Below are 112875 nucleotides of genomic sequence, written 5' to 3' on the forward strand. Positions count from 1 at the left end.
GAGAAGACCGGCCGACCGATCGTGTCCGGATCGAGCCCATAGGGATGGACGGAAGGATTGCCGCTCGCCATCCGATCCATATAACGCGCCGATGCCCGCCAGAAAGACTCCGCCTTCGGTAAAGAGCGCGCCTCGACGGCGTGCCGCAGGCGGAGCCGCCGGCTCCGCGACAGGCGCGGCCTCCAGCCGGCTCGGCGGCAGGATCGCCCCGGCTGCGACCGTCCCTATCGAGGCCGCGCCGGATGCCGTGAACGCGGCGACGCTCACCGAGATCTTCCGCCGCTTCCACGCGGCCGAGCCGGAGCCGAAGGGCGAGCTGCACTACGTCAACCCGTTCACGCTGCTGGTCGCCGTGGTCCTGTCGGCTCAGGCGACCGACCGCGGCGTCAACCTCGCCACCGGCCCGCTCTTCGCGGTGGCCGACACGCCCGAGAAGATGCTGGCGCTCGGCGAGGAGACGGTCCGCGGCTACATCCGGACGATCGGGCTGTTCAACACCAAGGCCAAGAACGTCGTAACGCTCTCGCGCATCCTGGTCGAGCGGCACGGCGGCGAAGTGCCGGCGAGCCTGGAGGCGCTCCAGGTGCTGCCCGGGGTGGGCGCCAAGACAGCCAGCGTCGTGCTGAACATCGCCTTCCAGGTGCCGCGGATCGCGGTCGACACCCATATCTTCCGGGTCTCGAATCGGATCCCGCTGTTCGTCGGCAGCACCACCGACAAGGTTCAGGCCGGGCTGGAGGCGATCGTGCCGGAGCCCTACCGGCTGCACGCCCATCACTGGCTGATCCTGCACGGACGCTACACCTGCAAGGCGCGCAGGCCCGAATGCCCGCGCTGCCTCATCGCGGATCTATGCCGATACCCGTCGAAGACCGCCGCGTGAACGGATAAGGCGCCGGGCCCGGAGGCACGTCCGGACCCGCGCCCGCAATCCCGCCCTGCGGGCTAACGCGTTGTGCTGGAAGCCCGGTTCGGCTAGTTTCAACGGCAGTAGCCGGGCCCTCGGGCAGAGGCCGTCCGGCTGCCCGACCTTCGTATCCGGTCGCCGCGCCGCGGATTCCTCACACTCGTCGCGCATCAGGAGCCTCGGCCCATGGACTTCCTCAAACCACGGTACACGCCTATGAACCGCCGCCGTCGCATCTACGAGGGCAAGGCGAAGGTCCTCTACGAGGGGCCCGAGCCCGGGACGCTCATCCAGCACTTCAAGGATGACGCAACGGCCTTCAACGCGAAGAAGCACGAGATCATCGACGGCAAGGGCGTGCTGAACAACCGGATCTCGGAATTCGTGTTCCAGCACCTCAACGACATCGGCGTGCCGACGCACTTCATCCGCCGGCTGAACATGCGCGAGCAGCTGATCCGGGAGGTCGAGATCATCCCGCTCGAGGTGGTGGTGCGCAACGTCGCGGCGGGCTCGCTGGCGACCCGGCTGGGCCTGGAGGAAGGCACCCAGCTGCCGCGCTCGATCATCGAGTTCTACTACAAGAACGATGCGCTCAATGACCCGATGGTGTCGGAGGAGCACATCACCGCGTTCGGCTGGGCGACGCCCCAGGAGATCGACGACATCATGGCGCTGGCGATCCGCGTCAACGACTTCCTGTCGGGTCTCTTCCTCGGGGTCGGCATCCGGCTCGTGGACTTCAAGATCGAGACCGGCCGCCTGTGGGAAGGCGACATGATGCGCATCGTCGTGGCCGACGAGATCTCCCCGGATTCCTGCCGGCTGTGGGACATCAAGTCATCGGACAAGCTCGACAAGGACCGGTTCCGCAAGGATCTCGGCGGCCTGATCGAGGCCTATACCGAAGTCGCCAAGCGGCTCGGGATCATGTCGGAGAACGAGAAGGTTCAGACCGGCGGCCCACGTCTGGTCCAGTAGGACGGCTCAGGCGGGCGGCCGGCGCACCATCACCGGTCTCGCTGCAGGAAAGCTCGCGCGCAGGCGTGCGTGGGTCGAGAGGTCCGGGTCGAAACCCGGGTGATAATGGGGGTCCTGCGCCAGCAGCGGCCCCCATCGCTTTTTGAGCGCCGCGATCTCGCGCTCGTGGCGGGCGCGGGCCTCCAGTGTCCAGCGTCGGCTCGCCGATTCGCGGTGATGCAGCACCGCCCCCGGCATCAGCAGGGTGCGGTGGCCGGCCGCGTTCAGGCGCAGGCACAGGTCGACATCGTTGAAATCGACCGCGAAGACCGCCGCGTCGAAGCCGCCGACCGCCCAGAATTTTTCCGTCTCGACCATCAGGCACGCGGCCGTGACCGCCGAGACTGCATGGGTGGCACGCAGGCCCGCCAAGTAGCCCGGCGCATCCCCCGGGAAGTGGCGATGCGCGTGGGTGACCAGGCCGCCGGTGCCGAGCACGATGCCCCCGTGCTGGATCCGCCCCTCGCCGTCGAGGAGTTTTGCGCCGACCGCGCCGATCTCCGGGCGCAGGGCCTCCCGGGCCATCCGGGCCAGCCAGTCGGACCGGAACGCCTCGACGTCGTTATTGACGAAGACCAGCAGCGCACCGCGGGCGCGGGCGGCGGCGGCGTTGTTCATGGCGGCGAAGTTGAACGGCCCGGGACAGGGCACGACGAGCCCCCTCCCCTCTCGCTCCAGCGCCTGGAGGAAGGCCAGCGTCTCCGGCTCGCGGCTGTCGTTATCGCAGACCAGGATCTCGAGATTCGGCCAGTCGGTGCAGGCGGCGAGGCTGTCGAGACAGGGGCGGAGCAGGTCGAGGCGGTCGCGGGTCGGCACAATCACGCTCACGAGCGGAAGCGGATCAGGCAGCGGGTGCTCGACCTGCAGCAGACCGCCCTCGCCTGACACGATGCGGCTTCCCCTCCGGCCTGTCCGGTCAAGATGGCGGCGCAGGGCGTCGCGAAGGCGGTGGCGCCCCCCCTCCCCTGCCGGCGAGACGCTATCGGCCGGGTCGCCGCGCCGGATCGTCAGGATCTCGGGCAAGTGGCCGATCGCGGAGGCGCCGTGACGCTCGGCGATCTGGAACGCGGCGTCGGCGGGACAGCTCGGCTGGATCTCCGGAGCGAGCGCCCCCGGCCGGCAGGCCAGTAGGGGGGCGAGGTAATCGACGGCGGCCAGCAGCTCGGGATCGAAGGCCGGCGGCAGCAGGGGCCAGACCGGACCGCGCGGGTGGTCCTGGATCAGTGCGTCGCCGTAGACGGCCTGGAGCCCGGGATCGGCCGCGAAGGCGGCGGCGATGCGCGTGGCTGCGCCGGCGACCAGGACGCCGTCGCCGAATATCCGGATGCCCTCGCCCGGAAGCGCCGGCGCCGCCGGGAAACGGGCGAGGATGGTTTCCGGCAGAGCGAGCCGGTGGTCGATGCCGATCAAAGCCGCCAGCTTTTGCCGGGCACGCAGGCGCCGGCCCTGAAGCCGGGCGAGCAGGATCTCTCCCGTCGCCCGAGGACGTCCCAGGAGGCGGCGCAGCGCACCGAGCAGCGCACGCCCGAAGCGGCGGGGGATCCCGAGATGCAGCATCTGCGCGAGGCCTGCGACAGGCTCGGTCATCGGCGCCGCGTCATTCGAGATCCTCGCCGAAGGTCGTGAGCGACAGGGCGGGATGGTAGTACGGATCGTGGCGGATCACGTCGCGCCAGCGTTCGGAGAACCGGGCGGCCTCCTGCTCGAACCGGGCGCGCTTGGCGCCGACCGAGGGGCCCCGGCTCACCGATTCGAGATGGGCCAGCGTGGCGACCGGGGTCCAGATTGTCGTCCAGCCGCGAGCGCCGAGGCGCAGACAGAAGTCGACATCGTTGAAATCCACCGGGAAGGCCTCGGCGTCGAAGCCGCCCACCGCCAGGTACTTGTCGCGCGCAACGGCGAGGCAGGCGGCGGTCACGGCCGAAACCTCGTGGGCCACGCGCAGGCGGCCGAGATGGCCCGGCGTGTCGCCGGGACGGCGGCGCAGGATGTGGCCGGCCCGCCCGCCGAGGCCGACCACGACCCCGGCATGCTGCAGGGTACCGTCCGCGTAGAGGAGCTTCGCGCCGACCGCCCCGACCTCCGGCCGGCTGGCCTGGCGGACCATGGCGTCGAGCCAGCCGGGTTCGAGCACGGCCACATCGTTGTTGAGCAGCACCACGACTGCGCCCGTGGCCGCGGCGACGCCGGCATTGACCATGGCGGCGAAGTTGAACGGTCGCGGATCGATCAGGATCCGGACCCGCGGGTCGCGCTTCAGGTCCTCGTAGTGCGCGAGAACGGCCGGATCGGTGGAGCCGTTGTCGACGATGATCAGTTCGAGATCGACATAGGCGGTCTCGTGCAGCACGCCCCGGCAGACCCGCTCGATCAGGTCGAGGCGGTCGCGCGACGGGATCACGATGCTGGCTTTCGGGCCGGGTTGCGGCAGCTTCCAGTCCAATTGGACGGCGCCGTTGCGGAAGGTGGCCCGGGCCGCGGCGGCCAGCTTCTCCAGGCGCGCATCGAGCGCCAGCGCGCGTGCCGGCGCATCGAGTGGATCGCCGGCCGTGCGGGCCAGGATGCGCGGGACATGGGCGCCGCGTGCCCCCGCAAAGATCGCGGCGCTCTCGATGGCCAGGGCCGTCTCGGCCATGGGGCCGAGCGGCCGGGGCGGCAGTCGCGACAGCAGGGCGTGCGAGAACAGCGCGGCGCGGCCGACATAGCCGGTCGCCAGAGCGAGGTCCGGGCTCCAATCCGGCTTGAGCCGCGGCTGGTCATCGGGGCCGAGCGCGTCGCCGTAGGCGAGATCCGCGCCCGCCAGGGCCGGTGCCAGCAACGCGAGCGCGTCGGGGGCCAGGATGTCGCCCGGCCGGAGCAGGCACAGGGCGTCGGATTGGGCGATCAGGTCGGCGGCGGTCGCGTGACCATCCCAGCGCCGGTGCTCGGCGCGGGAATCCGGCGATCCGGGAAGCGCGTCAGCCCAGGCGACGCCGACGGTCAGAGCCTGATAACTCTGCGCGTCCAGGGCCTCGAGCGTCGCGGCGAGCGGCGCCTCTTCGCCGGACTGGGCCAAAACGAGGCAGCGGATCCGCAGATCGGTCGGGGCGAGCCGCACTGGCCGGTCCCGCGATGCCGCCCAGGATCGGTACTGCGTCAGCGGCGTCACCGCGCAGGCGCCGCGCAGGGTATCGCGATAGCGCCGCTCGGATCCGCGGGCGCGTTCGTAGAGCGCCGAGACGAAGCGCCAGGGCCGGCGCACCAGGCACTGGGCCAGCACGGAGATCTCGCGCCGGGCCCCGACTCGCTCCAGCACGAAGCCGGGGCCGGCCGAGAGGCGGATATCCCGGGCATCGCTGGGGATCAGGCCGAGCCAGTGGGCGGAACCGTGCGAGGCGCCCGGCAGGATGAAATCCTGCCGGGCGCCGTCGACCCCGCGCAGGATCCGCAGGATTGGACGGCGCGGCGCTGCACTCGGATCGCCGGCATAGCTCAGCACGATCCAGCCGACCGGGTGGTCGGGCAGGACGAGGCGGCGATCGAAGACGGGGTCGTCGGCCGGCTCCAGACGGAACCGCGTCGCGCGGCCGAGCCAGGCCGCGCCGGGTCCGGCCTTGCCCGTCAGTGGGGTCGGATCGACGAGACGCGCCGCGGCATCACTGGGCAGCGTCGCCTCCGCTGGCGGGCTCCGCGGCGGCCGCCGGCTTCCTGCGCCGCGGCTTCGCGGCGGACTTCTCGCTGGCGCCCTTGCCGCCAGCGTTCTTGCCGCTGCCGACACCGACGGTGATGTCGTAATCCTCGGCTGCAGCCGGCGGGACCGTAAGTTCCTCGGCCACGATGGTGGTGAAGCCCTGCGCCTCGCCCGGGCCGACGACCACGCTGGAATGCTCGACGCGGCTCGCCACCACCTTGCCCTCGTGACGGATCTGGATCGTCACCGGCACGTCGAACCGGCCGGGGGCGCCCTTCGGGCCGAGCAGCACGTTGGCCTCAACCCCGACCTTGACGGTGACCGAGCCGTCCTGGCGCCGGGCGCATTCCCGGGCGAGGCGCCCGACCGAGAACTGGGTCCGTACGTCGCTTCCGGCCAGGATGCGATAGGCCGCGCCGTTCTCGGCCACCTCGACCGGCGGGCAATAGGGCGGTTCGAGGCTCTGGGGCTGCGACGGCGGTACGGTCGTACCGCCGAACTTGAACAGGTTGGAGAAGACGTTGCCGTCCTCGGCCCGGGCCGGGCTCGCGGACAGCGATCCGGCGAGGATCAGGCCGCACAGGCCCCGGAACAGGTCACGACCTCCGATCATCGCACGGCTCCCGAGCGCCAACGTCATTTCAAGCTGTCGAATCCGGTCGCAAACCCTTTCATCGAGAGCGGAATGCCGACGCCCTCTTCGGGCGTCTGGAACACGATGAAGGTCGCCTGCGTCCCGCCCTTGAACTGGCGGATCAGGCCGTCATCCATCACCACCTCGGCCACGCAACCGGTGGTGAGGCAGCGCACGAAGCCGGCCCGGCCGACATCGGTCTGGTCGATCTTCAGGCCGAGGCCGGAGGGGAGCAGCACGCCGAGCGGCGCCACCACGCGCAGCAGATAGCCGCGATTGTCGGCCGTCTTCAGGACGATCACCACCAGGGTGAGGTTCGGGCGGTCCTCCGCGGCCAGGTACTGCACCAGGGCGCATTGCTCGGCCTTCGCCCCGGCCGGCGTCTCGCAACGCAGCTGCCAGTCGTCGAAGGTCTTGCGCACCATGCCCTGGGCGGCGGCAGGCCCCGCCGATGCGAGTCCTGTCGCTGAGAGGGCGAGGGATACCGGCAGCGCGACGCGCCGGACCACGCGCCGAAAACGATCGAGCTTCGCGTGAAGCGGCACCACCGAACCCTTCGGAACGCCATCGCCGAGAACCGGCGCGGCCGTAAAATCGGGGGTGTTCCGACCATGCTCAACCCCGCGCTGTCAAGCGATGCCGGCTCCGGTGTTGCGCCTGGACGCTACCCGGGAGTTGCAGAACGTCCTAAATGAAGATCGCTTTTTCTCCAGCGCAGGATCCTGAAGCTGTGATGCGACCGCTTGCCCTCTCGGCCGCCTGCCTGCTGGCCACCCTCTCGCAGGCCGGGGCGCAGTCGCTCCCGGTCTCCGAGACCACCTACGTGGAACACTCCCTCAACCGCTCCGATACGCTGATCGTCGAGCATCCGCCGGTGGCGGTGAATCCGTATGGCGGCCGCAACGGTCAGGCCGCGATCGCCGGCTATTGCCGGGAGGGCGGCCTGGTCCGTCGGCGCGACACCTTCGGCAACCCGGTGATCATCCGGCAGCGCGAGGTCTGCGACAGCGTGGCGCCGCGCACCCTCGAACCCGGCCATGTCGATCCGCGGCCGGTCTGGCCGAGCGAGGCCGTGACCCGTCAGAAGGTCCTGCGCGCCAAGGGCTGACGCCGCTCAGCCGTAGCGGTGCAGGCTGGTGCCGTTGCGCTTCAGCCACGCCTCGGCCGCGTCGACATTCGGGCAGAGGCTGCGCAGCAGCGCCCAGTAGCGGGCCGAGTGGTTCATCTCGCGCAGGTGCGCCATCTCGTGGGCGACGAGGTAATCGAGCACCATCGGGGGCGCCAGGATCAGGCGCCACGAAAAATTCAGCTCGCCCCGGGCCGTGCAGGACCCCCAGCGGCTGCGGGTGTCCCGCAGGGTGATGCGCGCCGGCCTTTGGCCGAGCAGCGGCGCGTAGCGCTCCACCGCCTCGGCGAGATCCCGCCGCGCCTCGCGGGTCAGGTAGTCCCGGATCCGGCGCGGGACATGGGCGGGCTCGCAGGAGACCGAGATCACCGGCTCCCCGGCCTCGACCCGCACCGCGCCGCTGCGAGTATCGCGCAGATGCACGCGATGCGGCTCCCCGCGCAGGGGCAAGATCGCGTCCGGGACGAACAGGACACGCTCGGGCACGCGCGCCAGCCGCGCCGCGATCCAGCCGGCATGGCTGGTGGCGAAACGCTGCGCGGTGTTCACCGCGGTGCGGCTCGGCAGGGTGATCACGACCTCGCCGGTGGCGGCCGAGACCCGCAGGGTGATCCGGCGCGCGGTCGGGCGACGGCGCAGCGCGATCTGGAGGCTGGCTCCCTCGTGCTGGACCTCAAGGTGGTCGGGATCGGGGCGACGCAGCAGCGCGAACGACATGATTCCGTTCTAGCGGGCCCCGGACCGGGGCTCCAGATCCCGTCCCCGGGAATCGCTCCGGTTGAGCCGTGCGGGCCGGATGCGCGCCCGCGTCAGCCGGCGAGCGCCCGGGTCCAGATCTCGGTATCGGGCATCACGAGCAAGGCGGCGGCGGCCAGGGCGATCCCGTAGGGGATGCCGGTCTTGGCGTCGTGGAGATGCAGCGCGAAGGGCAGCCGGGCGACGCGCATCGGCAGCGGGTAGGCGCGCGCAGCCAGGATCGCCAAGGTCAGGGCGCCACCGAAGATCGAGGCCACCAGGAGATAATCGCCGAGGCCCTCGAAGCCGAGCCAGAGCGCGGTGGCGGCAGCCAGCTTGGCGTCGCCCCCGCCGATCACCCCGAAGGCGAACAGGGTGAAGGTGGCTGCCAGGACGACGGCGCCGGCGCCGAGATGAAGTCCGATCTCGGCACAATCCATCGGGCCGGTCAGGGCGAGCAGGGCGAAGCCGGCGACCAGGGCCAACGAGATCCGGTTCGGGATCAGCATCGTCAGCAGGTCGCTCGCGGCCGCGTAGGCCATCAGGAACGGAAACAGCACCAGCAGGCCGAAGCCCGTCGCGCCGAGACTCGCCGCGCCGAGATTTGCCGTACCGAAACTCGCGATCGCCGATCCTGCGCCAACCATCTCGGGTCCAACCCTATCCGTGCCCAGCCGGAAAGCGGCTCGGTATCGCGGCCGCTGCAGAACGGCAGATCCGGCCGGCCGAGACCCCATCGCTGAACGCGATGGAGCCTCGAACCTGCCGCAGATCCTGATCGTTCCTAAGAGTCGATCAGTTCAGGTTGCCGGAGATCGCGCTGAACTTGGCGGTGAGCGAGGTGCCGACGGTCTTCAGCGCGCCGATGATGACGACGGCGATCAGAGCGGCGATCATGCCGTACTCGATCGCGGTGGCGCCGGACTCGTCAGAGGCGAAACGCGAGAACAGGGTCTTCATGGGAGGCGATCCTTACGATCAAGAACTGGCGGCGTGAACGTTGTGAGATGACCGACGAAGATTTCTACGTCTCGATCGGCGGCATCTGCAGAGTGTCCGATACGCCTTGAAATTCGGTTAAATCGCGCCTCGATCAAAGTTCGGGCCGGATCCGCTGCGAGCTTAGTGAAGGATCAGTTTCGCCGCTGCCGAACATTGGTGCGGCTTTCTCATGCTTAGCGGTTCCTTCACCGATCCCGGGCTAGCGCTACAGCTTCAGGCGCCGCCTCGCGCAGGCGCCGGTCGCTTCCGAGAACTCCCGATGCGCCGCACCCTGTCGAATGGGGCCCGAGCCGGCCTCGTCCTCCTGCTGACGGGCGCCTCGGTCGCGGCCGGCCAGTTGGAGCCGCTGCCCATCGTCACCGTGCTGGTCGACAACGCCAAGGTCATCCGGCTGCCGGAGAAGACCGCGACCGTCATCGTCGGCAACCCGATCATCGCCGAGGTCACGCCGCAGAAGAACGGCGTGCTCGTGCTCACCGGCAAGAGCTTCGGCTCGACCAACCTGATCGCCCTCGATACGGCCGGCGAGATGATCGCCGAGACGATGATCCGGGTCGAAGCGTCGCGGAGCGCGACCATCACGGTCCAGCGCGGCATGGACCAGGAATCGTTGTCCTGCACGCCGAACTGCCAGCCCTCGGTTCAGCTCGGCGATGCGGCGAAGTACTTCGACACGCAGAGCAGCCAGGCCGATTCCCGGCGCAAGCTCGCCACCGGCGGCGGCGGCGCAGGGCCGCAACCGACGGAACGCTGAGGGCCGCGCTGAACCGACAGGCGGGATCGCGGACGCGACATCCCACGGATCCTGGTGCAGAATTCCGTCGGTGCGACCCGGCTCGATCCGGAGGGATCCTGCAAGGCGCCGTCAGGGAGAATTCTCGCCGATGCCCGGCATCACGCACAATCCGCCGCCGCCCGCCGTCGATCCCGACCTGCTCGCGGCGTTCCAGGACGTCGCCACGGCAACGATCAGCGATTGCCTCGACCGGATGCCGGTCCTGCTCGGCCTGCGTGCCTTCCACCGGCGGGGCCGGCTCCTGGGTACGGCCTTCACGGTCCGGGTGCGCGCCGGCGACAACCTCGCGATCCATCAGGCGCTGGAGCAGGTCCGTCGCGGAGACGTGATCGTGGTCGATGGCGGCGGCGACACCAGCCGGGCGCTGGTCGGCGACATCATGAAGGCGATCGCCGAGAGCCGGGGCGTGGCCGGCTTCGTGATCGACGGAGCGGTGCGCGATACCGACGCCTTCGCCGATTCGGATTTCCCCTGCTACGCCCGCGCCGCGACCCCGCGCGGTCCGTTCAAGACCGGGCCCGGCGCGATCAACCTGCCGGTGTCCATCGGCGGCTGGACCGTGAACCCGGGCGACGTGGTGGTGGGCGACCAGGACGGCGTCGTGACCTTCCCGCCCGCGCTCGCGCCGAGCCTGATCGAGGCCGTGCGCGCGCAGGCGGCCCGGGAAGCCGAGGTGCTCGCGCTGATCCGGGCGGGCCGGTACGACGGCCGCTACGCTCGGGAGGCGAAGGGCTGAGGATCTACCGGGACGACGCCTTGCGGATCAGGCTCCGCCCGTGGACGATGGCGCATGGAGTCCCAGACCCTCACCTACGCCATCGGCGACATCCACGGCTGCGCCGACCTGCTCGACACCCTGCTGGAACGGATCGCCGCCCATGCCGGGGACCGCGCCCATCGCCTGGTCTTCCTGGGCGACTATATCGACCGCGGCCCCGACAGCGCCGCGGTGCTGCGCACGGTCAGTCGCCTGAATTGGGCCGAACCCGAGCGTGTCACCTGCCTGATGGGCAACCACGAGCGCATGCTGCTCGATGCGTTGCTGACGCCGGAAGCCGCGAGGCACTGGCTCCATTACGGCGGCGAGGAGACGCTCGATTCGTTCGGCGCGCGGGATCTCGGCGGGCTGCCGCGCGATACCCTCGACTGGCTCGAGGCGCTGCCGACCCTGCACGGGGACGCGGCCCGCTGGTACGTCCATGCCGGCTTCCAGCCCGGCACCGCGCCGCCGGACTTGGACGTGCACGACCGCCTGTGGATCCGCGAGCCGTTCCTCGAGGGGGATCACGATTTCGGCCGGCACGTGGTCCACGGCCACACGCCGCAGCGGGACGGCCATCCGGAAATCCGCCGGTTCCGGACGAATCTCGACACCGCCGCGGTCTATGGCGGCGCACTCACGGCCGGCGTTTTCTCCGACGCGCAGGGGCCGGCGCTGGAGTTCCTGTCGGTGCCCGCCGCCTGAAGCCGAGCCCGGCTTACGAGGCGATCTTTTCGCGCACCCGGATGTCCGGGCTCGACGCGCCGCAGGTCGGCAGGCTCTCGACCGGGCCGTGGACCGCCGAAGTGCTCGACGACAGGTCGTGGTAGCAGATGCAGCCCTCGGCGAAATAATGATGCACCAGCGCCTTGCGCGAGTGGCGCAGGTCGTTGCGGGCCGATCCGCCGTGCAGGAGATTGGCGTGCCAGAACAGCACGTCGCCCTTGCGAGCCAGGAAGTGCTGCGGCGCGGCGCCGTGATCGGCGATCTCGCGCTTGATCGCGGACTCGTAGCGCTCCGCATAGGCCGCGTAGCCGCGCTCGCGGAAATCGTCCGTCGAGATGCCGACATCGTGGCTGAACAGGTACGGCAGGCGGTGGGTGCCAGAGTAATAGACCAGCGGCCCGCAATCGACGTGGATGTCCTCCATGGCGACCCAGCACGCGGCGAGGTAGCCGAGCGGGTAGGTGGTCATGTGGATCGAATCCGAGTGCTCGGATTGCTGGCTGCCCTTGTGCGAGGCGATGGTCTGGAACGGGATCGCCTGCCGGCCGAGCACCAGGCTGCTGAAATTGACCAGCACCGGATGCTTGAGCAGCTGGTCGAGCTCCTCGACCTTCAGGTGCGGGTTGAGGTAGCGGCCCGGATGGGGATCGTCCTCGGCCGCCTTCTCGGGCGCCAGGGTCAGGTCGCCCCGGGCGATCGCGGCCTCGTAGGCGGCCCAGGCCTCGTCGATCGTGTCCGGGTCGATCGCCCCGCGGGCGACGTAATAGCCGTGCTCGGCCCAGTACCGGCAGATCTCGGCCTGCCTCCCTGTGATCTCGCCCCGGGCGACCCGCCGCTCGATCGTGTCCAGCGCGTCGGGGCGGTCGAGCCAGGGGCTCGGACCCGATTCGGGGAAGTTTTCGGCCCGAAAGACCTTGATGCAGCCGATATCGACCGGGATGTCGGCATCGACTGCGTAGGATCGGGCCGGGGGACGCACAGGGGCGACCGGGAGCATCTCGTCGCGCCCGAGGGTGAGGTTGCGTGCCGCCGCGCCCCAGGTGCGCGCGATCGTCTTCGCCCGCGAGAATCCGTTCGCCACGTGCCGCCCCCTGGCCCCATCCCCTTTGGGTCGGAAAGGAAAGCGCGGAATGCGGTGTTACTGAGGCGGATTGTGGGGCCGGGGCATCAGGGATCCGATCGCGCCCACGAGCCAGCCGCCCATCAGGGCGAAGCCGCCGATGGGCGCGGCCATCGGGAAGAGCGCGTGCTGCAGCCAGGTGCGCACCGAGAGGTCGCCGCAGAACAGGATCAGGCCGAGGACGAGGAGGCCGGCGGCAACCCGCATCGGGCCGGGCCGCGCCAGACCGGCAGCGCCGAAGCCCACGAGCGCGAGGATCGCGGGGGCGTGGAACAGCAGGAACTGCGCCGCGGTCTTGAGCGAATCCGCCCCCGGGATGTGCGCCGCTGCGGCACTCAGCGCGACACCGAGCAGCCCCGCAAGGCAGGCCAGCGCCGCGAGCGCGCGGTCGAATCCCAAAAGCCTCACGCGCCGCGCTCGATCAGAAGCTTGGCGACGGCCGCACGCAGTTCGGGCACGCCGAGATCGTCCCGGCTGGAGGTCAGGATCACCTGCGGGAAGGCGGCCGGCCGCTTGGCCAGCCCCGCCTGGATGCCGGCGATCCGGCTCTCGACCTCGCCCTTCTTCAGGGAATCGCCCTTGGTGAGCACCACCTGGTAGCTCACAGCGGCCTTGTCGAGGCCGTCGAGCACGTCGGTGTCGATCGACTTGAAGCCGTGGCGGGCGTCGATCAGCATGAACACCCGGGCGAGATTGGCGCGGCCCTTGAGGTAGGCATGGATCAGCTGGGTCCAGGCTTCGACCTTGGCCTTCTCCACGGCCGCGTAACCGTAGCCCGGCATGTCGACGAGCGACAGGCGGTCGCCGATCCGGAAGAAGTTGAGCTGCTGGGTCCGCCCCGGCGTGTGCGACGTGCGCGCCAGGGTGTTGCGGCCGGTCAGCGCGTTGATCAGGCTCGACTTGCCGACATTCGAGCGGCCGGCGAACGCGATCTCGACGCCCTCCATGGGCGGGATGCGGTCGAGAACCTGGGCAGCCGCGTAGAAGTCGGCGGCGCCGGCAAACAGCAGGCGGCCGGCCTCCAGGAGGTCGGCCGCGTCGTCGTTGGTCTCGGTCACGGCGTTCCTTGTCAACCCTTGGTCAGCCCTTGGTGGTGGCCGCCGCCTTGGTGCCGCCGCGCCGGAACGTAGACCGCAGGTTGTCCCACAGTTCCACCTTCACGCCGTTGCGACGCATGATGACGTATTGCTGGGTCACCGACAGGGTGTTGTTCCAGGCCCAGTAGATCACCAGGCCCGCCGGGAACGAGCCCAGCATGAAGGTGAACACGATCGGCATGAAGGTGAAGATCTGCGCCTGGACCGGGTCCGGCGGCGCGGGGTTCATCTTCATCTGCACGAACATCGTGACGCCCATGATCAGCGGCCAGACGCCGAGATGGACGAAGTCCGGTGCCGGGAAGGGCAGCAGGCCGAACAGGTTGACGATGCTCGTCGGATCCGGCGCCGCGAGATCGTGGATCCAGCCGAAGAACGGCGCGTGGCGCATCTCGATGGTGATGAACAGCACCTTGTAGAGCGCGAAGAAGACCGGGATCTGGATCAGCACCGGCCAGCAGCCGGCGACCGGGTTGATCTTCTCCTTCTTGTACAGCTCCATCGTGGCCTGCTGCTGCTTCATCCGGTCGTCCTTGTACCGCTCCCGGATGGCGGCCATCTCGGGCTGCACGGCCTTCATCTTGGCCATCGAGACGTAGGAGCGGTTGGCGATCGGCAGAAACAGCAGCTTCAGGCAGAAGGTCACCACCAGGATCGAGACGCCGAAATTGCCGAACAGGTGGAAGAAGAAGTCCAGCGCCCGGAACATCGGCTTGGTGATGAAGAAGAACCAGCCCCAGTCGATCATCAGATCGAAGTGCTTGATGCCGAGGTCCTTCTCGTAGTTGTTGATCAGGTTCACTTCCTTGGCGCCGGCGAACAGGCGCTGGGTCGCGGTCGCCGAGGCGCCGGCCGCCAGGTTCACGGCATCGCCGCGCACGCTCGCCTGGTAGACGTTGGTGGCGCCGTCGGTGCGGTCGGTGAAGGCGCCGGTATAGGGCACGTCCTGGTCGCCGGGCATCACGGCGGCCGCCCAGTACTTGTCGGTGATGCCGACGAAGCCGCCGGTCACGCCGTTCCAGGCCTTGCCCTTGGTGTTGGCGCCGCCATAGGCGCCCTCCTTGGCGAGCTTGTCGTAGGTAAATTCCTGCAGGCCGTCGTTGCCGAGATAGCCGATCATGCCCTCGTGCAGGACGTAGTAGCCCTGGGTGTGCGGCTTACCCCAGCGGGAGACGAGGCTGTACGGGTAGAGCGTGACCGCGCCCGAGCCCTTGTTCTCGACCTCCTCGCGGACCGTGAACATGTACTTGTCGTCGACCGCGATGATCCGCTTGAAGACGAGGCCGGCGCCGTTGTCCCAGGTCAGGGTCACGGGCATGCCGGGGGAGAGGGTCTTGCCGTCGCTGGTCCAGAGGGTGTCGCTGCCGGGCAGCGGCCCGGCATTCGCGCCGACCCAGCCGAATTCGGCGTAATACGGCGTCTCGCTGCCGGCCGGGGAGAACAGCACGATCTCCGGGCTCTTCGGGTCCACGGTCTCGTGGTAGTTCTTCAGCGACACGTCGTCGACGCGGCCGCCCTTGAGGGCGATCGAGCCGCTGAGCGCCGGGGTCTCGATGCGGATGCGCGGCGAGCGGGTGAGCGCCGCCTCGCGGGAGACCGGGCCGCCCTGTCCGGGCACCGTGCCGGGCACGGGGGCTGCGGGCCCACCCTCCTTGGGCGAGGGCGACGGCACGCCATCCGGGGTCACGCCCGGCGGCTGCTGTTGCTGCTGTTGCGCGGCCTTGTTCTGCGCCTCGATCAGGCGCTGCTGCTCCACCCGCGGGCCAGCCACGAAGTACTGCCAGCCGAGCAGCACCAGCAGCGACAGGCCGATGGCCACGAACATGTTCGTCTTGTCATTGCCCATCGGGGACACCGCCGCACGCGTTCGGAGTGGCAACAGGAGCGGCGCCGGCCCCATCGGGTCGGCGCGCTTCCGCGATTCGAGGACCTCTCGCACGCTCCTGTGACGGATCGAAATCCGCTGCGCCCGAGGGTGCAGGTCGCGCGGGGGCTTGCCCCGCATCGCGCTGGAGAGGTGTGGTTTTGGCCGGTCGGCCGCCAGACTTGCCGCTGGACTTGCCGCCGGATCGATGGCCGGGCGGCCGCGGCGTGGCCGGGCGCGTCACGGTCGGGATCGCGCGCCGCAGATCCTCGGCCAAGGCCTCGAAGGCCGCGGTCAGGGCCGGGCGCCGGGCGATCAGCACGATGTCGGCCGGCAGTCGGGCAAATTCGGCCGGAAGATCGGACGCGACCAGGCTCACGGCCGCGCGCAGGCGCCGCCGGATGCGGTTGCGCTCGACCGCATGGCCGACGCGCTTAGTGATGGTGAAACCGAGCCGAAGGCCCTCCGCGGCCTGCGGATCCCGCAGGCGACCCTGGGCGGTCATGCGCTCGGTATGAAAGCGGCGGCCCTCGGCTGTCGCCAGGAAATCAGGCCGCCTCTTCAGCCGCTCGATCGTCGCCATCGATGGTTCGATCCCGGCCGATCTCATTGTTTGTGCCGCATGACGCGTTCGGAAAACCGGGTTCCACGTTTCCGCATCTATGCTCACGCCTCGCAGCGCGGCTGCCTGAGCAGGGCCGCGCCGGCGAGGATCCGCCGGATCAGGCCGAAAGCTTCTTGCGGCCGTGGGCGCGACGGCGGGCGATCACCTTGCGGCCACCGGCGGTGGCCATGCGCGCACGGAAACCGTGGCGACGCTTACGGACGAGCCTGCTCGGCTGATAAGTTCTCTTCATGGCACAGAGCCTTCAAAGGTCGTGGCGCGCTCGCGGGCGGCTGATGCCGCACCCGACCTTCACGCGTCCTGGTTGTCTGCAAACACGAAGGGCGCCCAGGCGGGGCGCCACGTCGCGAGTGGCGGGCTTATGGCGGATGGGTCCCGCGAAGTCAACGTTTCGCGGCCCCTCAATGACCCTCGAACTGCATCAACGCGCGGACCTCGACGCCCATGTCGCGCAGGCGCTGGGCGCCACCGATTACCGGCAGGTCGATGACGAAGCACGCGGCCACGATCTCGGCGCCGATCTTCTGGAGCAGGTTGACCGCGGCGGTAGCGGTGCCGCCCGTGGCGATCAGGTCGTCGACCAGCAGCACCTTGTCGCCAGGCTTCACCGCGTCGACGTGGATCTCGATCTCGTCGGTGCCGTATTCGAGCGCGTAGGCCATCGAGACGGTCTTGTGGGGCAGCTTGCCCTTCTTGCGGATCGGCACGAACCCGCAGGACAGCTGGTGCGCGATCGCCCCGCCCAGGATGAAGCCCCGCGCCTCGATCCCGGCCACCTGATCGATTCGCCCCCCGGCATAGGGATGGACCAGCGCATCCACCGCCCGCCGGAAGGCACGCGGGTCGCTGAGCAGCGTGGTGATATCGCGGAAGATGATGCCGGGCTTCGGGTAGTCGGGAATCGAGCGGATCGATTCCTTCAGCGCGACGTGGCGGCGGGCTTCCATGGGTTCGGGCCTTCCGTGGGGGACGGCGCGCTTAAAGCAGAAGCCCCGGCCCCTGACCAGTTTCGAGGATTCTCGCGTCGGATTAGGCCGCCTGGACCTTCTTGAGCAGGGCGAGCAGCTCCCGGTGCAGCACCTCGTTGCCGGAGGCCACCGAGCGGGCGGCCAGGGGCTCGGCCGCCCCGTCCGCCGAAGTGACGTAGCCGCCGGCCTCGCGCACCAGGATCACGCCCGCGGCGAAATCGTAGGTCTGGAGATCGCGCTCCCAGTAGCCGTCGAGGCGCCCGCAGGCGACGTAGGCGAGATCGAGGGCGGCCGAGCCCATCCGCCTCGTGCCGCCGGCCACCGCCATCACAGCGCCGAGCTCGCGCAGCAGGCGCGGATGGCTGCCGCGGCCGAGATAGGGCGTGCCGTAGCCCACCAGGGCGTCCGCCATGTCCTGCCGGCCGGAGACCCGGAGGCGGCGGTTGTTGAGATAGGCGCCCTTGCCGCGCTCGGCGACGAACAGCTCGTCCTTGACCGGGTCGAAGATCACGCCGGCCACGATCTGGCCCTCGCGCTCGAGCCCGACCGAGATCGCGAAATGCGGCACCCCGTGCAAAAAATTCGAGGTGCCGTCGAGGGGGTCGACGTGCCAGGTGTGGCTCTTGTCGGTGCCCTCGATGATGCCGTTCTCCTCCAGCACCAAGCCGTAGCCGGGCCGCGCCTTCATCAGGGCATCGCGCAGGGTCTCCTCGGCCTTCCGGTCCGCGGCGGAGACGAAGTCGCCCGGGCCCTTGCGCGAGACCTGGAGGTTCTCGACCTCGCCGAAATCGCGGCGCAGGCCGCGGGCGGCCTTGCGCACGGCGTCGACCATCACGGTCATGAGCGGAGAGGAGATCATTTGTTTCGCGACTTTGCGGGGATGGATGCTGGCGCCGTGGTTACAGGCCGGCGCGGGAAAAGACGAGCCTTGAGGCGGACAGGATCCGAATCGGGCTGCGTGACGCGATGCGCGCGTTTTCCGAAGCGTGCTTGTTGCGAACATTCAATAATCGAAACAAGCATCTCCGATCATCATGACCCAACCGGGCACCTTTCGTGAGATTCATCCGGATTTTCCAACCCCATACCAACATATTTCGTTTGCGTTTTAATTTTTAAATATTTTAAAATAGTGCAAAAGATGCGTTTTAATCTATAGTTTATACTTAAAGGTGCTCCTTTCATGCGTTGCCCTCAAAGACTGTTTTTGCTATCTGCCGCGCGAACTCCGATAGACGCCGGGCAGCCCGATGGCACCCCATCCGAGCGAATGGGAGCAGATCCGCGCCGCGGTCCATCAAGCCGCGCAAGGCGTTCTTGGTTTAGCCGCGCTGCGGCTCACCGATATCGACGCCGCAGCCTTGCGCGCCGCCGATGGCTGGGGTGCGCAAGACCGGTCCATCGACTGGAATTGGCGCGCCCTCGCGCGTCGGTCCGAGCATCAGGTTCGCACAGCGATCTGGCACGAAGACCAGCTCTGCGGGCTGATGTGCGGCTCGGCCGGCGAGACCGCCGTGATGCTGCGCTACCTTGAGGGCGCTCCGTCTCCGACCCACCGTCTGAAGGGACGCGTGGCCGATATCGGTGTGGCGACGGCCGAGATCTACGCCCGCGCGATCGGCGCGCCGGTTCTGCTGCTGAACGACCCGATCCCGCCGCTCGTCGCCCGCTTCAGCGCGGATCCGGGATATAGCTGGATGACAGAGACCGCATTCCAAGGCTATTTTGGACGCAAGGTGATGCCATGAGCGCGCAGCGACCCGGCGTGTCTGGGAGAGGCAGGAAAACGAGCCGTAGCCTTCTGGTACGGTCCGCCGTGACTGGCCGGTTCAAGGCGGTACGCGACAAGCCTCGCCTGCCCGAACCGGCCTCCGAACCCTCGGCGATTCCCAACGGCGGCCTCGCCTCAGCTCTGGAGCGGCTGAAGGCGCTGCCGCCGGATGCCTGCGCATGGGTACGTGAGATGGCTCCCCTTCCAGCCGATGTGCCGGAAATCATCGGGCCTCGGCCGAAGGGTGATCAGAAGCCAAGCGAGCCGTAGAGACGGTGTTAGAGACGCGCGCTCTTGCGACGAACCGGAGCCATTTCGCCGCAAGAGCGCGCGAAAACCCTATTCCGCCGCCTCGACGAACACAGTCCCGGCCCGCGGCAGGTCCAGGGTCTCCCAGGTCTCGGCCAGGGCCGCGGCGAGGCGGGCGATGTGGGCCGCGTCGTGGAACGGCGACGGGGTGATGCGCAGGCGCTCGGTGCCGCGCGGGACCGTCGGGTAGTTGATCGGCTGGATGTAGATGGCGTGGCGCTCCAGCAGGTGGTCGGCCGCCGCCTTGCACAGCTCCGCGTCGCCGACCATCACCGGAACGATATGCGTCTCGGTCTCCAGAACCGGCAGGCCAGCCTCGGTGAGCGCCGCCTTGGTGGCGGCCGCCTGGGCCTGGTGCGCTTCGCGCTCGGCCTGTGAGCGCTTCAGGTAGCGCACCGAGGCCCGGGCGGCCGCGGCCACCGCCGGCGGCAGCGCCGTGGTGAAGATGAAGCCGGGGGCGAAGCTGCGCACCGCGTCGCAGATCGCCGCCGAGGCGGTGATGTAGCCGCCGACGCAGCCGAAGCCCTTCGCCAGGGTTCCCTCGATCACGTCGACCCGGTGCATCACGCCGTCGCGTTCAGAGATGCCGCCGCCGCGCGGCCCGTACAGGCCGACCGCGTGGACCTCGTCGAGATAAGTCATGGCCCCGTAGCTATCGGCGAGGTCGCAGATCTTCCCGATCGGCGCGATGTCGCCGTCCATCGAGTAGACCGACTCGAACACGATCAGCTTCGGCCGGTCGCCGGCCGCGCGGAGCAGCTCCTCGAGGTGCTGGAGGTCGTTATGGCGAAAGATCTTCTTGTCGCAGCCGGAATGGCGCACGCCCTCGATCATCGAGTTGTGATTGAAGGCGTCGGACAGGATCAGGCAGTCCGGGATCAGCTTGGCGATCGTCGAGATGCCCGCCTGGTTCGAGACGTAACCCGAGGTGAAGACGAGGCCGGCCTCCTTGCCGTGCAGGTCGGCGAGCTCGCGCTCCAGATCGACCAGCGGCGAGTTGTTGCCGGCGATGTTGCGCGTGCCGCCCGCCCCGACGCCGCAGCGCGCGGCGGTATCGGTCATGGCGGACACAACCTCCTTGTGCTGCCCCATGCCGAGATAGTCGTTGGAGCACCACACGGTGATCTCGGTGGTCTTGCCGTCGGGCTTGCGCCACTTGGCGGTGGGGAACCGGCCGGAGATGCGCTCGATATCGGCGAAGACCCGGTAGCGCCGCTCGCCGTGGAGCTGGTCCAGGGCCCCCCGGAAATACCGCTCATAGCCAGAGCCGGCGCGCGTCGAGCCCGCTTGGGCGAGCATCGTGCTGGGCATCCGGGTGACGGTCATCGAGCGTCCTTCGCGTGTTCGGCCGTGCGGGCGGTGGCGGTGCGGCGCCTCTGTCCCGCGATCGAGGTACGGCCTCGGTCCAGTCCTTTGCGTGAGGGGCGCAAGATACGCGCGGATCTGGAACTGGTTCAAGGTAAGGTTCCGACATCGCTGCCCTGCGCCCGTTGAGAGGCGGGGACGAACTCGCTAGCCTGGTAGGAGGCTTCATCCCACCCGAACACGGCTCCAGATCCTTGAGCACCCGCCTGTCTTCATGCCGAATGGCCTGCCCTGGTGCGGGATCGCTTGCCTCAAGCCTGCGGCGACGAAGGGCCGCGCGATGAGCGAGAGCAAGGATGCGCGTGCCGAGCGCCTGAAGGCCGCGCTCCGCGAGAATCTGCGGCGGCGCAAGGCCCAGGGCCGCGGCCGGGCCGAAACCGGGCCGGTGCCCGACGCGGACGAGCACGCCCCGGACGAGACCGATTCCCACGGTCCAGATTCCGACAAATCCGGTCTATAGGAGACGGCCAAGCCTGGGCGCCGCGGCGTCCATCAGGAGAACGGCCGGCCGCGCGCCAGGGAGGTGCGCCGCCCGAGGATACATGATGGACCGCATTCACATCACCGGCGGCGCGCCCCTCAACGGCGTGATCCCGATCTCGGGCGCCAAGAACGCGGCGCTGCCGCTGATGATCGCGAGCCTGCTCACCGGCGAGACGCTGGAGCTGATCAACGTCCCCCGGCTCGCCGACATCTCCGCCCTGACGCGGATCCTCGGCAATCACGGCGTCGACCACATGGTGGTCGGCAAGCGCCCGGGACAGACCACCGAGACCGGCCAGACCATCCGGCTCACCGCCTCGAACGTCATCGATACCACCGCCCCCTACGACCTGGTCTCGACCATGCGGGCGAGCTTCTGGGTGGTGGCGCCCCTGCTCGCCCGGTTCGGCGAGGCCAAGGTCTCGCTGCCGGGCGGCTGCGCCATCGGCACCCGGCCGGTCGACCTGCTGATCATGGCCCTGGAGAAGCTCGGGGCCGAGATCGAGATCGACGCCGGCTACGTGGTCGCCAAGACCAAGAACGGCCTGCGCGGGGCCGAGATCAATTTCCCCAAGGTCACGGTCGGCGGTACGCATGTGGCCCTGATGGCGGCCTCGCTCGCCTACGGCACCACGGTGATCGAGAACGCCGCCCGCGAGCCCGAGGTGGTCGACCTCGCCGAATGCCTGAACAAGATGGGCGCCAAGATCCGCGGCGCCGGCACGCCCCGGATCGAGATCGAAGGCGTCGCCCGGCTGAACGGCGCCCGCCACGCGGTGCTGCCCGACCGGATCGAGACCGGCACCTACGCCATGGCGGTGGCGATGACCGGCGGCGACGTGATCCTCAAGGACACCCGGGCCGAGCTGCTGCACTCGGCGCTGGACGTGCTGTCGACCACGGGGGCCGAGATCAGCCAGGTCGAGGGCGGCATCCGGGTGCGCCGCAACGGCGCCGGCATCGCGGCGGTCGACGTGACCACCGACCCGTTCCCGGGCTTCCCCACCGACCTGCAGGCGCAGTTCATGGCGCTGATGACGCTAGCCAAAGGCCAGTCGCATATCCGCGAGACGATCTTCGAGAACCGGTTCATGCACGTGCAGGAGCTGGCCCGCCTCGGCGCGAAGATCCGGCTCGAAGGCGACCTCGCCATCGTCGAGGGCGTCGAGCGGCTCAAGGGCGCGCCCGTGATGGCGACCGATCTGCGCGCCTCGGTCTCCCTGGTGATCGCCGGCCTCGCCGCCGAAGGCGAGACCCAGATCAACCGGGTCTACCACCTCGACCGCGGCTTCGAGGCCTTGGAAGCGAAGCTCGGGCGTTGCGGCGCGCAGATCGAGCGGGTGCGGGCCTGAAGCAAATCTGATTTGGGTTGAACGATGTTTCGCCACATCGGAAAGTATTGTTCCCAATATGGGAACATGCTAATGGCGCAAGTGGGAATGTCGTGGCGCGCTCTGCCCTCGTAGCTTTCTGGACGCGGTATCCCCGATCGGAGGTGCCGCTGCGGACTTGGTATGGTCAGGTCACGAAGGCTACGTGGGCAGGCCCGGCCGACATCAAACGCATGTTCGGCAATACGGCAGATTTCATTGGCGACAACCGAATCATCTTCGATATCGGCGGCAATAAGTATCGATTGATCGCCAGAGTGTCGTACACCTACAAAGCGTGCCAGATAAAATTTGTCGGCACGCACGCCGAATATGATGCCGTTGATCCGCTCACGGTGGAGATCGGATGATGCAGATCGAAACGGACGCCGTTCGAGAGATGGTTTCGGTTAACGATGTCAGGCCAATTCGCACGGCCGACGATCACCGTTGGGCGCTTGCGGAAGTCGATCGCTACTTTACCAACGAGCCCGCCGTCGGGACCCTGGACGGTGACCGGTTCGAGGTTCTCCTCACCCTGATCGCGGCCTACGAAGAGCGGGTCTTTCCAATCGCGGCGGCCGATCCGGTCGAGATCCTGCACGCTGCCATCACCGATATGGGCCGCTCTCAGGCGGAGCTGGCGCGTCTTCTCGGCTCGCGAGCGCGCGCCTCGGAGATCCTGAGCCGGAAACGGCCCCTGAACCTCGGGCAGATCCGCGCCATCAGCGAGGCCTGGCACCTGCCGATCGCGCTGCTGGCGGCGCCGTATCGTCTTGATCACGACGCCGCCTGAGCCCCTCTCAGCCGCCGATCTGCCCGCGCTTGAACCCGAAGCCCGGTATCTCGCAGCCGCAGGGCGCGTTGTATGGGCCGAGACGAGTCGGGCAATCGCCTCGTGCCGTGACGCAGAGGCTGCCGCTGCGCCACCGCCGGTCGTAGCGGGGCCGATCGTAATCGTCGTCCGGTGGCGGAGGCGGCGGGGGCGGCCGACGCGGACGGTCGTAATCGTCGTAGGGCGGCGGTGGAGGCGGAGGCCGGCGGTGCCAATCGTCCTCCGGTGGTGGTGGGGGCGGAGGCCGGCGTCGGCGGTCGTACTCGTAGCGATCCGGCCCGGGGCGGCCATAGATGTAGACATCCGCGTCCGGGCCGACCTGCGCGCGCACCGGGAGGGCGACCAGCGGTGCCAGGGTCAGGGCGGCCAGGGCCGCGAGCGGGATCCGTTTCACCATCGTCGTCCTGCCTCGAATCGTCGCCTCGGTCGTCCGGCCCTCCTCACGGAGCCCGGACGTCCCTGTTTGGGCGCGCTCGCTTGCGCCGAACCGGTGTCCCGTTCGGCCTTGCGTGCGCCAGCGTGAAGCGGATGAACCGTCGCTGGGACGACCATCCCGGCCCCGGCCGTTGCCCGAACCGGGTCTGGCCGCTACCTACGCCCTGCCGCGAGGCCGCCGCCGTCGCTGTCCGCCCGCGCCCAGCTATCCCCGAGGATCCTTTCATGGAGCTGCTCAAGCTCGCCGCCCTCGATACCGAGGACCTGACCGTGATCTCCGCGCACCTCCAGGACGCGATCCTGCGGCCGGAGGATCTGACCTACCTGGCGGGTGAGCATCGTTTCCTGATGGTCGTGCGGCGCTTCGACTGGACCCCGGACGTCCCTCCGCGGCGGCGCCTGGCCGGCGTGCATGTCGAGCGGGTCCTGAGCGTGAAGACCCGCGGCCTGGCCCCGGGAGACGCGATGCCGATGAGCCTGCTCGCCCTTACCTTCGAGGCGACCGACCCGCCGTCCGGCCATATCGACATGGTGTTTTCCGGCGGCGCAGCGGTGCGGCTGGAGGTCGAGTGCATCGAGGTCCGGATGAAGGATCTCGGCCCAGTCTGGGAGGCGGTCGCCCGCCCCGGCCACGAACTCGATGGAACGACCGCGCCCGGCCCGGCGGCCTGAGACAGACGAAAGACACCCGATGGTCCGGCTCGACAGCCAAGCTCCGAATTTCGCCGCCGATTTCGCGCGGCTGCTGACCCTGAAGCGCGAGATCGCCGAGGACGTGGACGAGGCGGTGCGCGGCATCATCGCTGATGTCGTCGCCCGCGGTGACGCAGCCCTGGTCGAGTTCACCCGCCGCTTCGACCGGCTTGGGCCGGATTTCTCCGCCGACGCCCTGCGGATCACCGAGGCGGAGATCGACGCGGCCGTGGCTGCCTGCCCGGCCGAGGCCCTGGACGCCCTGCGCCTCGCGGCCGAGCGGATCGAGGCGTTCCACGCGCAGCAGAAGCCGCAGGATCACCGGGCGACCGACGCGCTCGGCGTCACCGCCGGCTGGCGCTGGACCGCGCTGGAATCGGTCGGCCTCTACGTGCCGGGCGGAACGGCGAGCTATCCCTCGTCGGTCCTGATGAACGCGGTGCCGGCCCGGGTGGCGGGGGTGCCGCGGATCGTCATGGTGGTGCCGACGCCGGACAACACCCTCAACCCCCTGGTGCTGGCGGCCGCCCGGCTCTCCGGGGTCCACGAGGTCTACCGCGTCGGCGGCGCCCAGGCGGTGGCGGCTTTGGCCTACGGCACCGCCAGCATCGCCCCGGTCGCCAAGATCGTCGGTCCGGGCAATGCCTGGGTGGCGGCGGCCAAGCGCCGGGTGTTCGGCCAGGTCGGGATCGACATGATCGCCGGTCCCTCCGAGGTGCTGATCCTGGCCGACGGCCACGCCAACCCCGACTGGATCGCCGCCGACCTCCTGGCCCAGGCCGAGCACGACACCGCCGCCCAGGCGGTGCTGATCACCGACAGCGCCGAGCTGGCCGAGGCCGCGGAGGCTGCCGTCGAGCGGGCGCTCACCACCCTGCCCCGGGCCGAGATCGCCCGGGCGAGCTGGCGCGATTACGGCGCGATCATCCGGGTGCGGGATTTCGACGAGGCGGTGCCGCTGGTCGACCGGCTCGCCCCCGAGCACCTCGAGATCGAGACCCAGGATGCCGAGGCGCTTTCGGGCAAGATCCGCAATGCCGGCGCGATCTTCCTGGGGTCGCACACGCCGGAGGCGATCGGCGATTACGTCGGCGGCCCGAACCACGTTCTGCCAACCGCCCGCTCGGCGCGGTTCTCCTCCGGGCTCGGGGTCCTGGATTTCATGAAACGGACGACGATCCTCGCCTGTACCCCGGAGAGCTTGCGGGCGCTCGGCCCGGCAGCGATAACGCTCGGCCGGTCGGAGGGTCTGGAGGGTCATGCCCGCTCCGTCGCGATCCGGTTGAACCTGTGAGGTCTTGGGGATGGCCGAGAAGCAGCGCGGGCCGAACCGCCTCGCCAAGGTGAGCCTGGACGAGGCGTCCATCGCCCGCGGCAACCCGGATCAGGAGCACGAGCGGGCGATCGCGCTGTTCGACATCCTGGAGGACAATTCCTTCACGATCCCGGGCCGGGAAGGGCCCTACATGCTCACGCTCGGCCTCGTCGAGAACAAGCTGTCCTTCGCGATCAGCACGGTGGACGGCGAGCCGGTGATGACGCACCTCCTGTCGCTGACGCCGTTCCGGCGGGTGATCCGCGACTACGAGATGATCTGCGAGAGCTACTACAACGCGATCCGCACCGCCTCGCCGTCGCAGATCGAGGCGATCGACATGGGTCGGCGCGGCCTGCACAACGAGGCGTCCGACACGCTCAAGCAGCGCCTCGACGGCAAGGTCGACCTCGACCACGACACGGCGCGCCGCCTGTTCACCCTGATCTTCGCCCTGCACTGGAAAGGCTAGGGCGCCTTCCGGCCCCGAGCGGCGATGGCTGAGCCTTTTCCCGAGACCACCCCGAAGAAACGGCGGGTCCAGTCGGTCCTGTTCATGTGCAACTTCAACGCCGTGCGCTCGGCCGCGGCCGAGGCGATCGCGCGCGCCTATTTCGGCAAGTCGACCTACGTGCAATCGGCCGGCGTGCGCTCGGGCGAGCCCACCGACCCGTTCATGATCGCGGCGCTCGACGAGGTCGGCATCGACGCGACCCGGCACCGCCCCCGCACCATCGAGCAGCTGGAGGATTGGGAGGGTCTGAACTTCGACCTGATCATCACCCTCTCGCCGGAGGCCCACCACCGCGCCCTCGCCCTGACCCACACGATCGCGGCCGATGTCGAGTACTGGCCGACGCCGGACCCGACCCTGCTGCAGGACGCCTCCCGCGAGCAGCGCCTGGACGCCTACCGGGACGTGCGCGACGGGCTCACCCGGCGGATCAAGGCGCGGCTGAAGACGTAGAGCATCATCCCGAAAGGTGGTCGCCGGCTTTCGGTAAACGATGATGCTCTCGCGGGGCCACGCGCTCGACCCGAGACAGCAGGCAGCCCGGCCGCGCGGTGTGGACGTTGACGAAGGCCGTGCGCGGGTCGTCCAGGGCACGCAGCAGCGGGGCATCGACCTCGGCGCCGGGACAGACATGGCCGAGGTCGTACAGGCAGAAATCCTCCGCGTCGTAGGCCCGGACCGACACCAGGGTGTTGGCGCGGATGATCGGGGCGACGACATCCGCGGTGTCGAACCCCGGGCAGGTCTGTCCGTGCAGAAAAATCGGGCTCGGGGTCCAGTAGATGCCGCGGGGGCGCCCGAGATCGTAAGATCCGAGCAGCATCGGTTCACCGGGCTCGGCGCAGCGTAGGCAGCGCCGACAGGGGAACCCGGTCGCGCTGGTCGCCGCGACGCGCCGCACGGGATTGTCGAAATCGTCGCGTCCGCTGCGGCGGAAGCGCTCCGCGACGGCGTCGGTGATCGGAACGCAGCGATATCGGGGCATTCGGCTCTCCCTGTTCCCGGCACCGTGCCGGCGGACCGAGGAGGAAAGCGTCCTGTTCCTTGCTTCGGAATCCCCGGTCTGTCTGCTGGTCGGGACCCGGAACATTTAGCAACGGATTGTAACAGCGGCTCTTCCGCAGGGTTCGAGAAAGTTTTAGCCCAATCCTCGGCTTGATATGAGTCTGCAACAGGGCTCGATTTTTCGGAAACAACTCCATGTTGAAACGAATTTATTTGCCAGCTTGCTTATATGCCCTCGGATCCATCGGAAGTTCGGCCCACGCACAATGGAGTCCGATCGGGAGCTTGCTTGACGTCCCCGTCACGCAGAATTGTTCGATCACTGGGGGGAACATTGCTCTTGCTAGAATTGACGGAATGTTCCTGTGTTCTCGCCGAGCTGAATTGGTAAATGCTCAAGTGCCGGACGCGAGCCATTTCTATTTGGTGCACGAATACGGGCTTCTCGCGGTCCGTACCAGCTCCCCGCGGCTTGCAGATTGCTGGGCAGCCCATCAACTGAGAACAGCACACAAGGGGACCTATTACGTCAAGCAATGGATTACACACTGGAAGAACTACGGAACTGTTTTGGCCAGTTTCGGCACCCCTGAACAAATAATTTCCAATGTTCGAGCCTGTTGCGGCTGCGGCGTATAGGCGTTTTCCGGCAGGCAATCTCAATTCAGGGCGCCGTTCACGTCGGGATCCGGCGCCACACCCCCTACTGCCGACCAGCGAGACCCGGAACGCGGCGTCCTCGGTGAGATGGGGAGCCGTGCGCGCGGCACGGATCCGGAATGGCGGCCGCGGCAATCGGGCGGGAGCATTGGATCCGAACAGGATCGGACGCTCCCGGGATGGACTGCCGGCAACGTTGCAGACATTTCGGTACCCGGTGTCACTGCCGGGCAATCCGCTGCTCCGCACGAGATTTTATATTTCCATGATCCAGATATAGATAAGACGAGGAGCCGGGCATTGGAATAGCGTTATGTTAAAACTACGATCTTTTATTATAATCGCATCTTTAACCACATTATATTGCGCGCCCGCCAGCGCACAATGGAGCCCGATCGGGAGCTTATTGAATGTTCCCGTCACAAACGATTGTCATCAGACCTTGGGGGATGTTGCGTTAGCCAAGCCCGATGGCCTGTTCCTGTGCCCAACGCGGGCGGACCTGATCGATTCCCAGGTCAAGGATGCCAGTCACTTTTATGTCGTCCGCGAATACGGTCTTCTGGCGATCCGAAAGAACTCGGATCGGCTGGCGGATTGCTGGGCGGCGCATCAGCTCGCCGGCGCGCCCAAGGGACGGCATTACCTCAAGCAATGGATCATACACTGGACCAATTACGGCACGACCCGTCCGAGCATCGGAACGCCCGCACAGCGGATCGCCAATGTCCGAGCGTGCTGCGCCTGCGGGATCTAGAGGCTCAGGATTTGATCACACGCATACCCGGTGCGTCGACGCGTCACCCTCTGCTGCCGACCAGCCACGCCCGGATGCGGCCGGCAAGCCTCGGCCGGGCGCGGGCGACATCGTCATCGTCCAGGAGTGGGGAGCGTGCCAGGGCCGCGAGATAGGCGTCCTCGGCGCCGCGGCAGGCTTGGAACGCCGCATCCGCAGCCAGATCGGGATCCGTAAGCGCGGCTTGGATCTGGAAATTGCGGCTGAGGCAAACGCGCCAGCTCTCATGACGCACCTCGGTCTCGCCGGCGGCACGAGCCGGTCCGGAGACGAGCAACATCGTCGCGAGGAGCAGGGGCGATGCGAGGGAAGCAGGCGACATGGATCGGGCACTCGGTCCTTGGACAGAGTGGCGCCGACAGGGTTAGCAAACGGTTAAGGACCGGCCTGCAACGAGCGTCGGACCGCGCGCGATCAGCGGTTGGCGGTGGTGACCGGCGAGGTGACGCCGCCGAGGGAGACCCAGGCCGTGGCGTCCTGGCTCTCGCGCTTGATGAACACGTAGCCGGTCTTGTGCCACGGCACGATCGCGTTGGTCTTGTTGTCGAGGACCATGTCGCCGCGGTCGGTGATCAGGGTGAGCACCGCGTGGCCCTCGCCCTTCTCGTCGATCACCACGGTCATGCGCATCGCCCGCCGGGGCAGGCCGGCTTCCGCCAGCAGGTGGCGCTTGAGCAGCTGGAAATCCTCGCAATCGCCGATGCCGTCTTCGGCGAGGTCCCAGCGGTCGGCGACGTGGAGATGCTCCATATCGGTCTTCGGCTCGATCGACTTGTTCACCCGGCGGTTGACCGAGACGATCGTCGCCCAGATCGCCGGGGTCAGGCTGATGCGGGCCGGCTCGCTCCGGTCGACGGCGCATTCCGCCGCATAGGACTGGCAGAACGTCACCCAGGCCGCGATCGGGCGGGCCGCCCCCTGGGGCTCGGCCCCGAGCTGGGGGGACGGCAGGCTTGCGAAGGTCTGAGCCTGCACCGCACCGGCACCGAGCCCGGCGAAGGACAGTGCCGCCCAGGCCAACCCGGCCAGGATCCGACGGCGGCGGGAAACCCGACGCGGCGCGGAGTTGGCGACCGAACCCTGCACCTTGGAAGCCGCGAACCGCATCGCCGTGACCCAACCGTTAAGCTCTCGTTAACGAAAGCTCTCACGCCGGGGGGCCGGCGGCAATCGGCGGATTAACAAAAGGTTAATGCTGTGCGCAACGCGGATGACGTAGGAATATCCCGGCCTGTGGCGCCGACGCCTCCGGGGGCTCCGGCGTCACGCGAAATCGTGAACGTTCTCAGCGGTGTTCGGGTGAGACGGCTGCCGTCGGTCGGGCGCTGCGTCCGCGAAAATCTGTGGGTGGCCGGATAACAACGCGGGCCAGGGTATGCACTGAGATCCGCCCGACTGAGGGCTTGGCGGTCCCGGCGACGGCGATGGACGGGTCGGGGCGCCACCGCCCCCGGCCACCGAGCGGGTCCGGGAGAGGATCGGTTCGCGGTCGGTGCCGGAGGGCTCGCCCGCGATCACGGGCCACCGCCTTTGCCGCATGCGCCGTCTTCGTCCTCGCCGCGTCAGGCGCTCGGCGGGGTATCGACCGGACTCAGCCGTGCGAAACCGGGCATATCGAAATCAATGAGCCGCTACTTCCAAGATCGACAGCAGATCGATCAGCGACCGCTCGGACCTCATACTTGGAAAAAGTCTCCCGGTGGGCGGAGGCCTTGCCAGCAGCTCTCGATCCGGCGTGGGGAGATCGCCGCGATGGCGGTTCGCATGGCGTCCCGGGGCAGCTATGCTGAGTCGCCATGGCTTGACAGCCCGTAAGGAGTGTCCGTGCGCGCGACCGCCCCCCTCACCCTCACCCTGTTTCTGGCCTTGATGCTACGCCCCGCGCTTGCGGCACCGGATGAGGCCGTTTTCGCAGCGGTCAAGGCTCAGAGCGACCCGTATCGCGAGACGCTGAAGGGGTTGGTCGACGTCGATACCGGAACCGGCCAGGTGCCCGGCCTCGCCAAGGTGGAGGCGAACCTTCGGGGACGGCTCGAAGCGCTCGGCTTCTCGGTGGAAGCGCGTCGCGCGCCGGCGCTGGGCGGCAACACCCTGGTCGCGACCAAGCCGGGCAAAGGCCAGCGGCAGATCATGATGCTGGTGCACTACGACACCGTGTTCGGCGAGGGCGACGCCGCCAAGCGGCCTTACACCGAGCGCGACGGTCGCGCCTACGGGCCGGGCGTCGCCGATGCGAAGGGCGGCGTGGCGATGGTCCTGCATACCGTCGCCGCGCTGGAAACGCTGCGTTTCGACGGCTACGGCACCCTGACGGTCGTGTTCAATCCCGACGAGGAGCGCGGATCACCCGGTTCGCGGGATGAGATCGGCAAGATTGCACGCGGCCAGGACGTCGTCCTCTCGTTCGAACCCTCCTTCGATCAGGCCGGCGTGGACGCCGTCACGGTGGCGACCAAGGGCATCAACTACGCGACCTTGACGGTGAAAGGCCGCGCCTCGCATGCCGGTGGGGCGCCGGAGGCCGGACGCAACGCGGTGGTCGAACTCGCCCACCAGATCCTGCAGCTCCAGGACCTCGGCGACGCGGGCAAGGGCACGAGCCTGCACTGGACCACCGTCCAGGGTGGCACGAAGCCGAACATCATCCCCGACGCGGCGAAGGCGGAGGGCGACATGCGCTACTTCGTGCCGAGCGAGTATGACCGCATCCTGAAGCAGGCCCGGACGATCACCGAGCGACACCGCGTCCCGGACACCGACGTGCGCTTCGACCTCGCCAAGGGCCGGCCGCCGCTGCCGCACAACCCGGCCACGCAGGAACTCGGCGCGCGTGCCCGTGCGATCTACGCCGAGATGGGCGCGGACCTGAAGCTCGCCGAAATCGGAGGCGGCACGGATGCGGGCTACGCCTTCCAGCCGGACAGCCCGGGCAAACCTGCGATCCTGGAATCCCTCGGCATCGTCGGCGGCCGCTACCATAGCGCCGATGAATTCGCAGTGCTGGCGAGCATCACGCCACGCCTCTATCTCGCCACCCGCCTCGTCATGGAGGCGTCGAAGGCAGACGCCGCGAAATAAATAGGCCCTGTCCCGCTCCCGGCTTGGAGCACCCACCGCCGAAGCAGGCACCAGTTCGGCGGCGGGCGCGTTGGATTCAGGACGTCGAGGCGTGACCTGCATCTGGGCATTGCCTCAATCGAAGCGCCCCGTGACGCCCCGTTGCGTCGCTCGGTTGTGCACGACATACTCCCCGCAAGACTTTGAAGAGCGGACGCAAAGCCCGCCAAGGGGGTGTCAGGGGGGGTGGAACGTGGCTCGAGGGACGGGGGGACGCCGCCATCTGTGCGGCATCTGGACGGCCTGGACGGAGGCGGCTTCGGCATCCGACGCGGTCGCCGACATCGCGCGGGCGATCGGCACCCTTGCCCTGTCCCAGATCGTCGCGTTCTTCTCCGCCGACTACGATCCCGAAATCCTGGCCGGCGCTATGGCGACCCGATTCCCCGGCGTCCCGGTGGCGGGCTGCTCGATGTCGGGGGGCATCGCCCCGGCCGGCGGGCTCGACCGCGGCCTCGTGGTCATCGCCTTCCCGGCCGAGCGCTTCCGAATCGTGTCGACGGTGCTCGACGCCATCGACCATCTCGATGTCGAGCGCACCGCCTCGGCCGTGCGGGCCCTGCGCCGGACCCTCGACCCGGTTGACCCGTGCCGCGAAGCCGGTGCACGGGCCGCCGGCGGTCGCTTCGCGCTGTCGCTGATCGACGGTCTCGCCAACGCGGAGGAGACCGTCGTCTCGGCGATCGCGTGGGCGCTGGACGGCATCCCGATCGTCGGCGGCTCGGCGGGCGACGACCTGCGCTTCCGGGACGCGGTGCTGCTGCATGGCGGCCGGATCCACCGCAAGGCGGCGGTGCTCGTGCTGGTCGAGACCGACTTCCCGTTCGAGATCTTCAAGAGCGACAATTTCGAGCCGACCCGGACCAAGTTCGTGGTCACCGCCTCGGACAGCGAGCGGCGTACGATCCACGAACTCAACGCCGAGCCAGCGGCGCGGGAATACGCCATGGCGATCGGCCTTGACCCCGAGGGCCTGTCGCCGATGAGCTTCGCCGCCTACCCGCTCGCCGTGAAAGTCGGCGGCGAGTATTACTGCCGCTCGATCCGCCGCATGAACGAGGATGGGTCGCTCAGTTTCTTCTGCGCCATCGACGAGGGTGTGGTGCTGACGCTCGCCGAGCCGCGCGACATCGTCGCCTCGACCCGGACGGAGCTGGCGCGCCTCGACACGGCGGTCGGCGGCGTCGACCTGATCATCGGCTTCGAATGCGTGCTGCGCCGGCTCGATGCCGAGAGCCGGCAGGTGGGCCACGGCATCGCCGACCTGTACCGCCGCTACAACGTCGTCGGCTTCGAGACCTTCGGCGAGCAGTACCGGGCGATGCACCTCAACCAGACCTTCACCGGCATCGCCATCGGCAAGGGGCTCTCCGCGAGCGCCGTCACCGCATCATGACTCTGCACCCGAGCGGACTCGAGACCGACGCGTCCCTGCGCCGGCGGATCGAGAAGCTGGAGCGGATCAACGCCGCGCTCATGTCCCATGTCGAGCGCAGCATGGACCAGCGCGGCAGCGCCTACTCGCTGTTCCAGACCGCGATCATGCTGGAGGGCCGCGTCCGCACCCGCACCGAGGAGCTGACCGGGCTGATGCACCGCCTGGAGCGCTCCAACGAGGCGCTGGCGGCGGCCAAGGAGGAGGCCGAGACCGCCAACCGCTCCAAGACCCGGTTCCTGGCGGCGGCGAGCCACGACCTGCTGCAGCCGGTGAACGCGGCCCGCCTGTCGATCTCGGCCCTGGACGACCTGCCGCTGCTGCCCGAGGCGCGCACCATCGCGGGCCAGGTCGAGCGGGGCCTGCAGACCATCGAGGACCTGATCAAGACGCTTCTCGACATCTCCAAGCTCGATGCCGGCATCGTCCGGCCGCAGATGCAGCCGGTGTTTTTGCCCGACCTGCTGGCGGAGCTGGCCGAGAGCTTCAAGCCGTTCGCCGCGCGCAAGGGCCTGCGGCTCGCGGTGCGCTGCCCGGACCTCACGGTCACCAGCGACGTGATGCTGCTCCAGCGCATCCTCCAGAACCTGATCTCGAACGCCGTCCGCTACACCGGCGCCGGCGGCATCGTGCTGGCGGCGCGCCGACGCGCCGGCGGGGTCCGGGTCGACGTGACCGATACCGGCTGCGGCATCGCTGCCGAGGAGCGCGACCTCGTCTTCGAAGAATTCTTCCGGGGCGGCGCCCGGACCGGCAGCGCGGAGGAGCCGGGCCTCGGCCTCGGCCTGTCGATCGTTCGCCGCATGGCCCAGGCCCTGGACCATCCCCTCTCCCTGGCCTCCCGGCCCGGTCACGGCACCCGGGTGACCCTGGGCCTGCCGCTGAGCCGGATCCCGGCCACCACGGCACCTCCAGCGCCGGTGGCGACCCGGCTCTCGGGCGCCCATGTCCTCTTGGTCGAGAACGATGCCTCCACGGCCGACGCCATGGCGCGCCTGCTGCAGAACTGGGATGCCCGGGTCTCGACGTTCCGCGATCTCGCCGGCGTGCGCGGAGCGGTCGAGGCCGGTGCCGCGCCGCCCGACATCCTGGTGCTCGACTACCATCTCGACGACGGCGCCTGCGGCCTCGACGTGGCCGCCTATCTCCGCGGACGGTCCGCGCGTCCGCTCCCGGTGATCGTCACCACCGCCGACCATTCCGAGGCGATCGAGGCCCGGGTGGCGGCGGCCGGCGCCGAGCTGGTCCACAAGCCGATCAAGCCGGCGCAGCTCCGCTCGCTCCTGACCTACATGCTGGCCTGACGAACAATCCCGCCCGCGCCGTGACATAGAACACGCCGCGCCCCTCGACGCTGTGCTGCGCCTGCGCGAGAGGAAGCCGGCATCCGCGCGGCATCCCACGCCCGGATCGTCCCACGCAATCGACGTCGCCGGCCCGCCGGGACGTCGCAGGAGCGCGCGCGCATGGCGCAGGTCCCGGCCGGTACAGGCGCCCCCGCCCAGCGTGACGGCCTGCCGCCGCGCGAGCGGGTCCTGGCGATGGCAGCGATCGGGCTCGCCATGACCATGGCGGTCCTCGACGGGGCGATCGTCAACGTGGCGCTACCGGTGATGGCCAAGGACTTGGCGGTGAAGCCGGCCGACGCGATCTTCGTGGTCAACGCCTACCAGATCGCCGTGACCGCGAGCCTGCTGCCGTTCGCGTCGCTGGGCGACATCTTCGGGTTCCGGCGGGTCTACCTGCCGGGGCTCGCCGTGTTCGTGGCCGCCTCGTTGGCCTGCGCGGTGGCGCCGAGCCTGCCCATGCTCATCGTCGGGCGCATCGTCCAGGGGCTCGGCGCCGCGGCGATCATGAGCGTCAATATCGGCTTCGTGCGCTTCATCTACCCGCACCGGATGATCGGTCAGGGGGTCGCCAACGTCGCCCTGGTGGTGGCCGTGGCCTCGGCCGCGGGGCCGACCGTGGCGGCCGCGATCCTGTCGGTGGCGACCTGGCCCTGGCTGTTCTTGGTCAACGTCCCGGTGGGGCTGCTCGCCCTGGCGGTGGCCTCGCGGACCCTGCCGGTGACCCCGGCGAGCGGACGGCGCTTCGATCTGGTGAGCGCCGTGCTCAACGCGCTGACCTTCGGCCTGCTGATCATCGGCATCGATGGGCTCGGCGACCCGGACGGCCAGGCTATCGCCGTCGCCGAACTGGTGGGCGCCCTGGTGATCGGCGCCGTGTTCGTGCGCCGCCAGATCCGGCTGCCGGCGCCGTTGCTGCCGGTGGACCTGTTGCGGATCCCCGCCTTCGCCCTGTCGATGGCGACTTCGGTGGCCTCGTTCTCCGCCCAGATGGTGTCCTACGTCGCGCTGCCGTTCTACTTCCAGGACGTGCTGCACCTCTCCAGCACCCAGACCGGCTTCCTGCTCACCCCCTGGCCGATCGCGGTGGCCGCGATGGCGCCGGTCTCCGGACGCCTGGCCGACCGCTACCCGCCGGGCCTGCTGGGCGGCATCGGGCTGGCGATGCTGGCCGCCGGCCTCGTCTGCGTGACGCTGCTGCCGGAGGCGCCCGCCACCCTCGATATCGTCTGGCGCCTGACCCTGTGCGGGCTCGGCTTCGGCCTGTTTCAGTCGCCCAACAACAAGGTGATCGTCACCTCGGCGCCGCGGGAGCGCGCCGGCGGCGCCAGCGGGATGCAATCGACCGCCCGCCTCACCGGGCAGTCCCTGGGCGCGGCTCTCGTGGCGGTGATCTTCGGGCTGACCCACGGGCTTGGGGCCGAGCGGGCCGTCACCCTGTCGCTCTCCTGTGCGGTGGCGCTCGCGGCGCTCGGCGGCTGCGCCAGCGTCCTGCGGCGCGGTAAGGGCGGTTAGGCGGGCCCGGCATGCCACCGACCGGCGTGGCGAGCGTTGGCGGAGATCGATACCCGCACGATCCACGCCCCGGAGTCTCCGCCCATGGACCTCGACCTCACCGGCAAGAAGGCCCTCGTCACCGGCTCGACCGGCGGCATCGGCTACGCCATTGCCAAGGAACTCTGCGACCTCGGCGCCGAGGTCGGCATCAACGGCCGCACTGCGGAGCGCGTCGAGGCGGCGCTGACCAAGCTGCGCGGCGAGACCAAGGCCGGACGCGCCTTCGCGGCAGTGGGCGATGTGGCCAGCGCGGAGGGCGTCGATGCCCTCGTCCGGGCGCTGCCGACGGTCGACATCCTGATCAACAACACCGGGATCTTCGAGCCGAAGCCGTTCTTCGAGATCCCGGACACGGATTGGCAGCGCTTCTACGACGTGAACGTCATGAGTGGCGTGCGCCTGTCGCGCGCCTACGCCCCGGCCATGGCTGAGCGCGGATGGGGCCGGGTCATCTTCATCTCCAGCGAGTCCGGCATCAACACGCCGACCGAGATGGTCCATTACGGGATGACCAAGACCGCGCAGCTCGCGATCTCGCGCGGCCTCGCCCAGACGGTCGCCGGCACCGGCGTGACGGTCAACAGCGTGCTGCCCGGGCCGACCCTGTCGGAGGGCGTCGCGGAGTTCATGAGGCAGATGGCCGGAGGCGCGGCCGATGCCGACCTCGACGCGATGGGCCGGGCCTTCGTGGCGGAGCATCGCCCGTCGTCGCTAATCAAACGCCTTGCGACGGTGGAGGAGGTGGCCAACCTCGTCGCCTATCTCTGCAGCCCGGCAGCGAGCGCCACGACGGGCGCTGCGCTGCGGGTGGATGGCGGTGTCCTACAGGGTCTCGCATAGACCGCCTCGGACGAAGCGGTCATCGGCTCGGAGCCGGCAGGCCCCGGTCGATACGGAGCCGGCGGTCCGGCGGGATCACCGGACACGGCACCAGTGCGCATCTCGCCGAAACTGAGACCCGTTCGGCACGAGCGCACGTTGACGACTGAGAGCCGAGCCCGACCGCAACGCGATTGGGAACGGCTCCAGGCAATCAGGACTTGAGGTGCGCCGCGAGATGCTTGTTCATCTCGAACATCGAGCACTTATCCTTGCCGAAGACCTTCTTGAGCTTGTCGTCGGCGAGGATCTCGCGCTTGTTCTCAGGGTTCTGCAAGTTGTGCTTCTTGATGTATTCCCACACCTTGCTGACCACCTCGCCGCGGGCCAGGGCGGCCGTGCCGACGATCGCGCCGAGTTCAGCGGACGGCTTCAGCGGCTGCTGCAGGGCGTTCGGCTTCGCACCGGCGGCTTTCGCGGCGACGGGCTTGGCGGCTTTCGCGGGCGCGGCCTTGGCGGCCTTGGGCTCGTCGGTCTTGGCCGCCTTCGGCGCAGCCTTCTCAGTCTTCGTGGCCATAAACTTCCTCCGGTTCTCGGGCCGCAGGCCGGGGCATGAGCGCCCCACGGCCGAGCCAGCATAGCAGCAACTAAGCGGTGCTGCCGCCGTTCCAAGGGGAAATCGCCTTCGCGGAGCCCTCATCCACAGGGCAGACCCGGAAATCCGCCCCCGAACCGGCCGCTCTGCGCCGCCGCGAAGAACATTTCGTCGGACCCGCGCCGCCGAAACCTGCTCTTAACGATCCGGCGCGAGAAATACAGTCATGTTTACCCCGGTTCTCGCGCTCGCGCTGTTGCTCGCCACCGGGCTCGTGCTCGGTCTTGGTCTCGGTATCCGAGCCGAACCCGATGCGGCCGACCTGGAACCGGGCCGCGGGTTGATTTGAGAGCTGGCGGGATTGCCGCGCAGAGCCGTCCGACGCATCGGCGCGGACCCATGATCGATCCCATCACCTCGTAGAGCACCGCGCACGCCGTCCAGGTAACGTTGGGTCCGGCCTTCCTGCGGTCGGGGCTTGCGACACGACCTGGCCTTCGGCGTTGAGAGTCTGCCGGCGCGCCGCTCGGTGTGGAGGCGGATCAACCGGCGCCGGGTCAATGCCGGGACGCGCGCGGATCTCCCGGATGGCGGAACCCGCTTCCGTCCCGGCGTTTAGTCAGCAGGGCCGAAGGCACGTCCGGCCCGGTCCGCGTAAACTCGGGAGTCACCATGCCGACGGATCTGCCCACCGAGCGTCCCGTGAGAAAGACGGGCACCCTGGAGCTCGATCCCACCGGCGAGGGCATCGCCATCGACGAGACCGCCCGCTTGATCGCCTCGAACAAGGTCGAGGGCACGGCCGTCTATGACCGCGAAGGGAAGCACCTCGGGGCCGTGCACAACTTCATGGTCGATAAGGTCACCGGGCAGGTCGCCTACGCGGTCCTGGCCTTCGGGGGCTTCCTCGGCCTCGGCGAGATCCACCACCCCCTTCCCTGGAAGGCGTTGACCTACAGCACCGAACTCGGCGGCTACGTGGTCGACATCGACCCGGGTGATCTCGCCGGCGCCCCGAGCCACGGCCCGGGCGAGGACGCCTTCGCCGACCCGAACTATCGCGGGAAGATCGAAGATTATTACGGGGTGCGCGCGCCGACGGCGTGAACTCGTCGGCGGTTGCTAAGCGCGCCCTTCCTCCCCCCTCTGCGGGGGAGGGAGAGCCGCAGTGTTTCCCGTGTATTCTGCCGACCTCGATGTGTGATGCCGCTAACCCGTGCGGGAGAGGGTTGGGGTGAGGGGTCAGGTCTGACCGGAAAGGTCGCATCTCTCACCATGTCCCTCTCCCGCATGGAAGAGGGGACCCGCGCCCGTCACGCGTAACGCCGCCGCGCCTTCCCCCGGATACCGCCCTTAGAACTTCCCGCCGAGACCGACGCTGCCGCCGGGCGACAGCATCGGACCCATGGAGCTGCTGCCGGAGCCGCTCGAGGCGTTGCCGCCCTCGATATCCTCGCGCCGGATCCGACGCTCGCTGGCACTGGCGGATTGCGTCGCGCCGCCGGCGGTCCGGGGGATCGCGAGCTGCTTCGTCGGCGTGGTCTGGGGCGGCGGACCGTCCGCATCGGCCGCCGCGTTGCGCGGCTCGCGGTTGGGCAGGGACCCGCGCAGCGAGGGCGGCAGCCCGACATCGGAGGCCGGCATCACGCCGCCCCCGCCACCGAGCGCCTGACAGCCGGCCACCAAGCCGGCCAGGGCGGCGCCGAGCGCGAGGCCGCGCGCAGCGGCGCGTCCCGACGAGGTGAGGGTCGACATCGTGTGGTCCTCGCAAGGGGCCGCATGGGTCTCTGCGGCGCACATGGGTTTCTGGTCCGGTGTCTACGCTGGGGTTGCGGCGAAAACCAGACATCCGTCCGGCGGCGCGGAACTTGCGGCCGGGCTGCGACGATCCATAACTTCGCCCAGGTCCTGCGACAGGGTGCTGTCCGCAGGCGGGGTCGCGCCGGCGGCGGGCCCGGGATCCGGCCGATACGGTCGGGGTCGTGCCGGCGCGTCGGCTGGACCCCGCCCTTCCTCAGAGGACGTAGCGTGTTCAGAACCTCCCGGATGATCGCGGCCGTGACGCTCGCCCTGTGGGCGTCCGGCGTTGCGGCGCAAGCCCCGTCCATCCGGGGCGACGGCGCATCCGGCCAAGTTCCGCCTCCGAGCCCGCCGGCCGCCCAGCCAGCCCCGGGCGCGACCACGGGAACGGCACCCGCGGTAGCGCCTCCCGCCCCCGCCCCCGCGCCGCAGGCGCCCCCGACGAACGCCGCGCAACAACAGCAGCAGGGGACCCCGGCCACCGTCCTCGACACCCAGGATTACGAGAGCCTGCTCGGGCGCAGCGTGCGCAGCGCCGGCGGCGACGAACTGGGGCGCGTGATCGACATCATCATCGACAAGGACGGGCATCCACGGGCCGCGATCATCGATTTCGGCGGCTTCCTCGGCGTCGGCACCCGCAAGATCGCCGTGGATTGGCGTGCCCTGCGCTTCACCGCCGACGGCAACAAGGAGCGCAAGCTCTCCGTCGCGCTGAGCCGCAACCAGGTCCGCGTGTCGCCGGAATACAAGGCCGGCGAGCCGATCGTCGTGCTCGGCCCGGCCAGCCCGGCCGCCCCCACGCCGGAGGGCGATCAGGCCATCACCGCGGCACCGCCGGCCGGCGGCCCTGCCGCGCCTGCTCCCACGGCCACCGCACCGACGGCTCTCGCCCCCGCGAGCGGGGCCGCCGCCCCGTCAGCCGTTCCCGCCACCCCTCCGGAAAAGGCTCCGGATAAGTGACGGTGGCCCGATTGAAGGCCAGACCCGCCATTTCCCCCCGCGAGCGCGAGGTGTCCCGGCCGGATCCGCGGTCGCGCCCCGCCCGCCTGAAGGACCAGACGGCCGAGGTCTCGCCGCGCGAGCCCGCGCGGGCCGCCGCGGAGGCCGTGCCGGTGGACCGAACGCTCTCGGCGGTCAGCCGCCACGGCCTCGACGCCTTCGCGTTCTTCGTGGCCAACCTGCAGACCGGGTTCGGGCCGTTCCTGGCCGTCTACTTCTCGCAGGCGAAGTGGACCCAGTCCGATATCGGCTTCGCCCTCACGGTGGGGAGCCTCGTCGCCCTGCTGGGGCAGGTGCCGGGCGGCGGCTTCGTCGACGTGGTCCGCTCGAAGCGCTTCGCCGCCGCGGTGGCGGTAGTCGGCATCTCGGGCAGCGCCTTCGCGCTGGCGGTCTGGCCGAGCTTCCCGGTGGTGCTGCTGGCGATGGCGGTCCATTCGGGGGCGAGCTGCGTGCTGACCCCGGCGATCGCGGCGATCAGCATCGGGCTGGTCGGCCGCGCCCGGGCGGGCGAGCGCCTCGGCCGCAACGCGAGCTTCGCGGCCGTCGGCAACGCGCTCGGCGCCGCCGGCATGGGTGCGATCGGCTATTACCTGTCGAACGGGGCGGTGTTCTACCTGACGGCGGCCCTGGTGGTGCCGACGATCATCGCGCTCAGCCGCATCCGCGCCCAGGAGATCGACGCCAACGTGTTCCGGGAGCCGGCCTCGGCGCAGACGCCGGGCGCCTCCGGGAAGGACGGGGTCCGGGCGCTGCTGACCAATCGCGGGCTCCTGTGCTTCTCGGCCTGCATGGTCCTGTTCTTCCTGGCCAACGCGGCGATGCTGCCGCTGGTCGGCAGCGTGCTGACCCTGCGGGCGAGCGAGACCGCGACCGCCCTGATCGCCGCCTGCATCATGGTCCCGCAGGCGGTGCTCGCCATCAGCGCCCCCGCGGTCGGCCGGGCCGCCGAGCGGTTCGGCCGCTATCCGGTCCTGCTCCTCGGCTTCGGCGCCCTGCCGGTGCGCGGCCTGATGCTCGCCTACACGACCAACCCGTACGGCCTGGTCGCCATCCAGGTGCTGGACGGGATCTCCGCCTCGGTGCTCGGCGTGATGGTTCCGCTCGTGGTCTCGGATCTCACCCGCGGCACGGGACGTTTCAACCTGGCGCTCGGCGCGGTCGGCACCGCGATGGGCGTGGGCGCCGCCCTCTCGACCTCGCTCGCCGGGATCATGGCGGACCGCCTGGGCAGCCACAGCGCCTTCTTGGGGCTGGCCTTCATGGGATTTGCCGCCTTCATGCTGGTGGCGCTGATCATGCCCGAGACGCGCCAGCCGGTGGAGGACGCGTGATCCGCGGCACCAGATTCGCTTGTCTGTATCCGCGCCGCTCAAGCGGCGTTCAGGTTTGACAGATAAAACCGCGCGGGAGGTGCGGGCCGGTGCAACATATGGCAACGCTGTCGCGTTGCCGCTGCGGGTTCGACTGCGCCCGCGTTGCACTCCGCCTCAGCCCGCACCCGCCAGTGCCGCGTGAATACGGAATGGTCACCGCGATGGAAGAGCTGCACCAATACGCTGAGAGGCCCTTCGCCTTCGTCGGGCGATACCTCCGGCGCCGCTGGGTGCCCCACCTGGTGATCCTGATCTCCGTGCTCGGCGCGGTCGGGTTCTCGGTCTCGACCGATTACGCCCTCAAGGGCGTGGTCGACGCGCTGACCAAGGGACCTGGCCCGGGCAACACCGTGGTCTGGGGGGCGCTCGCCGTCCTGATCGGCTTCATCGCGGCCGACAACATGCTCTGGCGCGTGGCGGCGCTGACCGGAGCCTTCACCTTCGTGGGCGTCACTGGCGACATCCGCCGGGACCTGTTCCGGCACATGACCGGGCATTCGCCGACCTTCTTCTCCGACCGGCAGCCAGGCACCCTGGCCTCGCGCATCACGGCGACCTCGAACGCGATCTTCACGGTCGAGAACATGTTCGTGTTCAACGTGATGCCGCCCACCGTCGCGGCCTTCGGATCGATTGCCTACATCGCTACGGTCAACACCACCATGGCGGCGATCCTGGCCGGCGTCTTCGCCGCCGTGGTCGTGCTGATGTTCAAGATGGCCGCCGCCGGCAAGCCGCTGCACCATGACTTCGCCGCGAAGGCGGCCTCGGTGGACGGCGAGATGGTCGACCTCGTCGGCAACATGTCCCTCGTGCGCGCCTTCTCGGGCTTCAAGCGCGAGGGCCAGCGCTTCGAAGGCACCATCGCCACCGAGATGCGCGCCCGGCGCTCGTCGCTGCTCTACCTCGAGAAGCTGCGCATCGTGCACGCGGTGCTCACCGTGCTGGCGGTGTTCGGCCTGCTCTACTGGGCGATCCAGATGTGGGAAGCCGGCCAGGCGACCAACGGCCAGGTGGTGCTGGTCTGCACGCTCGGCATCCGCATCCTGGCGGCCACCCGCGACCTCGCCGTGGCCCTGGTCGACGCGACCCAGCACACCGCCCGCCTCGCCGAGGCCCTGCACACCCTGCTCCAGCCGCACGACCTCGTGGACCATCCGGAGGCGAAGCCGCTCGCCGGCCAGGGCGCCAAGATCGAGTTCGACCATGTCGCCTTCAACTACCCGGACGGGCGCCCGGTCTTCACCGATTTCGATCTGGTGATCGAGCCGGGCCAGCGGGTCGGCCTCGTCGGCAAGTCGGGCGGCGGCAAGTCGACCCTGTTCTCGCTGCTGCAGCGCTTCTACGACGTGAAGAGCGGCGAGATCCGCATCAACGGCCAGACCATCGAGCGGGTCACCCAGGAATCCCTGCGCGAGGCGATCACGGTCGTCCCGCAGGATGTGTCGATGTTCCACCGCTCCCTGCGCGAGAACATCCGCTACGGCCGGCCGGAGGCCACCGACGAGGAGGTCTGGCAGGCCGCCGAGGCGGCGCGCTGCACCGAGTTCATCCAGGCCCTGCCGGAGGGCTTCGACACGATGGTCGGCGACCGCGGCGTCAAGCTCTCGGGCGGCCAGCGCCAGCGCATCGCCATCGCCCGCGCGATCCTGAAGAACTCTCCGATCCTTCTGCTCGACGAGGCGACCTCGGCGCTCGACGCGGAATCCGAGCAGGCGATCCGCCAGGCGCTCGCCAACCTGATGAAGGGCCGGACCGTCATCGCCATCGCCCATCGCCTGTCGACCTTGCAGGATTTCGACCGGATCGTCGTGCTGGAGGGCGGCCGCATCATCCAAGACGGCTCGCCCGACAACCTGACCCATCTCGACGGCTTCTTCCGCGAGCTGATGAAGAAGGAATCGATGTCGATGTCCCTGGCCGCCGCCTGAGCCGGGCGCCCGGGGTAAGCCGGCCGTGCCCGATCTCGACAGCGTCGTCCGGGAGATCTCGGAGGAGATGGCGCAGCGCTCCGACCGGGGCGCGGTCGCCGACTACATTCCCGAGCTCGCCCACGTGGATCCGAACCAGTTCGGCATCGCGGTGATCGATGCCGAGGGCCGGGTCACGACCAGCGGCGATAGCGAGACGCCGTTCTCGATCCAGAGCGTATCGAAGGTGTTCACGCTCACCCTGGCGCTCGGCATGGTTGGCGACCGGCTGTGGAAGCGGGTCGGGCGCGAGCCCTCGGGCAACCCGTTCAATTCCATCGTCCAGCTGGAGCGCGAGCGCGGCGTGCCGCGCAACCCGTTCATCAACGCCGGCGCCATCGCGGTCACCGACGTGATCCTCTCGGGCCACGAGCCCCGGGAGGCGCTGGGCGAGATCCTACGGTTCATGCAGTTCCTGGCCCAGGATCCGACCATCACCATCGACGAGCGGGTGGCGGCCTCGGAGAAGCGCACGGGCTTCCGCAACACCGCGCTCGCCAACTACATGAAGTCCTTCGGCGTCATCGAGAACCCGGTCGACTACACGCTCGGCGTCTACTTCCATCACTGCGCCATCGCGATGACCTGCCGCCAGCTCGCCACGGCCGGCCGGTTCCTGGCCCATAACGGCCGCAACCCCTCGACCGGCCACAATGTCGTCTCGGCCGAGCGGGCCCGCCGCATCAACGCGATCATGCTGACTTGCGGCCACTACGACGGCTCGGGCGAGTTCGCCTACCGGGTCGGCCTGCCGGGCAAGAGCGGCGTCGGCGGCAGCATCCTGGCGGTGGCGCCCGGCAAGGCCTCGATCGCGGTCTGGTCGCCGGGCCTCGACGCCGCGGGCAATTCCCATCTCGGCCGCGTCGCCCTGGAACGCCTGACCCAGCGCATGGGCTGGTCGGTATTCGGGGCCTGACCAACTACCTTGCGCAGCGTCGCCTTCCGCGGCACTGCGCCAACGTGGTGCTGCGGCGCCTGAGGCAGGACCCGGCACATGACGACGAGTACGGCGGCGCGGACGTCGGGTAGTGATCTTGATCCCGGCGCCATCCTGGCCCGCCTAGACCGGCTGCCGCCGACGCGCACGGTCTGGCGCTTCGTGGCTTTGCTCGGCCTCGGCTTCTTCTTCGAACTCTACGACCTGCTGTTCACCGGCTACGTCGCCCCGGGCCTCGTGAAGGCCGGGATCCTCACGCCGACGACCCCCGGGCTGTTCGGCGCGAGCGGCGTGGCGAGCTTCGTGGCGGCCCTGTTCACCGGGCTGTTCATCGGCACCCTGGTCTGCGGCTGGCTCGCCGACCGGTTCGGCCGCCGGGCGATCTTCACGTGGTCGCTCCTGTCCTACACCGCCGCCAACGTCGTGATGGCCTGCCAGACTGAGGCGTTCGGGCTCAATTTCTGGCGGCTGATCGCCGGGATCGGCCTCGGCCTGGAGATGGTGACCATCGGCAGCTACCTCTCGGAGCTGGTGCCGAAGGCGATCCGCGGCCGCGCCTTCGCCCTGTGCCAGGGCATCGGCTTCACCGCGGTGCCGGTGGTGGCGTTCCTGTCCTACCTGCTGATCCCGACGGCGCCGCTGGGGATCGACGGCTGGCGCTGGGTCGTGCTGATCGGCGCCACCGCTGCGATCGGGGTCTGGTGGCTGCGCGCGGGCCTTCCGGAGAGCCCGCGCTGGCTGGTCGAGCGCGGGCGGCTCGCGGAGGCCGACGCGGTCCTGCGGCGCCTCGAAGGCCAAGTCGCCGCCGAGTACGGCCGGCCCCTGCCGACGCCCGCGGCACCGGAGCCGGTGCAGCGGCGCGGCGCCTACGGCGACCTGTGGGTGCCGCCCTATCGGCGCCGGGCTCTGATGATGGCCGGCTTCAACGTGTTCCAGACGGTCGGCTTCTACGGCTTCGCCAACTGGGTGCCGACGCTGCTGGTGGCCCAGGGCATCACCATCACGTCGAGCCTCGCCTACACGGCGCTGATCGCGCTCGCCGCCCCGGTCGGGCCGCTGATCGGGCTCGCCATCGCCGACCGGTTCGAGCGCAAGCACGTCATCGTGGCCGCCGCGCTGGTCTACATCGCCTGCGGGCTGGCCTTCGCGCGGACCCGGGACGTGTCGGTGATCGTCGCGCTCGGGATCGGCCTGACGCTGGCCTCCAACGTGATGTCCTACAGCTTCCACGCCTACCAGGCCGAGCTGTTCCCCACCGGTATCCGGGCGCGGGCCGTGGGCTTCGTCTATTCGTGGAGCCGCTTCTCGGCGATTTTTACCGGGTTCGTCATCGCGTTCGTGCTGCGCGAGGCCGGCACCCCGGGGGTGTTTTTGTTCATCTCCGCGGCGATGCTGGCCGCCGGGCTGCTGGTCGGGCTTCTCGGGCCGCGTACCCGCGACGTGGCTCTGGAGAAGATCGCGGGGTGAGGCGCGGTCTGCGCGAGCCCGAATCGTGTTAGCCTGACCGCATGGTCGCACAGCCGAAGCCCCGGATGACGGTCGACGAGTTCCTGGTCTGGGCCGAAGGCCAGCCGGGACGCTACGAGCTGGTCGAAGGCCAAGTTGTCGCGATGTCGCCGGAGCGGGTTCGGCACGCGGAGGTCAAGGCCTCGGCCTATCTCGCGCTCCGATCCGCCCTGAACCGGACTCAGCTCCCCTGTCGGGCGCTGCCGGACGGGATGAGCGTCCGCATCGACGACACGACGGTCTTCGAGCCCGACGCCCTCGTTTATTGTGGGGCGCGTGCGGACCCGGATGCGATCGAGATCCCCAATCCCATCCTCGTTGTCGAGGTTTTGTCGCCCAGCACCGTCACTGTGGATTCCGGCCGCAAACTTTCGGGCTATTTCAGCGTCGCCAGCGTATCGCATTACTTGATGATCGACCCGGTCAAACGCCTCGTGATCCACCATGCGCGCGGTGCCGGCGGGCTGATCGCGACCCGGATCGCCAGCGACGGCGCCCTCGACCTGACCCCGCCCGGAATGAGCCTGTCCGTCGCCGAGCTGTTCGCCGATCTCCCGCCCCCCGCAGACCCCGCGGCTTGATCCGATCCGGGGCGGATGTCACAGCGGCGCAAACGCGAATCAGGACGCCCGGATGACCACACCCCTCGATCTCCTCGTGCTCGGCAACGCCATCGTCGACGTGATCGCCCGCACGGACGACGCCTTCCTCGCCGCCCAGGGCGTGACCAAGGGCGCGATGCAGCTGATCGACGAGGAGCGGGCGGAGGCTTTGTTCGCCGCGATGGGTCCGGCCACGATCGTCTCGGGCGGCTCCGGGGCGAACACCGCGGTGGGCGCAGCCCTGCTCGGCGCCAAGACCGGCTTCGTCGGCAAGGTCCGGAACGACGAGCTCGGCGGCCTGTTCGGCCACGACCTCAAGGCCACGGGCGTCGGCTTCACGGTGCCGCCGGCCAGCGAGGGGCCGGCCACGGCCCGCTGCTTCGTGCTGGTGACGCCGGACGGCGAGCGGACGATGAGCACCTATCTCGGCGCCTGCCAGGGGCTGAAGCCCGAGGACGTGGACCGGGCGCTCGTCGCCTCGGCCCGGGTGGTCTACCTCGAAGGCTACCTGTGGGATCCGCCCGCCGCCAAGGAGGCGTTCCGCAAGGCGGTCCAGATCGCCCACCAGGCCGGCAACGCGGTGGCGCTGACCCTGTCGGACGCGTTCTGCGTCGGCCGCTACCGGGACGAGTTCCTGGGGCTGGTGCGCGACGGCAGCGTCGACATCCTGTTCGCCAATATCGGCGAGCTCCAGAGCCTCTACCAGACCGACGATCCCGAGGCCGCCGTGGCCGCGCTCCGCGACGAGCGCAACGCCCGCGGCCGGCACCTGCTCGGCCTGGTCACCCGCTCGTCCGAGGGCGCCCTGGTGGTGCAGGGCGGCGAGGTCCGCTCCGTCGAGGCGAGCCCGGTGCGCGAGGTGCTCGACACCACCGGGGCCGGCGACCTGTTCGCCGCCGGGTTCCTGGCCGGCCATGCCCGCGGCCTCGACCACGTCACCAGCGCCCGCCTCGGCGCGCTGGCGGCCGCCGAGGTGATCCAGCATATCGGCGCCCGCCCCCAGGCCGACCTCGTCAACCTGGCCAAGGCGCGCAAGCTGCTCTGAGCGGCCGTCCTCAGGCCGCCCGCACCGTCGCGAGGAAGTGGGTCACTTCGCTCCGGAGATGCTCGGACCGGAGCGACAGCTCGGAGGCCGAGCTGAGCACCTGATTGGCCGCCGCCCCGGTCTCGTTGGCGGCGCCCGCGACCCCGGAGATGCTGCTCGTCACCTCGCCGGCGCTCGAGGCCGCCTGGGTGACGTTGCGGGCGATCTCCTGGGTCGCGGCCCCCTGCTCCTCGACGGCGGCGGCGATCAGGGTCGCCACCGCGCTGATCTCCTGGATCCGCCCGCCGATGCGGCCGATCGCCGAGACCGCGTCGTCGGTGGAGGCCTGGATCCGCCCGATATGGCCGCTGATCTCGTCGGTGGCCTTCGCAGTCTGGCTCGCTAGTTCCTTCACTTCCGCGGCGACCACGGCGAAGCCGCGCCCGGCCTCGCCGGCCCGGGCGGCCTCGATCGTGGCGTTGAGCGCCAGCAGGTTGGTCTGCCCGGCGATGGTCGTGATCATCGTCACCACGTCGCCGATCCGGGAGGCCGCGCCGCTCAGCTCCTGCACAAGGTGGGCGGTCGAGGCGGCATCCTCGACGGCGGCCTGGGTCAGCGCGGCGGCATTCGAGACCTGGCGGCCGATCTCACGGACGGAGCTTTCGAGTTCCTCCGCGGCCGAGGCGGCGGTGTTGACGTTGGTGGCGGCCAGCTCGGCCGCGCTCGCGACCCGCAGGGATTGGTTGGCGGCGCCCGAGGCCGTGCTGGTCATGGTGGTGGCCGTGGCCTGCAGCGCCGCGGCGGCCCCCGAGACCGTCCCGATGATGCCGCCCACGGCGCCCTCGAAGGCGTCGGCGATCTGGCGCATGCCGGTCTTGCGCTGCGCCTCGGCCTCGGCCCGCGCCCGGGCCGATTCCAGCTCCAGCGTCCGAGCCCGGATCAGGCCGTCCTTGAAGACCTGCACGGACGCCGCCATGGCACCGATCTCGTCGTGCCGTTCGGCATAGGGAACGGCGACGGACAGGTCCTGCGCGGCCAGGCGCGCCATGATTTCGGTCATGGTCCGGATCGGGCGGGCGACGCCCCGGAGGATCACCCAGAGTGCGGTGGCCGTTGCGACCAAGCCGGCAGCCAGCAGGGCGGCCGTCACGGTCCAGGCCGTCGTGTAGGCGTCCTCGGCGCGCTGCGTCGCGGCCTGCGTGCCCGCGGCATTGACCTTGGCAAGGTCCGACAGCGCCCCGAAGGCGTTCACCAGGGGCGTGCGGGCCGGCGCGATGGCGTCGCGGGCGGCGTTGCGGTCGCCGCGCTTGAGGGCCGCCACGATGGGTTCACGGGCGGCGAGATAGGCCTGCCACCGCGCCTCGAACGCGGTCCACAGCGCGGTCTCGTCGGAAGACCCGACATGGGATCGGTACTGCTTGAATTTCTCCGGGATGATCGCATCCATCTCGGTGAATTCGGCGTCGAGGTCGCGGTTTTCGGCGCTGTCCTCCGCGATGACCTTGCGGATCGTCGTGGTGTGGTACCGGAGCGCCAGGAACTGCAGCTCGTCCAGCTCGTGATTCTTCACGTTCCAGACATCCCGCATCGCCCGGGCCGATTCGTGAACCTCCTTGATACTCGCAATGTTGGAAAGCGAATTTGCAATCAGAAGAACGAAGCCAACAAATGACATCAAAAACAAACGGACCGTTATACTGCGCCCCCACTGCATTTCATCCTCCATCTCACGCCAATGCGTCGAACATTAGCGCGCCAGGATGACAATAAGATTTTAAAGTTCGCCGACTCATCTGAGAAATAAGCCCGCGATCGGCAGAAGAACATAAAAACATCTTCGCACCGTTCGCGTTAAAGCAGGATTTTATCCGCTTGCCCCAATCTGTCGTTGCCCCCTGCCGATGCGGCGCCCCCGCCGGATCACGGCCGGAGCAGCACCTTCCCCACCGCGGCCCGGCTCGTCAGCAGGCCGAACGCCTCCGGAAACTCGGCCAGCGCGTAGGTGCCGTGGACCTGCGCGGTGAGCTTGCCCTCGGCGACCCAGTCCAGCAGCCGGCGCTGATCGGCCCGGTGCGCCTCCGGCTCGCGGTCGAGGAAGGCGCCCCAGTGGACGCCCTGCACGTCGAGCTCCTTCAGCAGCATCAGGTTGAGCGGCAGCCGCGGGATGCCGCCGGCGGCGAAACCGATCACGAGGTAGCGGCCGCGCCAAGCCAGGGCCCGCAGGGCGGGTTCGGCGTAATCGCCGCCGACCGCGTCGTAGACCACGTCGACCCCGCCGCCGCTGATCCGGCGCAGATCGTCCTTGAGGGTCGCGGGATCGTAGACGAGCGTCGCCTCGGCGCCGTGGGCGCGGGCGACCGCGAGCTTCTCCTCCGAGGAGGCGCAGGCGATTACCCGGGCGCCCATCAGCCGGCCGAGCTCCACCGCGGCGAGGCCGACGCCGCCCGAGGCGCCCAGAACCGCGAGCCAGTCGCCCGGCTTCACCTGCGCCCGGTTGGCCAGCGCGTGCAGCGAGGTGCCGTACGTGATGGTGAGCCCCGCGGCCTGCGTGTCCGGCACCGCGTCCGGCACGGGGGTCAGTTTGGCGGCGTCGATGGCGATCAGCTCCGCGCAGCAGCCGTGGCCGGCATGGACGATCACCCGGTCGCCGATCGCGACCCCCGAGGCCCCCTCCCCCAGCGCCTCGACCACGCCGACGCCCTCGCCGCCCGGCGAGAACGGCAGCGGCGGCTTCACCTGATAGCGCCCGGCCACGATCAGCGTGTCGAAGAAGTTGAGCGCGGCGAGCCGGATCCGCACCAGGGCCTGCCCGGGGCCCGGCACCGGATCGGGGCGGTCCACGATCTCCAGATGCTCCGGCCCCTCGAGCCTCGTGCACAGCAGCGCCCGCATCCTGTCCTCCCGGTTGGTGTGTTTGTCTCTGTTCAGGCCAAGGTTCAGGCTGAGACCGGCGGCGCGGTCAAGCCGTCCCGATCATCTCGCGGATGCGGGCGCCCAGCACCTCGACCCCGAACGGCTTGGTGATCACCTGCATGCCGGGGGCGAGCGGGCCGTTGCCCAGCACCGCGTGCTCCGCGTAGCCGGTGATGAACAGCACCTTGAGGCCCGGGCGCGTCGCCCGGCCGGCCTCGGCCATCTGACGTCCGTTCAGGCCGCCTGGCAGCCCGACATCGCTGACCAGCAGGTCGATGCGCACGTCGGATTGCAGCACCTTGAGTCCGGCGGTGCTGTCGGCCGCCTCGATTGCGGTGTAGCCCAGATCCTCCAGCACCTCGGTGACAAGCATGCGCACAGTCGGCTCGTCGTCGACCACCAGCACCGTCTCCCCCGGCGCCGCCCGGGCCGGGGCCCCGGGTGCGGCGTGCGGATCCTCCTCCAGAGCGGCGCCGCGGTGACGGGGCAGGTAGAGGCAGACGGTGGTGCCTTGGCCCAGTTCGGAGGCGATCCGCACCTGGCCGCCCGATTGCTGGGCGAAGCCGTAGATCATCGACAGGCCGAGGCCGGTGCCCTGCCCGATCGGCTTGGTGGTGAAGAACGGCTCGAACACCTTGCCGACGATCTCCGGCGCCATGCCGGTGCCGGTATCGGTGACGCGCAGCACGAGGTACTGGCCCGCCGGCAGGTCCTGGCGCCGGGCGGCGCGGGCGTCGAGCCGGGTGTTGGCGGTCGCGATGGTGATGCGGCCGCCGTCCGGCATCGCGTCCCGGGCGTTGATGCACAGGTTGAGCAGCGCGTTCTCGAGCTGGGGCGGATCGACCAGGGCCGGCCACAGGCCGGCCTCGGTCACCACCGCGACGGTCACGGCGGGGCCGACCGTGCGCCGGATCAGCTCCTCCAGGCCGGCCACCAGACGGTTCACGTCGGTCGGCTTCGGGTCGAGGGTCTGCCGGCGCGAGAACGCGAGCAGGCGGTGGGTCAGGGCGGCGGCACGCTTGGACGCGCCTTGGGCGGCGTTGATGTAGCGGTCCACATCCATGAGGCGGCCTTGGGCGAGCCGGGTCTGGATCAGCTCCAGCGAGCCGGAGATGCCGGCCAGCAGGTTGTTGAAGTCGTGGGCGATGCCGCCTGTGAGCTGCCCGACCGCCTCCATCTTCTGCGACTGGCGCAGGGCCTCCTCGGCGGCCTGCAGCGCCTCGGCGCGCTCGCGCTCGGCGGTGAAGTCGCGCCCGACCGCGTTGATCACCCCGTCGCCGGGGCGCGCCGCCCAGGTGATCCAGCGATAGCTGCCGTCCCGGTGGCGATAGCGGTTGTCGAAGCGGGCTTGGCTGCGCCCCTCGGCCAGTTGCCGGCCGCCCTCGGCGCTACGGTCGAGATCGTCCGGATGGACGAAGCGCATCAGGTTGGTGCCGACGAGCTCGTCGGCGCGCCAGCCCAGCAGTTCCGTCCAGGCCGGGTTCACCGCGGTGATCGTCCCGTCGAACAGGCAGCGCAGCATCATGTCGGACGAGAGGGTCCACAGGGCGTTGCGGTCGGCGGTGCGCTCCTCGACCTGCTGGGCCAGGGAGGCGTTGAGGTCGCGCAGCTCCGCGAGCGCGGTCTCCAGCCGGGCCTGGCTCTCCGTGAGGGCGGCATCGGCCAGGACGCGGCCGGTGGTCTCGTTGGTGAGGATGAACAGGCCGGCGACCTTGCCGTCCGCGCCGAGAACCCGCGAATACGAGAAGGTCCACCACGTGTCCTGCGCGCCCCGGTCGGTGTCGAGCCGCCACGGCAGGTCGATGAACCGTTCAGGCCGGCCGTCCATGGCAGCGTCGATGATCGGCTTGGCCTGCGCCCAGCCATCGGCCCAGACCTCGTCGAACCGCGCGCCCGTGGCCCAGGGCAGCCGCGGCCCGAGCAGGGGAAAGTACGTGTCGTTGAAGAAGAAATGGAGATCCGGCCCCCAGGCCAGGATCATCGATTCCGGCGAGTTGAGCACCAGCGACAGGGCGGCGCGAAACTCCGCCGGCCAGGTTTCCGGGGGGCCGAGGGGGTGGCCGGACCAGTCGCGCGCGCGGATCATGCGCGCGGCCTCGCCGCCGCCGGAGAGGAAGGCCAGGGGGTCGGTCACGGGGCGATGGTGATCTGCATCATGGCTGACGCCGCGTATGACCGTCTTCGCTCGCTCTTCCAAGGCTATCAAGCCTAAATAGAAGATCGATCGTCATGCCCCACGCTCAGCGCTTCCATCTGATCGAAGACAATGACGCGGCCCGCGCAGCCGCGGAACAGTTGTTCGCGATCGTCCGCGGCACACTCGAGCCGGTCCTGCCGGCCGCGACGGAGATCCTTCACATCGGCGCCACCGCCATACCGGGCTGCTTGACCAAAGGGGATCTCGATATCGCCGCGCGTGTCGAGAGGGCGGACTTCACTGCCGCTGAGAGCTGCCTCGCGGCACGATTCACGCGCAACGACGGTTCAGTCCGCACCGATGACTTCGCGGCTTTCGAGGATGCCAGCCGGACGCCGCATCTCGGGATTCAGCTTACCGTCAAAGGCGGCCCTATCGATGTCTTCCACCGTTTCGCCATGGCCCTGCGCGCCGATCCCGAACTGGTGGCCCGCTACAATGCGCTGAAGCGCGCCCACCACGATCACCCGATGACGCCGTACCGCGCAGGCAAGGACGCGTTCATCAGCGACGTTCTGCGATCCTGCCCATCGCCGCCGCATTCGCGGCACGAGGACGGTTGAGCGCCCCGGATCACGCCGGCGGACGGCCTCAATGCGCCTCCTGCCAGTTCCCAGCCGCCTTCGCCTCGACCACCAACGGCACGCGCAGCGTCAGAGCCGGCGCCGGTGCCTCCTCCATCACACTGGCAATAATCGGGATCGCCCGGTCGACCTCGTCTTCGGCGGCCTCAAAAACCAGCTCGTCGTGCACCTGCAGCAGCATGCTGACCTTGAGTTTTTGGGCGGTGAGCGCGCCCTCGATCCGGGTCATGGCCCGGCGGATGATGTCGGCGGCCGAGCCCTGGATCGGGGCGTTGATCGCCTGGCGCTCGACGCTGGCGCGCTCGGACGGGTTGTTGGAGCGGATCTGCGGGTAGTGGCAGACCCGGCCGAACAGCGTCGTGACGTAGCCCTTGTCCCGGCAGATCTTTTTGGTGGTGTCGATGTAGTCGCGGATGCCCGGGAACTGCTCGAAATACTGCTTGATGAACGCCGACGCCTCCTCCCGGCCGATGCCGAGCCGGTCGGCCAGCCCGAAGGCCGAGATGCCGTAGATGATGCCGAAATTGATGGTCTTGGCCCGGCGCCGCAGGTCCGGGGTCATTTCCTTGAGCGCCACGCCGAACATCGCCGAGGCGGTCGCCGCGTGGATGTCGATGCCGTCCTCGAACGCTTTGCGCAGCTCCGGGATGTCGGCCATGTGGGCGAGGAGCCGCAATTCGATCTGCGAGTAATCCGCCGAGATCAGCCGGTTGCCCGGCGCGGCCACGAAGGCGCGGCGGATGCGGCGGCCCTCCTCGGTGCGGATCGGGATATTCTGGAGGTTCGGCTCGGAGGAGGACAGGCGGCCCGTCGTGGTCGCCGCCAGCGAGAACGAGGTGTGGACCCGGGCGGTCTCCCGGTCGGCATGGGTCTGGAGCGAATCCGTGTAGGTGGATTTCAGCTTCGAGAGCTGGCGCCACTCCAGGATTTTTTTCGGCAGAGGATGCCCGGCCTGGGCGAGTTCTTCGAGCAGGGTCGCGGGTGTCGCCCACTGGCCCGAGGGCGTCTTCTTCGCCCCCGGCAGGCCCATTTTTCCAAAGAGAATGTCGCCGATCTGCTTGGGCGAGCCCACCGAAAATTTCTCGCCGGCATCCTCCTGGATCTCCTCCTCCAGGCGGACCAGGATCTGCGAGAAATCGCCCGAGAGCCGGCTCAGCATCTCGCGGTCGACCCGGATGCCGCGCTGCTCCATCCGGGCGATCACCGGCAGGAGCGGCCGCTCCAGGGTCTCGTAGACGGCGACCCGGTGCTCGGCGACGAGGCGGGGCTTCATCATCCGCCACAGGCGCAGGGTGACGTCCGCGTCCTCGGCCGCGTAGGCCGTGGCCTTGTCGATGGCGACCCGGTCGAAGCTGACCTTGTTGCGGCCGGTGCCGGCCACATCTGAGAACGTGATCGGCTGGTGGCCGAGATGGCGGCGGGCCAGCTCGTCCATGCCGTGGCCGCCCTTGCCGGCGTCGAGCACATAGGAGATCAGCATCGTGTCGTCGAACGGCGCGATCTCGATGCCGTAGCGGGCGAGCACGACCCAATCGTATTTCAGGTTCTGGCCGACCTTCAGCACCCCGGGATTCTCGAGGAGCGGCTTCAGCCGGGCGATGGCCTGGTCCAGCGGGATTTGGCCCGGCACCGGCTCGGCCACGTCGGAGGCCGCCGCGCCCTCGCCGAACAGGTCGGTGGCATCGGCCTGGATCTTCGCGGCCTGGATATGGGCCAGCGGGATGTAGCAGGCCCGGCCGGTGGCGGTGGACAGCGAGACGCCGACGAGCCCGGCCTTGTGCGCGTCGAGCGCATCGGTTTCGGTATCGACCGCGACCACCCCGGCGTCTTCAGCCTCGGCGATCCAGACGTCGAGCTGCTCCAGGGACGCGACGGTCTCGTAGGCGGCGGTGTCGAACGGCGCCACCGCCTCCGCGGCCCGGGCGGCGACCACGTTGCCCGGCGTCGCCTCGATCGGCGCCCGGGGCTTGGCCGGCGCATCCGGCAGGTCGAGATCGGCGAAGGGGTCGACCTCGCCGCCCTCGGGTGGGGCGGCGCCCGGCGGCCGCTCGGCCCCGGCCGCCGCGGTCTCCGGGTCCGGCGGCACGGAATCGCCGAAGAACGGCACCGCGTCGCTGCCGCCGGCGGCGTTGCCGTAGCCGTGGGGCTTCGCGCCCGGCAGCAGCGCCGGATCCGGCTTCACCGCTTCGGGGTCGACATGCAGCATCTGGGCGATGCGGCGTGTCAGGGTGTTGAACTCCATCGCCTTCAGGAAGCCGACGAGCTTCTGCGGGTCGGGCTCGGGGACGCGCAGGTCGTCCAGATCGACCGGGACCGGCACGTCCTCCACCAGGGCCACCAGCTTGCGCGACAGCTGGGCCTGCTCGACATTGGCCAGCAGGGTCTCGCGGCGCTTGGGCTGCTTGATCTCGCCGGCCCGCTCCAGCAGCGCCTCGAGGCTGCCGAACTCCTTGATGAGCGCCGCGGCGGTCTTCAGGCCGATGCCGGGCACGCCCGGGACGTTGTCGGAGGTGTCGCCGATCAGGGCCAGCGCGTCGCCGATCTGGTTGGGCTGCAGCCCCTCCCACTTGGCGATGATCGCCTCAACATCGAGGTTGCGCTCCGGCCGGTAGCCGGCCTTGCCCTTGGCGCCGGATTCGAAATCGTAGAACCGGACCAGCGGCCCGACCAGCTGCATCAGGTCCTTGTCGGACGAGACGATGATGACCCCCGCGCCCCTTGCCTCAGCCTGCCGCGTGTAGGTGGCGATCAGGTCGTCGGCCTCGTAGCGGATCAGCTCCACCGCGTGCAGGCCGAAGGCCCGCACGGCGTCGCGCATCAGCGGCATCTGGCGCTTGAGGTCGTCCGGCGCGTCGGGGCGATGGCCCTTGTAGTCCGGGAACATCTCCTTGCGGAACGAGCCTTCGGACTTGTCGAAGATGATGCCGAGATGGGTCGGCATGATGCCGGCCGCGCCCTCCTGCAGGAACTGGGCGATCTTCGTGCAGAACAGCCGCACGGCGCCGGTGGGCAGCCCGTCCGAGGGACGCGAATTGTACTTCTGGTCCTGGTTGATCGACTGGAAATAGGCCCGGAAGATGAACGACGAGCCGTCGACCAGGATCACCTGATCGCCCGGGCCGACTTTTTTGGGACTTGCAGCGGCGGTCTCGACGGTCATGGGCGCAGGCGTCTCGGGGCGATCAGGGCTCGGGCACGCGGTCCAGCTCGGCCCGGCAGGCCGCGACGAGGTTGGCCAAGCGCTCGTGAACGGTCCGCCAGACGTTGTCCAGCATGACCCGGTGATAGCCATGACGGTAGACGTTGCCCGCGTCCGCGATGTCGCGCCACGGTACGTTCGGGTGGCGGCCTCGCATCTCATCTGTGAAACGGCGGCTTGCTTCCGAGATGATCTCCAGGCAGCGGACCACAGCGTAGTTGGTGCGCAGGTCTGCCTCGAACGCCTCGAAGGTCATCCCCGCAACGAAATGCTCGGCGGACCGAGCGTTGGCGATGATGTCCTCGCAGGCGTCGAGCGCCCGCTCAGAAGGCGGGAACGGCATCGTGCTCAGCCCTCTCCCGGACGCGCTCCTTGAGGCTCTGGCGGTCTGCCACGTCGACCGGGACCGGGAATAGGTCGTCGATGAACCGGCACAGGCCCACGTAGGCGAACAGATCGCGTACCTGCTCCGGGTCGATCTCGATCATCACGTCGAGGTCGCTGTCGGCCCGGGCCTCGCCGCGGGCCACGGAGCCGAACAGGGCCGCGTGCCGGACGCCGCGGCGACGCAACTCGGTCTCGTTGGCGCGCAGGATGGCGAGGGCGGCGTGGCTGTCCATGGCGGAGGGGCCGGGCGAATGCGATTGGTGGCAGGTTAACAGAAACCAAGAGATAGGGCTTCGGTGTCGCCGCCCACATCCCCACCGGATTGGCGAGGATCGGCAACGAGTCCCACCTCGCCTTTTGCGGCCTTACTGTGCGGCTCGATCGCATCGCTGATCATGCTATGGATAAGCACAACGCCTTCCGAGCCATGATGGCCTGATCGAGGGCGAAACTGTCGTTCCGTGTCCTGGGGACTGCTGTCGAGACGCGCGGACAGCAGACGTCGGCGACCGGCTCCCTCTCGCCCCCCCGAGCGCCTACCGCCCCGATGGCTGCGGCTCCAGGCGTATCGTCAGCTTGTGGCCGGTCGCCTGCGCGTAGCGCTCCAGGGTGCGTGTCGAAGGCTTGGTCTTGCCGCTCTCCAGTCGGGACACGACACTCTCGGTCGTCCCCATGCGGGTTGCGACCTCGGCCTGGCTCAGCTTCGCATGGGTCCGAGCCGCGATCAGCGCCGAGACCAGCCCGAACTCCTCATCGAGTGCGTCATAGGCTTCGCGGTAGGCGGGATCGTCCGCCATGCGCTTCGTGTGCAGATCGCCTGCCTTGATCGTGCTCATCGCACCTCCTTGGCCCGCTGCCGGGCGAGTTCGAGTTCGCGTCGTGGGGTCTTCTGGGTCTTCTTCACGAACACCCGCACGATCACGACGCGCTGCGCCGTTACCGTCACGTAGATGGCGCGGGCGATGCCGTCCTTACCGGTGATCCGAAATTCCCAAAGTCCGTGGCCGAGCGGCTTGCTCCAATCCCGCGGGAGGTTCTGCAATCCGTGGGCTTCGATCACCTGGATCATGCGGGCGAGCCGTGCCTGCATATCTACGGGCAGCTCAGCCTCTTCCTCAGCCGCAGACGACAGATATTCCACGCGCCACATATCCAAACTTAGCAAAAATGCTAAGCCCAGTCAAAGTTGGAAGCTGGTAAGCTGTTCGTCGTCATCCGAGCGATCGGCGACGTCTTCGCGGATCAGATGGAGTTGGCGAAGGCCGACGCGTAGATCGACCAGGCGTTCCTGCTCTGTCACGCAGCACAGGCCAAATGATCCATCCGCTCATTTTTACATCGTTACACGATAGGAGCCTGATTTATCGTGCGCCTTGCAGCACGGGGCGAGCGGGATCGAAAAATCTGCCCCGGCCAGCCGATCACGCGGCCAGTTCGCGCCCGATCTCCTCCACCCGGCGCAGGTCGTCCACAAACGCCGCGTAGGCCTCCGCCTTGGCCTCGTCGGGCAGGCGCAGCAGGTAGGATGGGTGAACCGTGATGAAGCCCTGGAAGCGGTTGTCCAGCCGGTCGAACCGGAACGGGCCCCGCGCCCGGGTGATCGGGACCGCCTTGCCGGTGAGCGCCAGCACCGCGGTGGCGCCGAGGGCGACCACCAGCTTCGGGGCCACGAAGTCGAGTTCCCGGTCGAGCCACCAGCGGTAGTGGCTGACCTCCCCGGCCGTGGGCTTCTGGTGGATGCGGCGCTTGCCGCGCTCCTCGAACTTGAAATGCTTGACGGCGTTCGTGAGGTAACTCGCCCCGCGATCGACCCCGGCCTCCGCCATGGCCCGCGAGAGCAACTGGCCCGCCGGCCCGACGAAGGGCCGGCCCTGCCGGTCTTCCTGGTCGCCCGGCTGCTCGCCCACGAAGGCGATGGTGGCGCCGACCGGCCCCTCGCCGAGGACCGCCTGCGTGGCGCCCGGCACCAGCGGCTCGGTCCGCTTGATGATCGCGTTCAGCTCAGCGAGGGTCTTCGGATCCTGGTCGGCCATGGCGGCGACGGCGCGGGCGGGCTCGCGGCGTGTGGGCAAGGTCGGCTCCCTCTCGATCATGGCTTCGGTGCGCCCCGCCGCCGCCCGGACCAGGGCGGGGATCGCGGCGGTCTCGGGCATGTTGCGCCAGTACTTCTTGGGCATCTCCGCCCGCATGGCCTTGAGGTTGGTGCGGGCCGGGTTGAACGTGCTCTCGTAATAGGTCTGCCAGCCGGCCTCGAAGCCGTCGCCTTCGGGGAGCGCGGCCCGGTCTCCGGGCGGCCCGTAGGTCAGGGTGTCGGTATCCCAATGCGCCGAGCCGTCCGGGGTCAGGATCGACCAGCGCATGCCGCGAAAGCGCGCGACGAAGAACGGCGCGGCCGCCTCCAGGATGTGGTGGTCGGGCTCGAACCACGCCACGAAATGCTCGCCGCCCGAATCCTCGGCGCGGCGGAAGCGCAGGAACGCGTGCATCTTGTGCAAGTCGCGCCCGATCGCCTTCGCCATCCGGTGCAGGCGGTGGACCAGGGGATCGCTGCCGACCTCCATCAGGTGCCGCTCACCCCGGCAGACCCGCCAGATCAGGGCGTAGAGCAGGCCGTAGCGCTCGGGATCACGATGGGGAATCACCTGGGGGATCAGGCCGGCGACGGCTTTTGGCAGGGCGAGCGGCGCGCTCGGAGCCAGGACCGTCTCGGCGCCGAACAGGCCGGGCGAGTCGGTCACCGACCACGTCACCGCCTCCGGGGGAACACCCTGTGCCACCAAGCGCCGCACCGCATCGCGAAACCCGGTAAGATCGGCGCCCGGGCGCAGCATGACGCTCTGGGGCCGACGCGCATCCCCTCCCCCCTCTGCGGGGGAGGGTGGGCCTCGCGTCAGCGAGGGTCGGGAAAGGAGAGCCTGGCTTCCGGAGGTGGTGGAGCAGACCTGTGGGCCGGAGCTTTCTCCTGCACCGTCACTCCTCTCTCCCGATCCGCTTCGCGGGCCGCCCTCCCCCGCAGAGGGGGGAGGGAATGCACGGAGGCCGCTCATCAGAACAAGCTCAGCTGCCGGGCCGGCTCGACCAGGCGTTCGCGCAGGTCGAGCCGGTCGGTGAGCCCCACCGGGCGATGGTCGGCGGCGATCAGGAACGGGCGGGCGCGCTTCAGCCCGGAGGTCAGCCGGGCGACGTCATCGAGGCGCAGGGTCGCGTGGCGGCGCGCCTTGACGATCTTGTCGACCGCCCTGGCCCCGAGGCCCGGCACCCGCAGCAGCCATTCCCGGTCGGCCTTGTTGACGTCGACGGGAAATTTCTCGCGGTGCTTGAGCGCCCAGGCGAGCTTCGGATCGATGTCGAGGGCGAGCATGCCGCCTTCGGAGGCGTCGGCGACCTCGTCGGGGGTGAATTCGTAGTACCGCAGCAGCCAGTCGGCCTGGTACAGCCGGTGCTCCCGCTGGAGGGGCGGCGGCTTCGGCGGCAGGATCGCCGACCCGTCCGGGATCGGGCTGAAGGCTGAGTAATAGACCCGCTTCAGGCCGACGCTGCCGTAGAGATGCGCGCTCTTGCGGATCAGCGCCTCGTCGGTGGTGGCGTCGGCGCCGACGATCACCTGGGTCGAGTGGCCGGCCGGGGAGAAGCGCCGCTTCTCGGCCTTCGCCTGGACGATGCGCTCGCCGATCTGCGCCATGGCGTTCTGGATCGCGGCGCCGTCCTTCTCGGGGGCGAGCCGCTCCAGGCTCGCCTCGGTGGGCAGCTCGACGTTGATCGAGAGCCGGTCGGCGTAGAGGCCGGCCTCCTCGATCAGCCAGGGGCTCGCCTCCGGGATCGACTTGAGATGGATGTAGCCAGCAAAGCCGTGATCGCGCCGGAGCGACTTCGCCACCCGGGTCAGCAGCTCCATCGTGTGGTCGGGCGACTTGATGATGCCCGACGACAGGAACAGGCCCTCGATGTAGTTGCGCCGGTAGAAGTTGAGGGTGAGGTTCACGACCTCCTCGACGGTGAACTTCGCGCGCCGGACGTTCGAGGATCGCCGGTTGATGCAATAGGCGCAGTCGAACAGGCACCAGTTGGTCAGCAGGATCTTCAGCAGCGAGACGCAGCGCCCGTCCGGCGTGTAGGCGTGGCAGATGCCGGCCCCGGTGGTGGAGCCGAGCCCATCCTTCCCGGCCGCGCGCTTCGGCGCCGCCGAGGAGGCGCAGGAGGCGTCGTACTTGGCGGCATCCGCGAGGATGCGCACTTTCTTGGCCAGCGTCTCGTCCATCGAACAGACAATGAACGAGAGGCCCGAAGAGGCAAGGCCGACCCGCGCCCGGCCCCCGTCCGCGATGCCGCACCCCGGCGTAAACTGCATTTCGAGCACGATTCCGTTGAGGAGGCACCCATGCAAGACACGTCGCAATCAACGGATCGCCCTGATCCCGGCTACACGCCGGACGACTGGAATGCAGTCTGCGACAATCCCGTGATGACCGACGCCGAACTGGCAGAGTTGCAGCCGGCAAGCGCGGTGCCCGAGGTCTTCCGACTGCTACCGAAGCGTGGCCAGCTGAGAGCTGAAACGGCCCAAGGCGCGGGCCTGACGGATCAATCCGGCTCGTCCGGGTCGGCATCGACCACCCGGCGCGCGAGGTCATAGGAAAAACCGGCCCGGGCCAGGGCGCCAAGGTCGCGGTCACGATGGAGCGCCCGCGTGTCGGGCCGGCGATGCGTGCCGAGACGCCGCCGCTTGGCGTAGGCCAGCGCCGCCTGCAGCTCGATATCGGCGGCCTCCGCGTCGGGAACCGCCTCGCGCTCGGCCCGCATGGCCGCCTCGACCACGTCGCGGGGCACGCCCTTGGCCGCGAGCTTCGCCGCCGCGCCCCGGCTGGACGTGCCGCGCCGGCGCAAGGTTGCGAGGCGGGCGTCGGCGAAGCGCACGTCGTCCACCAGACCGGCCGAGACCGCCCGCGCCACGGTGGCGTCGATCATCTCGGCGAAGGGGGCCGGATCCTCCCCGCGCAGCCGAGCCCGCTTGTCGACCCGCCGCGCCAGGGTCCGGCGCAGCATCTCGGTCGAGGCGCTGTAGCGTTCGAGGTAGTAGAGCGCGACCCGCTGCAGCCAGGGGGCGCTGACCGGGCCGGGCGGCCGACGCTCCGCATTGCGGGTTCCTGGCCCGGATTCTGCAACGTTTGGTGGTTTCACCGGTTCTTCACGATCTCGACAGGTTTGCGTTCCATGACGTGGGGATGGAACGCGCGCAACGCGACAGGCTCGGCCATGGTCCGGAGCAAAGTCCTTCGCCCGATCTCACCCACGGCCCGGGGCGGCGACGCCTGCACGCCGCGGCGACGATCCTGATGCGCCGCGAGTGGCTCCTCGTTCTGGTAGCCCTCGGGCTGGCCGCGGTCGCGGCCGGCATCGTCTATCTGTCGCGCCCGACCACCCTCACGGTGGCGGTCGGCCCTCAGGACGGGGCCGAGGCCGCCCTGATCGAGGCCTATGCCAACGCCCTCGACCGAAGCCGTGAGGATGTCCGCCTCAAGGTCGTCCGATACGGCGACGTGCGCGACAGCGCCCTGGCGCTCCAGCGCAACCGGGCCGACCTCGCGGTGGTGCGGCCGGACGTGTTCCTGCCCGAGAATGGCCTGACCCTGGCGATCCTGCACGACGAGGCCCTGGTGATCGCGGCGCCCGAGGGGTCCGACATCGACGATGTTCCGGCCCTCGCCCGCAAGCGCCTCGGCATCGTCGTGCGCCACGGCGCCGACCTGCCGTTCCTGACCAACCTGCTGTCCTTCTACGATCTTCTGCCCGATAGCCCGACGACCGATGCGCAGGATGCCGCTCCCGCGGCCGAGTCGGAGATCGCGACCGGCCACGTCCAAGTGGTGCCGCTGAAGATCGGCGAGGTCACGGCGGCGCTTGCGGACAAGCGCGTCGACGCGGTGGCGGTGATCGCGAGCCCCGCTTCGAAGACCACGGGGGCCGTGGTGCGCGCCATCGAGCTCGGCTCCCCCGACCGCAAGATCGGCTTCGTATCGATCCCCGACGGGGACGCGATCCTGCAGCGCTTCCCCGAATTGCAGGCGGTCACGATCCCGGCCGGCACCTTCGGCGGCCGCCCGAAGCGCCCGGACGAGGATGTCCGCACCGTCGGCGCCTCCTATCGTCTGATGGCGCGGGGCTCGGTCAGCCGGGTCGCGATCGCCTCGGCGACGCAGCACCTGTTCGAGTGGCGCTCGCGGCTCGCCGCCGCGGCCCCGGCCGCCAAGCTGATGAAGGCGCCGGATTTCGACACCACGGTCGCGGCGACCTCGGCGCGGCTGCCGAACCACCCCGGCGCGGTGGACTATTTTGAGCGCGAGCAGCAGACCTTCCTCGATCGCTACGAGGATTACATCTACCTGCTCGCCTTCTTCGGCGGCACGATCGGCTCCGGCATCGCCTGGATCGGGCAGCGGCTGGCGCGCAAGCGCCGGGAGCGCATCGACATCGTGCTCGACCGCCTGCTCGACATCATGCGCGAGGTGCGCGCCGCCACCAGCACGGCCGAGCTCGATGAAATCGCGATCGAGACCGACGGGCTCGTGGCCGACGTCGTCTGCTACGCCCGGGAGCGCAGCATCGACGCCCGGACGGTGAGCGCGCTGATCCTGGCGGTGGACGGCGTCCACGCGGCCATCGCCGATGCCAGACGGCGGGCGGAGGGTTCGGCGCCCGGCGGCTTGACCGCCCGATCGCGCACCGGCCGGCTGCTGGCCCTCAACCTGCCGGCCGCGGAGTGACGGTGTCCGTCCGCGCCGAAGCAGCGGACCGTCGAAGCGCGGCGCGTGCCCACCGGGACGGCGGCACAGGCACCCTCCGGGCGACGCGTGGGCGTCGGGGCAAGAGGAGCGGCTGTGCGTGGCGCATCACCGCACGGCTGGCGGCGTAGGCATATCATGCTAACGGGGGGCATGTTCGATCCCGTCGCCGCCCTCGAAACGGTTCTCGAAAATCTCGACCGCGAAGCCCGCGAGCCGACTAAGCTGCGCGCCGCCCTCGTGCCCGAGCTGCGCCGGGTCATCGAGGAGGGCCACCGCGCCGCGGAGGCGCAACTGCTCGAGGATCGCAACGGGCTCCGCTGCGCACAGGCCCTGTCGGATCTGACCGACGCCGTGGTGCGGACGATCCACGATGCCGTGGTGCGCCAGCTCTACCCCAACGACAACCCGTCGACCGGCGAGCAGCTCGCCGTGGTCGCCACCGGCGGCTACGGCCGGGGCACGATGGCGCCCGGCTCCGACATCGATCTGCTGTTCCTGCTCCCCTACAAGCAGACCGCGTGGTCGGAGAGCGTCGTCGAGGCGATGCTCTACGTCCTGTGGGACCTGAAGCTGAAGGTCGGCCACGCCACCCGCTCCGTGGAGGAATGTCTCCGCGAGGCCAAGGCCGACATGACGATCCGCACGGCGCTCCTGGAGGCGCGCTACCTGTTCGGCACGCGTATCCTGTTCGAGGAGTTGGTGACGCGCTTCGACGCCGAGCTGGTGGTCGGCTCGGCCGCCGAGTTCGTGGACGCCAAGCTGCGCGAGCGGGACGCCCGGGTCTCGAAGGCCGGCTCCTCGCGCTACCTCGTGGAGCCCAACGTCAAGGACGGCAAGGGCGGGTTGCGCGACCTGAACACGCTGTTCTGGATCGCCAAATACACCTACCGGGTACGCGACCAGATGGAGCTGGTCGGCGCCGGCCTGTTCACCCAGGAGGAATACGCGCTGTTCGAGCGCTGCGACGAGTTCCTGTGGCGGGTCCGCTGCCACATGCACTTCGTCACCAAGCGGTCGGAGGAGCGGCTGTCCTTCGGCCTGCAGCCGCGGATCGCCGAGCGCTTCGGCTACGAGGCGCGCGGCGGCCTGTCCGGGGTCGAGCGCTTCATGAAGGCCTATTTCCGCGTCGCCAAGGATGTCGGCGACCTCACCGCCATCGTCTGCGCCGAGCTGGAGGCGCGCCACGCCAAGCGCACGCCGGTGCTCGACCGCTGGATCGGCCGGTTCCGCGACCGGTTCCGCGCCACCGCCATTGAGGCCGAGGATTTCTGGATCGATCACGGCCGGGTGAACCTGCGCGCCGAGGACGCGTTCGAACGCGATCCGGTCAACCTGATCCGCCTGTTCTGGCTGGCCGACCGGCACAACCTGGCGATCCACCCGGACGCCAAGCGGCTGGCGAACCGGTCGCGACGCCTGATCACCCCGACCCTGCGCGCGGACACCGAGGCCAACCGGCTGTTCCTCGACATCCTGACCTCGCGCAACGCCCCCGAGGAGGCCCTGCGCGAGATGAACGAGGCCGGCGTGCTCGGCCGGTTCATCCCGGATTTCGGCCGCATCGTCGCGATGATGCAGTTCAACATGTACCACCACTTCACGGTGGACGAGCACCTGCTGCGCACCGTCGGCATCTTGGCGGCCATCGAGTCGGGCCGCGTCGAGGAAGCCTATCCGCTGGTCTCGCGCCTGATCCACACCGTCCACAACCGCACGGCGCTGTACGTGGCGATCCTGCTGCACGACATCGCCAAGGGCCGGCCCGAGGACCACTCGATCGCCGGGGCCGCGATCGCCGAGAAACTCTGCCCGCGCTTCGGCCTCACTGAGGCCGAGACCGAGACCGTGACCTGGCTGGTCGAGCATCACCTGCTAATGTCGATGACTGCGCAGAGCCGCGACCTCTCGGACGCGAAAACGATCGAGCGCTTCGCCTCGGTGGTGCAGAGCCTGGAGCGGCTGAAGCTCCTGACCATCCTGACGGTGGCCGACATCAGCGCGGTCGGCCCCGGCGTCTGGACCGCCTGGAAGGGTACCCTGGTCCGCACCCTCTACGACGAGACCGAGGTGTTCCTCTCGGGCGGCCATTCCGAGATCGCCCGCACCGACCGGGTGCGCCTCGTCCAGATGAGCCTGCGCGAGCAGCTGCCCGGCTGGGGATCGGACGAGTTCGACGCCTACGCGGGGCGCCATGGCCAGGCCTACTGGCTGAAGGTCGACAGCCCGCGCCAGCTCAAGAACGCCGTCTTCCTGCGCGACGTGCTCAGCGAGGGCCGCACCAGCGCCACCGACGTGGCCCTCGATCCGGTGCGCGGGGTGACCGAGATCACGATCTACTCGCCGGACCATCCGCGCCTGCTCGCGATCGTCACCGGGGCCTGTGCGGCGGCCGGCAGCAACATCGTCGACGCGCAGATCTTCACCACGACGGACGGCTTCGCCCTCGACACGATCTTCATCTCCCGGGCGTTCGAGCGCGACGAGGATGAATTGCGCCGGAGCAAGCGCATCACGGCGGCGATCGAGCGCTCCCTGAAGGGCGAGATCCGCATCGCCGACCTCGTGGCCGACAAGCACCCGCCGACCAGCGCCCGGGCCAAGACCTTCCTGGTGCCGCCGGATGTCGGGATCGACAACGCCCTGTCGTCCCGCGAGACCGTCGTGGAGGTGACCGGTCTCGACCGGCCCGGCCTGCTCTACGAGCTTACCACGGCGTTCGGCCGGCTGTCGCTCAACATCACCTCGGCGCATGTCGCCACCTTCGGCGAACGCGCGGTCGACGTCTTCTACGTCACCGACCTCACCGGCACGCGGGTGACGCAGCCCGACCGGCAGGCTGCGATCCGCAAGGCGATGCTGGACGTGTTCGCGGGCGACGTCGCCGCCCTCAAGGCGGAGGGCCTGGAGGCCCTGGTCGCCGCACCGCCGCCGCGCGAGGCGTGAGCGTACGGGTTGATTTCGGCGGCCCCGGGTCAGATATCAGCGCCGAATTCGAATCTCCTCACCCATCCTTGCCGACGACTGAAACGCGATGACGAGCAACGACATGTCCCAGGACGACCAGCGCCAGACCACGGTCGAGGCCGGTGCCAGCGCGGCCCAGGAGACCGCGTCGGGCGGCAAGCCCGCCGAGGCGACGTCCGTCGATCCGGTCGCCGAGGCCCTGGCCCTGCTGACCGCCGAGCGCGACGAGCTGAAGGACCGGACGCTGCGCACGCTCGCCGAGATGGAGAACCTGCGCCGCCGGACCGAGCGGGAGATCGCGGATGCCCGCGCCTATGCGGTCACCAACTTCGCCCGCGACGTGCTCAACGTGGCCGACAACATCCACCGCGCCCTCGACAGCATCCCGGCCGACGCGAAGGCCGCGGCGGACGGCGCCTTCAAGGGGCTGATCGACGGGATCGAGCTGACCGAGCGCGACCTGGTCAAGACCCTGGAGCGCCACGGGGTGAAGCCGGTCGAGCCGCAGGGCCAGAAGTTCGACCCGAACCGGCACCAGGCCATGTTCGAGGTGCCGAACCCGGACGTCCCCGCCGGGACCGTCGTGCAAGTCGTGCAGACCGGCTACGTGATCGGCGAGCGGGTGCTGCGTCCTGCCCTGGTCGGCGTCGCCAAGGGCGGCCCCAAGGCGGCGGCCAGCCCGGCCGACGCGGCCTGATCAGCGCATCTGCGCCGAGGCGTCCTCACAGGGCAGCGCGGTCGCGAAATCCGCGATGAACCGCGCCGTCTGTTGGGTCTCGAGGGGGGCGTGCGGGTCGCGGGCGACCAGACCCGCCTCGACCTGAAGGCGGCGGTTGCAGGCGCAGGCCGGCAGCAGGCCCGAGGCCGGTTGCGGCCAGCAGGCGTCGTGGTGCGCACAGGCGCGGTCGAGCGCGTCGATCGGCGCGTAGCCGGGGCCGCGATTCCCCGGCCCGCAGAAATTGCCGTAGATCAGGAGCGCGCCCCGCCCGGATGGCCCGGGCGGCACGATCTCCTGCGCGCTGGGGGCGCCGGCAGCGAGACCGAGGGCGAACAGGGCCGTCGCGATGGGAGTCAGGCGGGGAGCGTTCACGGCCGATCCTGCGTCGGGGATGCCTTCAGAGGCCGCGCGGCGAAGACCGACGCGGCATCCGGCCTTCGCATCCCCGCCTGCCGCGGATCTCGACCGCCAGACGGATTCGCGAAGCCGAACGCCGTGCATTGCGACCCAGCGGCACGATACCGTCAAGATCGATCGCTGTGAATATTGACTAGAATCCGTAATTTACACCAGCGCGGACCAGTGCGAATCCCGAATCCTGTTTGCCGGCACCATAATACGCTGGAACGCTGGCGTTGTAGTATGTCGATCCGGTGAACCCGCGGCCGAGATGGAGGTAGAGCGCCTCCACCTTGGCGGAGAGTTTTTCGGTGAAGGCGTATTCGATGCCGCCACCGGCGGCATAGCCGGTCCGGTCGGTTCCGGGCAGGGTGCCCGGGTAGGCCGCGGCATAAGACGCGCGCGAGCCGCCGCCATACGCGAAGCCGCCGGTCCCGTAGATCAGCACCCGGTCGAAGGCGTAGCCGAGCCGGCCGCGTACCGTGCCGAAATAATCGAGGCTCGGCCGGACGCTGTAATACGGGGTCGCGCCGAGATAGGCCGCGTTCGCCTTGGACGCGGACATGCCCTGGATGTCCGCCTCGACGCCGAGCACGAAGCCGGATCCGGGTGTCAGCTGGTAGTTGTAGCCGATCTGCCCGCCGCCCGCGAAGCCGCCGGAGCGGTTGCCCCCGGTCACGGCGCCGTAGGTCGGGTCGGTGAAGCCGCCGCTGCCGGTCCGGAATGCGTAGCCGGCGTTGAGGCCGGCGTAGAGCCCCGTCCAGGTGAAAGCCGGCGGCACGGGCAGCGGCGGGGGCGGCGCGCGGCGTGGCAGGTCGGCGGCCTGGGCGCCGAACGCCGCGCAGGCGATTGCGGCACCGGAGAGCACGGCGCGGATCGAATTCGTCATGGGGAACTCGTTGTCGAGGGCAGCGAAGCCGCCGGGATTCAGAGGGCCAGGAGCAGCAGGCCGACGACGGTGACGGAGAGGATGAGGCAGAGCGCGAGATCGAGGATCGGCGCGCCGCCGCAATGGGACGCCTGCCGGGAACGATCATCCACCGCCGGGACCAGGGCGCTCACGACCGAACCTCCGCGGGCAGAAGATTCAGCGCGGCGGTCTTCTGCAGTCTCGTGAGCCTGCGGGCACCGGACGGTGCCGCCGCCCCGTCCTGGGGGGTGACGGGAGCGGCGGCCTGCGACGCCTTCGTCTCGCCGACACGGTGGACCGTGTCCGCGGCGGCGATGCCGAGGGCGGGCAGTGCGAGCGCGGTGAGGAGGCAGGCGATGCGCCTCAGCCGCGGCATGGGATCGGTCGGGCGGGACCGGTGGGGCGTCGCCTCGGGAAGCGTGAGGGGCGGCAGCGCTTCGGCGACCAGTCTGCGCATCTTGGCACTCATCGTCCCAGGCTCCGTTGACGACGTGGGAAATTTGACCACGCATTTGAGGTACGTGTGCAAAATTCCCACGTCAACCGGAAATCGACGGCGCGGAGTGTGGATGCGCACGCCGTGGGATTGTCTCCCACGACACATCAGCTAACGATGCCGCCATGTCCGAGAGTACCGACACGAAACCGGAGGGCGCCAGCCTGCATGCGCCGCTCGCGCGGCTGCTGCGGCCGCTGGTGCGCCTGCTCGTGGCGCGCGGCATCACCTTCCCGGCGCTCACCGACCTGCTGCGCGAGCTCTACGTGAACGTCGCCGAATACGACTTCGCCCTGCCCGGCAAGGAGCAGACCGACAGCCGCGTCTCCCTGCTCACCGGCATCCACCGCAAGGAGGTCCGGCGCCTGCGCGGGGCCGGGGCGCCGGTGAGCGCCGTACCGGCCGTGGTCTCACGCACCAGCCGGATCATCGCCCGCTGGATCGCCGACCCGGCCTTCACGGATCCGCAGGGCCAGCCGCTGCCGCTGCCGCGGACGGCCGATGCGGGCGCGCCGTCCTTCGAGGTCCTGGTCTCCGGGGTGACCCGCGACCTGCGCCCCCGGGCGGTGCTCGACGAGTGGCTCGACCGCGGGCTCGCCTTCCTGGATGCGCAGGACCGGATCGTGCTGGCGGAAGCCGCCTACGTACCGCGCGGGGACGGTTCGGCCGAACCGCAGCTCTATTATTTCGGCCGCAACCTCCACGACCACATCGCGGCGAGCGTCGCCAACATCGTCGGCGACACGCCGCGCTTCCTGGAGCGGGCCGTGCATTACGACGGGCTGTCCAAGGAGCTGGCGGTCAAGCTGGAAGCGCGGGCGCGCGAGATCGCCATGGAGGCCCTGCAGCAGGCCAACCGGGAGGCGCATGCCGCCTGCCAGACCGATCCCGGCGGCGACCACCGCTGGAATTTCGGCCTCTATGTCTACGCCGAGGCCGCACCGCCGGCCCGGCCCGCGGACGGGCGCTGAGAGGCCGGCCGGTGCGCTTCTCGCCAAACCGCCGGTTCGTCCTGCGCCTGCTCGCGGGCGCCGCCACCCTGCTGCCGGGCACCGCCCGGCCGCAGGAGAATCCGCGCGACCAGGGCATCGGCGGCACCGGCATGAAGATGATCGAGGAGCCGAAGGACGGCCCCCTCGGCGAGGGCGACCGCGGCATCGGCGGCACCGGCGTGATCGGCACGATCCGCCGCTTCGGCTCGATCGTCGTCAACGACCTGCGCATCGCCTATCCGCCGGAGGTCGCGGTGCGGATCGACGGGGAACCCGCCAAGGCGGCGGACCTGAAGATCGGCCAGGTCGTGCACGTCGTCGCCCGGCCGGAACGGGGCGGCCTCGGCACACGCCGCATCGACGTCACCAGCGAGGTGGTCGGCAAGGTGGAATCGGTCACCCCGGGGCGGATGATCGTGCTCGGCCAGCGGGTCGATACCGCGAGCCTCGCGGGCGACTGGCCGGCGGGCAGCCGGGTGGCGGTCAGCGGCCTGCGCCGGCCGGACGGCGTGATCGTGGCGAGCCTGATCGAGCCGCGGATCTCTGGGCCCGACCGCGTCGCCGGGCCGGTGCGCCGCGATTCCGGCGGCGGCCTCGCCATCGGCGGCCTGCGCCTGAAGGGCGCCGACGCCCTGCCCCCGGGGCAGCGGGCCCTGGTGACCGGCGCGACGGAAGCCGGCGTTCTGAGCGTGACCAACGCCGCCCAGGTCGGATTGCCGTTCCCGCCGGGCCTCAAGCGGGTGTCGATCGAGGCCTATATCGGCCGTGCCGGCGCCGGCCTCGATCTGGGCTCGGGCCTCGCGGTGTCGGGCTATGCGGGGCTGCGGGTGCCGCACCAGGGCAGTGTGCGCGGCGTGCTCACCGCCGACCTCGCCCCGGACGGCGTGCTCACCCTGGAGCGGCTGCGGGTCGAGGACCGGATCGCCCCGGAGCCCGCCCGGCCGGACGCCCCCCGGTTCGAGCGGGAGCGCGACCGTCTGGACCTGCAGAAGCTGCCCGACCTGCCGGAGATGCCCGGCCGCCTCGGCGCCGAGCCCGGCGGTCGACAGGGCCCATTCGGCGGAATCGGCGGCGGCCACGGCCCGACGATCGACACCCGCCCCGGTGCGGGCGGCATCCCGGGCGCGGACGGCCCCGGCGGGTTCGGCGCGCCGCGCGGCGGTCCCTTCGGAGGCGCACCAGGCGGCCCCGGCACATTCCCGGGCGCACCGGGAGGCGGTCCCGGGGGCTTGAGTGGGCCTGGAGGTTTCGGTGCACCTGGCGGCGGCCCCGGAGGCACGGGCGGCTTCGGGGGGCCACCTGGCGGCGGTCGGCGCTAGAAGCGCGCTTAGCCCCCCGCCTCCCGTGCGAGCAGATCCCGCTTGCGGGCGACGCCCCAGCGGTAGCCCGACAGGGAGCCGTCCGAGCGGACCACCCGGTGGCACGGGATCGCCACCGCCAGGTGGTTCGCCCCGCAGGCCTGGGCGACCGCCCGCATGGCGGTGGGCGCCCCGATGGCGCGGGCGATATCGGCGTAGGTCGCGGTCGTGCCCACCGGGATCGCCCGCAGGGCCGCCCAGACGCGCTGCTGGAACGCGGTGCCGCGGATGTCGAGGGGCAGGTCGAGGCCGGTGCCCGGCGCCTCGACCAGACCGATCACCTGCGCCATCCAGGCCTCGAAATCCGGGTCGCCCCCCTCGATCTCCGCCCCCGGGAACCGATCCTGCAGGTCGCGGACCAGGGGCTCGGGCTCGTCGCCGAGCAGGATCGCGCAGAGCCCCGCCTCGGTCGCGGCCACCAGGATCGCGCCGAGCGAGCAGGCGCCGACGCCGAACTTGATGCGGATGCCGGTGCCGCCCTTGCGGTAGGCGGCCGGCGCCATGCCGAGACGGGTGGCGGCATCCGCGTAGAACCGGCTCGCAGTGGCGTAGCCGGCCTCGTACAGCGCCTCCGTCACGCTAGCCGCCTTGGGCAGGCCGGCGGCGACAGCCTCGGCCCGGCGGCCAGCCACGTAGGCCTTCGGGGTGACGCCGGTGGCGGCCTTGAACACCCGGTGGAAATGGTAGGGGCTCAGGCCCGCGGCCCGGGCGAGGTCGGCGAGCGGCGGCATGGTCTCGGCGGACTCGATCAGCCGGCAGGCCCGGGCGACGGCCTCGGCCCGGCGCTCGGTCAAACCGGGCGCGTTCGGCTGGCAGCGTCGGCAGGGCCGGAAGCCCGCTGCCTCGGCCTCCGCGCAGGTGGCGTGGAAGGTGACGTTCTCGGGCCGGGCCGCCCGGGAGGGGCAGCTCGGGCGGCAATACACGCCGGTGGTGCGGACCGCGTAGACGAAGCGGCCATCCGCCCGCCCATCGCGGGCGGCGAGCGCCGCCCAGCGCGCGGTGTTTTCGGACTCGGCGGTCGAGAACGCGGTCATGGCCGCACCACTATGCGGCGCGGCGGGCGCGTTGGGGAGGGGCTTGGCGGAGACGGACATGACGGGACCTGCCGGCTACGTATATCGGATGTCCGTCACCCTGCCGTCCCGCGGCCGCGGCCGCATCCCGCGCCTTGCTGCCGAATTCCCGATCCCTTCCTGAGTGCGTCATGGCGTCGAGCAACACCGATCACATCCATGTCGGGCGGGACGGCTGGCTGTTCCTGAAGACCGGCACGAACGACATCCTCGGGCAGTTCGAGCGGCCGGAGGAGACCACCGACCTGATCTGGGCCTGGCGCAGCCTCGTGGCGACCCGGGAGCGGCGGCTGCGGGCGCTCGGCATCCGCTACCGCCACGTGGTCGCGCCGGACAAGCTGCTGATCTACGACAACCACCTCGACGGCCTCGCCATCGCGCCGTCCGCCTCACCGGCCTACCGGCTGCTCCACGCCGAGCCGCCGCTCGGCAGCCCCTGGCGACGGGGCCTCACCGGCCTCTACGCGGATTGGCGGCGGCGCAAGCGCTGGCGGGAGACCTGCATCGACCTGGTCACGCCGATGCGCGCCGCTCGGGACACGACCGACCTCTATTGCCGGACCGACACCCATTGGAGTTTCGACGGCTGCTACCTGGCCTATGCCGAGATCTGCCGGGCCTTCGGGGCGGAGCCGCGGGCGGATCTCCGCGACCGGCCCTTCACGGAAATCGACCATGACGGCGACCTCGGCAGCGCGTTCGACCCGCCCCGCCGGGCGCCGTCACGGGCCTACCGGATCCAGCAGGATGCCGTGCGGACCTATGCCAGCCCGATCGTCGCGGCGCGCGAGAAGGCGGGCCTGCTGCACACGCTCCATGTCGGCGCCAACGTCGTCTATGGCAACGCCACGGCGAGCGACCCGCGCCGGCTGGCTTTGTTCGGCGACTCGTTCTCGCACGTCATGCCGTACATGCTGACGATCCTGCTCGCGGAGACCTTCCGCGAGGTGCATTTCGTCTGGAACACGTCGCTCGACTGGACCTATATCGACCGGGCCAAGCCGGACCTGGTCCTGACCGAGGTGGCCGAGCGGTTCATGGCCCAGCTGCCCGACGACGGCTTCTCGCTCGATGCCTACGTGCAGGAGCGGTTCGGCGCCGAGCTGGCAGGCATTTAGCCTTCGAGCTTCGCCATCAGCGCCTCGGACAGGGCGAAGTTGACGTAGACGTGCTGCACATCGTCCTGGTCCTCGATCACCTCGACCAAGCGGATCAGCTTCTCGCCGGTCTCGTCGTCGACATCGATCGTGTTCTGCGCCTTCCAGACCAGGCCGGTGCGGGTCGGCTCGCCGAACCGGGCCTCCAGGGCCTTGGCGACCTCGCCGTAGGATTCTTGAGCGCAGACGACCTCGTGGCCGTCCTCGCCGGAGCTGACGTCGTCGGCCCCGGCCTCGATCGCCGCCTCCAGCATCGTATCGGCATCGGCGACGCTCGCCGGGAAGCCGATCACGCCGACGCGGTCGAACATGAACGCCACGGCGCCGGTCTCGGCGAGGCTGCCGCCGGACTTGGTGAAGGCCGAGCGCACGTCCGAGGCGGTGCGGTTGCGGTTGTCGGTCTGCGCCTCGACGATCAGCGCGGCGCCGCCGGGGCCGTAGCCCTCGTAGCGGATGTCCTCGTAGTTCTCGCCATCCGCCCCGGCCGCCTTCTTGATGGCGCGCTCGATATTGTCCTTGGGCATGTTCTCGGCCCGGGCCGCGATGATCGCCGCGCGCAGGCGCGGGTTCATGGCCGGGTCGGGCGTGCCGAGCTTGGCCGCCACGGTGATCTCGCGGGCGAGCTTGCCGAACACCTTCGAGCGGACCGCGTCCACCCGGCCCTTCCGGTGCATGATGTTCTTGAACTGCGAATGGCCTGCCATGTTGCGTGAGACTTTGTTCGTTGGCGAGGGCGGAGATCCGGGACCCCGCCGTCGCGGCTGTGAGGTCGCCGCGTTATAGGCCGCCGGCTTCCGACGAAGCAACGCGGCCGCCGATCGTCGCGCTGACGGAAAGTTTGCCGTCACTGGGCGTTGGCTGGGGACATGTCAGCTGGAAACCCGATGCCGAGCCGGACCGAACACGACGCAGGCGTGACGCCGGCCCAGGCCGCCGACCGGCGCTGGCTCAAGCTCGGAATCGCTACGCTCCTCGGAATGGCCGCCGGCACGATGCTGTTAGCCACCGAGGCGCAGGGCCGACCGGCGGCGCGGCGGCCGCGCGCAGGCTCGTAAGACCGTGTCGCGCCTCAGGCCGCCCGGACGGTCGCCAGGAAGCGCCCGACCTCGGCGGTGAGCTGCTCGGACTGGCGCGACAGCTCTGAGGCCGAGCCCAGGACCTCGCCCGCCGCCGCCCCGGTCTTCTCCGCCGCCCCGGCCACGCCCGTGATCGTGCGCGTCACCTCGCCGGTGCCGGAGGCCGCCTGCCCGACATTGCGGACGATCTCCTGGGTGGCCGCGTCCTGCTCCTCGACCGCCGCCGCGATCGAGGCGGACACGGTGCTGATCTCCCGGATGCGAGCGGCGATCTGCCCGATCGCCGACACGGCCTCGCCCGTCGCACCCTGCACCTGACCAATCTGATGGCCGATCTCGTCGGTGGCCTTGGCGGTCTGGTCGGCCAGCGCCTTCACTTCCGCGGCCACCACGGCGAAGCCCTTCCCGGCGTCACCGGCCCGGGCAGCCTCGATGGTGGCGTTGAGGGCCAGCAGGTTGGTCTGCGCGGCGATGCCCGAGATCATCCCGACCACCTCGCCGATCTTGGCCACGCTCGCGGTCAGGGCGTTCACGAGCGCGGCTGTCTGATCCGCCTCGCCGACCGCGGCCCGCGCCAGATCGGCCGAGCCCGAGACCTGCCGGCCGATCTCCTGCACCGAGGCGCCCAGCTCCTCGGCCGCGGCCGCCACGGTGCCGACATTGGATGCGGCCTGCTCGGCGGCGGCCGCCACCGTGGTCGACCGCTCCGCGGTGTCGGCCGCGGTGGACGCCATGGTCTGCGCCGTGGCCTGCAACGCCCCGGCCGAGGCCGAGACCGTGCCGACGATCCCGCTGGTCGCCTGCTCGAACGCGTCGGCCATCTGGTGCATCGCGGCCAGGCGCTGCGCCTCAGCGAGCCGCCGGGCCTCGACCGTTTCCGCCTCCAGGGCCTGCGTCCGGATCAGGTTGTCCTTGAACACCTGCACGGCCCCGGCCATGGACCCGAGTTCGTCCGTCTCCCGCGTGCCCGGCACGGGGGTGTCGATCGCGCCCTCGGCGAGTCGCCGCATGGTCCCGGCCAACCCGAGGATCCGCCGCACGACACGGAACTGCACGATCAGGATCGCCGCCACGGCGAGACCGGCCACCAGCACGATGGCCACGATGGCGAGGATGAGATCCCGGCGGGCTTCGGCGGCCGCGGCCCGAGTCTTGTCGACCGCGGAGGCGATGACCGCGATCGCCGCGTCCGACACCGCTTTCTGGCCGGTGACGACCCCGGTATCCCACTCCGCGTTCGGGACCGAAATTTTACGCCCTTCCGACACGGCGGCGACGATGGCCTGCCGGTTCTCGGCCATGCGCCCGCCAAAATAGATGGTGTTGGCCCTGTCATACACCTCTCGCACGGCGGCATCGAAGCCGCCGATCTTAATGGTGCGCGCGGCGATCTGCCAGGCCGTGAGAGCCTGCGTGTCGGCCATGTTCAGCTGCATCCATTCCGCGGGCGTGGCGGCACGGCCGCCCGCCAGGAGCGCGCTCACGAGAGCGGCACCGCGGCCACTGCTCGTCCGCGTGAGCCAGATCGCCGCCCGGGCGTCGAGGAAGCTGCCGAAGGCGAAGTCGAGGGCCTGAATCTGCTTCTCGGTCGCATCGGAGGCCGTTTCCAGTGCAATCAGGAAGCGACCGCCGAATTCGTCCAGCTGCTTGCGCACGGATGGATCCCGAGCGGCAAGTGGCTGATCGAGGGCCGGGTCCACGGCCGGACGCAGCCGCCGCCACGTCTCCAAGAGGGACTGCAACGCGACGCCCCTGGCCTTCAGAGCGGCATCGGGCACGCTTCCCAGGTCGACCAGCGCGCCGTCCAGGGCCGCGTCGAAGGCCTGGCGGCCATCGAGGGCGGTCTGCCGATGAATGCGGTTGGCGTCAGGCTCCTCCAACAGCGCGGTCATGTTCCACCCGCGCTCGATCCGGAGCTGCGTCAGGCTTGTGAAGAGATTGCGGTCGATGGCCATGTAGGCAGCGACTTGGTCAGCCAGATCCGAGCGCGCCTTGCTTCGGACGAGCTGCAAGGCCGCCAGGCCGATCGCCGTGGCACTGACCAAGGCGACGATCGCGACAATTATAAAGCGAATTGAAAATCTAAACACAATCGACCACCAGCATTTCTTAGGCGGCGTGATACCTTTAGATCCGAAGCAAAACCACTGTTTTTATCCATGATTATCATAATCATCGAACGATAAATACAAATCTACACTCTATGTATGTAGATATTTACTACTTTATTATTGTTTTTACCCTATAAAATCTCCAAACACGCAGATCTGCATTCGATATATCTTGCGATCGATGCGTCAAGCAGAGCGGGAGACCGCGGCCATGGACAACCACCGACTCAGAGCCTTGTGCGTCCGGCCTGGACGCCCTCGCGAAGCCTCACGTCGAGAAGTGCCGCCCGCCGGAAAGGCACAGCGGGGTTTGTTCGGGACACGTCGCGCCTCGCGACGGCCCGGAACCCGCCAGCGATCCTCGAAGCGCATGTGGGCCACCGGCGCGGCGGCCGCGTCGTCAGGTCTCGGCGTCTCAGGCCTTTGCCAAACCGGCGGCATGGATGTGCAGGGCTAGGCGGGCCAGAGATCCATATCGCGGGCTTGCTCCCCGCGATGCAGCCGCTCAGCGCAGCCCCGCGTGCCAATCCTGCAAGGCCGCCAGCGTCACCACATTGTCCGGCCAAGCCAGCCCGGCGAGGTGCCGGTGCGGATGGCCCGGCTCGCCGAGATCCGAGACTGCGGAAAAAGCGCCGTCGAGCCGGTGGCTGGCGGTGTAGCGGCTTCGTGTCGCCAGGACCGGCAGGCCGGCGGCACGGGCCGAGGCGATGCCGGCGGCGGAATCCTCGAACGCCACGGCCTCCGAGGCCGACACCCCGAGACGGTCCAATGCCAGCAGAAACACGTCGGGGGCGGGCTTCTTGCGCTCGGCCTCGTCGCCGGCCGCGATCACGTCGAAGGGCGCGTCGGAGGCCGCAAAATGGGCCGCCAGCAACCGGTCTACATTGGGCCGGCTGGTGGTGGTGGCGACGGCGAGCCGGAGGCCGGCATCCCGGGCCTCGCCGATCAGCCGGGCGATCCCCGGGCGCAGCGGCAGCCCGTTCTCGGCGATGAGGTCGCCATACGCGATCGTCTTGCGGGCATGGATCTCGGGCGCCCGCGCCTGGAAGGAGGCGGCCTCGCCCGGATGATGCGTGTCGATGTAATGAGTCAGCCGCTCCTTGCCGCCCATCACGGTGAGCAGATCGGCATAGAGCGCCGGGTCCCAGCGCCAGGGCAGGTCCAGTTCCGCGAAGGCGCGGTTGAACGCCTGCCGGTGCAGGTCCTCGGTTTCGGCCAGGGTGCCGTCGACGTCGAAGATCAGCGCCTTCAGCACGAGAGATCGCGACCGGAGGCGCCCTCCGCGCCGGCCCGGATCGCTGCAATGCGCTCCGCATAGGCGTCGGGCCCGCCGCTGAAGACGGCGCTGCCGGCCACGAACGTGTCGGCGCCGGCGCGGCTCGCCGCCTTCACGGTCTCGGCATCGACGCCGCCATCGACCTGGATGCGGATATCGCGGCCTGCCACCATGGCCCGCACCCGCGCCACCGTTTCCATGCTGCTCTTGAGGAACTTCTGGCCGCCGAAGCCGGGATTGACGGTCATCACCAGCACCAGATCGACGATGTCGAGCACCGGCTCGACCAGAGCGGCGGGGGTGCCGGGATTGATCGCCACCCCGGCGCGCTTGCCGAGGTCGCGGATGGTCTGGAGCGAGCGGTGGATATGCGGCCCGGCTTCGGCGTGGACCGTGATCCCGTCGGCCCCGGCCTCCGCGAAGGCCGCGAGATACGGGTCGGCCGGCGCGATCATCAGGTGCACGTCGAAGAATTTGTCGGTGTGCGGGCGCAGCGCCTTCACCACCGGGGGGCCGAAGGTGATGTTGGGCACGAAGTGGCCGTCCATCACGTCGAGGTGGATCCAGTCGGCGCCGGCCGCGTCCACCGCGCGGGTCTCCTCAGCGAGGCGGGCGAAATCGGCGGACAGGATCGACGGGGCGATGACGGGAGGCAGCATGGGATATCCGGGATCGGGCGGGCCGGGGCGGGCGCTGAAGGCCGATGAGGGTCGACCCATTTACGTCGCCTCGCCGGCTCTTCCTACCCCTGCGTGTCGGCCTGTCGGATGAGCGCGATGGCGGTCTTCGCCGCGAGGGTCAGGGGCCGCGGCGGTGACTCCAGGTCGAACCAGTCCAGCCCGTCGTGCTTGTCCGGCTCGACGACTCGGGGCGCTCCCGAATAGGCCTCCACCCGGTAGACCGGCGCGACCCAGTGGATGCCGGCCTCGCCATCGATGTGATCGACCACGCAGAGGAGCGTGATCGGCTCGATCCCGATGCCGAGTTCCTCGGCGACTTCGCGCTTCACCGCATCGGCCACGGGCTCGAACAGGTCGACCTTCCCGCCGGCCAGCCCCCAATGCCCGGCCTCCGGCTCGGTCCTCCGGCGCAACAGCAGGATGCGGCCATCGACGACGATGGCGGCCCCGCATCCGACTCGTGGCTCCACCTGCACGATCCGACATCTCTTTATCTTGGGATTTTGCTGGTGCCACGCGGCGGACCGAGTCGCCAGTGCTGGCGACCCGGATCGTCATTGCGAGCGCAGCGAAGCAACCCAGTGATCCGCCACGTTTTGGGAGCGCACGCTGCCCTGGATTGCTTCGCTGCGCTCGCAACGACGGCGTGGAATGATCGGCTGAGCGATCAGCGCAGGACGGCGGCAGGATGAACCACCCCAAACCCTTCCTGCGAGCGGGAAAACCCAATCCCCAAAACCTCACGCCAGCCGGCGGCGGCGTTCCACGAGCTGCATGATCATCGGGGTCAGGATCAGCTGCATGGCGAGGTCGAGCTTGCCGCCCGGGATGACGATGGAATTGGCCCGGCTCATGAAGCTGTCGTGGATCATCGAGACGAGATAGGAGAAGTCGATCCCCTTGGGGTCCTTGAACCGGATCACCACCATCGACTCGTCGGCGGTGGGGATCCAGCGGGCGATGAACGGGTTCGAGGTGTCGACGGTCGGCACCCGCTGGAAGTTGATGTCGGTGAACGAGAATTGCGGGCAGATGGTCTGCACGTAATCGGGCATCCGGCGCAGGATCACGTCGGTGACCGCATCGGTGGAATAGCCGCGGAACGAGCGATCCCGGTGCAGCTTCTGGATCCATTCGAGGTTGATCACCGGCACGACGCCGATCTTCAGGTCGGCGTAGCGGGCGATGTCGACATCCGGGTCGGCCACGCAGCCGTGCAGGCCCTCGTAGAACAGCAGGTCGGAATCCGGCGGGAACGCCTCCCAGGGGGAGAAGCTGCCTTCCGGGATGCCGTAGGCCCGGGCGTCGTGCTGGTCGTGGGCGTAGTGGCGGGTCCGGCCGGTGCCGTCCTCGGCGTAGCTGCGGAACACCGCCTCCAGCTCGGGCAGCAGGTTCGCCCGGGGCGCGAAATGCGACAGGGTCGGCTCGCGCGCCATCATGGCCCGCATCGTATCCCGGTCGAAGGCGTGGAAGCCGTCGCCCTCGATGAACACCGCGCGCACGTCCTCCCGGCGGAAGATCTGCTCGAAGGTGTTGCGCACCGAGGTGGTGCCGGCCCCGGAGGAGCCGGTCACCGAGATGATGGGGTGACGCGCCGACATCGTTTTGGACTTCGCGTTGCGTTTACGACCGCATCAGCCCGCGCTGGCCGAACAGCGGCGAGCGGCCGGCATCGGGCTTGCCGCCGGCATAGTAGGCGGCCACGCAATCGACTTCCTCGGTGGAGCCGCAGACCAGGGGCGCGCGCTCGTGGATCCCGGTCGCCACCAGGTCGAGGATGCGGGTCTGGCCGTCCGAGGCCGCGCCCCCGGCCTGCTCGATCAGCATCGCCACCGGGGCGACCTCGTAGAGCAGCCGCAGGCGGCCGCGGGCGTAGTTCTTGCGGGCGTCGCCCGGATACAGGAACACGCCGCCCCGGGTCAGCACGCGCTGGATGTCGGCCACCAGGGAGGCGAGCCAGCGCATGTTGTAGTCCTTGTCGCGCGGCCCCTCGGTGCCGCGCTGGCAATCCTCGATATAGGCCTTCACCGGGGCGTCCCAGTGCCGGGCGTTGGAGGCGTTGATCGCGAATTCCTTGGCCGAGGCCGGGACCGTCATGGCGGGGCTGGTCAGGCGGAACACGCCGTCAGTGCGATCGAGCACGTAGGATTGGGTGCCGTCGCCCAGCGTCAGGATCAGCGCAGTGGCCGGACCGTAGGTCACGAAGCCGGCGGCGATCTGGGCGGTGCCCGGGGTCGTGAACGAGGCCAGCGGGTTGGCCGGATCCTTGATCGACGGCCGGATGCCGAAGATCATCCCCACCGCCATGTTGACGCCGATGTTGGACGAGCCGTCCAGCGGGTCGATGGCGACCGCCAGCGGCGCGTCGGGGTTCAGCCGCATCACCTCCTCGGCCTCCTCGGAGGCGACCTCGGCCACCGGGGCGCCCTGCAGGGCGGCGGTGACGCTCTCGTGGGCGATCACGTCCAGCGCCTTCTGCACGTCGCCGTCGCTGTTGTGCTCGCCCGCCGCCGCGAGGTCGCCGCCGAGCGCGCCGCGCCCGATCAGCGCGCTGATCTCCACCGCCGAGCCCGCGATCGCACGGATCACCGCGGCGGCATCCGCCAACGCCGGGTTGGCCGCGACCGCCTGCGCCAGGCAGGTCTCGAGAGGCGTCCCGATCGCTACTGAAATTGCCATCGGCCTATCTCTCCTGCTCGGATCCCGCCTGCCGGGATCGCGCGTTCCGCGCCGGGTCTGTAGCGACCCCTCTATCACCATGATAGCGGGCAGCGCCCCCCGATCGACAACAACCGGAGACGCCACGCTCAAGATTTCCGGGGGATCTTGTGTCATAGGACAAAAAAAACGAGACCTCCGCCATGCGCAACCTCTCCCTCAAGCAGCTCCAGGCGGTGGCGGCGGTGGCCCGCCTGGGTACCATGACCCGGGCGGCCCAGGAGCTGAACGTCACCTCGGCCGCCCTCTACGCGCGCATCCGCCAGCTGGAGGAGGAGGCCGGCCTGCTGCTGTTCGACCGGACGCCGGGCGGCCTCAAGCCCACCGATGCCGGCCGCGAGATGCTCTGGGCGATCGACAGCATCAACACCGTGCTCGAGACCTGCACCGACCGGCTGCGGACCCTACGTGGCGCCGAGGGCGGGCGCGTCGCGCTGGGCGTCGTCTCGACGGCCAAGTACTTCGCGCCCCAGGTGATCGCCGGCTTCGTCAAGAAGCATCCCGGGGTCGAGATCAGCCTGTCGGTGCGCAACCGCGGCCAGACCGTCGAGGCGCTACGCGGCTACGAGATCGACTTCGCCGTGATGGGCCGTCCGCCCCGGGATTTTCCGATCGAGGCCGCAACCTTCGGTCCGCACCCGCTGGTGCTGATCGCGCCCCCGAGCCACCCGCTCGCCGGCCGGACCGGGCTCCTGCGCGAGGACCTGGCCGACCAGCCGTTCTTCTTCCGCGAAGAGGGCTCCGGCACGCGCACGGTCTTCGAGGAGTTCATGAGCGGTATCCTGGTCAAGCGCGCGCTGCTCGACATCGATACCGGCTCCAACGAAACCATCAAGCAGGCGGTGATGGCCGGGCTCGGCATCGCACTCCTGTCGGTGCATTCCGTCGCGGCCGAAGTCGAGAGCGGCCGCCTCGCCCTCCTCGACGTGAAGGGCCTGCCGATCCGGCGCGACTGGTACGCGGTGCGCCGGGCCGACAAGGTGCTGGGTCCGGCCGCCTCCGCGGTCTGGTCCTACCTGATGAGCGACGGCGCGCGCATGCTGCCAGGCGTCACGCTGCCCGAGGTCGTCGGGGCCAAGGCGTGAGCGCGGCCGGCATCGTCGTCGCCGGCGCCGGCCAGGCGGGCTTCCAGCTGGCGGCCTCCCTGCGCGAGGGCGGGTTTCGGGACCCGATCACCCTGGTGGGCGACGAGACCGCCCTGCCCTACCAGCGGCCGCCCCTGTCCAAGGCCTATCTCGCCGGCAAGACCGACGCCGAGGGCCTGTTCCTGCGCCAGCCCGGCTTCTTCGCCGAGCATGCCATCACCCACCGGCCGGGGATCCGCGCCGTCGCGATCGACCGGGCCGGGCGGCGCCTGCTTCTCTCGGACGGCCAAAGCCTCGCCTACGATCACCTTGTCCTCGCCACCGGCGCGCGCAACCGGCCGCTCCCAGTACCGGGGGCGGATCTCCCGAACGTGCAGCAGCTGCGCGGCCTCGCCGATGCCGACGCGCTTCGGGTGGCGCTCGGCGAGGCCAAGGCGATCGTCGTGGTCGGCGCCGGCTTCATCGGGCTGGAATTCGCCGCCGTGGCCGCGGCCCGCGGCCTATCGGTGACCGTGGTCGAGGCGGCCGACCGGCCGATGGCCCGGGCGGTCTCGCCGGAGATCGGGCAGTTTTTCCGCGCCGCCCACGAGGCGATGGGGGTGCGCTTCGCCTTCGGGGCCGGCGTGACGGCGATCGCCGGGCGGGATGGCCGTGCCACCGGCATCGTTTTGGCCGACGGACGGGAGCTCGCGGCCGATTTCATCCTGATCGGCATCGGCGTGCTGCCGAACCGGGAACTCGCCGCCGAGGCCGGCCTCCCGGCCGAGGACGGCGTGGGGGTCGATGCCTTCCTGGCGACGCCGGATCCGGCGATCTCGGCGATCGGCGATTGCGTGCGCTTCCCGAGCCCGTTCGCCCACGGACTCAGCCCGGACGGCACCGTGCGGATCGAGTCGGTGCAGAACGCCATCGATCAGGGCCGCTGCCTCGCCGCACGCCTCAACGGCAAGCCGGCGGCCTACGGGGCGCTGCCGTGGTTCTGGAGCGACCAGGGCCCGCACAAGCTTCAGATCGCCGGCCTGTCCGGTCCCGGCGATGCCAGCGTCGTCCGGGGCTCCGGCGCGGCGTTCTCGGTGTTCCGCTTCCGGGATGGCGCTTTGAGCGCCGTGGAATCGGTCGACCGGGCAGCCGACCACATGATCGCCCGGCGCCTGCTGGCGGCGGGCACGCCGCTCACCCCGGAGCAGGCGGGCGATCCCGGCTTCGACCTCAAGGCCCTGGCGATGGCGCGGCCCTGAGCGGGGCCGTCAATCCTGGAAGGTGATCTTCGGCCCCGGCCGCTGCAGGGCCACCGCCGTGGCGATCCCAAGTCCCAAAATCGTGACCGCACAGGCCGCCAGCGCCCCGAACTGCCCGAGCTGCAGCAGGGCCTGACCCAGCACCGCGACCCCCAGCGCCTGGCCGCAGAAGAACGAGAAGGCGTGCAGCGCCACCGCGGAGGCGCGGGCCGTCGGCGCGACCTCGGTCACCTGCGTCTGGAAGGTGTTGTGCAGCATGTAGAAGCCGAGCCCCATGGCGGTGAGCGCCGCGCAATCGACCTGCCAGCTGCCGGCCAGCCCGACCACGGTCAGCGAGGCGCCGCAGATCAGGCCGCCGCCGATCAGCATCCGGGGCATGCCGAGCAGCCGCACCAGCAGCCCGACCAGGGCCGAGTAGAGCAGGCCGCCGATGGCGAAGCCGGCGAGCACCAGGCCGGCCTCCCGCGGGCCGCCCTCGCCGCGGGCCTCGATCAGCGGGGCGAGATGCGGGAACACGCCGAAGATCGCGATCGCCTCGATGAACACCGCCGAGAACAGGACCCGGGCGCGCGGATTGGCCAGGATCGTCCGGTAGCGCCCCACCGCCTGCCCGAAGGCCGGGCGACGGGCCGGGGCGCGGCCGGTGCGGTCGAAGCCGAATACCGTCGCGGTGCAGGCGATGGCCGCCACCAGCGCCGTAACCGCGAACACGCCGCGCCAGCCGATCGCCGACTCGATCAGACCCGCGAAGGTCGAGCCGGTAAGCTGCCCGAGGATCACCGCCACGAGAAAGCGCCCGATCGCCACCTGCCGCCGATCCATCGGCACCCGGTCGCCGAGCAGCGCGAGCGACAGCGGAATGCAGCCGCCCGCCGCCGCCCCGGCCAGCATCCGCAGGCCGAACAGGCTGCCGATATCGGGGGCGAGGCTGCACAGGACCAGGGCGCCGGCCAGCACCGCCAGGCAGACGCTCATCACCCGCTCCTTGCCGAGCGCGTCGCCCACCGGGCCGAGCACCGGCTGGATGAAGGCGTAGGGCAGCGCGAAGGCGGTGGAGAGCAGAGCGACCGTGTGCGCGTCGCTGCGGAGGTCCCGGGCGAGCACGCCGACCAGGGGCTCGACCGAGCGCAGCGCGAAGGTGCTGCCGAACCCCGCGCAGGCCAGAACGACGATCAGGCGCGGGATCGAGGCGGTGGCCGGCTCCGGCGCACGGGTCGCGGACGGCGTGAGGGCCGGCTCTTGTCTGTCGAGCATGAAGCGGGTTCGCGCGGCGGGCGGGACTCTAGTCCCGCGGCATCGCATCTCCGCGGCCGGAGCGGAACCCCATCCGGGTCAGTGCGCGTAGAAGGCCGGATCCGAATTGTCGCTCGGGTTCTCGAACGCCCAGCGGAGCGCCGAGGACAGGGGGATGTTGTAGGTCAGCCCGCGCGGCGGCACCGGCTTGAGGAACCAGGTCTCGTAGATCGTCTTGATCTCGGGGCTGCGGTAGAGGTCCGCGGTCGCCTTATCGACCACGGCCTTGAAGTCCGGGTCCTCCCGGCGCAGCATGATCCCGTAGGGTTCCGGATTGGACAGGGTTTCCTGGCTGATCACGTAGGCGGCGGGATCTTTGGACTGCGCGGCCACCACGCTGAGCTGCACGTCGTCCATGACGAAGGCCGCCGCCCGGCCGGTTTCGACCAGCAGAAAGCCCTCCGGCACGTCCTTGGCCGAGATCACATTGATGCCGAGCTTGCGCTCGTTGTTGGCCTTGATCAGCATCAGGATGTTGGTCGAGCCGGCCACCGACGACACCGCCTTGCCGCGCAGATCCTCCAGGCTGCCGATCTTCTGATCCTTCCGGGAGACGAACCGGGTCGCCGTGAGGAAGTGGGTGTTGGTGAAGGCGACCTGCTTCTTGCGCTCGGTATTGTTGGTCGTGGTACCGCATTCGAGATCGGTGGTGCCGTTGGTCATCAGCGGGATGCGGGACGAGGAGTTCACGAACTCCATCGCGACTTCGAGCCCCGGCATCTTCAATTCGCGCTTCACGGCGTCGGCGATCTTCAGGCAGATATCGACCGCGAAGCCGACCACTTTCTGGTTCTGGTCCAGGTAGCTGAACGGCGGCGCGGTATCGCGCACGCCGAGCACGATCCGGTTGTTGTCCTTGATCTTCTTGAGGGTGCCGGTGAGGGCGTCGGCCCGGGCCGCCGGGGGCAGCGCCGCCAGCAGCACGGCGAGGATCGGGGTGAGCAGGCGCATGGGCTGGCGGGCTCCGTGGTCGCGCATCGGGGCGCCGGCCGAACTGGACGGCGGGGAGCCCGATCGCGCGCCGGATCGGGCATCCTGTCATCCCTCAGCAAGAGTCCGGCCGCGATGATGCCGAACGGCGCGATGAAGACCGATTCCCGACCGAATTGACCGCCGGAATACCAATCATGCCTCCGGTTGCGCGGCGTGCAGGACCGGCAAAGCCCGCAAGGCTTCGGTGGCATAGTCGAGGAACGCGTTCACCCGGGCCGGCCGGAGCCCCTGGCTCGGGGTGACGAGCTGGACCGGCACCGGCGGCGGCTCGTGCCCGGCGAGCAGGCGCACGAGGCGGCCCGCCGCGATGTCCTCGGCGGCCTGGTAGGACAGCACCCGGGCGATGCCGCGCCCGGCCCGGGCCGCGATCAGCGCCGCCTCGACCTCGTTGACGATCAGGCGCGGGGCGAGGCGGACGCGTTGGGTGCCGAAGCGCCATTCGCGGACGTTCGCGTGGACCGTGCCCAGGATGGTGTCGTGGTCGGCCAGGTCGGCGGGCGTCCGGGGCGTGCCCTGCGCTGCGAGGTAGCCCGGGCTTGCCACGACGACCCGGCGTACCTGCCCGACCCGGCGCGCGACCAGGCGCGATTCCGCCAGGTGCCCGATCCGCAGGGCGACATCGATGCCCTCCTCCACGAGGTCGAGGTTGCGGTCGGCGAGCACCAGCTCGACCTGCACCTCCGCGTAGGCATCGAGGAAGCCGGACACGACCGGCGCGACATGCTTGCGCCCGAACAGGACCGGGGCGGTGACCCGCACGAGGCCGCGCACCGCATCGCCCGCCGCCCCCGAGACGGCCGCCTCGTAACCCGCCAGCAGGCCGCGCGCCCGCTCGGCCAGTTCGAGCCCCGCCGGAGTCGGGGAGAGGCGCCGGGTGGTGCGCTCGACGAGGCGGGTGCCGGCCCGCGCTTCCAGGCTGGCGAGCCCCCGGGTCGCGGCGGCGGCGGAGCGGCGTGATCGGCGCGCGGCTCCGGCGAGGCTGCCGGCATCGATGATCGCGACGAAGAGGGCGAGTTCGTCCAGGCGGTCCATGGATCGTTTCGGAATATGAAATTCTGACTCCCACAAAGTCCGAATTATCGTCCTCGTTTGCAACAGCCATATTCGGGCCTCGCTGGAGACCCCGAGCATGTCCGAACCCGCCCTGACCCTCTACGGCCTGCGCCTCTCGGGCCATTCGCATCGCGCGGAACTGTTCCTGTCGCTGCTGGGGCTGCCCTACCGCTTCGTCGAGGTGGCCAGCGCGGAGCAGCGAGCGGCCGACGACTTCCGGCGCCTCAATCCGCTCGGCCAGATCCCGGTGCTGACCGATGGCACGGCGGTGATCCCGGATAGCAACGCGATCCTGGTCTACCTGGCGGCGCGCTACGCGCCCGACGGCGGCTGGATGCCGGCCGATCCGCTGGCCGCCGCAGCGGTCCAGCGCTGGCTCTCGATCGCCGCCGGCGAGGTGCGCACCGGCCCGGCCCTGGCCCGGCTGATGGTGGTGTTCGGCGCGAGCGCCGACCGGGCGACGGTGCACGCCACCGCGGCGCGGATCCTGACCTTCATGGACGGGCACCTGGCCGAGCACCGGTATCTCGCCGCCGAGCAGGCGACGCTCGCCGACATCGCCTGCTATTCCTACGTCGCCCACGCTCCCGAGGGCGGCGTCTCGCTCGCCCCCTACCCGGCCGTGCGGGCCTGGATCGCCCGGGTGGAGGCCCTGCCGGGATTCATCCCGATGCCGGCCTCGCCCATCCCCGAACCGGCGTGAGGTGTGCCATGGCCGATTTTCACGCAGACGAACTGATCGCCCAGGCCCATGCCGGCCACGTTCTCGGCGAGACCCCGGCGATCCGGCCGTTCATGCCCGAGCAGCACCGCCTGTTCTTCGCGGGCCTGCCCTATCTCCTCATCGGGACCGCGGACGCGTCCGGCGCGCCGATCGCGTCCCTGCTGACCGGGCCCCCCGGCTTCGTGCACAGCCCGGACGCGACGCATCTCGCCATCGCCGCGGCGCTCGACCCCGCCGACCCGGCGGCAGAGTTCCTCGTGCCGGGTGCCGAGACCGGGATGTTGGGCATCGACCTGGCGACCCGGCGGCGCAATCGTGCCAACGGCCGGATCGTGCACCGCGACCGGGACGGCCTGACGGTGGCGGTCGATCAGAGCTTCGGCAACTGCCCGCAATACATCCAGCGGCGCGCGGTCGAGCCGGCGCCGCGCCGGCCGGGGCCGACCGAGATCCTGTCGTCGCTCGATGCGGAGGCCGGGGCGCTGATCGATGCCGCCGACACGCTGTTCGTGGCGACCCGGTCGCGGGACGGCCTCCGGGAGGGCGGCGCCGACATCTCGCACCGGGGCGGGCGGCCGGGCTTCGTCCGGCGCCGCGGCGACGTGCTGACGGTGCCGGATTTCTCCGGCAACCGCTACTTCAACACGCTCGGCAACCTGATCGGCGAGCCCCGCGCGGCGCTGCTGCTCCTCGACTTCGCCAGCGGCGATGTCTTGGTCCTCCAGGGCCGCACCGAGATCGACTGGACGGGGGCCGCGGGGCTCCAGGGCGCACAGCGGTCCTGGTCCTTCACAGTGACGGGCGGCTGGCGACGCCGGGGGTCCGTCCCCCTGCGCTGGAGCGCGCCCGAGCCGGCGCCGCAACTCGCGCGCATCGGCATCTGGGACGAAGCCGGCGCGGCCTGATGTGGCTCAACCCACGCCGGCAGCCGCCTCGTGCTCTTGAGCAAGCCGGGCATCCGCAGCGGCCACTTGCTGAAACGCCGGGCGGTCGCGGACGCGCTCGACATAGGCCGACAGCGCCGGATCGGGGGCGACCAGACCGAAGCCCATCGTCCAGCCAAGCGCGCTGCCCCAGAGGATGTCGGCGGCGCTGAAACGGTCGCCGAGCAGGTACGGCCCCGGCTTGAGCGCCTCGGTGATCCGCGCGATCACGCTGTCGTAATCGGCATAGGCCGACATGGCCCGCGGCCCGGGCTCGCGCTTGAGATGGCGGTCGATCACCGCGGGCTCGAAGCAGGAGCCGTAGAACACCATCCAGCGCAGATACGTCCCCCGGGCGGGATCGGTGAGGGCCGGCGCGAGGCCGGCCTCCGGGAACAGATCGGCGAGATACAGGTAGACCGCCGCCTGCTCGGTCACCAGCGCCTCGCCGTGACGGATCGCCGGCACCTTCGCCATTGGGTTGATCGCGCGATAGGCGTCCCCGAGGTGCTCGCCCGCCCGCATGTTGAGCACGTGCAGGCGATGCGGCGCGCCGAGTTCCTCCAGCAGCACGCGGACCCCGGTCGAGCGGGTATTGGGTGCGTGGTAGAACGCGATCTCCGGCGTATTCGCCATGCGGCATCCTCCGACAATCTATAAATTGCGCGGCGATACGCTTCGGCCCGCCGACGATCCGGGTCAATCGTGCAGCGCAGCGGTCGGGCCCGATCGAACATCCCGGCCCGGCCGTTGCCGTTCTGTACGGGACGTTCTCTTCCGCCGGGACCGGAATCGCGGCAGGGACGTTGGGCGTTTGTGCGTTGCCGCGCGTTGGGGTGCCGGCCGGCGCGACGCGACCCGGGGATTCGAGTTCTGATGGCGAAGATACTGTTGGTCGAGGACCATGAAGAGATCTGGGACTTCCTGTCCCGCCGCCTCAAGCGCCGCGGCTACGAGGTGATCCTGGCCCATGACGGCGAGGCCGGCGTCCGCCAGGCCCGGTCGGGCCAGCCCGACGTGATCCTGCTCGACATGAACCTGCCGGTGCTGGACGGCTGGTCGGCGGCGCGCGCGCTGAAATCCGGATCGGACACGCGGGCGATCCCGATCATCGCGCTCACCGCCCACGCCATGTCCGGGGACCGGGACAAGGCGATCCAGGCGGGCTGCGACGACTACCATCCCAAGCCGGTCGATTTCTCGAAGCTGCTCAGCCAGATCAGCGCCGCCCTGGGCGAGACCGCACAGGCGGGCTGAGGCTGGCCAGGATCGCTGCCGTCTCGAGTCCGCGAGCCGTATTGCCGTGGCGGACGGCCCAGTACCCAGAAAGTGGAGCCGTTCGTGAGTGAGGATCCCGTCACCGCCCAGCGCCTGCGGGAGGGTCTGCCGGTCATCGTCGCGCTGGCCTCGGTCCTCCTGGTCATCGCGACGATGGCGGCCCTGTATTTCGGGCGCGACATCCTGGTGCCGGTCACCCTGGCGATCCTCCTGAGCTTCGTCCTGGTGCCGGCGGTTCGGATCCTGCGCAGGATCCACGTGCCGCGGGCGCCTGCGGTCCTGCTGGTGGTGGTGATCGTGTTCAGCGGCCTGTTCGGGATCGGCAGCCTGATCGCCACCGAGGCGTCGCAGCTCGCCGCCGACCTGCCGCGCTACACCCAGGTGATGAGCACCAAGATCAAGGACCTGCGCGGCGCCACCGCCGGGGCCGGAACCCTGTCGCGGATGGTCGACATGGTCCAGGATCTCAGTGCGACGCTGCAGCCTCCGGCGGCCATCGAGGTCAAGGGCGAGCCGGGGACCCGCACGCATCCGCTCACCGTGGAGATCAGCCCGGCCCGGGCGAGCGTCGTCGAGACGTTCCAGACCTTCGCGGGACCGATCCTGCACCCGCTGGCCACCACCGGCCTGATCCTGATCTTCACGATCTTCATCCTGCTCCAGCGCGAGGATCTGCGGAACCGGGCGATCCGGCTGGCGGGCGGCTCCGGCGACCTGCGCCGGGTCACGGCGGCGATCGACGACGCCACCGGCCGGCTCAGCCGATTCTTCCTGGCCCAGCTCGCCCTGAACATCGCCTTCGGGGTGGTGATCGGCGTCGGCCTGTGGCTGATCGGCGTGCCGAGCCCGACGCTGTTCGGCGTGCTCGCGGCGATCCTGCGCTTCGTACCCTATATCGGTGCCGCGATCAGCGCCCTGCTGCCGCTGATCCTCGCCGCCGCGGTCGATCCCGGCTGGGGCATGGTGATCGCCACCGCGGCCCTGTTCCTGGTGGTCGAGCCGATCGCCGGCCACGTCGTCGAGCCGCTGCTCTACGGGCACTCCACCGGCCTGTCGCCGATCGCCGTGATCCTGGCGGCGACGATCTGGACGTTCCTGTGGGGTCCGATCGGATTGGTGCTGGCCACCCCGCTCACCGTCTGCCTGGTCGTGCTCGGCCGGCACGTGGAGCGGCTCTGGTATCTCGACGTGCTGCTCGGCGACCGGCCGGCGCTCGCGCCCCCCGAGATCTTCTACCAGCGCATGCTGGCCGGCGATCCGGCCGAGGCGATCGACCAGGGCTGGCAGTTCCTCAAGGCGCGGGCGCTGGTCACCTATTACGACGAGGTCGCGCTGGCGGGGCTGCTGCTCGCCCAGGAAGACCTCTCCCGCGGCACCCTGGACCGCGCCCGCCAGGACGAGGTCGGCACCGCGATCCGCACCGTCGTCGCGCGGCTCGGTACCGCCCCGGTGGCGCGGCGGACCTGGCGGGGATCGACGCGCTCCTCGCCCGATACCGAGACCGCGGCAGCGCTCGCGGCCGTGGGTCCGGACCGGCAGGTGGCCGGCATCGTGCTGGCGCGTGAAGAGCTCGTCCCGGCCTGGCGGAGCGAGACCCCGGTGCTGTGCGTGTCGAGCCGCGGCCCGTTCGACGAGGCGGCGACGCTGATGCTCAGCCAGATCCTGGCCCGGCACGGGCTGGCCTCGCAGACCCTGTCGATGGCCGCGATCCGCGCCGGCGAGCGGCCGGACAACCCGGCCGGGCTCGCGCTGATCTGCTTCTCGTATCTGGAGCCGGTCAGCCTGTCGCAAATCCGCTTCACCGTGCGGCAGGCCCGCGCCGCCGTTCCGGGCGTGCGCATCCTGGTCGGCTTCTGGCGCGAGCGCGACCCGGCTACCCTGGACCGCCTGCGCCGGGCGACCTCGGCGGACTTTCTGGTGACCTCGCTGAACGAGGCGCTCTCGGCGGTCCTCACCGCCTGCCGCGACCCGGCGCCGCCGCGGATCGCTCAGACGTCCGTGAAGGCCCTGCCCGGCGCCGTCCGCACGGCGGCGGCGTAGCCGGACGGGGATCGGGCTCGACGGGAGTAGGCGGAAGACCTGGGAGATCCGCGATGGCGCAAGGGGACAAGTCCAAATACACCGACAAGCAGAAGCGCAAGGCCGAGCACATCGCCGACTCCTACGAGGCGCGCGGCGTGCCGGAGGAGGAGGCCGAGGCGCGGGCTTGGGCCACCGTCAACAAGGACGACGGCGGCGGCAAGAAGCCGGGCGGTTCCGGCCGCGGCAAGGCCACAGGCCATCCGGCGGCCCACAAGGGCGGCGATGCCGGGGGCAAGGCCGCCGCCGGGCGGACGCCGGAGCAGCGCTCGGCCTCGGCCAAGAAGGCGGCGGCGACGCGGAAGGCGAATGCTGCGGCGAGGGCGTGATACGATGTCCGGTCGGATGCCACGGCCAGCGTCCGCCAAATTGACATCACGAGTAGACCGAAACAAGCAAGGGCAGCGCGACGCCGGCAATCAAAGCACCACGTATGGGTTGCTTCACACCGCTCGCAGTGAAGGCTTCGCTGGGAAGTCGATCGGCCGGAAACTGTATCAGACGCAGACGCATGACTTGAAAGTCAGCGCCGCTCGACCAGCTTGACCAGCGTGTGCAGCATCCGGTTGGCGGGCGTCGGGATGCCGAGGGCGACGCCCTTGCGCACGACATAACCGTTGAGGTGGTCAATCTCGCTCGGCTGGCCCCGGGCGAGGTCCTGGGCGGTGGAGGAGCGCTGATCGGCCATGCTGGTGCTGAGGGCGAGCACTGTGTCGAGGATGTCGTCGGGGACCGACACGCCCGAGGCGTTCGCCACCGCGACGCATTCCTGCACCACATCGGTCATCGCCGCGACCACGCCCTCGCCCTGGACCAGGCGGCCGTAGGGCAATTGGGTCAGGGCCGAGAGGGCGTTATAGGCGCAGTTCAGGATCAGCTTGCCCCAGAGGGCATCCAGGGCGCGCGCCGAGACGTCGGTCGGGATCCCGGCGGCGATGAGCGCGTCGGCGATCGTTTGGCTCGTCTCTGACGCGCCGAGCACCAAGTCGCCCCGGCCGTTGTGGCGGACGTGGCCCGGCCCGACCATCTCTGTGGCGACGTAGACCGCCACCGGCACCACCGGCCGTCCCAGCACGGCACCCAGGCGCTCGGCATTGTCGACGCCGTTCTGGAGGCTGAGGATCGTGGCCGTGGGGCTGAGATGCGCAGCGATCGTCGCCCCGGCCGCTTCGGTGTCGCCCGACTTGACGCAGACCAGCACCAGATCGGCCCCGGCGACGCCCTCGCCCGATGCCATCGCCTGGACGGGGACGGAGGCACGCCCGGCCGCGCTCTCCAGCACCAGCCCGTCGGCCGCGACGGCCGCGACCAGAGCGGGACGCCCGATCAGCGTCACCGCATGGCCGGCCCGGGCCAGCAGGAACCCGTAATAGCAGCCGACCGCCCCGGCCCCGAGGATCGCGACCTTCATCGGGCCGCCGCCGCCGCGGCGTGCTCGGGATGGAACGGCGCGGCGCCGACCGCGCTCGTCCGGACATGGTCGAGCAGGGCCTGGACCGGGTGGCGCAGCCGGACGCCATCGACCAGCTTCGCCTGGGACCGGCAGGAATAGCCGTCCGCCAGCAGGGTGCCGCCGGGGGCATCGGCCACGTGTCGCGCCCAGCTCAAGCCGTAGATCGCCTCGGAGGTGGCGCGGTGGCGCGTCTCGTGGCCGTAGGTCCCGGCCATGCCGCAACAGCCCGCCGCCGGCACGTCGAGCTGCAGCCCGAGATGGGCGAACACCGCCTGCCAGTCCCGGACCGCCCCGGGGGCGTTGGTCCGCTCGGTGCAATGGGGCAGCAGCCGCAGGGTCGCGCTGCCCTGCCGGGGCACGATCCGGTCGAGCTGCGTAGCGAGCCATTCCTGCAGGATCTGCACCTTGGGCAAGTCGTCGCCGCCGAGCGCCTGGGCGTATTCGGACCGGTAGGTCAGCGTCATCGACGGGTCGAGGCCGACGAGCGGCACGCCCGAGCGGGCGAGCGCCCGCAGCATCGCGGCGTTGGAGCGTGCCACCGCGGCGAACCGGGCCAGGAAGCCGTGGACATGCAGCGGCTTGCCGTTCGGCCGGTAGGGCACGAGCCAGGGCTGGAAGCCGAGCGCGATCAGGAGCGCGCAGGCATCCACCACCAGCGCCGCCTCGAAATGGCTGGTGAAGGCGTCCTGGACCAGCAGCACCGCGCGCTCGCGCTCCGCCGGGGCGAGCCGGGCCAGCGCCTCCGGGGTCGCGGTGGCGACCCCAAGCTCCGTGAGCCGCGCCCTGAGATCGACAGGCGACAGGGCCGGAATCTCCACGAGGCCGGCCTTTGCCAGCAGCAGCCGGGTTACCGGGTTGGCCAGGGCCGCGTTGCTCAGGCGCGGCATCCGGGCTGCCAGCGGCAAGAGCGGCTCGAGCGCCGCCACGAGATGGTCCTTCAGGGGCCTGGCATAGCGGACGTGGTAGAGCGCCAAAAACTTCGCCCGGAAGGTCGGCACGTCGACCTTGATTGGGCAGGAGCCCGTGCAGGACTTGCAGGCGAGGCAGCCATCCATCGCCTCCTTCACGGCGTGCGAAAAGTCGCCGTCGTCGGGCGCGCGCCGGACAGCGCTCCGCAAAGTCGCAAAAACATCGGGCAGCCAGCCGGCGCGCTGGCGCTTCAGCTCGGCGGCCGGGTCGATCCCCACCTGCGCGGCCAGGCGCAGCCATTCGCGCATCAGCGAGGCGCGACCCTTTGGCGAATGCCGTCGCTCCCGGGTCGCCTTCCAGGACGGGCACATCGCGTCGTCCGGGTCGTAGTTGAAGCAGGCGCCGTTGCCGTTGCAGTGCAAAGCTTCGTCGAAATCCTGCCGGACCGGGGACGGGATCGTGCGGTCCTGCTCGCCCCGGCGGGGCACGCCGTCGATCCGGGTGAGCGCGCTACCGCGCGCCGAGGCGATCTTGCCTGGGTTCATCCGGTCGCCCGGGTCGAAGGCGCGCTTGATCGCCTCCAGCGCCGGCATCAGCGGCCCGAAGGTCGCGGGCACGAATTCGGAGCGGAACCCCTTGCCGTGCTCACCCCAGAGCAGGCCGCCATACTTGGCGGTGAGCGCGACCACGCCCTCGGTGACCTCGCGGATCAGGGCGTTCTGGTTGGGGTCCTTCAGGTCGATCGCCGGGCGGACATGCAGCACGCCGGCATCGACGTGGCCGAACATGCCGTAGCGCAGGCCCTTGGCGTCGAGGAGCGCCCGAAACTCGGCGATGAAGTCGGCCAGCCGCTCCGGCGGCACCGCGGTATCCTCGACGAACGGGATCGGACGCGCGTCCCCCTTGGCGGCACCGAGCAGGCCGACCGCCTTCTTGCGCATCGTCCAGAGTTTTTCGATGGCGTCGCCGCGGGCGATGGTGAAGCCGAGGCGCTTTGCGTCGGTGCCGCGCGCGTCCGCCAGCGTCGCGGTGAGCCGCGCCAGGGCGGCGTCCACGGCCTCGGCATCGTCGCCGACGAACTCCACCAGGTTGATGCCGTGGACCGGGCGGCCGCCGGGATCGTCCGGGAAGAAAGCCTGCACCTCGGCCCAGATCGGGTCCTTGCGGGCGAGGCCGAGGACGGTGGAATCGATGGTCTCCACGGAAGCCGCACCGAACGGCAGCAGGGCCTGCGCGTCGCGCAGGGCCGCGTCGAAATCGACGTAGGAGAGCGCCACCAGCACCGAGGCCTTCGGGATCGGCAGCACGTTGAGCCGCGCCTCGGCGATCAACGCCAGGGTGCCTTCCGAGCCGCAGATCACGCTCTTGAGGTCGAAGCGGCCTGACGTGTCGCGCAGATGGGCCAAGTCGTAGCCGGTGAGGCAGCGGTTGAGCTTGGGGAAACGCTCGGCGATCAGCGCCACGTTCTCGGTGACGACCGTATCGACGGTGCGGTGGATTTCGCCGACGCGGTCGTTGCGCGCCTTCGCGGCGGCGAGCCCGGCCTCGTCCAGCGGCTCTGCGTCCCAGACCGTGCCGTCGGCGAGCACGCAGGTCAGCGCCAGGACGTGGTCGCGGGTCTTGCCGTACAGGCAGGAGCCCTGCCCGCAGGCGTCCGTGGAGATCATACCGCCGATGGTGGCGCGGTTCGAGGTCGAGAGCTCGGGGGCGAAGAACAGGCCGTGCGCGGCCAGCGCCCGGTTGAGCTGGTCCTTCACCACCCCGGGCTCGACCCGGACGGTGCGGCGCGCGACGTCGATCTCCAGGATGCGGTTCATGTGCCGCGAGGTGTCGACCACGAGGCCGTGGCCGAGCGACTGGCCGTTGGTGCCGGTGGCGCCGCCCCGGGGGCGGATCACGATCTCGGTGAAGCGCGGATCGTCCAGCAGCTTGGCGATCCGCACGAGGTCGTCGCGCGAGCGCGGGAACGCCACGGCCCCCGGCTCGACCTGATAGATCGAGTTGTCGGTGGAGAAGACCGTCCGGTCGGCAGCCGATACCGTCAGGTCGCCCTCGAAGCCGCGCAGGCGCAGTTCGGCGACCACCGCCTCGTAGAGCGGCACGGCCTCGGTGTTGCGGGTCAGGACCGGGATCATGGACGCGTTCTACACCCGGCGGATCGCGAGGGAAGATCGGCGTTTTTGTCACGGCGCCACGGCGAGGGCTGGCACCCGGCTTGCCACGGCCGACGCGGTTGCGGAGCGGATATCCATGAACGCGAGTGTCGAACGGGTCAGGGATGCCCTGGCCGAACTGATCAAGGCCGCCCTCATCTCCGACGACGGCAAGAGCCTCGCCTGCCGCGAGGCAGGGCGGGAGAAGCTCGCCGGGCTGGCGGCCGACCCACCGGAGGCTGGGAGCCTGCGCATGGATGGCGCCTGGATGCTTGCGATCCAGCAGGCGGAGACGCCGGAGCTGGCAGCCGAGGAGGGCCAGGTGAACCTGACCCTGCCGCGCGCCTGCCCGTTCACCCTCGACGCGATCGTGACGCCCGGGTTCGACGTGGATCTGGCGGTCGACCACATCCGCAAATCCGCCTCCACCGGCTGATCGCGCCTGTTGAGGACGCGACGGCCGGCGTTGCCGCGGACTGGCGGGAACCCCATCTTACGGTGACTGGACCGAATCAGCGGTCCGGCGCCCGATCGCGGGCGCGCATCTTTTTCGAGAACCGTCCGGCACCACCTTTTGGCACGACCCATCAGCGCAGAGGCGGCCGAGCCCGCCGCTCCCCCGCCCTTCCCGACCCGCGAGCAGATCCTCGCCTTCGTGGCCGAGGCGACCGAACCCGTCGGCAAGCGGGAGATCGCCAAGGCGTTCGGCATCAAGGGTGCCGCCAAGATCGACCTGAAGCGGATCCTCAAGGAGATCGAGGAGGACGGCGCAATCGATCGCGGGCGCGGCGGCCTCGCGGCGGCGGGCCGCCTGCCCCCGGTGGTGCTGACCGACATCCGCTCGCGCGACCGGCACGGCGACTTCCTGGCGATCCCGGTGGAGTGGACCGGCACCGGCAAGCCGCCGTCCATCGTGCTGACCCAGCCGCGCGGGCCGCGCAAGGGCAACCGATCGGCCGCCGGGATCGGCGACCGCGCCCTGGTCCGGGTCGAGCGCGATGCCGAGGGCGGCTATACCGGCCGGGTCATCAAGGTCATCGGCAAGAACAAGGCCGAGATCATCGGCGTCTACCGGGCCGGCGCGCAGGGCGGCCGGATCGTGCCGGTGGAGAAGCGCTCGCAGGGCCGCGAGATCCTGATCCCGCCCGGCGAGGAGGGCCAAGCCCGCGACGGCGACCTCGTCAGCGTGTCGCTGGAGCGCGAGACCCGCTTCGGCCTGCCGCGTGGCCGGGTCCGGGAGCGGCTCGGCTCGCTCGGTTCCGAGAAGGCCGTTAGCCTGATCGCGCTCCACCTGCACAACATCCCGCACGTTTTTTCGGACACGACCCTGGCCGAGGCCGATGCCGCGGCACCCGCCTCGCTCAAGGGCCGCGAGGATTGGCGCGAGCGGCCGCTGCTGACGATCGACCCGCCGGACGCCAAGGACCACGACGACGCGGTGATGGCCGAAGTCGATCCCGACCCGGCCAATCCGGGCGGCTTCATCGTCACCGTCGCCATCGCGGATGTCGCGGCTTACGTCCGCCCCGGTTCGAGCCTCGACCGCGAGGCGCTGGAGCGCGGCAACTCGGTCTACTTCCCGGACCGCGTCGTGCCGATGCTGCCGGAGCGGATCTCGAACGATCTCTGCTCCCTGCGCGAGGGTGAGGACCGCCCGGCCATCGCGGTCCGGATGGTGATCGCCGCCGACGGCGTGAAGCGCCGCCACACGTTCCACCGGGTGATGATGCGATCCCGCGCCAAGCTTGCCTACGCGCAGGCGCAAGCCGCCATCGACGGCCAGCCGGACGCCGCCACCGCGCCGCTGCTGGAAACAGTCCTGCGTCCGCTCTGGACGGCCTACGCGGCCCTGCGCGAGGCGCGCGACCGCCGCGGACCGCTCGCCCTCGACCTGCCCGAGCGCAAGGTGCTGCTGTCGCCCGAGGGCGCGGTCGACCGGGTGATCGTGCCGGAGCGCCTCGACGCACACCGGCTGATCGAGGAGTTCATGATCCAGGCCAACGTCGCCGCGGCCGAGACCCTGGAGGCGGCCAAGCAGGTGCTGATCTACCGGGTGCACGACGAGCCAGCGCAGGAGAAGATGCAGGCGCTCGGCGAGGTCCTGGCCTCGGTCGGCATCAAGCTGCCCAAGGAAGGGGCGCTGCGCCCGGCCTTGTTCAACCGCATCCTCGGCTCGGTGGCGGGCGGCGAGCACGCGACCTTCATCAACGAAGTGGTGCTGCGCTCCCAGGCGCAGGCGGTTTACGCGGCCGAGAATCTCGGCCATTTCGGGCTGAACCTGCGCCGCTACGCGCATTTCACCTCGCCGATCCGCCGCTACGCCGACCTGATCGTGCACCGGGCGCTGATCACCGCCTGCCGCCTCGGCTCCGACGGGCTGTCGCCGGAGGTGTCGGCGGGCGAACTCGCCCAAATCGGCGAGCAGATCTCGGCGGCCGAACGCCGCGCCATGGCGGCGGAGCGCGAGACCATCGACCGGCTGATCGCGCACCATCTGGTCGACCGGATCGGCGCCACGTTCGCGGGCCAGATCGCGGGCGTCACCCGCTCGGGCCTGTTCATCAAGCTCGACGAGACCGGCGCGGACGGGTTCGTACCGATCTCGCAGCTCGGCGCCGACTATTTCCGCCACGAAGAAGCACGCCACGCCCTGGTGGGCGAGCGCAGCGGCGAGACCTTCCGGCTTGGCGACCGGGTCGAGGTCCGCCTGGTCGAGGCCGCCCCGGTGGCGGGCGCACTCCGGTTCGAGCTGCTCAGCGAGGGCAAGACCCGCACCGGATCCGGCAAGGAAAGCGGCCCCCGGAAGCCCGGCGGCCGCCCGTTCAAGACCGCGCCGTCGGGTCGTCCGCCCGGCATCCGCAACTCCGGTACGCGCCATCGCGGCTCGCGCCGGTGACCGGGCCGATGTAGACCCTGGGCATGGCCACCGACGCGATTCCCGTGCGCACCCGCCTGATCCCCGCGATGGTGCGGGGCTTCGTCGGCCGCTGTCCGCATTGCGGCCAGGGCCGGATCTTCGGGCGCTTCCTCAAGGTGCGCCCGGATTGCGAGGCCTGCGGCCTGGAACTGCACCACCACCGCGCCGACGACCTGCCGCCCTACGCGGTGATCTTCATCGTCGGCCACATCGTCGGCTACCTGATCCTGGAGACCGAGACCCGTTACGACGTCCCGCTCTGGGTCGAGATGGGCGTCTGGCCGGTCGTCACGCTGCTGTTCGCCCTCGCGCTGCTCCAGCCGGTGAAGGGCGCGGTCGTCGGGTTGCAATATGCCCTTGGCATGCAAGGCTTCGCCACGCTACCGCGGGGCCGCCCCGTTTCGGGGTTGAAGGAGACGCGCCTTGCCGCAGCCGGAGCCGCAGCAGGAATCCGAGATCCCGACCAGCCCTGAGCGCGCGCCGTCGCCGGCACGCCTGCGCCCCCGGGACGCCGCGACCCTGATCGTGCTCGACCGGCGCGGAAAGGGCGGCCCGAAGGTCCTGATGGGCCGGCGGAATCCCAATCTCGCGTTCATGCCGGGGCAATTCGTGTTCCCGGGTGGCCGGATCGAGCTCGGCGACCGCCACATGCCGGTGGCCGGCGCCCTGCCGGACTACGCCGAGGCCGCACTCACCCGGCAGGTCTCCCGGCCGCCGCACCATCTCGGTCGGGCGCTTGCGCTGGCCGCGATCCGGGAGACCTACGAGGAGACCGGCCTGCTGCTCGGCACGAGCGAGCACGGCGCCCCGGAGGCTACGCCGGCGGGCTGGGAAGCCTTCGCCCGGCACGGGATCCTGCCGGATCTGGAGGCGCTGCATCTGGTCGCCCGGGCGATCACGCCGCCCAAGCGCGTGCGCCGGTTCGACACGCGCTTCTTCGCCATCGACCGCCGGAATGTCGTGGCCGAGGAGCCGGGCCGGGTGAGCCCGGATTCCGAGTTCACCGAGCTCGCCTGGGTGCGCCTCGACGCGGCGCGCAAGCTCGACCTGCCGTTCATCACCCGCGCCATCCTGGACGATCTCGAGGCGCAGATCGCCGTCGATTTCGCGCCCTACCGGATGATCCCCTTCCACTACGAGCGCTACGGCCGCCGCGAACGGGTTGCTTTGTGAATGTGTCCGAGAGGCCGGACCGGATCATCGCGCCAAGCGGGATCGGGCCGGACACCGTGGCGGCGATCACCGCCGCCATCGCCTGCGTCACGGTGGTCGGTATCGGCTTAAGCCTGTCGATCCCCCTGCTGTCGATCGAGATGGAGCGGCGCGGCGCGTCGAGCACGCTGATCGGGCTCAACACCGCGATCGCCGGCGTAGCCAGCATCTGCACGGTGCCGTTCGTGCCGCGGCTCGCGTCCCGGATCGGCGTCGCGAGGCTCCTCTGCTTGGCGCTGATCGTGGGCGCGGCGAGCCTGGCGGCCTTCCCGATGGTGCCGGGCATCGCCCTGTGGTTCCCCCTGCGCTTCGTGTTCTCGATGACGCTGGGCGCGCTGTTCGTGCTGTCCGAGTACTGGATCAACGCGGCAGCCCCGCCGGAGCGCCGCGGCCTGGTGATGGGCATCTACGCCACCGTGCTGGCGGCGGGCTTCGCGGTGGGCCCGGCGCTCCTGGCGCTGGTCGGGACCGAGGGCTTGGCGCCCTACCTGACCGGCGCCGCGCTGATGCTGGCCGGCGGCCTGCCGATCGTCCTCGCCCGCGGGCTGTCGCCGACGATCGCGCACGGGTCCGGCCGCAGCATCGTCGCCTATCTGCGCCTCGCCCCCGGAGCGCTGCTCGCCGCCCTCGCCTACGGGGCGGTGGAGACCGGGATCTTCGCGATCCTGCCGCTCTACGGGCTGCGCCTGGGCTACGACGCGCAGGGCGCGGCCGGCCTGGTCAGCCTGATCGCGCTCGGCAACGTGCTGTTCCAGATCCCGTTCGGCTGGCTCGCCGACCGCTTCGACCGGCGCGCGGTGCTGCTCGGCGCAAGCCTCGGCGGGGCCGCGGGCTCGGCCCTGATCCCGCTGGCCTCCGGATCGCCGGTGGCGCTCGGCCTCGTCCTGTTCGCCTGGGGCGGCATCGCCGGCACGCTCTACACGGTCGGCCTGACCACGTTGGGCGACCGGGTCCCGGCCTCCGACCTCGCGGGCGCCAACGCGGCCTTCGTGGTTCTGTACAATGTCGGCCTGATGCTGGGGCCGCCCCTGATCGGCGGCGGCCTCGATCTGGTGCCGCCGCACGGCTTCGCCTGGGCGCTACTGGCGCTGTTCCTGGCCTTCTCGCTGAGCCTCGCCACGATGGAGCGCTCCGCCGCCCGGCCTTGACCTGAACCGCCCGATCGGGCATTGACCCGCCCGTATTCGGCCGGGCTTTCCCGGCCATTTGCGTTTCGCTCACGCGGAATGCCGCACCCTGCAGGAGCGCCGCGCCATGGCCAAGGCCGTCACCGTCAAGATCAAGCTCATCTCCACCGCCGACACCGGCTACTTCTACGTCACCAAGAAGAACTCCCGCACGCAGACCGAGAAGCTGACGATGCGCAAGTACGACCCGGTGGCGCGCAAGCACGTCGAGTTCAAGGAAACCAAGATCAAGTAAGGCGAGATCGAGTAAGGCTCGGGGACACCCTCGGGCCTAGGCCGATCCAACGAGCCGCTCCGGCGACGGGGCGGCTTTTTCTATGCGCGTTTAGGATCCGTCCTCTCGTGGTCGGCCCCAGCCCAGCGCCGCACCTTAGTGTCTCCGTGATTCGGGCGCTGCCTGACGCCGCGCAGGGATTCGCATCCCCCGCATTGGCCGGACCGGTCATTGGAGCGCGCACACGATGTCGAAAATGCTGCTGACGATGGTGATCGTCCTGGCGGTTCTCGCGGCCCGCATCGTCCTCAAGCTGCCGCTTCTTCCGTACCGTGCCGCTCGCGGCCTCTGGCGGAGCCTGTCGGCCCCGGCCTGACATGGTAGCTCACGCGCCCGGCACGGAGCCGGACAGCTCGGGATCCAGCGTCCGCGCCAAGGTCCGGGCGATGGCGACGAGCGCGGTCACCATCGGGGTCGAGGGCTCCCGGCGCGGGGCGACGAGGCCGATCGTATGCTCCAGGTCCGGCGCGGTGATCGGGATCGCCCGCACCCCCGCCATCGGCCCGAGGGCGTCGACCAGGATCTCCGGCATGATCGACGCCCAGCGCAGGGTGCGCACATGGGTCATCAGCACGATCATCGAGTTCGATTCGAGGGTCGCGGCCGGCTCCGCGCCCGATTCGCGGATCTGCTGGTCGATGATCCGCCGGTTCTGCATGTTCGGCGTCAGCAGGCAGAGCGGCAATTGCCCGGTCTCGGCCCAGGTGACGCTGCTGCGGCCGTCGAACGGGCCGCCATCGGCCGTGACCAGCCGGTAGCGCTCCCGATACAGCGGCACGGACACGACCCGGCCCAGGGGCTCGTTGTCGAGGTAGGTCAGGCCGGCATCGGCCTCCAGGTTCTCGATCAGCGAGAAGATGTCGGCCGAGGCGGCGGATTCGACCGTGAGCCGCACGTCCGGGTGGCGCTCGCCATACGGGGTGGTCAGGCTCACGATCATCGGCAGGGCCGTGGGGATCGCGGCGATGCGCAGGTGCCCGGTCAGGCCCCGGCGCAGGCCCGTGACCTCCTCGTGCATCGCCCGCGCGTCGGCCACGATGCGGCGGGCCCATTGGAGGACCCGCTCACCCTCGGGGGTGAAACCCTGGAAGCGCGAGCCGCGCAGCACGAGCTGCACGCCGAAGCGGTTCTCCAACTGCTTCACGCCGGCCGAGAGGGTCTGCTGCGTCACCCCGCAGGTCTCGGCCGCATGACCGAAATGCTGCTCGCGGGCGAGCGCGAGCAGGAAATCCAGCTTGTCGATCACGGCGGCATTCCGAACGACTCATGCCGGCAGGCTTTGGCATGCCAGAACGTAATCACCGGCAGGCCCCGCCACAACAGGCGACGGGCGCCCGCTCAGCGGAACAGGATGAACGCCTTCGACAGGGTGATGCCGATCCCCCAGAGGATCGGGATGCCGACCACCGCCCAGGCCAGCGCCGCGCCGGGGCTGAACCCGCCCCGGCCGATTCCGAACGAACCCGAGGCACGGACGGTCGCGGTGCCGGCCTGGGAGTCGAGGGCGGCGCGCTCGGAATCAGACATGAACCAGCGGCCGGCGAGCGGCCGGATCAGCAGGTTGCAGACGAACCCCACGGCGAGGAACGCCGCCAGCACGTACATGGTCCGCCCGTAGAGATCCGCGCCCTGCACCCCGGAGGCGGCCTGGATCTCGCGGATCTTGGTGACCACGAACGGCCCGACGACGCCGGCGGTCGACCACGCGGTGAGCAGGCGGCCGTGGATCGCGCCCACGAACTGCGTGCCGAACACGTCGGCGAGGTAGGCCGGGATCGTCGCGAAGCCGCCGCCATACATCGACAGGATCACGCAGAAGAACCCGACGAACAGAGCCTGCGAGCCGATCCCGGCGGCCCAGGGCGCGGCGGCGTAGAGCACGCCGCCCAGGGCGAAGAAGATCGCGTAGGTGAGCTTGCGGCCGATCCGGTCCGACATCGAGGCCCAGAAGAACCGGCCCAGGATGTTGAACAGCGAGAGCAGGCCGACGAAGCCGGCCGCGATCGCAGCGACTTGCGTCTTCTGGCCGCCGTCCAGGGCGGAGAATCCGGTGCCGGGCAGCCCGATCAGGGCGCCGACGAAAATTTCCTGGAGCATCGGCGAGGCGAGCGCCAGGACGCCGATCCCGGCCGAGACGTTGAGGCAGAGCACCAGCCAGATCATCCAGAACTGGACGGTCTTGTGCGCGTCCCGCAGGTGGACATGGCCCGAGGCGATCATGGCGTTCTTGGCCGCCGGCGGCGTCCAGCCGTCCGGGGCCCAGCCGGACGGCGGCACCCGGTAGCCGAAGGCACCGCCCAGCATGAACACGATGTAGCCCAGCCCCATCACGGCGAGGGTCTGCCAGACGCCGACGGAATCGGCGCTCCGGAAGGTCTTGATCAGGCCGTCGGCCAGCGGCGAGCCGATCATCGCGCCGCCACCGAAGCCCATGATCGCCATGCCGGTGGCCATGCCGCGCCGGTCGGGGAACCACTTGATCAGCGTCGAGACCGGGGAGATGTAGCCGAGCCCCAGCCCGATGCCGCCGATCAGGCCCATGCCGAGCCAGACCAGCCAGAGCTGGTGGAGATAGACGCCGAGCGCACCGATCAGGAAGCCGCCGCCCCAGCACAGGGCGGCCGCGATGCCGGCCTTGCGCGGCCCGGCCCGCTCCAGCCAGCCGCCGAACACGGCAGCCGAGAGGCCGAGCATCACGATCCCGATCGAGAAGACGATGACGAGATCGCTGACGCGCCAGTCGCAGGTGGTGGTGAACAGCGCCGTGATCACGCCCATGTCGGGGCAGGCGGCAGGGGCCGGCTGGCCGACGGACAGCGTCCGGCTCAGCGGCAGCCAGAACACCGACAGCCCGTAGGCCATGCCGATGCAGAGATGGATTGCGAGAGCCGCGGGCGGGACCAACCAGCGGTTGAAACCCGGTTTGGCGACGATGCGCTCACGGGAAAGCCAGCCGTGATCGCTCCCGGACGCGACCGCGCCCGCCAGTTCTGAACGCATCGAAACTTCCTCCGAGCCCGACTCTCTTGGGCGAGTCGGGCCGCGGTGTAAGCTTAACCGTTCGGCCAGCCGGGTGCCAACACGCGCAACAATCTGGAGCGCGATCCAATCGCCGGATCAACCGCGAGGAATGCGGATTCCATCCTTGCACACGCACAACGCGCGTTGCGTGGCTGGAAGTCCGTGTTGAGCGCGGTCGCTGACGCCGAAACGGTATCCACTTCGGCGGCGAACGCACTATCCGGCGTCGCTGGCGCCCTCGCCGAGCTTCTGCGGGTCGCGGGTCGCCGGGCGCACCGGGCTCTCGGCCTGGGGCTCGGCGCCGCGCAGGGCCCGCTGCACCAGGCTGTCGGCCCGGTCGCCCATCTCCGGCAGGGCGGCCTCGAGCTTCGAGACCATCTTGGGCGTCCAGAACGCCGTGATGTGCTTGTGCACCCCGGCCACCGCCTCGTCCTCCGGGTAGGACCGGAAGAACGTGGCGATCTGGTTCGCCATCCGGAGGAGCTTGTCCTCCTGGGTCTGCGCGCTCATCGGCTCACTCCGCCGCGTCGAGTGTCTGGGCAATGCGCGTCAGCGAAAAGTCCTCCTCGTAGAACTTCGCCTGCCAGTCGGACGGCCGGTTGGTCCGCCGGACCTGCACCGCGGTCACCTTGTATTCCGGGCAGTTGGTCGCCCAGTCCGAGTAGTCGGTGGTGATGACGTTGGCGCCGGTCTTGGCGTGGTGGAACGTGGTGTAGACCACGCCCGGCTGCATCCGCTCCGAGACCTTGGCCTTCAGGGCGATGTCGCCGGACCGGCTCTCCAGGGAGACCAGATCGCCCTCGACGATGCCGCGCAGCTCGGCATCGAACGGATGGATTTCCAGCACGTCCTCCTCGTGCCAACGCGAGTTCTCGGTGCGCCGGGTCTGCGCGCCGACATTGTACTGGGACAGGATCCGGCCCGTGGTCAGGATCAGCGGGAACTTCGCCCCCGTCCGCTCCTCGGTGGCCACGAACTCGGTGATCATGAACCGGCCCTTGCCGCGGACGAAGCGATCCACGTGCATCATCGGCGTGCCGAGCGGCGCCTTCTCGTTGCAGGGCCACTGTACCGAGCCCAGCTCGTCAAGCTTGGCGTAGGACACGCCGGTGAAGCTCGGGGTCAGGCCCGCGATCTCGTCCATGATCTCGGACGGGTGGCTGTACGCCATCGTGTAGCCCAGCGCGTTGGCGAGCAGCACCGTGCCCTCCCAGTCGCCGTAGCCGCCCATCGGGGGCATCACCTTGCGCACGCGGGAGATGCGGCGCTCGGCGTTGGTGAAGGTGCCGTCCTTCTCCAGGAACGACGCCCCCGGCAGGAAGACGTGGGCGTATTTCGCGGTCTCGTTCAGGAATAGGTCCTGGATGACGATGCATTCCATCGCCTTGAGGCCGGACGTGACGTGGTGCGTGTCGGGGTCCGACTGCGCGATGTCCTCGCCCTGGATGTACAGGCCCTTGAACGAGCCATCGACGGCCTCGTCCAGCATGTTGGTGATGCGCAGGCCCGGCGCGTTGTCGAGCTTGGCGCCCCACAGGGCCTCGAAGCTCTCGCGGGTGGCATCGTCCGAGACGTGGCGGTAGCCAGTGAGCTCGTGCGGGAACGAGCCCATGTCGCAGGAGCCCTGGACGTTGTTCTGGCCGCGCAGCGGGTTCACGCCGGCGCCGAGCTTGCCGATGTTGCCGGTGGCCATGGCGATGTTGGCCATGCCCATCACCATGGTCGAGCCCTGGCTGTGCTCGGTGACGCCCAGCCCGTAATAGATGCCGGCCGCGCCGCCCGTGGCGTAGAGCCGGGCCGCGGCGCGGACCTCGGCCGGGTCGAGGCCGGTGAAGGTCTGCTGCGCCTCCGGGGAGTGGCGCTCCTCGGCGATGAACCGGGCCCAGGTCTCGAACTCGGCGAGATCGCAGCGCTCGCGGACATAGGCCTCGTCGATCAGCCCCTCGGTGACGATGACGTGCGCCAGCGAGTTGATGAAGGCGACGTTGGAGCCGGGCTTCAGCGGCAGGTGGTAGTCGGCCTTGATGTGGGGCGACTTCACCAGATCGATCTTGCGCGGATCCGCGACGATCAGCTTGGCGCCCTGGCGCAGGCGCTTCTTCATCCGCGAGCCGAAGACCGGGTGGCCGTCGGTCGGGTTGGCGCCGATCACCAGGATCACGTCGGAGTTCTCGACCGACTTGAAGTCCTGGGTGCCGGCCGAGGTGCCCAGCGTCGACATCAGGCCGTAGCCGGTCGGCGAATGGCAGACGCGGGCGCAGGTATCGACGTTGTTGTTGCCGAAGGCGGCGCGCACGAGCTTCTGGACGAGGTAGGCCTCCTCGTTGGTGCAGCGCGACGAGGTGATGCCGCCGACTGAATCTTTTCCGTATGTCGCCTGGATGCGCTTAAATTCGCTGGCGGCATGCGCGATGGCTTCGTCCCAAGACACCTCGCGCCACGGATCCGTGATCTTGGCGCGGATCATCGGCTTGGTGATGCGGTCCTTGTGGGTGGCGTAGCCGTAGGCGAAGCGGCCCTTGACGCAGCTATGGCCCTCGTTGGCCTTGCCGCCCTTGTAGGGCACCATGCGCACGACGCGGGTGCCCTGCATCTCGGCCTTGAACGAGCAGCCGACGCCGCAATAGGCGCAGGTCGTCACCTCGGCGTGCTCGGGCTGGCCGAACTCGTGGATCGACTTTTCCTGCAACGTGGCCGTCGGACACGCCTGCACGCAGGCGCCGCAGGAGACGCATTCCGATTCCATGAAGTTGGTCGGGCCCGCCGCCACGCGGCTGTCGAAGCCGCGGCCCGCGATGGTGAGTGCGAAGGTGCCCTGCACCTCCTCGCAGGCGCGGACGCAGCGGTTGCAGACGATGCACTTCGACGGATCGTAGGTGAAGTACGGGTTCGACTCGTCCTTCGGCAGATACTTCTCGGCGCTCGGCACGACGTGGTTGTCGCCCTCGTAGCCGTAGCGCACGTCGCGCAGGCCGACGACGCCGGCCATGTCCTGCAATTCGCAATCGCCGTTGGCAGCGCAGGTGAGGCAGGTCAGCGGGTGATCGGAGATGTAGAGCTCCATCACGCCCTTGCGGAGCTTGGCCAGCTTGTCGGTCTGCGTGCGCACGACCATGCCGTTCTCGGCCGGCGTCGTGCAGGAGGCCGGTGTGCCGCGCCGCCCCTCGATCTCGACGAGGCACAGGCGGCAGGAGCCGAACGGCTCCAGCGAGTCGGTGGCGCACAGCTTCGGGATCTGGGTGCCGGCATGCATCGCCGCCGCCATCACCGAGGTGCCGGCCGGCACCGTCACGTCCATCCCGTCGATGGTCAGGGTGACGGTCTGCTCCGCCACGCGGATCGGCGTGCCGTAGTCGATCTCTTTGATGAGGGCCATGGAAGCCTCCTCACTCAGCCGCGACGGGCAGCGAGCCCGCGCGGGTGAAATCCTCGGGGAAATGGGTGATCGCGCTCATCACGGGCATCGGCGTGAGCCCGCCCATGGCGCAGAGCGACCCATCGGTCATGACCTCGCAGAGGTCCTCGATCAGCTTCAGGTTCGTCTCCGGCCGGATGCCGGCGATGACCTTGTCCATGGTCTCGACGCCACGGGTCGCGCCGATGCGGCAGGGGGTGCACTTGCCGCAGGATTCGGTGGCGCAGAACTCGAAGGCGAAGCGCGCTTGGGCGGCCATGTCGACGGTGTCGTCGAACACCACGATGCCGCCATGGCCGACGAGGCCCTTCTTGGCGGCCATCGCCTCGTAGTCGAGGGGCGTGTCGAGCAGGTGATCGGGGAAATAGGCCCCGAGCGGACCGCCGACCTGCACGGCCCGCACCGGTCGGCCCGAACGGGTGCCGCCGCCGTAATCCTCGATCACCTCGCGCAGCGTCACGCCGAAGGCGAGCTCGATCAGGCCGCCATGCTTGATGTTGCCGGCGAGCTGGATCGGCAGGGTGCCGAGCGAGCGGCCCATGCCGTAATCGGCGTAGGCCCCGGCCCCGTTCTCAAGGATCCACGGCACGGCCGTGAAGGTCATGACGTTGTTGACCAGCGTCGGCTTACCCAAAAACCCCTTGAGCGCCGGGATCGGCGGCTTGGCCCGCACGATGCCGCGCTTGCCCTCCAGGCTCTCCAGCAGCGAGGTCTCCTCGCCGCAGATATAGGCGCCCGCCCCGAGCCGGACCTCCAGATGGAAGCTTTTGCCGGATCCCAGGATATCGGCGCCGAGCACGCCAGCGTCGATGCCGTTGGCGATCGCCTCCTTCAGGGTGGCGAAGGCCTGGGGGTATTCGGAGCGCAGGTAGATGTAGCCCCGGGTCGCGCCGGTCGCGATCGCCGCGATGGTCATGCCCTCGATGAGGTTGAAGGGGTCGCCCTCCATCATCATCCGGTCGGCGAAGGTGCCGGAATCGCCCTCGTCTGCGTTGCAGACGACGTACTTTTGCTCGCTCTTGGCGAGCATCACGGTGTTCCACTTGATCCCGGCCGGGAAGCCGGCGCCGCCGCGGCCGCGCAGGCCGGAATCGCGCACCGCCGCGACGATGCCCTCGGCGTCGAGCTTCAGCGCGGCTTCGAGACCGCGATAGCCGCCATGGGCCCGGTAATCGGCCACCGAGACCGGATCGACCACGCCGCAGCGGTGGAAGGTCAGACGCTGCTGGCGGGCCAGGAACGGGATTTTTTGGGGGTCGCCGAGACGCAGGGGGTGATCGCCGCCCGTGGCGAGGCCGGCATCGAGCAGGGCGTCGACATCCGAGACCTTGACCGGCCCATAGGCGACCCGACCCTCCGGTGTGGCGACCTCGACCATCGGCTCGAGCCAGAACAGGCCGCGGGAGCCGGTGCGCACGATGGTCACGTCGAGGCCGCGGCGCTCAGCGCCCGCGAACAGGGCCCGGGCGAACTTGTTGGCGCCGAGGCCCAAAGCCACGGCGTCCCGGGGGACGTAAAGGGTGACGCTCACTGGCGGGTCTCCCGCTTGGTTTCGGCCAGCGCCTCGTCGAGGGCGTCGGCGGTCAGGTGGGCCACCGGCTCGCCGTCGATGAGGGCCGCGGGGCCGTTGGCGCAGAGGCCGAGGCAGTAGACCGGCTCGACCGTGGCGCTGCCGTCGGCGGTGGTCTCGTGCCAATCGCAGCCCAGGCGGGCGAGGATCTCGCGATGGAGCTTGTCCGAACCCATGGCCTGGCAGGCCTCGGCCCGGCACAGCTTCACCTCGTGGCGGCCAGCCGGATGGGCGCGGAAGTCATGGTAGAAGGTGATGCAGCCATGCACCTCGGCGCGCGACAGGTTCAGCGCGTCGGCGATCAGCGGCACGGCGCCGCCATCGACATACCCGAAGGTCTCCTGCAGCGCGTGCAGGATCGGCAGCGTCGCGCCTTCGAGATGGGTGTGCTCAGCAATGATCCCGGTCGCGCGTTCCGCACTCCAGGGCTCGTGACCCGCCATGGTTTCCAGCCCAGTCTGTTCTTCTTCTAAAGCGAAGTGGAACAGAAATGCCGAACCCCATCAATGGCGCAGTCCGGTCGGCCGACAAAGGATCTCTGTTAACCTGTCACCCGCGCGATGGTCGCGGACGGGCGATGCAATAAGTCATTCTCAAGGCGTTGGTTTCTGTCGCTCGCGAGCCGCCAGAAATTCTTGCGTGCACCGCAACATCGATTTGTGCCATGCAAGAAATTGCATCCGGCAGGCAGACGGGGTCTCAGAATTCCATGTCGAGTTCCTCGATCTCGTCCGGCTCGTCGGCGGCGGCCTCGGCCCATTCGATCATCAGCGGCCAGTGCAGGATCGTGTCCCGATAGGCCGCCGCCCGGGGCGGCAGCGCCACGTCGTAGGTGCGGAACCGGGTGCAGACCGGGGCGTACAGGGCGTCGGCGAGGCCGGGCCGGTCGCCGAACAGGAACGGGCCGTCGTAACGGTCCAGGCAATCGTCGAAGATCGTGACGATGCGTTCGATATCGGCCTTGGCGCCGTTGAACACCCGGAAGCCCGGATGGAAGGCGCGCAGGTTCATCGGCAGGGCCGAGCGCAAATTCACGAAGCCCGAATGCATCTCGCCGGCGATGGAGCGGCAATGGGCACGCTCGGCCACATCGTGCGGCAGGAAGCTCGCATCCGGAAAGGTCTCGCGGAGATATTCGGCGATGGCGAGGGTATCCCAGACCACCACGTCGCCGTGGCGCAGGCGCGGCACCAGGAAGGACGGCGACAGGTGTAGCAGCTCGGCGCGGCTGGTCGCATCGGTGCCCGACAGCACCTCGGTGTCGAAGGCGAGCCCGGCCATCCGGCAGATCAGCCAGCCCCGCAGGGACCAGGACGAGTAGTTGCGGCTGGAGATGGTGAGCGTGGCGGCGGTCATCGTCTTCACCCCGGGCGCGTCGCCGATCATGCGATCTGCGCAACCGGATCCAAGACTCATGCCGAAGCAAAGACTCGTGCCGATTCGATCCGGGCGAATCGCGATGCGTCGGATCTTACTCCCGTCGCAGCAGCGCGGCGACCTCCGCCTCCTCGGCCGCCGACAGCGTCCGGACCGGCGCGGCCGGCCGGCGGCGGGCGAGGCGCCAGATCCCGAAGCCGCCGAGCAGGACCGCCAGGATCGGGGTCAGCCACAGCAGCAGGGTGTGCGGGGCGAAGACCGGCCGCAGCAGCACGAACTCGCCGTAGCGGTCGACGACGTAGCGCAGAACCGCCGGGTCAGTGTCGCCCTTCTGCAGACGCTCGCGGACGATCACACGCAGGTCCTTGGCGAGCGGCGCGTCGGAATCGTCGATCGACTGGTTCTGGCAGACGAGGCAGCGTAATTCCGAGGAAATCTCCCGGGCACGATGCTCCAGCACCGGATCCTTCAGCACCTCGTCGGGCTGGACGGCGCGGGCGGGGGCAGCGAGCGAGAGCGTCGCAAAGACAGCCAAGGCGAGACGGACCCGCGCCATCCCTCCCCCCCCTGCGGGGGAGGGTACCCTGCGCAACAGGGGGGGAGAGGGGCAGCGCGACGGGTCAGGATATGATGAAGCCCGGCGCGACTCGTCCGGCACCGTCGCTCCCCTCTCCCGACCCGGCCTGACGGCCGGCCCACCCTCCCCCGCGGAGGGGGGAGGGAGAGCGTCGGCGCCAGATGCCAGAACCCCGGCCATCACTCGGCCGGGGTTCTCGCATCTGGCGCCCACGCTCTCCCTCCCCCCTCCGCGGGGGCGGGTGGGCCGGCCGCCAGGCAGGGTCGGGAGAGGGGAGCGACGGTGCCGGCCGAGTTGCGCCGGCCTTCATCATATCCTGACCCGTCGCGCCGCCCCTCTCCCCCCCTGTTGCGCACGGTAGCCTCCCCCCCAGGGGGGGGAGGCAGGGCGCGGGTCCGTCTCGCCTTGGCTGTCTTTGCGACGCTCTCGCTCGCTGCGCCAGCCGCCGCCGTCCGGCCCGCGGCGGGGCC

Annotated in this window: 111 protein-coding genes (1 of these 111 running past the window's edge); 51 read left to right on the top strand and 60 right to left on the bottom strand. The window is 69.8% G+C overall.

Features of this window, described 5'->3' with window-relative positions; translation table 11 throughout:
- Window positions 1–71 carry the 5' portion of a DUF2244 domain-containing protein gene (locus MKL09_RS18460; RefSeq protein WP_244022492.1) on the bottom strand. The gene continues 451 nt to the left of window position 1, outside the view, so only the first 71 of its 522 coding nucleotides appear in the window; the start codon lies at window positions 69–71; its stop codon lies off the left edge, out of view.
- 20 nt (window positions 72–91) lie between these two features.
- Between MKL09_RS18460 and nth the strand changes: the two genes are divergently transcribed.
- Together nth and purC are read left to right on the top strand one after the other, a co-directional pair.
- Window positions 92–883: an endonuclease III gene (nth, locus tag MKL09_RS18465; RefSeq protein WP_244022494.1), complete on the top strand. Its 792-nt coding sequence runs from the start codon at window positions 92–94 to the stop codon at window positions 881–883.
- Window positions 884–1093: 210 nt separating this feature from the next.
- Window positions 1094–1888: a phosphoribosylaminoimidazolesuccinocarboxamide synthase gene (gene purC, locus MKL09_RS18470; RefSeq protein WP_082643291.1), complete on the top strand. Its 795-nt coding sequence runs from the start codon at window positions 1094–1096 to the stop codon at window positions 1886–1888.
- 6 nt (window positions 1889–1894) lie between these two features.
- On the opposite strand, the gene MKL09_RS18475 is transcribed toward purC, so the two are convergent.
- The 4 genes from MKL09_RS18475 to MKL09_RS18490 form a co-directional block, all read right to left on the bottom strand.
- Window positions 1895–3514 (bottom strand): glycosyltransferase family 2 protein, encoded by a 1620-nt coding sequence (locus MKL09_RS18475; RefSeq protein WP_244022495.1) that lies wholly within the window; start codon window positions 3512–3514, stop codon window positions 1895–1897.
- A 10-nt stretch (window positions 3515–3524) separates the two neighbouring features.
- Window positions 3525–5405 (bottom strand): glycosyltransferase, encoded by a 1881-nt coding sequence (locus MKL09_RS18480; RefSeq protein ID WP_244022498.1) that lies wholly within the window; start codon window positions 5403–5405, stop codon window positions 3525–3527.
- A gap of 157 nt (window positions 5406–5562) precedes the next feature.
- A complete protein-coding gene (locus MKL09_RS18485) occupies window positions 5563–6210 on the bottom strand; it encodes a hypothetical protein (RefSeq protein ID WP_244022501.1) in 648 nt (215 codons plus the stop codon).
- Window positions 6211–6233: 23 nt separating this feature from the next.
- Window positions 6234–6779 (bottom strand): invasion associated locus B family protein, encoded by a 546-nt coding sequence (locus MKL09_RS18490; protein ID WP_409566946.1) that lies wholly within the window; start codon window positions 6777–6779, stop codon window positions 6234–6236.
- Window positions 6780–6964: 185 nt separating this feature from the next.
- On the opposite strand from MKL09_RS18490, the gene MKL09_RS18495 reads away from it, so the two are divergent.
- Complete coding sequence (locus MKL09_RS18495; protein ID WP_244022503.1) at window positions 6965–7339, top strand: hypothetical protein; 375 nt, start codon at window positions 6965–6967, stop codon at window positions 7337–7339.
- A gap of 6 nt (window positions 7340–7345) precedes the next feature.
- Here the strand turns inward: MKL09_RS18495 and MKL09_RS18500 are convergent, their stop codons facing one another.
- From MKL09_RS18500 to MKL09_RS18510, 3 genes are all read right to left on the bottom strand, one after another.
- Complete coding sequence (locus tag MKL09_RS18500; protein WP_244022505.1) at window positions 7346–8074, bottom strand: M48 family metallopeptidase; 729 nt, start codon at window positions 8072–8074, stop codon at window positions 7346–7348.
- Window positions 8075–8166: 92 nt separating this feature from the next.
- A complete protein-coding gene (locus MKL09_RS18505; RefSeq protein ID WP_244022507.1) occupies window positions 8167–8739 on the bottom strand; it encodes a prepilin peptidase in 573 nt (190 codons plus the stop codon).
- A 148-nt stretch (window positions 8740–8887) separates the two neighbouring features.
- Window positions 8888–9052: a Flp family type IVb pilin gene (locus tag MKL09_RS18510; RefSeq protein WP_244022509.1), complete on the bottom strand. Its 165-nt coding sequence runs from the start codon at window positions 9050–9052 to the stop codon at window positions 8888–8890.
- Between the two features lie 301 nt (window positions 9053–9353).
- On the opposite strand from MKL09_RS18510, the gene MKL09_RS18515 reads away from it, so the two are divergent.
- The 3 genes from MKL09_RS18515 to MKL09_RS18525 all read left to right on the top strand — a co-directional run bounded on the left by MKL09_RS18515 (window position 9354) and on the right by MKL09_RS18525 (window position 11355).
- Window positions 9354–9848, top strand: a complete 495-nt coding sequence (locus MKL09_RS18515; protein ID WP_244022511.1) for a pilus assembly protein N-terminal domain-containing protein — start codon at window positions 9354–9356, stop codon at window positions 9846–9848.
- Between the two features lie 130 nt (window positions 9849–9978).
- Window positions 9979–10626 (top strand): RraA family protein, encoded by a 648-nt coding sequence (locus tag MKL09_RS18520; RefSeq protein ID WP_244022513.1) that lies wholly within the window; start codon window positions 9979–9981, stop codon window positions 10624–10626.
- A gap of 54 nt (window positions 10627–10680) precedes the next feature.
- Window positions 10681–11355 (top strand): metallophosphoesterase family protein, encoded by a 675-nt coding sequence (locus MKL09_RS18525; protein WP_244022515.1) that lies wholly within the window; start codon window positions 10681–10683, stop codon window positions 11353–11355.
- A 13-nt stretch (window positions 11356–11368) separates the two neighbouring features.
- Here the strand turns inward: MKL09_RS18525 and MKL09_RS18530 are convergent, their stop codons facing one another.
- From MKL09_RS18530 to MKL09_RS18565, 8 genes are all read right to left on the bottom strand, one after another.
- Window positions 11369–12457, bottom strand: coding sequence for a phytanoyl-CoA dioxygenase family protein (locus tag MKL09_RS18530; protein WP_244022517.1), 1089 nt, complete (start codon window positions 12455–12457; stop codon window positions 11369–11371).
- A 57-nt stretch (window positions 12458–12514) separates the two neighbouring features.
- Window positions 12515–12904, bottom strand: a complete 390-nt coding sequence (locus MKL09_RS18535) for a DUF423 domain-containing protein (protein WP_244022518.1) — start codon at window positions 12902–12904, stop codon at window positions 12515–12517.
- Window positions 12901–13554, bottom strand: coding sequence for a ribosome biogenesis GTP-binding protein YihA/YsxC (gene yihA / locus MKL09_RS18540; RefSeq protein WP_244022520.1), 654 nt, complete (start codon window positions 13552–13554; stop codon window positions 12901–12903). Before yihA ends, MKL09_RS18535 begins: the two co-directional genes overlap by 4 nt.
- Window positions 13555–13576: 22 nt before the next feature.
- On the bottom strand, window positions 13577–15439 hold the full coding sequence (gene yidC, locus MKL09_RS18545) for a membrane protein insertase YidC (protein WP_244022522.1): 1863 nt from the start codon (window positions 15437–15439) through the stop codon (window positions 13577–13579).
- On the bottom strand, window positions 15429–16040 hold the full coding sequence (rnpA, locus tag MKL09_RS18550) for a ribonuclease P protein component (RefSeq protein ID WP_244022523.1): 612 nt from the start codon (window positions 16038–16040) through the stop codon (window positions 15429–15431). Before rnpA ends, yidC begins: the two co-directional genes overlap by 11 nt.
- A 139-nt stretch (window positions 16041–16179) precedes the next feature.
- On the bottom strand, window positions 16180–16314 hold the full coding sequence (gene rpmH / locus MKL09_RS18555; protein ID WP_082643292.1) for a 50S ribosomal protein L34: 135 nt from the start codon (window positions 16312–16314) through the stop codon (window positions 16180–16182).
- Window positions 16315–16483: 169 nt separating this feature from the next.
- Window positions 16484–17029, bottom strand: coding sequence for an adenine phosphoribosyltransferase (locus tag MKL09_RS18560; protein ID WP_244022525.1), 546 nt, complete (start codon window positions 17027–17029; stop codon window positions 16484–16486).
- Between the two features lie 82 nt (window positions 17030–17111).
- The gene (locus tag MKL09_RS18565) at window positions 17112–17909 is read right to left on the bottom strand and encodes an inositol monophosphatase family protein (protein ID WP_244022527.1); all 798 of its coding nucleotides are present in this window, start codon (window positions 17907–17909) and stop codon (window positions 17112–17114) included.
- Window positions 17910–18300: 391 nt separating this feature from the next.
- Between MKL09_RS18565 and MKL09_RS18570 the strand changes: the two genes are divergently transcribed.
- Window positions 18301–18798: a hypothetical protein gene (locus MKL09_RS18570; protein ID WP_244022529.1), complete on the top strand. Its 498-nt coding sequence runs from the start codon at window positions 18301–18303 to the stop codon at window positions 18796–18798.
- Between the two features lie 362 nt (window positions 18799–19160).
- Here MKL09_RS18570 and hemA read toward each other — a convergent pair whose 3' ends face one another.
- On the bottom strand, window positions 19161–20429 hold the full coding sequence (gene hemA, locus MKL09_RS18575) for a 5-aminolevulinate synthase (protein WP_409566947.1): 1269 nt from the start codon (window positions 20427–20429) through the stop codon (window positions 19161–19163).
- Window positions 20430–20775: 346 nt separating this feature from the next.
- On the opposite strand from hemA, the gene MKL09_RS18580 reads away from it, so the two are divergent.
- The 4 genes from MKL09_RS18580 (at window position 20776) to MKL09_RS18595 (ending at window position 23144) form a co-directional block, all read left to right on the top strand.
- Entirely contained in the window at window positions 20776–20955 is a 180-nt protein-coding gene (locus MKL09_RS18580; protein WP_244022533.1) for a hypothetical protein, read from the top strand.
- Window positions 20956–21040: 85 nt separating this feature from the next.
- Entirely contained in the window at window positions 21041–22330 is a 1290-nt protein-coding gene (gene murA, locus MKL09_RS18585) for a UDP-N-acetylglucosamine 1-carboxyvinyltransferase (RefSeq protein ID WP_244022673.1), read from the top strand.
- A gap of 56 nt (window positions 22331–22386) precedes the next feature.
- Window positions 22387–22719, top strand: a complete 333-nt coding sequence (locus MKL09_RS18590; RefSeq protein WP_244022675.1) for a type II toxin-antitoxin system HigB family toxin — start codon at window positions 22387–22389, stop codon at window positions 22717–22719.
- Window positions 22716–23144, top strand: a complete 429-nt coding sequence (locus MKL09_RS18595; RefSeq protein WP_244022535.1) for a type II toxin-antitoxin system HigA family antitoxin — start codon at window positions 22716–22718, stop codon at window positions 23142–23144. The genes MKL09_RS18590 and MKL09_RS18595 overlap by 4 nt, the downstream gene beginning before the upstream one ends.
- Before the next feature lie 7 nt (window positions 23145–23151).
- On the opposite strand, the gene MKL09_RS18600 is transcribed toward MKL09_RS18595, so the two are convergent.
- Window positions 23152–23580: a hypothetical protein gene (locus MKL09_RS18600; protein ID WP_244022536.1), complete on the bottom strand. Its 429-nt coding sequence runs from the start codon at window positions 23578–23580 to the stop codon at window positions 23152–23154.
- A 263-nt stretch (window positions 23581–23843) separates the two neighbouring features.
- Here MKL09_RS18600 and MKL09_RS18605 point away from each other — a divergent pair, with 263 nt between their 5' ends.
- From MKL09_RS18605 to MKL09_RS18620, 4 genes are read left to right on the top strand one after another with little or no spacing between them, the layout of a single operon-like run.
- Window positions 23844–24290 carry a DUF2948 family protein gene (locus tag MKL09_RS18605; RefSeq protein ID WP_244022538.1) on the top strand — a complete coding sequence of 149 codons (447 nt, stop codon included), beginning with the start codon at window positions 23844–23846 and terminating at the stop codon, window positions 24288–24290.
- A 19-nt stretch (window positions 24291–24309) separates the two neighbouring features.
- Window positions 24310–25605, top strand: coding sequence for a histidinol dehydrogenase (gene hisD / locus MKL09_RS18610; protein ID WP_244022540.1), 1296 nt, complete (start codon window positions 24310–24312; stop codon window positions 25603–25605).
- Between the two features lie 10 nt (window positions 25606–25615).
- A complete protein-coding gene (locus MKL09_RS18615; protein WP_147854441.1) occupies window positions 25616–26098 on the top strand; it encodes a UPF0262 family protein in 483 nt (160 codons plus the stop codon).
- A gap of 24 nt (window positions 26099–26122) precedes the next feature.
- Window positions 26123–26593 (top strand): low molecular weight phosphatase family protein, encoded by a 471-nt coding sequence (locus MKL09_RS18620; protein WP_244022542.1) that lies wholly within the window; start codon window positions 26123–26125, stop codon window positions 26591–26593.
- A gap of 4 nt (window positions 26594–26597) precedes the next feature.
- Here the strand turns inward: MKL09_RS18620 and MKL09_RS18625 are convergent, their stop codons facing one another.
- On the bottom strand, window positions 26598–27125 hold the full coding sequence (locus MKL09_RS18625) for a DUF1203 domain-containing protein (protein WP_244022544.1): 528 nt from the start codon (window positions 27123–27125) through the stop codon (window positions 26598–26600).
- Between the two features lie 1086 nt (window positions 27126–28211).
- Between MKL09_RS18625 and MKL09_RS18630 the strand changes: the two genes are divergently transcribed.
- Entirely contained in the window at window positions 28212–28562 is a 351-nt protein-coding gene (locus tag MKL09_RS18630; RefSeq protein ID WP_244022546.1) for a hypothetical protein, read from the top strand.
- A 43-nt stretch (window positions 28563–28605) separates the two neighbouring features.
- Here MKL09_RS18630 and MKL09_RS18635 read toward each other — a convergent pair whose 3' ends face one another.
- Window positions 28606–28923, bottom strand: coding sequence for a hypothetical protein (locus tag MKL09_RS18635; RefSeq protein ID WP_244022547.1), 318 nt, complete (start codon window positions 28921–28923; stop codon window positions 28606–28608).
- A 92-nt stretch (window positions 28924–29015) separates the two neighbouring features.
- Window positions 29016–29708, bottom strand: a complete 693-nt coding sequence (locus MKL09_RS18640) for a transglutaminase-like cysteine peptidase (protein ID WP_244022549.1) — start codon at window positions 29706–29708, stop codon at window positions 29016–29018.
- Between the two features lie 717 nt (window positions 29709–30425).
- Here MKL09_RS18640 and MKL09_RS18645 point away from each other — a divergent pair.
- From MKL09_RS18645 to MKL09_RS18665, 5 genes are all read left to right on the top strand, one after another.
- A complete protein-coding gene (locus MKL09_RS18645) occupies window positions 30426–31679 on the top strand; it encodes a glutamate carboxypeptidase (protein ID WP_244022551.1) in 1254 nt (417 codons plus the stop codon).
- A 232-nt stretch (window positions 31680–31911) separates the two neighbouring features.
- Entirely contained in the window at window positions 31912–33114 is a 1203-nt protein-coding gene (locus tag MKL09_RS18650; RefSeq protein ID WP_244022553.1) for an FIST signal transduction protein, read from the top strand.
- Window positions 33111–34457: a hybrid sensor histidine kinase/response regulator gene (locus MKL09_RS18655; protein WP_244022555.1), complete on the top strand. Its 1347-nt coding sequence runs from the start codon at window positions 33111–33113 to the stop codon at window positions 34455–34457. The genes MKL09_RS18650 and MKL09_RS18655 overlap by 4 nt, the downstream gene beginning before the upstream one ends.
- A gap of 162 nt (window positions 34458–34619) precedes the next feature.
- Window positions 34620–36014, top strand: coding sequence for an MFS transporter (locus MKL09_RS18660; RefSeq protein WP_244022557.1), 1395 nt, complete (start codon window positions 34620–34622; stop codon window positions 36012–36014).
- 84 nt (window positions 36015–36098) lie between these two features.
- Window positions 36099–36896, top strand: a complete 798-nt coding sequence (locus tag MKL09_RS18665; protein ID WP_244022559.1) for an SDR family NAD(P)-dependent oxidoreductase — start codon at window positions 36099–36101, stop codon at window positions 36894–36896.
- Between the two features lie 193 nt (window positions 36897–37089).
- On the opposite strand, the gene MKL09_RS18670 is transcribed toward MKL09_RS18665, so the two are convergent.
- Complete coding sequence (locus MKL09_RS18670) at window positions 37090–37452, bottom strand: SWIB/MDM2 domain-containing protein (RefSeq protein ID WP_244022561.1); 363 nt, start codon at window positions 37450–37452, stop codon at window positions 37090–37092.
- Window positions 37453–37696: 244 nt separating this feature from the next.
- On the opposite strand from MKL09_RS18670, the gene MKL09_RS32050 reads away from it, so the two are divergent.
- The gene (locus MKL09_RS32050) at window positions 37697–37819 is read left to right on the top strand and encodes a hypothetical protein (protein WP_279605965.1); all 123 of its coding nucleotides are present in this window, start codon (window positions 37697–37699) and stop codon (window positions 37817–37819) included.
- A 323-nt stretch (window positions 37820–38142) separates the two neighbouring features.
- The gene (locus tag MKL09_RS18675) at window positions 38143–38577 is read left to right on the top strand and encodes a PRC-barrel domain-containing protein (protein WP_244022563.1); all 435 of its coding nucleotides are present in this window, start codon (window positions 38143–38145) and stop codon (window positions 38575–38577) included.
- A gap of 246 nt (window positions 38578–38823) precedes the next feature.
- Here MKL09_RS18675 and MKL09_RS18680 read toward each other — a convergent pair whose 3' ends face one another.
- Window positions 38824–39225, bottom strand: a complete 402-nt coding sequence (locus tag MKL09_RS18680; protein WP_244022565.1) for a hypothetical protein — start codon at window positions 39223–39225, stop codon at window positions 38824–38826.
- A gap of 291 nt (window positions 39226–39516) precedes the next feature.
- Between MKL09_RS18680 and MKL09_RS18685 the strand changes: the two genes are divergently transcribed.
- The 7 genes from MKL09_RS18685 to MKL09_RS18715 all read left to right on the top strand — a co-directional run bounded on the left by MKL09_RS18685 (window position 39517) and on the right by MKL09_RS18715 (window position 47705).
- Window positions 39517–40233 (top strand): PRC-barrel domain-containing protein, encoded by a 717-nt coding sequence (locus tag MKL09_RS18685; RefSeq protein WP_244022676.1) that lies wholly within the window; start codon window positions 39517–39519, stop codon window positions 40231–40233.
- Complete coding sequence (locus MKL09_RS18690) at window positions 40230–41603, top strand: MFS transporter (RefSeq protein WP_244022567.1); 1374 nt, start codon at window positions 40230–40232, stop codon at window positions 41601–41603. The genes MKL09_RS18685 and MKL09_RS18690 overlap by 4 nt, the downstream gene beginning before the upstream one ends.
- A 203-nt stretch (window positions 41604–41806) precedes the next feature.
- A complete protein-coding gene (locus MKL09_RS18695) occupies window positions 41807–43576 on the top strand; it encodes an ABC transporter ATP-binding protein (protein ID WP_244022569.1) in 1770 nt (589 codons plus the stop codon).
- A 25-nt stretch (window positions 43577–43601) separates the two neighbouring features.
- Window positions 43602–44531 (top strand): glutaminase, encoded by a 930-nt coding sequence (locus MKL09_RS18700; protein WP_244022571.1) that lies wholly within the window; start codon window positions 43602–43604, stop codon window positions 44529–44531.
- 78 nt (window positions 44532–44609) lie between these two features.
- Complete coding sequence (locus tag MKL09_RS18705; protein ID WP_244022574.1) at window positions 44610–46019, top strand: MFS transporter; 1410 nt, start codon at window positions 44610–44612, stop codon at window positions 46017–46019.
- Window positions 46020–46084: 65 nt separating this feature from the next.
- Window positions 46085–46639, top strand: a complete 555-nt coding sequence (locus MKL09_RS18710; protein ID WP_244022576.1) for a Uma2 family endonuclease — start codon at window positions 46085–46087, stop codon at window positions 46637–46639.
- 52 nt (window positions 46640–46691) lie between these two features.
- On the top strand, window positions 46692–47705 hold the full coding sequence (locus MKL09_RS18715; protein ID WP_244022578.1) for an adenosine kinase: 1014 nt from the start codon (window positions 46692–46694) through the stop codon (window positions 47703–47705).
- A 10-nt stretch (window positions 47706–47715) separates the two neighbouring features.
- Here MKL09_RS18715 and MKL09_RS18720 read toward each other — a convergent pair whose 3' ends face one another.
- From MKL09_RS18720 to MKL09_RS18730, 3 genes are all read right to left on the bottom strand, one after another.
- The gene (locus MKL09_RS18720) at window positions 47716–49398 is read right to left on the bottom strand and encodes a methyl-accepting chemotaxis protein (RefSeq protein ID WP_244022580.1); all 1683 of its coding nucleotides are present in this window, start codon (window positions 49396–49398) and stop codon (window positions 47716–47718) included.
- A 206-nt stretch (window positions 49399–49604) separates the two neighbouring features.
- On the bottom strand, window positions 49605–50576 hold the full coding sequence (locus MKL09_RS18725) for an NADPH:quinone oxidoreductase family protein (RefSeq protein ID WP_244022582.1): 972 nt from the start codon (window positions 50574–50576) through the stop codon (window positions 49605–49607).
- Window positions 50577–50643: 67 nt separating this feature from the next.
- Window positions 50644–52731 (bottom strand): PAS domain-containing sensor histidine kinase, encoded by a 2088-nt coding sequence (locus tag MKL09_RS18730; RefSeq protein ID WP_244022583.1) that lies wholly within the window; start codon window positions 52729–52731, stop codon window positions 50644–50646.
- A 95-nt stretch (window positions 52732–52826) separates the two neighbouring features.
- On the opposite strand from MKL09_RS18730, the gene MKL09_RS18735 reads away from it, so the two are divergent.
- The gene (locus MKL09_RS18735) at window positions 52827–53357 is read left to right on the top strand and encodes a GrpB family protein (protein WP_244022585.1); all 531 of its coding nucleotides are present in this window, start codon (window positions 52827–52829) and stop codon (window positions 53355–53357) included.
- A 28-nt stretch (window positions 53358–53385) separates the two neighbouring features.
- Here MKL09_RS18735 and polA read toward each other — a convergent pair whose 3' ends face one another.
- The 8 genes from polA to MKL09_RS18775 all read right to left on the bottom strand — a co-directional run bounded on the left by polA (window position 53386) and on the right by MKL09_RS18775 (window position 62142).
- Window positions 53386–56538 carry a DNA polymerase I gene (polA, locus tag MKL09_RS18740; RefSeq protein ID WP_244022587.1) on the bottom strand — a complete coding sequence of 1051 codons (3153 nt, stop codon included), beginning with the start codon at window positions 56536–56538 and terminating at the stop codon, window positions 53386–53388.
- A 22-nt stretch (window positions 56539–56560) separates the two neighbouring features.
- On the bottom strand, window positions 56561–56920 hold the full coding sequence (locus MKL09_RS18745) for a DUF86 domain-containing protein (protein WP_244022589.1): 360 nt from the start codon (window positions 56918–56920) through the stop codon (window positions 56561–56563).
- Window positions 56901–57197 carry a nucleotidyltransferase family protein gene (locus MKL09_RS18750; RefSeq protein WP_244022591.1) on the bottom strand — a complete coding sequence of 99 codons (297 nt, stop codon included), beginning with the start codon at window positions 57195–57197 and terminating at the stop codon, window positions 56901–56903. Before MKL09_RS18750 ends, MKL09_RS18745 begins: the two co-directional genes overlap by 20 nt.
- A gap of 303 nt (window positions 57198–57500) precedes the next feature.
- Window positions 57501–57800, bottom strand: coding sequence for a helix-turn-helix domain-containing protein (locus MKL09_RS18755; RefSeq protein WP_244022593.1), 300 nt, complete (start codon window positions 57798–57800; stop codon window positions 57501–57503).
- On the bottom strand, window positions 57797–58114 hold the full coding sequence (locus tag MKL09_RS18760; protein ID WP_244022595.1) for a type II toxin-antitoxin system RelE/ParE family toxin: 318 nt from the start codon (window positions 58112–58114) through the stop codon (window positions 57797–57799). Before MKL09_RS18760 ends, MKL09_RS18755 begins: the two co-directional genes overlap by 4 nt.
- Window positions 58115–58385: 271 nt before the next feature.
- Window positions 58386–59795 (bottom strand): UdgX family uracil-DNA binding protein, encoded by a 1410-nt coding sequence (locus MKL09_RS18765; RefSeq protein ID WP_244022596.1) that lies wholly within the window; start codon window positions 59793–59795, stop codon window positions 58386–58388.
- 215 nt (window positions 59796–60010) lie between these two features.
- A complete protein-coding gene (locus MKL09_RS18770; RefSeq protein ID WP_244022678.1) occupies window positions 60011–61222 on the bottom strand; it encodes a putative DNA modification/repair radical SAM protein in 1212 nt (403 codons plus the stop codon).
- A gap of 323 nt (window positions 61223–61545) precedes the next feature.
- Window positions 61546–62142 (bottom strand): regulatory protein RecX, encoded by a 597-nt coding sequence (locus MKL09_RS18775; protein WP_244022598.1) that lies wholly within the window; start codon window positions 62140–62142, stop codon window positions 61546–61548.
- Window positions 62143–62297: 155 nt separating this feature from the next.
- On the opposite strand from MKL09_RS18775, the gene MKL09_RS18780 reads away from it, so the two are divergent.
- The 3 genes from MKL09_RS18780 (at window position 62298) to grpE (ending at window position 67407) form a co-directional block, all read left to right on the top strand.
- Window positions 62298–63725, top strand: a complete 1428-nt coding sequence (locus MKL09_RS18780; RefSeq protein WP_244022679.1) for a TAXI family TRAP transporter solute-binding subunit — start codon at window positions 62298–62300, stop codon at window positions 63723–63725.
- A gap of 171 nt (window positions 63726–63896) precedes the next feature.
- Window positions 63897–66689, top strand: coding sequence for a [protein-PII] uridylyltransferase (locus MKL09_RS18785; RefSeq protein ID WP_244022600.1), 2793 nt, complete (start codon window positions 63897–63899; stop codon window positions 66687–66689).
- A 103-nt stretch (window positions 66690–66792) separates the two neighbouring features.
- Entirely contained in the window at window positions 66793–67407 is a 615-nt protein-coding gene (grpE, locus tag MKL09_RS18790) for a nucleotide exchange factor GrpE (RefSeq protein ID WP_244022602.1), read from the top strand.
- Here the strand turns inward: grpE and MKL09_RS18795 are convergent, their stop codons facing one another.
- The 4 genes from MKL09_RS18795 to MKL09_RS18805 all read right to left on the bottom strand — a co-directional run bounded on the left by MKL09_RS18795 (window position 67408) and on the right by MKL09_RS18805 (window position 69206).
- Window positions 67408–67800, bottom strand: a complete 393-nt coding sequence (locus MKL09_RS18795; protein ID WP_244022604.1) for a hypothetical protein — start codon at window positions 67798–67800, stop codon at window positions 67408–67410.
- Between the two features lie 178 nt (window positions 67801–67978).
- Complete coding sequence (locus MKL09_RS18800; RefSeq protein ID WP_244022606.1) at window positions 67979–68716, bottom strand: outer membrane protein; 738 nt, start codon at window positions 68714–68716, stop codon at window positions 67979–67981.
- Window positions 68717–68754: 38 nt separating this feature from the next.
- A complete protein-coding gene (locus MKL09_RS32055; RefSeq protein ID WP_279605966.1) occupies window positions 68755–68889 on the bottom strand; it encodes a hypothetical protein in 135 nt (44 codons plus the stop codon).
- The gene (locus MKL09_RS18805; protein WP_244022607.1) at window positions 68886–69206 is read right to left on the bottom strand and encodes a hypothetical protein; all 321 of its coding nucleotides are present in this window, start codon (window positions 69204–69206) and stop codon (window positions 68886–68888) included. Before MKL09_RS18805 ends, MKL09_RS32055 begins: the two co-directional genes overlap by 4 nt.
- 152 nt (window positions 69207–69358) lie before the next feature.
- Between MKL09_RS18805 and MKL09_RS18810 the strand changes: the two genes are divergently transcribed.
- Both MKL09_RS18810 and MKL09_RS18815 read left to right on the top strand, forming a co-directional pair.
- A complete protein-coding gene (locus MKL09_RS18810; protein ID WP_244022609.1) occupies window positions 69359–70204 on the top strand; it encodes a DUF6502 family protein in 846 nt (281 codons plus the stop codon).
- An 11-nt stretch (window positions 70205–70215) separates the two neighbouring features.
- The gene (locus MKL09_RS18815; protein ID WP_244022611.1) at window positions 70216–71544 is read left to right on the top strand and encodes a DUF5666 domain-containing protein; all 1329 of its coding nucleotides are present in this window, start codon (window positions 70216–70218) and stop codon (window positions 71542–71544) included.
- 8 nt (window positions 71545–71552) lie between these two features.
- On the opposite strand, the gene ada is transcribed toward MKL09_RS18815, so the two are convergent.
- Window positions 71553–72617, bottom strand: a complete 1065-nt coding sequence (gene ada / locus MKL09_RS18820) for a bifunctional DNA-binding transcriptional regulator/O6-methylguanine-DNA methyltransferase Ada (RefSeq protein WP_244022681.1) — start codon at window positions 72615–72617, stop codon at window positions 71553–71555.
- 170 nt (window positions 72618–72787) lie between these two features.
- Here ada and MKL09_RS18825 point away from each other — a divergent pair, with 170 nt between their 5' ends.
- A complete protein-coding gene (locus MKL09_RS18825; RefSeq protein ID WP_244022612.1) occupies window positions 72788–73774 on the top strand; it encodes an alginate O-acetyltransferase AlgX-related protein in 987 nt (328 codons plus the stop codon).
- Here MKL09_RS18825 and MKL09_RS18830 read toward each other — a convergent pair.
- Complete coding sequence (locus tag MKL09_RS18830) at window positions 73771–74517, bottom strand: YebC/PmpR family DNA-binding transcriptional regulator (protein ID WP_244022614.1); 747 nt, start codon at window positions 74515–74517, stop codon at window positions 73771–73773. The genes MKL09_RS18825 and MKL09_RS18830 overlap by 4 nt on opposite strands.
- Window positions 74518–74697: 180 nt before the next feature.
- On the opposite strand from MKL09_RS18830, the gene MKL09_RS18835 reads away from it, so the two are divergent.
- Entirely contained in the window at window positions 74698–74868 is a 171-nt protein-coding gene (locus MKL09_RS18835) for a hypothetical protein (RefSeq protein ID WP_244022616.1), read from the top strand.
- A 14-nt stretch (window positions 74869–74882) separates the two neighbouring features.
- Here the strand turns inward: MKL09_RS18835 and MKL09_RS18840 are convergent, their stop codons facing one another.
- The 6 genes from MKL09_RS18840 to MKL09_RS18865 all read right to left on the bottom strand — a co-directional run bounded on the left by MKL09_RS18840 (window position 74883) and on the right by MKL09_RS18865 (window position 81635).
- Window positions 74883–76934 (bottom strand): methyl-accepting chemotaxis protein, encoded by a 2052-nt coding sequence (locus tag MKL09_RS18840; RefSeq protein ID WP_244022618.1) that lies wholly within the window; start codon window positions 76932–76934, stop codon window positions 74883–74885.
- Window positions 76935–77505: 571 nt separating this feature from the next.
- Window positions 77506–78255, bottom strand: coding sequence for an HAD-IA family hydrolase (locus MKL09_RS18845; RefSeq protein WP_244022620.1), 750 nt, complete (start codon window positions 78253–78255; stop codon window positions 77506–77508).
- Window positions 78249–78935, bottom strand: coding sequence for a ribulose-phosphate 3-epimerase (gene rpe / locus MKL09_RS18850; RefSeq protein WP_244022622.1), 687 nt, complete (start codon window positions 78933–78935; stop codon window positions 78249–78251). The genes MKL09_RS18845 and rpe overlap by 7 nt, the downstream gene beginning before the upstream one ends.
- A gap of 83 nt (window positions 78936–79018) precedes the next feature.
- Window positions 79019–79426, bottom strand: a complete 408-nt coding sequence (locus MKL09_RS18855) for an NUDIX domain-containing protein (protein ID WP_244022624.1) — start codon at window positions 79424–79426, stop codon at window positions 79019–79021.
- Between the two features lie 270 nt (window positions 79427–79696).
- Window positions 79697–80557: a phosphoribulokinase gene (locus MKL09_RS18860; protein WP_244022626.1), complete on the bottom strand. Its 861-nt coding sequence runs from the start codon at window positions 80555–80557 to the stop codon at window positions 79697–79699.
- A gap of 22 nt (window positions 80558–80579) precedes the next feature.
- Entirely contained in the window at window positions 80580–81635 is a 1056-nt protein-coding gene (locus MKL09_RS18865) for a class 1 fructose-bisphosphatase (protein ID WP_244022628.1), read from the bottom strand.
- A 182-nt stretch (window positions 81636–81817) separates the two neighbouring features.
- Between MKL09_RS18865 and MKL09_RS18870 the strand changes: the two genes are divergently transcribed.
- Both MKL09_RS18870 and MKL09_RS18875 read left to right on the top strand, forming a co-directional pair.
- On the top strand, window positions 81818–82759 hold the full coding sequence (locus tag MKL09_RS18870; RefSeq protein WP_244022629.1) for a LysR family transcriptional regulator: 942 nt from the start codon (window positions 81818–81820) through the stop codon (window positions 82757–82759).
- Window positions 82756–83997, top strand: a complete 1242-nt coding sequence (locus tag MKL09_RS18875) for an NAD(P)/FAD-dependent oxidoreductase (protein WP_244022631.1) — start codon at window positions 82756–82758, stop codon at window positions 83995–83997. Before MKL09_RS18870 ends, MKL09_RS18875 begins: the two co-directional genes overlap by 4 nt.
- A gap of 9 nt (window positions 83998–84006) precedes the next feature.
- On the opposite strand, the gene MKL09_RS18880 is transcribed toward MKL09_RS18875, so the two are convergent.
- The 3 genes from MKL09_RS18880 to MKL09_RS18890 form a co-directional block, all read right to left on the bottom strand.
- Window positions 84007–85251 carry an MFS transporter gene (locus MKL09_RS18880; protein ID WP_244022633.1) on the bottom strand — a complete coding sequence of 415 codons (1245 nt, stop codon included), beginning with the start codon at window positions 85249–85251 and terminating at the stop codon, window positions 84007–84009.
- A 78-nt stretch (window positions 85252–85329) separates the two neighbouring features.
- Window positions 85330–86241, bottom strand: a complete 912-nt coding sequence (locus MKL09_RS18885) for an amino acid ABC transporter substrate-binding protein (RefSeq protein ID WP_244022635.1) — start codon at window positions 86239–86241, stop codon at window positions 85330–85332.
- 174 nt (window positions 86242–86415) lie between these two features.
- Entirely contained in the window at window positions 86416–87315 is a 900-nt protein-coding gene (locus MKL09_RS18890) for a LysR family transcriptional regulator (RefSeq protein WP_244022637.1), read from the bottom strand.
- 97 nt (window positions 87316–87412) lie between these two features.
- Between MKL09_RS18890 and MKL09_RS18895 the strand changes: the two genes are divergently transcribed.
- Window positions 87413–88039, top strand: a complete 627-nt coding sequence (locus MKL09_RS18895; protein WP_244022639.1) for a glutathione S-transferase family protein — start codon at window positions 87413–87415, stop codon at window positions 88037–88039.
- An 8-nt stretch (window positions 88040–88047) separates the two neighbouring features.
- The gene (locus MKL09_RS18900) at window positions 88048–88965 is read left to right on the top strand and encodes a pyridoxamine 5'-phosphate oxidase family protein (protein WP_244022641.1); all 918 of its coding nucleotides are present in this window, start codon (window positions 88048–88050) and stop codon (window positions 88963–88965) included.
- Between the two features lie 6 nt (window positions 88966–88971).
- On the opposite strand, the gene MKL09_RS18905 is transcribed toward MKL09_RS18900, so the two are convergent.
- Window positions 88972–89619, bottom strand: coding sequence for a glutathione S-transferase family protein (locus MKL09_RS18905; protein WP_244022643.1), 648 nt, complete (start codon window positions 89617–89619; stop codon window positions 88972–88974).
- A 240-nt stretch (window positions 89620–89859) separates the two neighbouring features.
- On the opposite strand from MKL09_RS18905, the gene MKL09_RS18910 reads away from it, so the two are divergent.
- The 3 genes from MKL09_RS18910 (at window position 89860) to MKL09_RS18920 (ending at window position 92669) form a co-directional block, all read left to right on the top strand.
- Window positions 89860–90240, top strand: a complete 381-nt coding sequence (locus MKL09_RS18910; protein ID WP_238287748.1) for a response regulator — start codon at window positions 89860–89862, stop codon at window positions 90238–90240.
- Window positions 90241–90324: 84 nt separating this feature from the next.
- Window positions 90325–92301 carry an AI-2E family transporter gene (locus MKL09_RS18915; RefSeq protein ID WP_244022644.1) on the top strand — a complete coding sequence of 659 codons (1977 nt, stop codon included), beginning with the start codon at window positions 90325–90327 and terminating at the stop codon, window positions 92299–92301.
- 53 nt (window positions 92302–92354) lie between these two features.
- Window positions 92355–92669 (top strand): plasmid stabilization protein, encoded by a 315-nt coding sequence (locus MKL09_RS18920; RefSeq protein ID WP_244022646.1) that lies wholly within the window; start codon window positions 92355–92357, stop codon window positions 92667–92669.
- A gap of 194 nt (window positions 92670–92863) precedes the next feature.
- Here MKL09_RS18920 and MKL09_RS18925 read toward each other — a convergent pair whose 3' ends face one another.
- On the bottom strand, window positions 92864–93751 hold the full coding sequence (locus MKL09_RS18925) for a ketopantoate reductase family protein (protein WP_244022647.1): 888 nt from the start codon (window positions 93749–93751) through the stop codon (window positions 92864–92866).
- Window positions 93748–96837: an FAD-binding and (Fe-S)-binding domain-containing protein gene (locus tag MKL09_RS18930; RefSeq protein ID WP_244022649.1), complete on the bottom strand. Its 3090-nt coding sequence runs from the start codon at window positions 96835–96837 to the stop codon at window positions 93748–93750. The genes MKL09_RS18925 and MKL09_RS18930 overlap by 4 nt, the downstream gene beginning before the upstream one ends.
- Window positions 96838–96952: 115 nt before the next feature.
- On the opposite strand from MKL09_RS18930, the gene MKL09_RS18935 reads away from it, so the two are divergent.
- The 6 genes from MKL09_RS18935 (at window position 96953) to rpmG (ending at window position 102406) form a co-directional block, all read left to right on the top strand.
- Entirely contained in the window at window positions 96953–97291 is a 339-nt protein-coding gene (locus MKL09_RS18935; RefSeq protein WP_244022651.1) for a hypothetical protein, read from the top strand.
- A gap of 138 nt (window positions 97292–97429) precedes the next feature.
- Window positions 97430–99751 (top strand): ribonuclease R, encoded by a 2322-nt coding sequence (gene rnr / locus MKL09_RS18940; protein ID WP_244022652.1) that lies wholly within the window; start codon window positions 97430–97432, stop codon window positions 99749–99751.
- A gap of 23 nt (window positions 99752–99774) precedes the next feature.
- A complete protein-coding gene (locus MKL09_RS18945; RefSeq protein WP_244022654.1) occupies window positions 99775–100245 on the top strand; it encodes a DUF983 domain-containing protein in 471 nt (156 codons plus the stop codon).
- Window positions 100196–100945, top strand: coding sequence for an NUDIX hydrolase (locus MKL09_RS18950; RefSeq protein WP_244022656.1), 750 nt, complete (start codon window positions 100196–100198; stop codon window positions 100943–100945). The genes MKL09_RS18945 and MKL09_RS18950 overlap by 50 nt, the downstream gene beginning before the upstream one ends.
- Window positions 100942–102132: an MFS transporter gene (locus MKL09_RS18955; protein ID WP_244022658.1), complete on the top strand. Its 1191-nt coding sequence runs from the start codon at window positions 100942–100944 to the stop codon at window positions 102130–102132. Before MKL09_RS18950 ends, MKL09_RS18955 begins: the two co-directional genes overlap by 4 nt.
- Before the next feature lie 106 nt (window positions 102133–102238).
- Window positions 102239–102406, top strand: a complete 168-nt coding sequence (gene rpmG, locus MKL09_RS18960; protein WP_007565747.1) for a 50S ribosomal protein L33 — start codon at window positions 102239–102241, stop codon at window positions 102404–102406.
- Window positions 102407–102770: 364 nt separating this feature from the next.
- On the opposite strand, the gene MKL09_RS18965 is transcribed toward rpmG, so the two are convergent.
- The 8 genes from MKL09_RS18965 to MKL09_RS19000 form a co-directional block, all read right to left on the bottom strand.
- A complete protein-coding gene (locus MKL09_RS18965) occupies window positions 102771–103691 on the bottom strand; it encodes a LysR family transcriptional regulator (protein ID WP_244022660.1) in 921 nt (306 codons plus the stop codon).
- Between the two features lie 92 nt (window positions 103692–103783).
- Window positions 103784–105445: an OFA family MFS transporter gene (locus tag MKL09_RS18970; RefSeq protein ID WP_244022662.1), complete on the bottom strand. Its 1662-nt coding sequence runs from the start codon at window positions 105443–105445 to the stop codon at window positions 103784–103786.
- 237 nt (window positions 105446–105682) lie between these two features.
- On the bottom strand, window positions 105683–105976 hold the full coding sequence (locus tag MKL09_RS18975) for a formate dehydrogenase subunit delta (RefSeq protein ID WP_092037493.1): 294 nt from the start codon (window positions 105974–105976) through the stop codon (window positions 105683–105685).
- A gap of 4 nt (window positions 105977–105980) precedes the next feature.
- Window positions 105981–108842 carry a formate dehydrogenase subunit alpha gene (gene fdhF, locus MKL09_RS18980; RefSeq protein ID WP_244022664.1) on the bottom strand — a complete coding sequence of 954 codons (2862 nt, stop codon included), beginning with the start codon at window positions 108840–108842 and terminating at the stop codon, window positions 105981–105983.
- 10 nt (window positions 108843–108852) lie between these two features.
- The gene (locus MKL09_RS18985; protein ID WP_244022666.1) at window positions 108853–110412 is read right to left on the bottom strand and encodes a formate dehydrogenase beta subunit; all 1560 of its coding nucleotides are present in this window, start codon (window positions 110410–110412) and stop codon (window positions 108853–108855) included.
- Window positions 110409–110894 (bottom strand): formate dehydrogenase subunit gamma, encoded by a 486-nt coding sequence (locus MKL09_RS18990; protein ID WP_244022667.1) that lies wholly within the window; start codon window positions 110892–110894, stop codon window positions 110409–110411. The genes MKL09_RS18985 and MKL09_RS18990 overlap by 4 nt, the downstream gene beginning before the upstream one ends.
- A gap of 256 nt (window positions 110895–111150) precedes the next feature.
- Window positions 111151–111807, bottom strand: a complete 657-nt coding sequence (locus MKL09_RS18995) for a glutathione S-transferase family protein (RefSeq protein WP_244022683.1) — start codon at window positions 111805–111807, stop codon at window positions 111151–111153.
- A 115-nt stretch (window positions 111808–111922) separates the two neighbouring features.
- A complete protein-coding gene (locus MKL09_RS19000; RefSeq protein WP_244022669.1) occupies window positions 111923–112384 on the bottom strand; it encodes a cytochrome c-type biogenesis protein in 462 nt (153 codons plus the stop codon).
- Window positions 112385–112875 lie beyond the last annotated feature (491 nt).

Origin of the sequence: Methylobacterium sp. J-048, from assembly GCF_022829515.1 — a bacterium.
Lineage (GTDB): Bacteria > Pseudomonadota > Alphaproteobacteria > Rhizobiales > Beijerinckiaceae > Methylobacterium.

Coding starts and splice junctions, on each gene's coding strand:
- nth (WP_244022494.1), top strand. CDS start 92: ATGCCCGCCAGAAAGACTCCGCCTTCGGTAAAGAGCGCGCCTCGACGG.
- purC (WP_082643291.1), top strand. CDS start 1,094: ATGGACTTCCTCAAACCACGGTACACGCCTATGAACCGCCGCCGTCGC.
- MKL09_RS18475 (WP_244022495.1), bottom strand. CDS start 3,514: ATGACCGAGCCTGTCGCAGGCCTCGCGCAGATGCTGCATCTCGGGATC.
- MKL09_RS18485 (WP_244022501.1), bottom strand. CDS start 6,210: ATGATCGGAGGTCGTGACCTGTTCCGGGGCCTGTGCGGCCTGATCCTC.
- MKL09_RS18495 (WP_244022503.1), top strand. CDS start 6,965: ATGCGACCGCTTGCCCTCTCGGCCGCCTGCCTGCTGGCCACCCTCTCG.
- MKL09_RS18500 (WP_244022505.1), bottom strand. CDS start 8,074: ATGTCGTTCGCGCTGCTGCGTCGCCCCGATCCCGACCACCTTGAGGTC.
- MKL09_RS18505 (WP_244022507.1), bottom strand. CDS start 8,739: ATGGTTGGCGCAGGATCGGCGATCGCGAGTTTCGGTACGGCAAATCTC.
- MKL09_RS18510 (WP_244022509.1), bottom strand. CDS start 9,052: ATGAAGACCCTGTTCTCGCGTTTCGCCTCTGACGAGTCCGGCGCCACC.
- MKL09_RS18515 (WP_244022511.1), top strand. CDS start 9,354: ATGCGCCGCACCCTGTCGAATGGGGCCCGAGCCGGCCTCGTCCTCCTG.
- MKL09_RS18520 (WP_244022513.1), top strand. CDS start 9,979: ATGCCCGGCATCACGCACAATCCGCCGCCGCCCGCCGTCGATCCCGAC.
- MKL09_RS18525 (WP_244022515.1), top strand. CDS start 10,681: ATGGAGTCCCAGACCCTCACCTACGCCATCGGCGACATCCACGGCTGC.
- yidC (WP_244022522.1), bottom strand. CDS start 15,439: ATGGGCAATGACAAGACGAACATGTTCGTGGCCATCGGCCTGTCGCTG.
- rnpA (WP_244022523.1), bottom strand. CDS start 16,040: ATGGCGACGATCGAGCGGCTGAAGAGGCGGCCTGATTTCCTGGCGACA.
- rpmH (WP_082643292.1), bottom strand. CDS start 16,314: ATGAAGAGAACTTATCAGCCGAGCAGGCTCGTCCGTAAGCGTCGCCAC.
- MKL09_RS18560 (WP_244022525.1), bottom strand. CDS start 17,029: ATGGAAGCCCGCCGCCACGTCGCGCTGAAGGAATCGATCCGCTCGATT.
- MKL09_RS18565 (WP_244022527.1), bottom strand. CDS start 17,909: ATGATCTCCTCTCCGCTCATGACCGTGATGGTCGACGCCGTGCGCAAG.
- MKL09_RS18570 (WP_244022529.1), top strand. CDS start 18,301: ATGGCACCCCATCCGAGCGAATGGGAGCAGATCCGCGCCGCGGTCCAT.
- hemA (WP_409566947.1), bottom strand. CDS start 20,429: ATGCTCGCCCAAGCGGGCTCGACGCGCGCCGGCTCTGGCTATGAGCGG.
- MKL09_RS18580 (WP_244022533.1), top strand. CDS start 20,776: ATGAGCGAGAGCAAGGATGCGCGTGCCGAGCGCCTGAAGGCCGCGCTC.
- murA (WP_244022673.1), top strand. CDS start 21,041: ATGGACCGCATTCACATCACCGGCGGCGCGCCCCTCAACGGCGTGATC.
- MKL09_RS18595 (WP_244022535.1), top strand. CDS start 22,716: ATGATGCAGATCGAAACGGACGCCGTTCGAGAGATGGTTTCGGTTAAC.
- MKL09_RS18600 (WP_244022536.1), bottom strand. CDS start 23,580: ATGGTGAAACGGATCCCGCTCGCGGCCCTGGCCGCCCTGACCCTGGCA.
- MKL09_RS18605 (WP_244022538.1), top strand. CDS start 23,844: ATGGAGCTGCTCAAGCTCGCCGCCCTCGATACCGAGGACCTGACCGTG.
- hisD (WP_244022540.1), top strand. CDS start 24,310: ATGGTCCGGCTCGACAGCCAAGCTCCGAATTTCGCCGCCGATTTCGCG.
- MKL09_RS18615 (WP_147854441.1), top strand. CDS start 25,616: ATGGCCGAGAAGCAGCGCGGGCCGAACCGCCTCGCCAAGGTGAGCCTG.
- MKL09_RS18620 (WP_244022542.1), top strand. CDS start 26,123: ATGGCTGAGCCTTTTCCCGAGACCACCCCGAAGAAACGGCGGGTCCAG.
- MKL09_RS18625 (WP_244022544.1), bottom strand. CDS start 27,125: ATGCCCCGATATCGCTGCGTTCCGATCACCGACGCCGTCGCGGAGCGC.
- MKL09_RS18635 (WP_244022547.1), bottom strand. CDS start 28,923: ATGTCGCCTGCTTCCCTCGCATCGCCCCTGCTCCTCGCGACGATGTTG.
- MKL09_RS18640 (WP_244022549.1), bottom strand. CDS start 29,708: ATGCGGTTCGCGGCTTCCAAGGTGCAGGGTTCGGTCGCCAACTCCGCG.
- MKL09_RS18655 (WP_244022555.1), top strand. CDS start 33,111: ATGACTCTGCACCCGAGCGGACTCGAGACCGACGCGTCCCTGCGCCGG.
- MKL09_RS18660 (WP_244022557.1), top strand. CDS start 34,620: ATGGCGCAGGTCCCGGCCGGTACAGGCGCCCCCGCCCAGCGTGACGGC.
- MKL09_RS18665 (WP_244022559.1), top strand. CDS start 36,099: ATGGACCTCGACCTCACCGGCAAGAAGGCCCTCGTCACCGGCTCGACC.
- MKL09_RS18670 (WP_244022561.1), bottom strand. CDS start 37,452: ATGGCCACGAAGACTGAGAAGGCTGCGCCGAAGGCGGCCAAGACCGAC.
- MKL09_RS32050 (WP_279605965.1), top strand. CDS start 37,697: ATGTTTACCCCGGTTCTCGCGCTCGCGCTGTTGCTCGCCACCGGGCTC.
- MKL09_RS18675 (WP_244022563.1), top strand. CDS start 38,143: ATGCCGACGGATCTGCCCACCGAGCGTCCCGTGAGAAAGACGGGCACC.
- MKL09_RS18680 (WP_244022565.1), bottom strand. CDS start 39,225: ATGTCGACCCTCACCTCGTCGGGACGCGCCGCTGCGCGCGGCCTCGCG.
- MKL09_RS18685 (WP_244022676.1), top strand. CDS start 39,517: ATGATCGCGGCCGTGACGCTCGCCCTGTGGGCGTCCGGCGTTGCGGCG.
- MKL09_RS18695 (WP_244022569.1), top strand. CDS start 41,807: ATGGAAGAGCTGCACCAATACGCTGAGAGGCCCTTCGCCTTCGTCGGG.
- MKL09_RS18705 (WP_244022574.1), top strand. CDS start 44,610: ATGACGACGAGTACGGCGGCGCGGACGTCGGGTAGTGATCTTGATCCC.
- MKL09_RS18710 (WP_244022576.1), top strand. CDS start 46,085: ATGACGGTCGACGAGTTCCTGGTCTGGGCCGAAGGCCAGCCGGGACGC.
- MKL09_RS18715 (WP_244022578.1), top strand. CDS start 46,692: ATGACCACACCCCTCGATCTCCTCGTGCTCGGCAACGCCATCGTCGAC.
- MKL09_RS18720 (WP_244022580.1), bottom strand. CDS start 49,398: ATGCAGTGGGGGCGCAGTATAACGGTCCGTTTGTTTTTGATGTCATTT.
- MKL09_RS18725 (WP_244022582.1), bottom strand. CDS start 50,576: ATGCGGGCGCTGCTGTGCACGAGGCTCGAGGGGCCGGAGCATCTGGAG.
- MKL09_RS18735 (WP_244022585.1), top strand. CDS start 52,827: ATGCCCCACGCTCAGCGCTTCCATCTGATCGAAGACAATGACGCGGCC.
- polA (WP_244022587.1), bottom strand. CDS start 56,538: ATGACCGTCGAGACCGCCGCTGCAAGTCCCAAAAAAGTCGGCCCGGGC.
- MKL09_RS18745 (WP_244022589.1), bottom strand. CDS start 56,920: ATGCCGTTCCCGCCTTCTGAGCGGGCGCTCGACGCCTGCGAGGACATC.
- MKL09_RS18750 (WP_244022591.1), bottom strand. CDS start 57,197: ATGGACAGCCACGCCGCCCTCGCCATCCTGCGCGCCAACGAGACCGAG.
- MKL09_RS18755 (WP_244022593.1), bottom strand. CDS start 57,800: ATGAGCACGATCAAGGCAGGCGATCTGCACACGAAGCGCATGGCGGAC.
- MKL09_RS18760 (WP_244022595.1), bottom strand. CDS start 58,114: ATGTGGCGCGTGGAATATCTGTCGTCTGCGGCTGAGGAAGAGGCTGAG.
- MKL09_RS18765 (WP_244022596.1), bottom strand. CDS start 59,795: ATGCTGCGCCCGGGCGCCGATCTTACCGGGTTTCGCGATGCGGTGCGG.
- MKL09_RS18770 (WP_244022678.1), bottom strand. CDS start 61,222: ATGGACGAGACGCTGGCCAAGAAAGTGCGCATCCTCGCGGATGCCGCC.
- MKL09_RS18780 (WP_244022679.1), top strand. CDS start 62,298: ATGCGCCGCGAGTGGCTCCTCGTTCTGGTAGCCCTCGGGCTGGCCGCG.
- MKL09_RS18785 (WP_244022600.1), top strand. CDS start 63,897: ATGTTCGATCCCGTCGCCGCCCTCGAAACGGTTCTCGAAAATCTCGAC.
- grpE (WP_244022602.1), top strand. CDS start 66,793: ATGTCCCAGGACGACCAGCGCCAGACCACGGTCGAGGCCGGTGCCAGC.
- MKL09_RS18800 (WP_244022606.1), bottom strand. CDS start 68,716: ATGACGAATTCGATCCGCGCCGTGCTCTCCGGTGCCGCAATCGCCTGC.
- MKL09_RS18805 (WP_244022607.1), bottom strand. CDS start 69,206: ATGAGTGCCAAGATGCGCAGACTGGTCGCCGAAGCGCTGCCGCCCCTC.
- MKL09_RS18810 (WP_244022609.1), top strand. CDS start 69,359: ATGTCCGAGAGTACCGACACGAAACCGGAGGGCGCCAGCCTGCATGCG.
- ada (WP_244022681.1), bottom strand. CDS start 72,617: ATGACCGCGTTCTCGACCGCCGAGTCCGAAAACACCGCGCGCTGGGCG.
- MKL09_RS18825 (WP_244022612.1), top strand. CDS start 72,788: ATGGCGTCGAGCAACACCGATCACATCCATGTCGGGCGGGACGGCTGG.
- MKL09_RS18830 (WP_244022614.1), bottom strand. CDS start 74,517: ATGGCAGGCCATTCGCAGTTCAAGAACATCATGCACCGGAAGGGCCGG.
- MKL09_RS18835 (WP_244022616.1), top strand. CDS start 74,698: ATGCCGAGCCGGACCGAACACGACGCAGGCGTGACGCCGGCCCAGGCC.
- rpe (WP_244022622.1), bottom strand. CDS start 78,935: ATGCTGCCTCCCGTCATCGCCCCGTCGATCCTGTCCGCCGATTTCGCC.
- MKL09_RS18860 (WP_244022626.1), bottom strand. CDS start 80,557: ATGTCGGCGCGTCACCCCATCATCTCGGTGACCGGCTCCTCCGGGGCC.
- MKL09_RS18865 (WP_244022628.1), bottom strand. CDS start 81,635: ATGGCAATTTCAGTAGCGATCGGGACGCCTCTCGAGACCTGCCTGGCG.
- MKL09_RS18870 (WP_244022629.1), top strand. CDS start 81,818: ATGCGCAACCTCTCCCTCAAGCAGCTCCAGGCGGTGGCGGCGGTGGCC.
- MKL09_RS18880 (WP_244022633.1), bottom strand. CDS start 85,251: ATGCTCGACAGACAAGAGCCGGCCCTCACGCCGTCCGCGACCCGTGCG.
- MKL09_RS18885 (WP_244022635.1), bottom strand. CDS start 86,241: ATGCGCCTGCTCACCCCGATCCTCGCCGTGCTGCTGGCGGCGCTGCCC.
- MKL09_RS18890 (WP_244022637.1), bottom strand. CDS start 87,315: ATGGACCGCCTGGACGAACTCGCCCTCTTCGTCGCGATCATCGATGCC.
- MKL09_RS18895 (WP_244022639.1), top strand. CDS start 87,413: ATGTCCGAACCCGCCCTGACCCTCTACGGCCTGCGCCTCTCGGGCCAT.
- MKL09_RS18900 (WP_244022641.1), top strand. CDS start 88,048: ATGGCCGATTTTCACGCAGACGAACTGATCGCCCAGGCCCATGCCGGC.
- MKL09_RS18905 (WP_244022643.1), bottom strand. CDS start 89,619: ATGGCGAATACGCCGGAGATCGCGTTCTACCACGCACCCAATACCCGC.
- MKL09_RS18910 (WP_238287748.1), top strand. CDS start 89,860: ATGGCGAAGATACTGTTGGTCGAGGACCATGAAGAGATCTGGGACTTC.
- MKL09_RS18920 (WP_244022646.1), top strand. CDS start 92,355: ATGGCGCAAGGGGACAAGTCCAAATACACCGACAAGCAGAAGCGCAAG.
- MKL09_RS18925 (WP_244022647.1), bottom strand. CDS start 93,751: ATGAAGGTCGCGATCCTCGGGGCCGGGGCGGTCGGCTGCTATTACGGG.
- MKL09_RS18930 (WP_244022649.1), bottom strand. CDS start 96,837: ATGATCCCGGTCCTGACCCGCAACACCGAGGCCGTGCCGCTCTACGAG.
- MKL09_RS18935 (WP_244022651.1), top strand. CDS start 96,953: ATGAACGCGAGTGTCGAACGGGTCAGGGATGCCCTGGCCGAACTGATC.
- MKL09_RS18945 (WP_244022654.1), top strand. CDS start 99,775: ATGGCCACCGACGCGATTCCCGTGCGCACCCGCCTGATCCCCGCGATG.
- rpmG (WP_007565747.1), top strand. CDS start 102,239: ATGGCCAAGGCCGTCACCGTCAAGATCAAGCTCATCTCCACCGCCGAC.
- MKL09_RS18970 (WP_244022662.1), bottom strand. CDS start 105,445: ATGCGTTCAGAACTGGCGGGCGCGGTCGCGTCCGGGAGCGATCACGGC.
- MKL09_RS18975 (WP_092037493.1), bottom strand. CDS start 105,976: ATGAGCGCGCAGACCCAGGAGGACAAGCTCCTCCGGATGGCGAACCAG.
- fdhF (WP_244022664.1), bottom strand. CDS start 108,842: ATGGCCCTCATCAAAGAGATCGACTACGGCACGCCGATCCGCGTGGCG.
- MKL09_RS18990 (WP_244022667.1), bottom strand. CDS start 110,894: ATGGCGGGTCACGAGCCCTGGAGTGCGGAACGCGCGACCGGGATCATT.
- MKL09_RS18995 (WP_244022683.1), bottom strand. CDS start 111,807: ATGACCGCCGCCACGCTCACCATCTCCAGCCGCAACTACTCGTCCTGG.
- MKL09_RS19000 (WP_244022669.1), bottom strand. CDS start 112,384: ATGGCGCGGGTCCGTCTCGCCTTGGCTGTCTTTGCGACGCTCTCGCTC.